Here is a 112001-nt window from a genome sequence, read left to right on the forward strand (position 1 = left end):
AAGCGAAGCCGGTTGGCGCCAAACACGGTGTCGAGTTCCAGTCCGTCCACGCCCTGCGCGGTGAAGCGGTCCTGCCAGAACTTCAGCGAACCCTTCGGCACTGAGAACTGTGTTTCGCCAACTTCGCCGACACCCGGGCGGCCGAGCATCATGTTCGGAAACGGGAAGTAGGTCATCACTGTCCCGGCCGACCCCGTCTCGTCACCGTAGTAGAGGTGATAGACGCTGGGGTCATCGAAGTTGACCGTCTGCTTCACGCGGCGCAGACCAAGCGTATCGGTGAAGAAGCGATTGTTCTGCCGCGCGTCCGATGCCATCGAAGTCACGTGGTGTAATCCCTTGATGTCCTTAATCATGAAGATGCCTTTCAGTGGGCATTGAAATTGTTCATCTGAAAACTACGCCCGTTGATCGCCATCGGGTATTGCAATATTCCTCTCGAGTGAATTGCAAATCCTGAAACAATGACATGAACGATTACAAAGCCCTTAGAACCTTCCTGCTCGCCGCCGAGAAGCGAAATTTCGCCCAGGTCGCCCGCGAGTTGGACATGACGCCGGCGGCCGTCACACGCGCGATCGCCGCACTCGAGGCGGAACTTGGCGTGCAGCTTTTCGTGCGCACGACAAGGCAAGTCTCGCTGACGACTGACGGCGCAATCTTCGCCGCGCAGATCCAGCCAGCGGTGAAGACGCTGGAAGAAGCGCGCCGCGAAGTTATGAACGCACACAAGGCTGACGAAGGGCGGCTGCGGATCAGCGCGCCGACGTGGTTCGGCAAGACCGTGCTGCCGCCGATCCTGTCAGGTTTCAAGGAACGCTATCCGAAGATGAGCTTTGAGATCTCCTTGTCCGACGGTTTGGTGAATATCGTCGATGACGATTACGATCTGGCGATCCGCATCTCATCACAGCCTTCGGACAAGTACACGATCTGGAGAAAAATCAGGGTAGTGCCGCGTATCCTGGTCGCGGCCCCGGGGAGCCGTTTCGCCGATATGCAACATCCCAACGAACTAAAGCCAGACGACTGCCTCGCCTATAGTGGCGAAAGCCGGCGCGAGAACTGGCTATTGTCCGACGGTGGCTCAAGCATCACGATCTCGGCGGGTCGGGCCTTCAGCGCCAACAGTGGCGAGGTACTGGCCGACATGGCCGCCGACGGTGCAGGTGTCGCACTGCTGCCAGGATTCAACATCGCCGATCACATCAGGAGCGGTCGTCTCGTCCACGTCTTCAAGGGATGGGCGCCGCCTGACCTGTGGCTGACGCTGTTTTACCCGCCGTACCAAGCGCTTCCACCACGCATCGCTTCATTCTCGAAATTCTTCGAAGAGCAAGTCGCGGCGCAGATGGTCATGCTGGATTGACGTACACCGCCGCGCATCATCACGGATCCTCAGGAGACTTACACCTTCCTCAGATCGAGCCGTCCTGTGAAAGCGCCCTTAGTCTCGCGGCGACGATTTGCTGTAGCTGCCACAGGTTTCGATCGAAGATGTTCCGGTCCGCCAGATCCAAGACCGTCCGATGCAGGTATTCCGCGCAGGATCCAGCCGGTCCGCATGCCTGAGCGATCAACACTGCGGCGTCATCGAGCGGTATCTTCTCCGTGAGCCGTGATCGCTTCGTGCTCGCCCAAAATGTGAGCGCGCGGCGTCTACCGGTCGGTGTCTCGACCGAAACCCATCGCACCATGTCGCACACCTCGGCATATCGGATTTCGCGCGCCAGAAGCGTACGCAGATCCTGCCTTTTCGTGGCGCAGGGGAGCTTCAGGACGACGCCAGAGCAACTCCCTCCCGGCCGAAGCGCCAGCATCAGACCCGGCGCATCGGAGGTGGCCCTTAGCCGTTCTATCCTCAACGAGAACGCACGATGCCACCCGTACGCAATGGCTTCTTCACTTGTCGCTACTTCGAAGCCCGGGTTCCACATCAAAGACCCATAAGCGAACACCCATATCTCCTCGTCACCAGCCTCCCGCTCCACTCTGCTGACGAGTTCATCGAGTCGCTGACCCGAGATTGGAGTCCATCTAGGCTCTGGGCCCTCGTCCTCGACCGGCTTGACGGTTTTGGCTACGAGGTCCGGGGTCAGTTGCATGGCAACAGGTACCGGTGTCTTGGCGGTGGTTGTTTTTCGCATGGTGGCAATTATTTCAACGAGATAAACGCCGAAGGACCATCGCATCCGGCAGTTCTTGGCTGTCGTCTGATCAATTAACGGGGACTGTCTCTATCGAAGAGGGTAGCGCGCCGAGCGCCTGTGGATCTTTGTGAGGCGACGGGTGCGTGGGAGGCCGCACCCGTCGCCAGGACCGATCAGGCCTGGACGAAGGCCAGCAGGTCGGCGTTCAGCACGTCGGCATTCACGGTCAGCATGCCATGCGAGAAACCCGGGTAGGTCTTCAGCGAACCTTTCTTCAGAAGCTTCATCGACTTCAGCGCCGAGTCCGCAATCGGAACGATTTGGTCGTCTTCCCCATGCAAGACGAGCGTCGGAACGGTGATTGCCTTCAGGTCCCCCGTCTGGTCGGTTTCGGAGAAGGCCTTGATACCATCGTAATGGGCCTTGGCGCCGCCCATCATGCCCTGACGCCACCAGTTCTGGATCACGCCTTCCTGCACCTTGGCGCCTTCGCGGTTGAAGCCGTAGAACGGCCCGGCCGGAACGTCGCGAAAGAACTGCGCGCGGTTGGCGGCAAGTGCCGAGCGGAAACCGTCGAACACTTCCATCGGCAGGCCTTCGGGATTGGCCTCTGTCTTGAGCATCAGCGGCGGCACGGCCGAAACGAGAACCGCCTTGGCGACGCGGCCGGCAGGTTCGCCGTGCTTGGCCACATAACGGGCGACCTCGCCGCCACCGGTGGAATGACCGATATGGACGACATTCTTCAAGCCGAGCGCCTCGACGACGGCAAAGGCATCGGCTGCGTAATGGTCCATATCGTGACCGTCGGCCACCTGGGCGGATCGGCCATGGCCACGCCGGTCATGGGCGACGACGCGAAAACCTTTCGACAGGAAAAACAGCATCTGCGCATCCCAGTCATCGGACGACAGCGGCCATCCATGGTGGAACATGATCGGCTGGGCATCCTTAGAGCCCCAATCCTTGTAGAAGATTTCGACGCCGTCTTTGGTGGTTACATATGGCATGTTCTTGGATCCTTCGATTGGGTTGATGGTAGGCGCCGCATTGGCTGCGAAACTGAGAGAGGGTGAAATTGCCATGGCTGCTGCAGCGGCGCCAATGGACAACAGCGCGTCGCGGCGGGTCATGGAATGGCGAGGTTGGGTCATCTTCGTCCTGCGATTTCGTTATTGAAAACTTCAGCTAACTTGTGTTCGTCTGACGGGGGTAATATTGCCGTCACATCCTCACATCCACAATTGCGGGAATAATTGCGAGTTTATTGCGTCGCGTGAAATAATGGGAGGTCTGGCCCGGGCCTGACGTGCTCCTGTCGTGAGGCCATCTGTTTTTCCTGAAGCAGGCGGCGGACGGCATACAAGATGAGCCCGGTGCCAAAAGCGTCACCGTGGCTCACTTCCGATCGAACGGATCGCAGCCTGCCAGCAGACGCGAACGCGTTCATATCCTGGCGATCGGATTGCTAAACGGGCCTCAGAGCATTCTAGGAGATCTCCGCCCTCGCGGAGCCGATGTGACAGCGATCGGCTGAATCCAAGACGTCGCAGCCTGGCACGATCCGCATTTGGCCGCGTCGAGCAAGGGTTGCCAGCCAGGCTCGAAGCTCCCGGTCATTCTCAATGCAAAAGCAGGAGACGCGCGAGGAAAATTCGAACATGCAACTGGCAACCGAGATAGTCGCTCATCCCGATTGGATCAGCTCGCCCGGGAGACGCCGGCCGGCCTCGAAACCTCGCTGCCCGAGAAGATGATGACGGCGAACATCAGCACGCCGGCGAAGGCGATGAGCGAGGAAATGGCGACAATCGGTTCCACCGCCGTGTTTCCGGAAAGCATCAGATAAAGGGACGGGATCAGCACCGCGACACCGAAGGTGTAGACGACGTACTGGATCATCGCCAGGCGCTTCTCGGCCTTGTGTGGGTTGAGCGCGTGGTAAACGCCGAAGAGCGCCATGGTGACCCAGCCGAGCAGGTTGGCGTGGGCATGGGCCCCGGTCGGTGCGTGATTACCTGAGATCGACATGTGAAGGCCGATCGAGATGCCGGCGATCAGAAAAATGATGGCGGTCTTGAAGTAAAGATTTGCGATGCGTGGCATTGTTTTTCCCCTCTGTAGCCGACGAAACCTAGCATGTTTTCAAGCTTCTGAGAACGAGCGCATTAGAGATCTTTGGAGCGCCAGCCCGTTGCCGAGTTACAGTAGAAATAATGCCGGGAAGCGAGGCGACATTGGATGACATTGCCGGCGGGTGAAGCGGGTTAACCCCGGATGACAGCCGTCAGTGGAACTTGTTACGGCGGCTTGGCGCGGGCCTGGCTGGAAGAGGTTGGTCGAACTAAGCCACAAGCATCGCGGAACCGAGAACCAACCGCGGGCGTTTGTTGGATCATGTTGAAGCAGCAGGCATTTCGCCCCCGGATCGGCACGATTTACCAGATTGACAAGCACCAGGTGCATGTTCTGGAGAGCGGCGACTTGAACGCAAGACCGGTCCTTGTCCTCCATGGCTGTGGGAGCCTGGCTGAAGAGGTTCTGCTTCCGTTTGCTCAGAGCCCGTTCCGAATGGTGGCCCCCGATCGTCCGGGCTACGGTTTCAGCAGCCCTCTTCCTCTCGCTGAACGAGGACCGGTAGGCCAATCCTTTTGGCTCGAGCGCCTAATCGATGCAATGGACCTGCATTGCGTATCGATCGTAGCCCACTCCATCGGCAGCGCACCGGCACTTCATCTGGCCGCGCGCCGGCCGGAACTGGTGAACGGATTGCTGCTGATTTCGCCGTGCTGCAGGCCCGTCCCACCGAAACCGCTGCCCGTCCTCCGGGCGGCAGTTGCCCCGATAGTGGGATCCCTGATCCGTCAGCACGTAATCAGCCGATGGGCAGTGTTTTTTCTCGAGCGTGGTCTGCGGTCGTCATCCTTTCCAAACACGTCACCTCCCCAGCTGTCGGTGTTGCCGGCCGCTCATATGGTCAATCCGGGCGCAATTGAAACAATGGCTAACGAGCTGCGGGCCTTCAACAAAGACATGGAACTTCTGCCGCAGCTGCCCGGCAATCTTCCATTGCACGTCCTGTTCGGTTCGGAGGATCGCATAGTTCAGCCGGCCTGGCATATCGATGGCCTTCGGCAGAAGCATCCGGGGCCGACGGTCAGGGTGATCGAGGGCGTCGGCCACCTTCCGCATCATGTTGTGCCAGCCGTAGCCCGACAGATGCTGAGCGACCTTGCGAGGGAGCGAGTACAGCAATCTTCTGAGCGGCAGCATTTGGCTGGTGTCGCGTGAGTGGGCCCTTGAATGATCGCCTGCGGTTTGCTGCGCCGCGAAATTATTTTGCATCGCAGCAACTTTTCGCCATCACGTTGGTTAGAGTCGAGCTTCGTGCCTGAAACGCGAAGGAAACCACATGAAAATCCAGCGTTCACAATCGCGCCGTCTGAACGAACTTCGCAACTTCGGAAACAACCCCGGCAATCTCAAAGCTTTCATATACCAACCGCGCAATCCCCTTCCCCTTGCACCGTTGGTCGTCGTCCTTCATGGCTGCACGCAAAATGCCGATGGGTACGACCGGGGCTCCGGCTGGTCTCGGCTTGCCGACGAAGAAGGTTTTCTGCTGCTTTATCCCGAGCAGCAACGCGCAAACAACCAGAACCTTTGCTTCAACTGGTTCCAGCCTGAAGACACCCGGCGAGGTACTGGGGAGGCTCTGTCGATTTACCAGATGATCATCGCAATGGTCGCCGCAGGTCAAATCGACCCCGCCAAGATATTTGTCACCGGGCTGTCCGCCGGCGGTGCGATGAGTGCCGTCATGCTGGCGACCTATCCCGAGATCTTTGCCGGTGGCGCCGTCATCGGCGGATTGCCCTACGGCTGCGCAGCGACGGTGACCGCCGCCTTCGAACAGATGCAGGGAAAGAGGGTATCGCCGCCCGATGAGCTGAAGCGAGTTGTTCGAAACGCATCCGAACACGACGGCCCTTGGCCCACTTTGTCGGTCTGGCACGGCACTCATGATCACACTGTCAAGCCGCGCAACGGCGATCAGATCGTCGAGCAGTGGCGACGGATCCATGCACTTCAGAAGGCGCCGGCCATAAAGAATGTCAACGGTAACAAGCGCAAGATATGGGTGGATTCGGCAGGTCGTGAGGTGCTCGAGCAATTCGAGATCGCCGGCATGGCGCATGGCGTGCCGCTCGCGACGCGTGGTGAACGTGGCCTCGGCGTCGAAGGGCCGTTCATGCTCGAGACCGGCATATCGTCAACAAGGGAAATCGCCCGTTTCTGGCAGATTCTGCAACATGACGGCAGAGATGAGGTCGAGTCGCTCCGGGTTCACAATAGCGGCGGCGGCTTCGATGGGGAAATCATCCTGCCAGGGGCAGTCGTCGAGGTAAGGTCTCCTTCCGGCAAAGAAGGCCCCGAAAGCCAGCCAAACTCAAGTTCGATAGCGCGCACCATTCACAATGCACTCAAAGCCGCGGGTCTTGTTCGATGACTTTACGAGGATCCCGTCCCGGTCTGAGGGGAGGGAACCAGCCGCACCGAGTGTGCGGTGATCAACAAAACGGATAGGGCGCACCAGCTCTCTTCGGCCACGGCGTCGGTCGGAGCCTTGAAGTGCTAGACTAAGCGCATTTGCTCGGGCGCGTAAAAATGGCCATCGGAAAAACCACGAGGGGTATCGATTTGAACAAGGTCATCTGGCCGCGAGGAGGGCGCCGATCTCCGCGAATGAACCCCGACTGAATGGTGCCTTCAGCTTTCGTTCCGAAGGGAGCGTCTAGAAGAAAGACGTTCAACCGCGGTCTTATCCGCCTGAGGAGACATATTCATGATCCGCACGTCTATCATTGCAACCGCACTCGTCGCTCTCGTCGGCATTACCGCCGCCGGCCCCGCCATGGCCAATGATGTTCGTATCGAACAATATGGCTGGTCTAACTCTGCCGGCGGGGCACAGGAAGGATACGAAAACCGGATCAGAACCTACCAGAACGGTGGCTACAACCGGATTCTCGGCCGTCAATATGGTCATCGAAATCTTTCAGCTGTCGGTCAGGAAGGCAACGACAACTATGGCGCCACCTATCAGCGTGGCAACCGCAACGTAGCGGGAATTGGCCAATTCGGCTCCAGCCATACGACCATCCTTACCCAGGACGGTAATGGCAACATCGCGGCCGGCGTCCAGGTTGGCCACGGTTGCAGCGCCAATGTCAGCCAGGGCGGCAACGGCAATGTCGCGGCCTTCGTCCAGGCCTGCCCGTAGGCGGCTGCAAATGCGGTGAAACAGGTCAAGATCGCAACAGCAGACCATCAGAGGAAACGACCATGCCAAATAGCATCCAACATCCGCGCCGCGCGATGACGATTCTCGCGCTGGTCCTGCTTCCCGTCGGCGCGGTTTCCGCCATGACGACTGCCGACCCATCTGACGGCGCGCAGCTTTGCGAAATCAAAACAACCCCTGGGGCTGGTATGGTGAGACTGGACGCACTCGTCCACGCCGACATGCATGTCGGCGGGACTTACACCTTCCATGTCGAAAAAGTGGGAGGCGGCGGAAGCTCCACGATCAACCAGAGTGGCGATTTCGATGCCGCAGAGGGACGCACGGCAATTCTTGGTTCGGTCTCGCTCGACTCGAAAGGAGCCAAATACAAAGCCACGCTGGACGTCGTCGTCGGGGATAAGAGTTTCAGCTGCGCGAAGCAGATCGGCGGCAACTAATCGGCCTCCATGACCTGCAGTCTTCCTGAAAGGGCGCCGGTTTCCGGCGTCCTTTTGCATTCAATCAGGACGAAGCGACTGAACGACAACTGAACGGGCAATTCCGACTTGGTTCAGCTGCAGGATGCGAAAGTTGATCATCGGCTGAGGCAGCCGGAAATGGAGATCAGAATGACTCGCAATTTGTTTAAGATCCTTGCCATCACCCTTCTTGCCGGGAGCCTCGGCCAAGTAGCCGTGTCTGCGCCAGCCTATGCCGGCGGCCGGATCTCGCTCAACCTCGCACCGAACAATGCCCAGGATGCCGGACTTTTTTCAGCGGGGCTGCGCGTCTATTCGCTCTACCGAGGTCTGAAAGATGCTGACATCCGGCAGCGGGGCTGGGGTAACGCGGCCGCTATCGCTCAGGCTGGCCGCGGCAACCTGGGGTTCGTCCGGCAACGGGGCAATGGTCATTCCGCGACCTTGCAGCAGAACGGCAACAACAATGCCTATGGCATTTTCCAGTATGGGCGAAATACTGAAACGGACGTCGTGCAGGATGGGGATAACGGCGGTGGTGCTACCTTCAGCTATGGCTGGTAAGGCAGTTCACAAGGCTGGGGCGCGACCAGTCAGCGCCCATACCTCTACGGCGAATATTTAAGCCGCTAGAATGTAAGCTGCACCTTACAGGCGACCGCACGGTCGCCGGCAAGGGTGAAGGCTGCGGCGACTTCTTCCAAGGGTAAGCTGTGGCTGATGATCGGCAGGACATCGATCTTGCGGCTTGCGATCAGCCCCGCGGCAGTGGCGAATTCCTCGTGGAACCGCTGCGTGCCGTGGATATGTAGCTCCTTGCCGACAATGGCGTTGAGTGGGACCGGGATCTCGCCGGTGACGCCGACCTGCACGATCGTGCCGCGCGGCCGAATGGCGGCGATCGCACTGCGGATCGCGGGTGCGGCGGCCGAGCATTCGAAGACGAGATCGAAATACCCTTTACCCGCCTCGAATTCGGCAAGTGCCGCAGCCGCGTCGGAAACATTGATCGTGCGGCTGGCGCCCATCGCTTTGGCCCGTGCGAGCGCCGCATCGGCAAGGTCGGTCACCACGATCTCGGCCGCGCCATGATAACGGGCGGCGGCAACCATCAGGCAGCCGATCGGGCCGGCGCCGGTGACGAGGACGCGTTTGCCCGAGATCTCGGCGGCGCGCGATGCGGCATGCAGGCAGACGGCGAGCGGCTCGCTGCAGGCCGCTTCCGCGGCGGTCGTCTCGGCTCCCATTTCGAAACATTGCCGGGCCGGCACCACCAGCCACTCCCGGAACATGCCCTGCTCATGCGGCAGGCGCATCGCGCTTCCCATGAAGCGCATATCGAGGCAATGGATCGGCAGTCGCTTCAAGCAATATTCGCAATGGCCGCAGGGCTGGCTTGGATTGACTGCGACCAGCGTGCCGGCTTTGAGCTCGACCCCCTCGCCCGCTTGGCTCACCCTCCCCGAGGCCTCGTGGCCGGGAATGATCGGCTCGCGCACCCTGACCGGCCCGAAGCCGCCGTCCTGATAATAATGCAGGTCGGAGCCGCAGATGCCCGCGGCCGCCATCTTGAGAAGCACCTCGCCTGGACCGGGAGCCGGAACCGTGTCCATTTCGACCCTGAGATCGCCTTTTTGGTAAAGCCGCGCCAAACGCGTCTGCATCCTAGCCTCCTATCTCAACAGTCCGAGCTGCTGCGGCAGCCAGAGCGATACGGCGGGAATGAAGGTGATCAGGAGCAGCGCCAGGAACAGCGGCACGAGCCAAGGCACGATCGCCATCGTCGTGCGTTCGACCGAGAGCTTCGCCACCCGTGACAGCACGAACAACACCATGCCGAGCGGTGGGTGAAGCAAGCCGATCATCAGGTTCAGCGTCATGATCAGGCCGAACTGGACGGGATCGATGCCGAACTTGGCGACAATCGGCAGAAGGATCGGCACGAGGATGGTGATCGCCGCGATCGTATCCAGGAAGCAGCCGACGAAAAGCATCAGCAGGTTCACCAGGATCAGGAACACCCATTTATTGTCGGTGATCGACAGGATCGCATCCGACAGCAGCTGCGCGGCCTGGCTCACCGTCAAGAGCCACGCGAAGACCGATGCGGCGGTAACGATGAACAAAACGGATGCCGTCGTCTCGATCGTGTCGAAGCTTGCCTTGGCAAGCGTCGAGAGCGTCATCGTGCGGTAGCGCACGAGGCCGAGGAACAGCGACCAGAGCACGGCGGCGACGGCGGCTTCCGTCGGCGTGAACCAGCCCATCGTCATGCCGCCGATCAGGATGACCGGGGTCATCAGCGCCATGACGGCGGAGAAGCCGAAATACCAGTCGAGCGCCAGAAGCACGAGAAGGGCAATGCCCGCCGCGGCATTCATCGAGAGGCCGGCGCCCATCATCAGATAAATCGCCATAGGCACCATCAGGACAACGACGATTTCCATGCCGGCCGACAGGAGCTCGCGCACATTGAACGGCGCGTCCGAGCCCCAGCGCTTGCGATAGGCGAAGGCGGCGACGGTGATCATCATCAGCAGCGTCATGACGACGCCCGGCAGGATGCCGGCCATGAAAAGTGCGCCGATCGAGACGTTCGCCATCATGCCGTAGATGACGAAGGGCAGGGACGGCGGGAAGATCGGCCCGAGTGTGGCGGAGGCGGCCGTGACGCCGACGGCCGCTTCGACCGGATAGCCATGGTCCTTCATCGCCTTGATCTCGATGGTGCCGATGCCGGCGGCATCGGCGAGCGCTGTGCCCGACATGCCGGAGAAGATGACGGAGCCGATGATATTGACCTGCGCCAACCCGCCCTTCATCCAGCCGACCAGGGCGACCGCGAAGGAATAGATGCGGCCGGTGACGCCGGCGGAATTCATCAGATTGCCGGCCAGGATGAAGAAGGGCACGGCGAGCAGCGGAAAACTTTCGACGCCGGCGATCATGCGTTGGGCGACGATGATGTCGGGCGCCACGCCATAAAGGACGATGTAAAGCACGGAGGCGACGGCCATCGAAATGGCGACGGGTACGCCGACCAGCATCAGCAGCAGAAACGAGCCAAGAAGCAGCAGCATCGGGTCATCCTTCGACGGATTGGAATTCTTCCGGGCGCTCCAGGACGGAGTAGCCGCGGCGCATATTGGCGATGAAGACGATGACCGCGCGGATCAGCATCAGCACGAAGGCGACTAGCACCGAGTAGAAGACGATGTTGCGCGGCAGGTCGATGGTGACCATCTGCTCGTCGGCGACGATGTCGACGTAACGCCACATCAGGGTGCAGCCATAGGCGAAGAAACCGATGCGGACGATGTCGACGAAGGTCGCGAGCACGCGCGCCAGCCCTGCAGGCATATAGTGATAGAACACGTCTACCTGGATATGCCTCGAGGTGCGCACGCACATGACGGCGCCGAGAAAGACGACGCCGATCAGGCAGTTGATGGCGATTTCCTCGGTCCAGGCATAGCTGTCGTTCAGCACATACCGCGTGAAGAACTGCAGGAAGACGCAGCCGGCCATCAGCCAGAAGACGATCAACGTGATCCAGTCCTCGACGGCATAGTCCGAGACGTTCGCCGTCGGCGCATGCCCTTCGAATTCGTGACCGATTTCCTCGGCCGTGATTGGCGTGTGAATTTCTTGCGACATTTTCGGCCTTGTTGCGGTTGGAGAAGAAGGGCGCGGCGCTTGGGCTGCGCGACCTTCGTTCGTTGCTCGGCGGGACGGCCCCTCATCCGGCTGCCGCCGCCTTCTCCCCGCTTGCGGGGAGAGGGTTAGGGTCAAGGGCACGAAGAAGGCACTGAGCGAGCTCCTACTGAATCGCCCGGATCGCTTCCCAATCGGCCTTTTCATAGCCGAAGTCCTCAAACTTCACCTTTTCCATCACATTCTTCTCGAAATCGCCCTTGTCGACCTCGGTGACGTTGAGGCCTTTTTCCTTGAAGGTCGCAACAAGGCTGTTTTCCTTGCCGGCGATCGTCTTAGTCGTGCGCTCGGCCGCCTGCTGCATCACTTCGCCGAAGATCTTCTTGTCCTCGTCGGAGAGCTTCGCCCACAGCTGCTTCGAGATCACGGTGTTCAGGTGGTCGACGATGTGGCCGGTGAGGATGATGTTCTTCTGGACCTCGTAGAACTTCTTCGCCTCGATCGTCGTCAGCGGGTTTTCCTGTGCCTCGACCGTGCCGTTCTGCAGAGCCAGATAGACTTCGGCGAAGGCGATCGGTGTCGTGTTGGCGCCGCAGGCGCGCGGCATGGCAAGATAGGCCGGAACATCGGGCACGCGGATCTTCAGGCCCTGCATGTCGGCGCATTTGGCGATAGGCTTGTTCGAGGTCGTATGGCGCGTTCCGTAATAGCTGACGGCGGCGATATGGTTGCCAGTCTTGTCCTCGTAACCCTTGGCGAGACGCTTGAAGACATCGCTCTTGGTATAGGCGATCAGATGGTCGGGATTACGGAAGATATAGGGGAAGTAGGTGACGCCGATCGGCTTGTAGTCGCGTGCGGCAAAACTCGATCCCGAGATGATGATATCGACCGTGCCGAGCTTGAGGCCCTGGTTGATGTCGGCTTCCTTGCCGAGCTGCGAGGCTGGATAGACCTCGATCTTGTAGCGCCCGTCGGTGCGTTTGGCGATTTCTTCTGCGGCCCAGACGGAATCCGTGTGGAAGGGCTCCGAGGTTTCATAGACATGCGCCCATTTCAATACCGTCTGGGCATGCGCGACCGCCGTCGTCGCCATGATCGCGGCTGCGGTGCAAAGTATCGTTGCCAGTCTGCTCTTCATTGCTCTCTCCTCCCGAGCTCGGGTTTAAGTCTTGGTGGTTGCTTTCGCGGGCGCCTTGTCGCGGCCGCGCTCCTCTTCTCCCGAGAACTCCTCCCCGAAGCTCTCGGAAAATCTCTTCTGTGATAAGGTGAGATGGCTGCGCATCGCAGCCTTCGCGCCGGCGGCATCGCCGGCGGCAATTGCATCGCGGATGGCCCGGTGCTCGTCCACGGCGCTGCGCCATGTCGTCGGCCCCTCGAAATGGCTCGCAAGTTTCGCGAAATAAGGGGTCATGCGAAGATCGAACATCTCGCCGGTCACGCGGGTCAACGTCGCATTGGCGACAATGGCGGCAATGCCGGTATGGAAGGCGCGGTCGGCGGCGAGCACCGTCGCTGCATCGGTGACGCCGCTGCTCATGCGCATCAGCGCCTCGTCGAGCACGGCGATGTCTTCCGGCCCGGCGCGGGTTGCCGCCTCTTCGGCGATGGCGCATTCGATGATGGCGCGCGCCTGCAGCAATTCGAAAGGTCCCTCCACCGGCTCGCTTTCGCTCGCCGCCATGCTGACCGCATGCCGGCGTACCACATAGATGCCGGAGCCCATGCGGATGTTGACGAGGCCTTCAACCTCGAGAACGATCAGCGCCTCGCGCACGGTCGGGCGTGATACCGACAGTTGCTCCGCAAGATCGCGCTCGGCCGGCAGCTTCTGACCGATGACAAGCTCGCCGCAGGCAATCATCGAACGAATCTGATCCGCTACCTGCCTGTAGAGGCGGCGCGATTCAACGGGCGAAAACATTCTGGCCTCCCCGGCGGCTTCTCCTCAAACACGCAGCTGGTCAACTGGTCTGACCAATTGATACGTACCACCGCGTCACTTATGCGTCAATGCGTCGCATGAAATTCCGGCGAGCATGTCCCGGGGTCGCAACCATGGGGACCTTCACCATCCTCCGGGGTTCGGAGGCCCGACATTGGGAGCATGATCATGAATTATCTTGTGCAGTACCGGGAGGGGCGGCCCTTCTCGGAATTGCTCTTGCTTTCGGAATGATCAAGCAGGGCGGGCGACGATCGATTACCGCCATCGCCGGCGCTTTTGCGGTGGCCATCGGTGCGCTCGGACTCGGTATCTATGTTCAGAAGGTGCCCACGGCTCCTTCGCGCGCGTCCGATAGGGAGGGGTCGCAGAACAGCCTTCCGGCGGCTGCGACGACCGAATAGGATCTGCCAGGAAAGTGACGCTTGAGAGATCGTCGATCTCCTGTTCGACGTGCTTCAGCGCCTCAGCGCCAGAGATGGGCGGTCGATCACCGGCCAGCCGTGTCCTGTGATGCCAGGGAGGTCGTAGGCGTCTGCTGCGAAGGCTTCGAGGGATGCGCGGTTGCGGATGATTACCAGGCCGCGGGTGGAATAAATGAGATGCTCGCCCTCCAGGATGTGTAAGGCATCAGTGACGCTGGAGCGGCGGACTCCCAGCATCGTGGCCATATATTCATGGGTGATTTCAATTCCTTCGCCATCGAGGCGGTCATGGCACATCAGAAGCCATTTCGCCAGCCGAACGTCGATCTTGTGAATGGCGTTGGACAGTGCGGTGTTGGCGACCTGTGCGAAAAAGCTATGGAGAAAACGTGAGAGCAGCCGGCGGACGGCGGGCCGGTCGGCGAGGAAGCATGCCAGAGCGCCGGCTTCCACACGGCGCCCGTGACCGCCAACCTGCATCATCACATCGAATGAAAACCGCTCCGCGTCCGCCGTCAGAGCCGGCGGCGACATCCCGTCCCTGCCGAGCACGCCGATCTCGGCTTTCCTGCCCTGGGGACTCGTCGCCACCATGGAAGCAATGCCGGTTTCCAGGAAATAATAATGACTGACCGGCATGCCCAAATGGACGAGCGCGAAGTCGCGCGGAAGAAGAAGCGGTTCCAGTATGCGCTCCAGAGCCAGAAGCTCCGGATCCGCCAACTGCGACAGAATGAGATTTCCGCTTTCGAACGCTCGCATCACTCTGCCCTTTGTTTGGCAAGAGGACACTGTCTCTCGGCCGTCAGCACCACAGATGCGCTCGGCCGCACCCAAAGTTATGAACTCCGGAATGGCTGATTGCAAGGCGCTGAGCCTTAACTTTCATGATCGGCAGAAGGTTCCTTGGGGGAGTTTTGTACGCAACCGCACGCGGCGGAGAAAATTGCTGTAGCAAATGCTAATGTAGTGGACGGCAATTGCGGGCGTGCTGGCATGGATCAATATCCCCTCCCGAGTGACGAGACTGAGATCTATCGGCACATTGTCGAGAGCGCCCGGGATTATGCAATTTTTGCGATGAGTCGCGACGGCACGGTCGTGACGTGGAGCGCCGGTGCGGAAAATCTCTTCGGCTATTCGCCGCCCGAAATCATCGGACAGAGCGGTGCCGCCATCTTTACGTTCGAGGATCAGCTCGCAGGGGCGATGCTCAAGGAGATCAGGCTTGCCTTGACCACCGGACGCGCCGACGACAATCGCTGGCATGTGAGAAAGGACGGCAGTTCGTTCTGGGCTTCGGGACTGATGATGCCGCTTCGCAACGATGCCGGCGAGACTTACGGCCTTCTAAAAATCGTCCGCGACCGGACGCAAATGCTTCATGAGGACGAAGCTCGGCGCGCCAGCGAAGAGCGCCTTCAGCTTATTCTCAAAAGCGCGATCGACTATGCGATCTTCGCTTTCGACCGGGATGGGCGGATCATCAGCTGGAACACCGGCGCCTGCCGGATCTTCGGTTATGAGGAAGACGAGATCCTCGGTCGCGACGCCCGCATTCTCTTCGTCCCCGAGGACCGCAATAACGGCGCGCTCGAACGCGAGATGAAGACGGCCGCCGAGCGCGGCCGCGCCGAGAACGAGCGATTTCACTTGCGCAAAGACGGCTCGACATTCTGGGGCAGCGGCTTGACCATGCCGCTTCGCGCCCAGCGCGCCGGCTACCTCAAAGTGCTCCGGGACGATACGGAGCGTCATTTTGCCGAAGAACACCAGCAGATCATGCTGCGGGAGATGAGCCATCGCGTCAAGAACAGCCTGGCTCTCGTCGCGGCCATGCTTGCCATGCAGGCCCGTTCGACCAAACATGAGGAGGTCGGACGGGCGCTTCGCGATGCGGAGGCGCGTGTCGGAACCATCGCCCAGGTGCACGATCAATTATGGCGTCAGCCGGATATCGAAACGGTGGATCTGGCGGAATTCCTGTCGAGCCTCTGCCAGCGCCTGCAGCAATCGACCTCCCGCCACGCAGTATCCGTCGACGCTGATCCATGCATGGTCGATGCGGACCGGGCGGTCCAGATCGCTCTCCTCGTCAACGAGCTGGTGACCAATGCCTTCAAGCACGCCTATCCCGATGTCTCCGGCGCCGTCACGGTCAGCGCCCGCAGCAATGCCGATGAGATCCGCCTGGAGGTCGCCGACGACGGACGGGGTCTGCCAGCGGAAATGCTGTCTTTCGACAACGATGGGAAAAGCCTGGGAATGAAGATCGTGCGCGCGCTCGTGCAACAACTGAAGGCGGAGATGCATATCGAGGACCGTGCGCCCGGTACGGGGTTCGTGGTCCGCTTGCCGAGGGAAGGGTGATGGGCTCTGTTCCTGAATCATGCCCACTGCTGTGACATACGGCTTGCCCAGTCGGCCTCGCCAACGGGCGCTACAACATGCATGAGCGGCTCGCCCGCTGGCTGTTGATGTGCCATGACCGCCTTGATAGTAACGATCTGCCGCTGACCCATGAATTTCTGGCGCTCATGCTCGGTGTGCGCCGCTCGGGAGTGACGAACGAGTTGCATGTCATCCAAGGGCGGCGGGTCATCAAATCGAGCCGTGCCAATGTCAGGATCCTCGACAGGGAGCGGCTGGAAGAGATCGCGGCCGGCAGCTACGGCGTTCCGGAGCGGGAATATGAACGTTTGGCTGGCCTGCCGGCGCCTCGCTAATCCACACTCCTGATCGTATCTGCGAAAGGCACGATCAGAAGCAGGGTTCCCTGTTCGTCGCAGATGTAGATCTTTCTCGCTGAGATGTCTTTTCCCGAAAGAACCGCCTGGCTCATGAGGGCTCTCGCGTCCTGAATGGCTTCGCGCCTGGCGTCTTCGATGGTTGCCAATTCCGAACCTTCGGGATCGACGACCATGCCGATGTCTGAAACGACGTTAAAATAAAATCTTGGCATCGGCCGCCCCATCGTTGCAGAATCAATGCCATAACGTGTGGTAAGGTTCCGTGGAAAAGAACCTGGCCGTCATTCAAAACAGCAACATTTTCCTCGTTTCAAATCCAACTATGGAAATCAATGGGACGTTTCGGCGACGCCGGTAACAAGACGTGTCATCGCCGCGCGAAGATCGAGAAGCTCCATAAAGATAATTTCCCAATCCTCGTCATCCGCTTTGGCAATCGGTATGGCCGAAGCGCTGATCCTGCAAAGCAGGCGATCGAGAGCCGGAGGTCGACCGAGGTCGTCCGGCGCGCCATCGCGCAGGTTTCGGAGATCGTCGACGATCTGTCGCAAGGCGATCTGTCGGTCGACAAAACCGAGATCCGAGGGACCCGCCGTGATGGGCGCGCTTTGCCGGCTTCTATTCATCGTGACATTCCGGCCGTTCGGCGTTCTCATTTGCCGTTGCGCCGACCGGCACATCCGGTGTGATCAGCAGATCCTCCGGATCCAGATGCACATGCCGCATCAGGCCGGCGAGCTTATGCTTGTCTCTGATGCCGCATTCGAACCAGGATACGAGTTCCCTGGCAATATGTTCGGCGGCCGGGCTGGCGATCACGCATGATTTTTCGTGACACCATCCCTCAAGGACGGTGGTCAGCATTGCCACGTCATCGGGCTGTAACGGCGGCTTCGTGATTCCCGAGTGCTGGATCATCCGCGTTCCTCCCCGTTATATTCGACGATCCTAAACTTCGAATCTGCGATTTCAACCGCTGGTGCGGAAGCGTACGAACCGGATGATCAGGGCCCGATCCGAACCGCCGGGGGAACAAGGTGGCCCGGCGGGGGTTCGGCGATCACGGGAAAATGAACGTCGCATGACGGGCTCGAATCTGGTAGGCACGAACAGGCGCGGACCCGCCTACGCTTCTAACCGCTCTTGAACAGCATGCTCACCCTAAAACCAGAATTACCGTAGGCGTCCGCCATGAAGTCGCTCAACCCGGTCGCCGGCAAGACTATCCTTATCATCGGTGAGACCGGCTTCCTTTCGGACGGTGCGAGAAAGACGTTGATCGCGCGAAAGGCGGTGCTCGCTGGCCCCATCGGCATTTCCAGCGCAATGGAGTGCCTGAGCAAGGGCCTCGTGTTTGACGCCGTGATCATCGACGTGGCGATTTCCGACGAGGCGATGCTCTGGATAAATGATTGGCTGGAGACGCGTCGGATTCCCTTCATCTTTGCCCATGACGCGCGCTCCGAAATAAGGCCGGGCGGCTTTGTCGTCAGCAGGCGTGGTTCCGACATAGACGCGATAATCGCCGCTCTGTTCGGGGGAGACCCGTCTTATTATCATTAGCGCCCTGCGTCCGTTCGGACACACATAAGAACGCTCTAACGGATTCGGGGAATTGTTCAGTTCCGTACAATTGGGGACGAAGAGTTGTTTTGGCCCCAATTGAGTCCCATTACTTTCGAAACGCACGGTGAAAAGCTTCGGGACCAGGGTCATGCTCGATTCTCAGTCCATCCATCTGAAAGCGCTCGATTCAGCCGATCTTCAGCGTCTGCAGACCGTTTTGAATGTGATCTGCCGCGAGGCCGACATGCCCTTGCGCTCGCCTGATATGCAGGAGGTCGCCGCGCTGCTCATTCGCCTTTATCGCCACGGCTTGACCAACGAGGACAAGCTGCTGTCGGTCGGGCGTCTGGCATCGGCGAAAAAGGGGCTCTCCCGAACTGCTGCGATGACGGCGGGGCGGAGATCGAAACGGCCGGCCGGTCATCTCAATCTGACGAGGAGCAGCTCATGAATGACGGTGAAAAAGCGCGGGCCGACGTCGAAGGAACCGAAAAGGAAACCGCCGATCCGAGGAAAAACCCGCCGGCCGGTCCTCACGCCAAGGGTCATCTCATAGACGAAAGCAAAACGCCCGGCGCGGGCTCGCTGTCCGAGAAGGACGAACAGAGCATCACGCCGGGATCAGGTTGAGCCACGGCCGGCCTGGCGGGAAAATACTCCGGCCCGCGGAACCTGACCTTTCGGGTGGAGTTCGAGGAGAATGGAACCTGAAAACGATGTTGCCGCCGAATATCAGCTAACCACGAACCCTGCGCTTACGGGATTTCTGGGACGCTGCCCGCGGTGCCAGCGCGGTCATCTGTTTTCCGGCTACCTGAAGCTCGCCCGAGGCTGCGAGGTCTGCGGTCTCGATTATTCCTTTGCCGATCCGGCCGACGGACCAGCTTTCTTCGCTATGTCGATCGTCGCTGTCCCGGCACTCGCCTTCGCTCTCTGGTTCCAGTTTACATTCGAGCCGGCGATCTGGACGCACCTCATTGTCACCGTACCCGTTACCGTAATCGCCTGCATTCTCCTTCTGAGGCCGTTGAAAGGGTGGCTCGTCTGCTCGCAATTCTTTCACAAGGCGGAGGAAGGCAGTATCGATCGGGCCTGGCATGCATCCGAAAAGGAGCGGAAGGCGCGGTTCTGAGGTGCGTCAGCGCGCGAGATCCTTGCCGATCAGCCGCCGGTATTCCTCCTCCGCCGCGCCGTAGGATCCATGCGCCTCTTCGATCAATCCCCGCCGGTTGAGGATGACGATCTGTCGTCGCGTGGATCGGATCAGCCCTTTGCCTTCGAGCAGATGCAGCGCGACCGTGACCCCTGCGCGACGCACGCCGAGCATCACCGCCAGAAACTCGTGGGTCAGCCAGATGGTCGCGCCATCGGTTCGGTCATGGACCATCAGCAGCCATCGCGCCAGCCGCTCTTCGAGCTTGGCATGGCCGTTGGCGAGCACCGTCGACGTCGTCTGCGCGAGCAGCGCCTGGACATAGGCGAGAAGCAGGCTGCGCAAGGGGCGGCTTTCCTCCATCGCTGCGGAAAGGACCGATGCCGGCAATTTGAAGCCATGGCCGGAGACTTGCATGAACGTCCGGTTCGCGGATTGATTGCCGCCCAGAATGACTGCTGCACCCGTCATGCCCTCGCGGCCGACAATGCCCACTTCGATATCACGCCCGCCTGGAAATCTCGCCACGATCGAGGCAAGCCCTGATTCGAGAATATAGACGTCGCTGACCGGACTATTCTCCATTTCAAGGATCAAAGGCACTTCGAGATCGACTGGCTCCAGATGCGGCAGCAGGAGTTCCTGCTCCTGCGGGCCCATGGCGCGCAAAAGTTCATTGCGAAAGTTCAATTGTCGGTCATCCATGTCTATCCGCGCATCAGCGATAATGCGGCCCTTGCTGCGGGCGAACCTAACCATCTAGAATCGTTCAGCAATACATTGTGCTATAGCGTACAGACTCGAGGGCCTGCGCTCGATCAGCCACTACCCGCGCTTGCAGTGGTCGAGCATTTGCGAGATCCACGCTCTGACAAGTCTGTTTGCTCTGGTTGCCAGCTTGATCGGCAATCGGTTGAAGCCGTGCGGGGACTCCGGGAAGACGACGCAGTCGGCATTGCCGTTTTGGCTCTGCCATCGCTCATACATCGAGATGCTGTCGTCGAGGATCGGATCGAGCGCCCCGGCGACCAGCAGGGCGGGAGGTAGGCATGAGAGATCGGCAAACAAGGGACCTTTCGCGTCACGCCCGGAAAGGCTTGGCGTCAGACGCTGCAGATTGCGGAGCGCCGATTGCCCATCGATCACCAGGCTTTTGCCTGTCGAGAGCCGCAGGCTTTGCGAACCGCCGAGATCGAAAGCGCCGCACATGGAAACGAATCCTGCAACGGCCTCCGCCTTGCCGCGTGCTCTGAGATGAAGAAGTGCCTCCGCAGCGAGATGTGCGCCCGAGGACTCGCCGCCGAGCATGATCCGCTCGACCTCAAACCCGGCAAGATGATCGGCCAGCCATTCGACCAACGCCTTGCTGTCCAGAAGAGTGAGGTCCAGCCGGTCGTCGGCGGCATTATGGAAATCGACGCCGGCCCCCACCATCCGACAGTCTCTGGCGATCGGGCGAGTGATGCTGTCGTCAAAGCGGGCGTTGCCATCACCCAGGCGCCGCCGTGGAAATGGACGTAGAGGCCGCGCCGGGCTCCGGTCGGAAGGATCACCCTCAGGCCGATCCCCCAGACCAGAGTAAGCGTAGTTAAAAGCGCATCGACAACGACCCCGAGATCGACGGCTAGCAACGACCTTTCGTTGTTTCCGCTCAAATCGGGAACCAAGCGGAAGTTCGTGAGTTGCGTGGGAGAGCCGCCTAGCGAGCCAGTATTTCGCACCTGAATCGATCAGATTGCGCCCAACTCAACTTTCCGGAGGGCGAGCATTGGCAGCAACGACACCGACTAGGGAAAACCGGTTATTCGCCCTTCTGCCTGAGGAGGAGCTTGCAGCTGTCGTTTCTGATCTCGAACCTTGCGACACCCCGCGCGGTTTCGTCATGGCTAAAGCTGGTGCGATGATCGACTATGCTTATTTCCCGTGCTCAGGCGTAGGTTCGATCATCAATGTTTCGCCCGAGGGCAACCGCGTCGAAGCCGGCTTGTTCGGCCGTGACGGGTTCGCGCCCACGGCGGCGGCGATAGACGGAGGAATCAGCGTCACCGAGGTCGCCGTCCAGGTTCCGGGTTTTGCCTACCGGCTGCGGCAGGACAAGCTTTTGGATCTGATGAAAACGCAGCCGGTGTTTACCAGCCTCTTGCACAAGAGCATGTACGTGCTTGCAACCCAGGCCGGATTCACAGCGCTCTCCAATGCGATCCACGGGATCGATGAGCGGCTGGCTCGCTGGATCTTGATGTGCCACGACCGCATTGATGGCGACAAGCTCGCCCTGACGCATGAGTTCATCGCTCTTATGCTGGCAGTCAGGCGCCCAAGCGTGACAACGGCTCTCCATCTGCTCGAGGGCAACCATTTCATCCGCTCGGTCCGCGGCCTGGTGATCGTCAGAGATCGCGCCGGCCTGGAGGAATTCGCCGCCGACGCCTACGGGAGGGCGGAGGAGGAATATGAGCGGCTGATCGGGCCTCTGAGAAAATCGAAGCGACAGGCTCTTGTAGGGTCGTCGCGCGCTGGTTGAAACAAAGGCAGCCGGTACACCGATCTTTCGACCGCCCAATGGGGATCAGCTCGACGCAATCATATCGGGATCTGCATGCGCCACTACGATGCTTTTCGCCGTGAGTCGCGATGCGTTACAGCTTCACGTGCGTGTGCTACAGAGTTGTATTGCAAAAATCTTGGTTTTCGCTGTAACCGATCGCCTGCTTTTACGAATGAGCCTTTGACAGCATGACCACCGCGCATTCGGAAGACGCCCTGAAAGCATTGATGCTTCTGTCCCTTGACGGGGATGAGGCTGCCTATCGGCGTTTGCTGACGGCTTTGCGCGTGCTGCTTGTCGGCTATTACAGCCGCAGGATGGCTGCGGCGACGAGAGCGGACATGGAAGATCTGGTCCAGGAGACGTTGCTGGCATTGCATTCCCGGCGATCCACCTATGACCGGAACCGACCTTTTACCGCCTGGTTTTTCTCGATCGCGCGCTACAAACTGATCGACCATCACCGCGGCCGCGGCGGACGCAGGCTGGCCGAGGCCGAGCTTGATGACGAGATCGAAAGCGACTTCAGCGAGGATAGGCTGACTGCCCGCATGGACGTCGAGCGGCTGCTCGACGGCTTGCCGCCGCGACAGCAGGAATTGATCCGGCAGGTGAAGCTCGAGGGCAGCTCGGTCGCCGACGCCGCAAACCGCAGCGGCCAGTCCGAATCGGCGGTGAAAGTCAGCATCCATCGGGCGCTCAAGGCGCTCGGAGAGAGATTGCGAGGCACATCGTGACAAAGACGGACGATATCATCGAACGATTGGCAAGCGACCTGAAGCCGGTGCCGCGCAACGCGCTATGGCGGCGCTTTGCGATCGGCATAGCGCCCGCCCTTGGACTCTCGCTGCTGTTGATGCTGATCATTCTTGGTCCCCGGGTCGATATCTCAGACGTGCTGATGCTGCCGGTCTTCTGGATCAAGTCGGCCTATAATGCCCTGATTGCGGCGGCCGCCTTTGCCGCCGTCTTTCGGCTTTCCCGACCCGATGGTTCCGAGGGACGCTTTTTTGGTTTGCTTGCTTTGATCTTCGTTGCCATGGCGGCCGTAGCGGCCATCCAGCTCCGGATGGCGCCGAGCGAGAGCTATCGATCGCTGATCCTTGGCTCCTCGGCGCTGCATTGCCCGCCGCTCATCGCAGGCTTTGCGATCCCCGTCTATGCCGGCACGGTCTGGGCACTGCGCCGCGCGGCACCGGTGGATCTACGGCTGACCGGCTTCGTCGCCGGCATTGCCGCGGGCGGAGCCGGCGCCTGGGTCTATTCCTGGTTCTGCACCGAGAACGGCATGCCTTTCGTGTTGATCTGGTACACGCTCGGCATCCTGCTCATCGGCGCTGTCGGCGCCCTAACCGGGCCGCGCCTGCTCCGCTGGTAGATCCCTTCCGATTCATTGACAGGAACATTCCGGCTTTCGCCTGGTTTGAGGGTCGAGGAGAAGAAGATGAATCACGAATCGGATCGTCGCGCTTTTATGATCTATCTGGGAGCCATCCTATTGGTCGGGCTTTTGATCGTGCTCGGCGCTACGCTCTCGTGGAACTCGACCAGCAGAAGCGATCAGTCCACGCAATTTTCAAGGGAAGCCAACCCTTGATGAAATGGCCGAAAGATGACCCGATCCGGTTGGACCGGCTGAGCGCCGAACGGCAGCGGAATGGCCTGAAAAGCCTGTGGCTGGTCATCGCTTTGATCGCAACGATGATCGCTATCGCCTTTCTGCTCTACGTCTCGATCCTCGTCTATGCCTTGATGCAGAGGCTGTAAGCCGGCGTCGACGGGCGGCCCTGGGGCCGCCATCGGAGCGGCATCTATTTCTGCCTGCGTCGAGCAGTCAGCCGTAGCTGGATGTCGAAGTGATTGAGCGTGCCGGGCAGATTGTCGACGGTCAAGGACGGTTGCAGCAGCACAACATCGGCGGCCGACAAGAACGTGCCCACGGCAAGGCTTGCAATTGTCGGCACGAGATTATGTGCCGGGCAAACGACGGGACCGGCGCTGAAAGGCACGAGTGCGGCCGCCGGCAACGCATCGTTCTGTCCCCAGATGCTCGGCTCCATCCGATTGGCATAGAGGAGTGCGGGGTCTCGATGGAAGAAGGGCACGAAGATGATGATGCCCGTGCCGCGAGCGATGACCCTGTCGCCTGACCTGATATCCTTGGTCAGCTGCCTAAGGATGGCGGGCGTCGTCGGCCAGAGACGCAAGACCTCCAGCAGACAACTGCGTGTGAAGGGCCGATCGAGATCCCCGCCCATGGCCTCTTCCACGGCTTTGCCCCAGTAGCTCACATGGCAGGCCAGCAAGGCGAGCGTCCTCATAACGGCAATTCCGGCTGCATCAAAGGCGAACAGCCACTGGGCCACCTGGTTTTCCGGAGCAAGCTCATCGCCTCTGGGAAGGCGGTTGACGAGACTGTGCTTTTCCGGCTCTCGGAGATAGCGGCCGACTTGGTCATGAAACCGGGCAAGCTTGCGCTGATCGACCGGGGCGGCAAATGCCCAGTTCGCCCGGCCTCGAAGTTCGTTCAAGGTCTCGGTCAATGTGCCGTCGTTGCGCGCTCGTTCGCCGAGGACGACTCGCCGGACGATCCGGAACCAGGCCTGCGAAAAGGCCGGCCAATCGAGCTCACGGGGTAGGTTCAGGACCTGCAGGAATTCGGCGTCGACGATCTTCTTGAAATGCATCGCATATGGATGCAGCCGGTCTGCGGTTGCCAAAGCGTGCTCATGGGCTGGCCGCAGCTCGGCGCGCCGAGAGGTCGATGAGATAAGCACGTTCTTCGGCTCGAAGTGAACAAGGGCCGCGTGCTTTTCCGTCGTCGCCGCGGCAAATGGTTCGGGCGAAGATTGAAGCACCGTGGCGACATCGGCCGGATCGAGGATCAGCAGCTGTGGTCGAAATGGAATGGGCAACAGAAGAGGCGCTGGCCCGTATGTGTTTTTCAGCCGCTGCATCTCCTTTACGGCGTTCGTGTCGACGCCCTGCCGCTCCGCCAGACGCTCCATTGTCGGGCGGCGAATGATGAGGCCCTTGGCAACCGTCGGGGCCACGACCGCCGTCATCACCCGAAGTGTATCGAACCATCCGGCGTGGTTTACTCTGGGAAAAATGGCGTGGCTTCGCGCGTTCATGACTCTTCAGCCTGGCCGGCGGTGGCCCACATCGGTTCAATCGGCCGATCCTGTCGATTTGGGTTTGGAACCGGGGCCGCGACCGTTTGTTCCGGTCGAGGCGAAGCGGACCGGCGCAATGGCGCTCAGTCGATGAGATGGTTTCCGAGCATCGCGATCAGGCACTCGCGGGCGCGGCTCACACGGCTTTTCAAGGTGCCGATCCGGCACCCGCACAATTTGGCGGCGTCCTCATAGCTCGTTCCGGCAGCCACCAATGTCAGAGCCCGGCGCCTGTCGTCGGAAAGACGCGTCAATGCCCGCTGCAATTCGTGCTCCCGCAGCACCCACTCCTGGGTCGGGGCGATCGCCACCTGTTCCATCGCCGCGTCCATTCCGGCCGGCTCGCGCTTCTTCCGGCGATAATTGGTGCAGAACGTGTTTCGCAGAATGGTGAAAAGCCAGGATTTGAGCGAGGTGCCGGGTTGATAGAGGTGCAGCGAGTTCAGCGCCTTCAGCAAGGTTTCCTGAACGAGGTCGTCGACGTCATCATCACTGCGCAGGAACCTTCGGGCAAAGGCGCGCAATGCCGGCGTCAGTTCGACGATCTCGCGCTCGAGTGCGGATTTTTCTTTACAATGCGACGCGGGACGTAGTGAAGCCGGGGAAGCCATTTTTCTCTCCTGGGATGAGAAGGAAAGTCGCTGGCCCCCTATTCGTTGCCGTACGATACCGGACAAAAGTCCCGGTGTTGGCCGGCACCTGCCCGCCGGCTCGCCGAGGGGAACAACGGCGTCCCGCAATCGTTCGGTCATCGCCGTCTCGATGCTGTCGGGCGGTCTCTTCCTTGGCCGGATGAGATGACGCCTCCGGCCAAGGGGCGTCATCTTTCCGATCGGAACATCCGACCCATGCGAGAGTTGATTGTCGTCACGACACGCCACAGGAGGACTCAATGGCAACCGAGAAGACTCTGAACGACCTGTTTCTCGATACTCTCAAGGACATCTACTATGCTGAAAAGCAGATCCTGAAGGCTCTGCCGAAGATGGCTCGCGCCGCGCAATCGGAAGAGGGCAAGGCCGGGTTTCTGCAGCATCGCGACGAGACCCAGGCGCAGGTTGAACGCCTCGAACAGGTTTTCGAAATAATCGGCAAACCGGCGCGCGGCAAGACCTGCGAAGCCATCCAGGGCATCATCGCCGAAGCCGAGGAGATCATGGACGAATTCAAGGGCGCGGTCGCTCTCGACGCCGGCCTGATTTCATCGGCGCAAGCCGTCGAGCACTATGAGATCGCCCGCTATGGCACGCTGATCGCCTGGGCCAAACAGCTCGGCCTCAGGGATGCCGTGCCGCTGCTGCAGGCAACCCTTGCCGAAGAAGAGGCGACCGACAAGAAGCTCACGCGGCTCGCCGAGTCCTCGGCCAACGTCAAGGGCAAAGGCAAGGCAGCCTGAGCCGCTCGACCGCTGTGCCCCTTCGCAACGGCCGCCGCCTCGGCGGCCGTGCTCTTGCCCGGAGCTGCCTCGCAGATCAAAGACCGAGTTGCCAGATTTCGGCGGCGAGCACATTCCCCTCGGGCGCGATCAGACGCACCGAGCTTACCCCGCTGAAGCCCGGCAGCCGTTTGGTTCCGGTCCAGCGGCCATCGTCGGCGAAGACCTCGATCGAACCTGCATCGAGGAATATCCGGATGGTCGACGGGCGCGCGCCGGCGGCGATATAGCGTGGCGACACCTTGGCATTCGCCACCGAAAAGGGAATGCTCAGTCCATCGTCGTTCAACAGGACCTCGACCGCGGCCTCCGGATGTTCGAACGTGAGGCGCAACGCCTTGCCCGGCTCCTTGAGGGTGAGCAGGATTTCGACGGCACCGTTGGTAAGACCGACGGGCCGGCCGTCCAGAAGTCCATCGGCATCCAACCGGCGTTGCCGCAGGCTTTCCACGCCGGCAACCGGCGGCGTGATCAGCGCTCCGCCACGCAATGCCAACCGGCGCGGCAGCGTCATCGCCGTCGCCATATCGATGTCTTTGGAGACATCGGTCCAGTTCGCGAGCCATGCGATGCCGACCGGACCCCTATCATCGACGAAGGCCTGGAAGGCATAGGCGTCAGTGCCGAAATCCAGTTCCTGTTCGAATTCCACGGAGAAGCTGCGGCCATCGAAATGGCCGATGGTCGCAATCGTCATATTGCGCCGGCCCGTTGCCGGGTCGCGGCTTGTGAGAAGACCGAAAATCAGGGCCCAGCGCGTTGACGGGTCGTTCGCGGGACCGTCGAGAGGCACCAGGCAGGGGCACTCCGCCGCCGTCATCCCGAAGCGGTTTTCGCGATGGAGAATGTCGAGGAAGGTCCATCCCGTTGCCGCAGCCGGATCGTCCGTTTCGTAAAGCAGGATGACGCCGCCCTCGCGGTCCCGCGTGCCGAGCAGCATCTTCCATTTATCGTCCGGACCCATGAAGACATAGGGATCGCGGAAGTCGGTCGTCAGGCCGAGCCCGGCGGGGCGCGCCGGCAGGATCAGGCTTGCCGGTTCAACTTTGACAAGATCGCGGCTGGTGGCCGTGAACTGAACCTGCTCCTCCGGCTGCCGGTCCTTCAGATGCTCGGTGAAAAAGATGCGAATGCCGGCGCCATCGACGGGGATCGCCGAGCCGGAAAATGCGCCGCCGCGCCCATCGGCCCGCGCGGTGAGCTCGTCCGAAGGCGGAAGAAAGATTGGAAGATGCGTCCAGTGAAGGTAATCCTCCGAGACCGCATGCCCCCAATGCATGTTGTTCCACCGAAGACTGTGAGGATAGTGCTGGTAGAACAGGTGCACCCTGCCGCCGAACCTTCCAAACCCATTGGGATCGTTCATCCAGCCGAAAGGCGGGCGGAAATGATAGCCGCCGGCAGCCTCGGGCGCGGCATTGGCAGGCCTGACATGCAGCAGCCTTACGCCCTCATCATGAACGCGGGACTGACGGAAGGCATAGAGAACCGAGACTTCGGTTGTGACAGGGTCGTAGGAGAAGGCAGTTTCTCCGCCGCTTTCCAGCGTCAGCGGCCGAAACTCGAATTCATGGGGATTTGACGTTTCGACAGCACCGGCCGGATCGCCGTCGACATGTGCGCTCAGCCTTCCCGGCGCGCCACCATGCGAGGCCTTTATCCAGGCATGGATCGTGCTCCCCGCCGGCAGGACGGCGCTGATCGTCTCCAGCCCGCCTTCATCGGACGGAGACATCACTTGTCTTGTCATCAATTCAACCTTTCACGGCAGAGCCGATAAAGGAACTCACGAACCAGCGCTGGAAAACGAGGTAGAGCCCCAGGATCGGGATCATCATCAAAACGGAGGCGGCCATCGCGCGATCCCAGTAGATGCTGTCCTGCCCGAAAAAGGTCGCGATGGCGACGGCGATCGGCCGGGCATAATCCGTCTGCGTCACGAGGATTGGCCAGAGATACTGATTCCAGGTCTCGATGCCCATCAGGATCGATACGGTGGCAAGCGCCGGCAGGCTGAGCGGCAGGAAAATCGAGCGGTAGGCCCGGAAAAAGGAGGCGCCGTCCATCTCGGCGGCTTCCAGCAATTCCTTCGGCAGTTGCGTAAAGAACTGGTAGAACAGGAAGATGTAGAGCGGGCTCGCGACCCAAGGCACGATCTGCACCGCGAAGGTGTCGGACATTCCCGCCCTGGATACCATGATCACGAGGGGCATGATGATGCTTTCCTGCGGGATCACATAGAGCGCGATCACCACCCCCAGGATCACCGCCCGGCCGCGGAGCGATCCCCAGGCCAGGACGAAACCGGCCATCGAATTGACGATCAGGCCGGAGCAGACCGTGGTGACCAGGATGATCAGCGAGTTGATGAGGTAACGGCCGAAGGCGAGTTCGCCCGAGAGGTGGCCGACCTCCGCATAGTTGGAGAGCGTCGGGTTCGAAACCCAGAAGGCCCGGAAGCTGCCCATGTCGGCCAGGATCTGGAACCGATCGTCCTTGAGGCTCGCCACGACCAGGAGCAGCAATGGAGAGACGATTACCAGGGCGATAATGAAGATAGAGACCGTCTGGATGGTGCGCAAAACCCTTGCGACGGAGCGAGGCCGCGCAGCGCGGGCCTGCGGGATCGAGAGAGCGATATCAGACATCGAAGCGCCTCAGGAGCTGGCGCTGGATCAGCGCGATGATGAGAACGATGACGAACAGGATGACCGAGACGGCGGAGGCATAGCCCATCTTCTGCTCCTCAAAGCCGGCGCGGACCATGTAATGCACCACCGTTTCGGTGCTGCTCTTCGGCCCGCCCTGCGTGAGGATGGCGACTTGGGTATAGAGCTTGAACGCCTGGATGGTGGTGATCACGAGGACGAAGACATGGGTGGGCCGCAGGCCGGGCATGGTGACATGCCAGAAGCGTCGGAAGGCGTTGGCGCCGTCGATCTTTGCGGCATCGTAGAGTTCGTCCGGGATTCCCTGAAGCCCGGCAAGGTAGACGATCATCTGGAAACCATAGGCCTGCCAGGCCGAGAGCAGAACGAGCGAGAACATCGCCCATTCGGGATCGCCGAGCCAATCGATCGGCTGGATCGCGCCCCCGGAGAGAAAGCCGAGGATCTGGTTGAACGGTCCCGTGGGATATTGGAATAGGGTTCCCCAGATGACGCAGACTACGACCATCGACGTGATCGCCGGCAGGAAGAACATGCCGCGCAGCAGATTGCGGAACGGCAGCTTCTGATGGAGCAGCAGGGCCGTTGCAAAAGCCAGGCCGCATTGCACCGGAATGATCCAGAAGGTGAAGCGCGAGACGTTCCAGAGGGCGGTCCAGAAAAGATCGTCCTGGAAGATGCGGATGAAATTGTTGAACCAGACGAACCGGACGGGCGTCGGCCGCGGCACGAGAGGCTGGTTGGTCATCGCCGTCCAGAAGGACAGCAGGAACGGCACGATCAGAAAGAGGGTCAGCAGGATGACCGCCGGCGCGAGCATCGCCGCTTCCTGCATCAGCCGTCCCGTGTCATGCCGGCGCGCCGGAGTCTTTCGCACTGTTGTCGACGACGGTGTCGATTGTTGCATGACCATGGCATTCCTCTTCTCCAGGCCTCGAGTGCCGGTCCCGCCTTGCAACGTGGTGGACACGTCGCAAGGCTTCGATGGACCGGCACCGTTGGCTGTTATTCCTGATCACCGAACGGCGGATATCCGTCGTTGTCCTCGATATCCTCGTCGATCTTCATGGCGGCTGATGTGAGCGCCTCCTTGGGATCGCCGCCATTGAACACCTCGTCGACAGCCTGCATGAAGGCAGAGGTGATTGTGGGATAGGCGGGGTGCGGCGGGCGCGCGACAGCCGTCTTCGACGCCTGTTCGAAGGCGATGGCCATCGGGCCGCCATTGGCATAGAGCGGAGATTCGGCGGCGAAGCTCTTCAATCCGGGGTAGCCGGACTGGCTTGCCACATAGGCCCGATATTCCTTGTCCTTCAGCAGGAAACTGATGAACTTGGCTGCGATGTCGGGATGTTTTGAAGTCTTGGTAATCGCCCAGATCCAGGTGCCGTTCGGGCTCGCGCCCTTTGTCCCGAACTTGGGCAGCGGCAGGACGACGAGGTTGTCCTTCATGGCGGCTACCGCCTCCGCATAAACCCAATGTCCGCCGAGCGCCAGGGCCGCGGGATTGCCTTCGGCATAGAACTGGTTGGTGCCGGCCGACTGCGGCACGACCCAGCCGTTCTTGACCCATTTCTGCATCATCGCAAGCGCATCGACGCAGGCGTCGCTGTCGAGCGTGCCCTCGGATTTCCAGGCTTTGCGGTCGATCAGGTCACAGCCTGCCGATTGCAGGATCGGGCCATAGGCATAGGTGATCCATTCGGTCTTGATGCCGTAGCCGCGGAAGGTGTCGATCGGCCACTTCACGCCTTCGAGCTTCGAAAGCTTCTCGAGATAGGTTTCGAACTCCTCCCGGGTCCAGGCGTCGTCGACGGATTTCGGGATGCGGGCGCCGATCGCTTCGAGATATTTCCTGTTGCCGTAAAGAACGACGGAAGAGTCCGTCAGTCCGATCGCATAAAGATCCTTGTCGATCGGGTATGTGCCCTGAGCGATGTTGGACTCCGTCATGTCGTCGAGCAGATCCTTGTCGATCAGCGGCTTGATCGGCTGCAGATAACCCGACCAGACATAATTGGCGAGGAACGGCGCATCGAGTTCCATGATGTCGGGCAGCTGTTTGGCCATGACGGCCGCGCTGAACTTCTCGTTATAGGCATCGTGCGGCGCATAGATGAACTGGACATCGACATCGGGATTGGCGGCCTCGAAGCGCTCGGCCACCTTGCCATAGGCGGCGACAAAACCGGGATCGCCCTGATGCATGATCTGGATCGCCGTCTTCTCGGCTGCGACAGCCCATGTGGCGGCCAGTGCCGACGACAGGATCAGGGACTGAAGTAAACGTTTACCCATTAGAAATCCTCCTCAATTGAATGGGCCTTCCTCAATTTACACGGATGCCCGCTCCACCAACTGGAACGGCAGTTTCTGCACCCCGGCCGGGGGCCGGTGTTCGGCAAGCAGGATGTGCGCGGCCTGCCGGCCCATGGCGCGGTGGGGAAGCGCCATGGTGGTCAGCGGCGGATCGAGACGCGAGGCGATCTCGACCTGATTGTCGAAGCTCGCGACGGCGACATCATCGGGAATGGTCGCGCCCGAACGTCGCAGGGCGGCATAGACCTCCATCGCCACGCGATCATTGCCGCACAGGATGGCATCGGGACGTCGCGGACCCGTCATGAGATCATGCACATGCTGAGGAACAAGGCTGTGTGCCCGGTCGCTGTAGATGGCCTTGCTGACGGCGGGCAACACGATGGCCCCTGCCCCACCGATGCCGGCGTGATCGAGCGCCTGGCGAAAACCGAGTTCGCGCAGTTCCCCGGCGAGAATCCCCGGCAGATTGATGAAGGCGATATTGCGACGGCCCGCCTCGATGAGATGGGCCGTAATCTCGGCCGCCGCTCCCGTTTCATCCGGCACCAGCGACGTCACCCGGTCGTTGGCGTCGCGGCAGTTGATCATGACCCCGACCGTGTCGGCAAATTCGGGCGGCAGGTCGACGCTCTTGTGATACATGGCGGCATAGGCAATCGCCCGCGGGCGAAAGCGCCGCATCTCATCGAGGATCGATCCCACGCTGCGATGGCCGCCGAGCGTCATGGCGAAGACGGCCATGTCGGAAGCACGCACGGCGCCGTCGAGCCCCCTGATAATCTCCGTCGCGAAAGGCGAGGTGATCAGGTCATCGGCGACGAGGCCGACAAGCGGCATCCAGCCCTGCCGCATGCTGCGAGCGGCGAAGTTGGTGACATAGCCGAGTTCCTCGGCGATATCCTTGATCCGCCGGCGCGTTTCCTCCGACATGCGCGCCGTGCCGCCATGCAGAGCGCCTGACACGGTCTTGACGGAAACGCCTGCGCGGGCGGCTATGTCGTTGAGCGAAGCAGACACGAGACCTCGTTGGGTTATCGATTACCCATATCGGTACCAATCCCTTTCCGATGAGTCAAGCGATGACAACTCCCTGCCCCTCTCAATCGATCTCCTCAGGGATGAAGCCGCCGGTCTGGCGTTTCCACAGCCGGGCGAACAACCCGTCCCGTTCGACCAGCTCTTCCGGCCGGCCTTCTTCGACGATGCGTCCGTGATCAAGGACGACGATGCGGTCCATCCTGGCGATCGTCGAGAGGCGGTGGGCGATGGCGATCACCGTCTTTCCCTCCATGACGAGGTTCAGCCTTTCCTGGATGGCAGCTTCGGATTCGCTGTCGAGCGCCGACGTCGCCTCGTCGAGAACCAGGATCGGCGCGTCCTTCAACAGCACGCGAGCGATGGCGACGCGTTGGCGCTGGCCGCCGGACAATTTGATGCCGCGATCGCCGACGTAGGCGTCATAACCCTTGCGACCTTCGCTGTCTGTGAGATCGGCGATGAAGGCATCGGCGCTTGCCATCTCCGTCACCCTTTCGATCTCTTCCTGCGTCGCCCCCGGCCGACCGTAGCGGATATTGTCGCCGACGGAACGGTGCAGCAGCGCAACATCCTGGGCGATGACGCCGATCGCGCGGCGAAGGCTTGCCTGCGTCACCGCGCGGATATCCTGCCCGTCGATCAGGATCGCGCCGCCCTTGATGTCGTAAAAGCGCAGGAGCAGGTTTGCGAGCGTCGTCTTGCCGGCGCCGGAGAGGCCGACCAGACCGACCTTCTCGCCGGGCCGGACCGTTAGCGAGAGGTTGTCGATCACGGGTTTGCCGGACTTATAGGCGAAACGCACTTTCTCGAAACGGATCTCCCCCTGCTGCACCGTGAGATCGGCCGCATCCGTCCGGTCGGTGATGGCGGGCGGCGTCGTCATGACGGGCATGGCGTCCTTGATCGTGCCGATCGCCTGGAAGATCTGCTGGCCCATCTGCATGAAGACGAAGATCTGCGAGGACAGCCGGTTGAGGATATAGACCGCGCCGACGAACTCGCCGACCGTGAGAAAGCCTTTGACGAGACCGGAAAATCCGATCGCCAGCATGGTCAGCCACAAGATTGTATTGAGGATGACGACGGTCACTTCCGACGAGCGGTAGATGCGCTGCTCGGCGTGCTGCGTCTGCACGGCCTTTCCGATGATGCGGCGGATTGCGCCCGCCTCGCTGTCTTCGGCAGCAAACTGCTTGATCATCTGCATGTTGGTGTAGAGATCAGTGATGGCGCCGGCGACCAGGCTGCGCTGCTTGGCGGTGCGGCGCGAGCGCTCGACGAAGATCGGCACGATCCTCGCGGTGAAGGCGACGTTGAGCGTGATCCAGACGACGACGGGCAAAGCAAGCTGCCAGGCGAGCGCGCTCAGCAAAATCACTGAGCCCACCAGCTGCATCAGGAAGCGCGGAATGGATTGGAAGCCGGCGAGGATCTGCTGCTGGACGGCGGAGGAGACCTGCTGCAGCCGCGAGGAAACCTGGCCGGCATAGAGATCATGGAAGAAGGCAAGATCCTGCCGCTCGACGGCCTTATGACCCTGCCACTGGATGGCGGCCGGCATGGCGATGCCCAATGTATGCGAGTTCAGCGTATTGAGCACGAAAGACACGATCGGCATCACCGGAAAGATCAGAAAACCGAGAACGGTCAGTAGCAGCCATTCGCTGCGCAGGAAGACGGCAGCGCCCTGCTCAGTCACGCCGTCAACGATGACCGAGAGCCCCCAGACGATCGTCAGGTTGATCACCTCGAACACCATGGAGCAAAGCGCCAGCGCAATCAGCACACCGCGGAACATCGAGATGAAATGCAGGAGCACGGTGACCGGCCCCTTCGACGGCAGCGGTCGGTAGGGAATGTCGAGCGGCCGGATCAGGGTTTCGAAGGGACGATAGATCGCATCTGAAATCGACATGGGCCGCTCGGTCGAATGTTGAAATAAGGGCGAGGGACTCAATGCTACGCAGCCGGAGGATAGGATCACCTTGCGGCTGCAATCTCAACTAGAATTTTGGTGATTGTTCGCGGGCGGGAGGCTAACGAAAAATAGGGCTGGAGGGTGCGCGGATCGCGCGGAAATAGGTTAGCTTCTTATATCATTCTCAACGCCCTTCTCGGATGCGGCGTCTCTGCCTGGATGGCGCGGGCGCCCTCCGGCTTCCCATCGTGACGCGTGCAGGCCGGAGGGGGAGGAGCCTCGAAGGACGCCTTCCAACGCTGCTCCTTGCATTCATCGGAAGTCGGCGCACCCGCCTCGTCTGTCGAGGCCCCTCGGGACACCTCAGTATGAGGCTCTCTTGAAAGCCGAACCCCGCCGAAGCGGGGTTCTTGGTGCGTGGCAGGCCGGTCAGTTGTTATGCGCCGCGCAAGCTTCGTCCATCGGAGTGGCGTTGCTCGTGCCGCCCTGCGTCTGGAGGTTGGCGGAGTTGTTGACCGGGTTCGGGCACTTGGTCTTGTCCATTTTCATCGTGCCGCCGGTCGTCGAGCCGGTCGTGGTGGTATCCGTGGCCATCGGCTTCTTGGCTTTCATGTCGCTGCTTGCGCCACCGCCTTGATCGGCCTGGTTCTTGTCGATCGTGGCGCCGGCCGGAGCCGGATTGGACTGGGCGAAGGCTGATGTCGCCATGCCGAGTGCGAGAAGCGAGGCTGCTACGAGTTTCATACGCATCCTGATATCCTCCTTGGGATGTTGCGTGACTGGCCCATCCACAACCTCGCCAGGACATCATTGTTCCGCAGCTGCTGATGACAAATTGCGCCGCACCCCCCGACGCTCCATCAACACCCGCCATGATGGCTTTTCATCGCCGGCATTAGCCCTCCGATCTGTTCAAGCCTTTGGCGTGTTGCGGGCCACCAGGCGCGGGCGTATTATGATTTTAGGATTGGACCAGGAGCGATGAGTGATCATCGCGCACGGAGGTCCTGATGAATACGTCACCTTCAAACGGTCGCGACGCAAAAACGTTGCCACCCGCGGTGATCTCGGCCCTGCGGGTCCACGAGTTGACCGCCCACGCGGATGTCATCGCCTTGCTGCCCGACCCGGCGAGTGCTCGCATCTGCCTCGATATCGCGGAAGACGCCGCTCGAGCCATCAATGGCAGCATGGCGGCCGCCCATGTCGGTGCAGATCCGGAACGGATGATCGCCGCACCCGAAGAAATCGACTTGCAGATGCTGCGCGACATGGACGAGGGTTCGCCACAACAACGCCTTGAGCGGGTGATAAGCGTCTTCGAGAGCTGGAAGAAAGTCAATCCGGGCCGAAGCGACCTGCTGCTTGATGATTGTCGCGGTGATCTCGGTCGCTGCGTCACATCCGAATGCCACGAGAGTGCACTGGTGGTCACGCCGTACCACGGCAACATGGATGCCCGCGATGCATTCCACGACCTGCTTTTCAACGAACGCAAGCTCGTGCTCGTGCCGCCTGCAGGCTGCTATTCCGGCCATCTCCTCCAGCGTGTCGTGATCGGTTGGAAACCGCACGATCATGCACGAGCGGCCGTCGTTGCCGCAAGGCGCTGGCTGGCGGTGGCGGAGCACGTCACCGTTTTGTGCGTCAACGACAAGCCCGACGGCAGCTATCAGTTTACCGCCAGGGAACTGATTGCGCAGCTCGGCTTGAAAGGCGACATCGTCGCGATCCGCTCGGAGGGTCGTCCGGTTGCCGAGGCCATTCTAGATTTCGCGGGTTCCGTTGGCGCAACCTGCCTGCTGATCGGCGCTTTCAAGCATAGCTATTTCCTCGAACTGCTTCTCGGCCGCGTCACTCGCTACCTGCTGTCGCACGCGAGACTTCCCTTGATGATGAAGCATTAGAGAGGTGCGATTTTCGTTCGCGCCGTCGATGGCGATTTTCGCGCGTGCCTTTCCAAGGAACCGCAGCGAACACTCCCCCGCTGCTCTGTGCCCCGATGATTCAGAGCCGCGAAGTGCTTATGCTTAGCGACGGTCGCGAAGCTGCGCAGGTTCAGAATCTCGCATGGGGCTATTCCGACCGGTTTGACTGCGTCTCCCGACGCACTTCCCTTCGAGCCAGGAAAAAGATCGGAAGGGATGCAAGCTGCGCCGTTGCGACGAACGCGGCAAGCGCAGGCGTCGAGCGATCATAGAGCAATCCCGTTGCGACGCTGCCCAGCAGCCAACCTCCACCATAGGCCGAATAGAACATGCCGAACCCCAGACCCCGACGCCCTTCCGGGAGCAGCCCGGCGATGATTGCCTTCATCAGCGTGTCCTGCACCGCGTAACCGATGCCCCACAATGGCATTGCGATGACAGCCATCGCGAAGCCGCCCTGGAGTAGAAGCGGCGCGAAGCAAGCAGACAGCACGATCCCCACAGTGAGCGCCACCTTATCCGACCAGTCGTAGAGCCTGCCGAGGATCAGGTTGGCCGCCACCCCTGATCCGGTGGAGAAGGCAAGCAACACCGGGATCCATTCAGATGGGACGGTCCGAGTGCGCTCCAGATGGTATGCTCCGAGCTCATAACTGAGCAACCCGGCGGCAAAGAGCGCGCCGGCGCCCATGTAGAGCCAGTAAAGGCAGGCCTAGCGTTTTCGCCGTGGCGGTGCGGCCCTGCTCCAATCGCTCGGGAACGGGGAACGTCAGCCGCGCAGCGATGAGTGCCATGATTGCAAGCACAACAGAAATGGTTAGCAGGGCGTAGGCGGTTCGATAGTCGCCACGCAGGAACAAAATGAGAGCGGCAATCAATGGCCCCAGCGTCGCCCCCGCCTCGTCGAGGGCGGTATTGAGGCCGAAGGCCCAGCCTCGCCCGAGTTCGCCGGTGGTATAGGAGATCATTGTCTCGACCGTCGGCTTGCGCATGGCACGGCCAACCCGTTCGGCAATGATCAGGGCCCCCGCAAGCTCCCAACTCCCCGCCAGTGACATTGCGGGCACGGCGCAGAGATTGATCGCGTAGCCGGCAAAGGTAATCGCCCAATAGGCGCGGCTCCGGTCGGCGATCCAGCCGGCGACGGGCCGCAGCGCATATCCAAGGAATTCCCCTATGCCGGCAATGACGCTGATCGCAGCGGCACTCGCCCCCAGCATCGCAAGGAACTGGCCGTTGATCGCCGCGCCACCTTCATAGGTGAGGTCGCCGAAAAGATTGACGACTCCCATGATCAGCACGAAGCGGAGGGCGGACGAACCGCCACTATCGAGCCCTCTCATATGCGACTCCTTCTACCGCATCTATTACGCGGACGTTGCTCGCCTCTTCGACCGGCAGACGCAGCAGCGTCTCAACGCCTGATCCCTCAGGATGCAGAGATCAAATTCTGCGGTCGAAGAGCACCAGCGACCGGATGTCCTTCAAGCGGAACACCTGGGCGGGCCGATTGCTTGCCCGGCGCATCTCGCCTTCGACCGGCTCCAGGAAATCGGCTTCCGCCATGCGCTTTCGAAAAGCCGATTTGTCGAGCTTGCGGCCGAGAAGGCTCTCATAGACCGATTGCAGTTCGCTCAATGTGAAATGGGCCGGCAGCAGATGGCCGGGCAGGTTTGTATATTCGACCTTGCTCCGGATACGGCCGAGCGCCTCCTTGAGCAGGGACGCGTGGTCGAAAGCAATGGGAAAACCGACGCCCTCGCCCTCGACCGGCCGCCATTCTGCCTCCTCGGCCATGGCGTTCCGCCGTTCCGCGACATCATCGGCCGAAAGCAGCGCGATATAGACGATGCTGATGCTCCAGCCTCTCGGGTCCCTGCCGGCGCTGCCAGTCGTTTGCAGCTGTTCGAGATAGGGTGTTTCGACGCCGGTCTTTTCCTTCAGCACCCGCCGCGCCGCAGCCTCCAGATCCGCATCCTCGTCAATATGGATCCAGCCGCCGGGCAAGGCCCATTCGCCGGAAAAGGGCGCGGCCGCCCGCCGGACGAGAAGCACGGCGAGCCCTTCCGACGACAGCGAAAAGATCGCGAGATCGACGGTCGCGATCGGTTTGAAGGCGTCGTTGTCGTGTGTGGTCATGGTGGGAAGATAGCACGCCTACGCCTTAGTGTAAATCTTCAACTAAGTTAGTTGACATTTGTCACTAAGCCGTGTTTTCTCCTTTTCGACACGAGCGCGGGGCTCGCGCCGGTAACAGGGAAACGGACATGTTCGGACTGCGCTTCATCAAGACGGAACCCACACAATACGTCATTCAATATCAGAACGGCAAAGCCGTGCGCGAGGGTGCCGGCCTTGCCTTCTGGCATTTTTCGCCTTCGAGTTCCCTCGTGCTGGTGCCGACGGCGAGCGTCAACGATCCTTTCATTTTTCCCCTGGTGACATCGGACTTCCAGGAAGTGACGGTGCAGGGCCAGATCACCTACCGTATTGCCGAGCCGCGGCGTACGGCGGCACTTTTGAATTTCACGCTCGACCGCAAAGGCCACTATGTTTCGGAAGATCCGCAGAAGCTTTCGACCCGCGTGATCGACCGCGTCCAGGTGGCGATGCGAGCCGAGGTTCAGACGCTGTCGCTGAAGGAGGTTCTTGCTTCGGGCGAGGCGCTCGTCGCCGGCGTGGCGGATGCGCTCAAGGTGCATCCGACGGTCGAAGCGCTCGGCCTCGAAATCCTCGGCCTGTCGCTGCTCGCCGTCATGCCGAAGCCTGAAACCGCCAAGGCGCTGGAAGCGCATGCCCGCGAAGCGCTGCTGCGCCAGGCCGACGAAGCCATCTATAGTAGGCGCAACGCCGCGATCGAGCAGGAGCGGATGATCAAGGAAAACGAGATCGCCACCGAGATCACCCTGGAGAACAAGAGGCGCCAAGTGCGCGAGGCCCAGATGGAGGCCGAACGCGCCGTGCAGGAGCGGCAGCTGCAGATCCGCCGGGAAGAAATGGCCGGCAAGATCGCGCTCGAAGAGCAGAACCGCGACCTGGTGACGCTGGCCGCGACCAATGCGCGGGCCGAGGCCGACGCCCAGGCCTATGCGCTGACGGCGATGATGAAATCCTTCGAGCAAGCTGATCCGAAAGTGCTGCAGGCGCTCGCCTCGGTCCGCATGCAGCCGGGCCAGCTCATGGCGCTCGCCTTCCGCGACCTTGCCGACAATGCGACGAAGATCGGCCAGCTGAATGTCTCGCCCGATCTTCTCAGGGAGATCTTGCAGCCGCAGGAGGGCAAGGACCGTGCCGGCCTCTGACGAACGCAAGATCATCCTGGTCGTCAGGCCGACCCGGCTCGACGAACTCATCGCCCGCTACAACACGGTGCAGCAGGCGCAGTTCTATGTCGAACATCTCGGCGCCGACTTCAGCGACTATCTCGCCGAGAAGAAGCGCTACGAAACTGCTATATCAGAGGTGGAAGCAAGCCTGCGCGCCGTCGCCCGCGTCCAGCGTCTCGACCGCCGCTACCTCGCGAGCTTCGTCTTCGGCCCCGACGATGTCGTCGTCGTGCTCGGCCAGGACGGCCTCGTCGCCAACACGCTCAAATATCTCGACGGCCAGCCGGTCCTCGGCGTCAACCCCGATCCCAAGCGCTGGGACGGTCTGCTGCTGCCCTTCAACCCGAAGAGCCTTCCGAAAGTGATCGGCGAGGCGCTGAAAGACAAGCGGCCGATCAAACATGTCAGCATGGCCAAGGCTACGCTCAACACCGGCGCCGTCGTCCACGCGGTCAACGACCTCTTCATCGGCCCGAAAAGCCATGTCTCGGCGCGCTATATCCTGCAGGCCGAAGAGCGCGAAGAACGCCAGTCCTCGAGCGGCATCATTGTCTCGACCGGCATGGGCTCGACCGGCTGGCTGAAGAGCCTCTATTCCGGCTGGCTCGGAGCCGCGAGCGCACTCGGCCTCGAACCCGCCGACCGAGAGATCGACATGTCCTTCGCCTGGGATGCGGACTATCTGCGCTACTTCGTGCGCGAACCCTTCCCGAGCCGCACCACCGGCACCACCATCGTCGCCGGTCTCGTCTCTAAGGACCAGCCGCTCACCATCGTCTCCGAAATGCCGGAACACGGCGTGATTTTCAGCGACGGCATCGAGGCGGATTTTCTGGAGTTCAACGCCGGAACGCGGGCGGAGGTGACGCTGGCCGAGCGACAGGGGATGCTGGTGGTATGAGGGACGGGCTTGCGCTCCGAACGATCCGGGGGGCGAGCTATCTGGCATATGCAGATATTTTGTCGGAGGCTGGGTTCCAACCCGTCGTCTGCGCGATACTCAAGACATGATTGTGAATGGCTGCTGCGCTCGCTTCCGCCGTCTTTGAGGTGACATCCAAAGTCAGCGTGAACGGGTGCTGAGGGTCGAGGACCTGGGCTCGTCTGCTTCTCTCTCTCTGGCAACCTGCACGTCAATCGACTTCAACCGCTCGCGACGCGCCGGTGTGGCAACGCGCCGCGCCAACTCTTCCTCGTCGCAGAGCAATCTCACAGGCACCAGCAGCGCTTCGCGTTGTTGCGCCGCGCCGGCAATCTGCTGAAAGGTGCGATTGCTACGCTCATCACCTTCTATGCCGGCATGTGTGAAAATGAAATTCGCCGTGGGAGGGCCATAGGCGACGATCGCATCCAGGACGGCTTGCCGGACCCTTCCGGTATATTCCCATATTCCATTCGGGAGGGGCGTCGCTCCATCGTCATCGAGCAGCCGCAGTATCGGGTTGTTGAACCAATGATTATCAATGACCTTCGCATCCAGCAGCGGGCTTAACTCTCTCGCAATCGTCAGCTTTCCGACGCCAGGAAAGCCCAAGAGGAGAATGAATACGCTCATAGCGACGTTAGCTCCACTAACTCTCGAGCCCGGCATAGTGGGACAATAGTCAGCCTGCGCGGTTTTACGAACCATCGGCGCAACATTTGCGCCCCTGATGCCGAAAGCGTCAAGGCGCTGTTGGCGGCCACAGTGCCTTGTCGATAGAAATAAGGTATTGTTTTCGTTTGGATGGATCCGGTTGCGGAAACAATATCGCCATTCGCTTCCGTCACTTATCGTGGGTGTCGATAATGAGCGATGCTGGATTGCCCGTTACAAGTGCGAAGATGATGCTTGAATTGTTCCTTTCGCCATCAGCTAGCGTGGCGCCCATAGCTGACGCGACTGCGCGTGGGTGCTTCTTCCGCTCTGTCCTGGGAAGCGCCTCGACCGCGTCTCCGGGTTGATTTGCTCACCTGCCGGACTATTCGTTACCGGCCGCGGCCGCTAGCGAAGCCAGTCCGCGTTGCGCATGCTTCATCCCATCCGGCAGTTGAAACCAATCATGTCTCGATTCCTCGTAGACGGAAACCAGGGGCGGCGGAAATGCCGGGTCTGCGAAGGCACCGACGGCGACGACGCAGAGTTCCGGGTTGAAATCGCCTTCCCAGTAGAGAGACGTGCCGCAGTTCGGGCAGAAATGAAATCGAACCTTGCGCCCCTGCGCGGCGTCACGCTCGAAGACCTTCCGCTCTCCTTCGACCGTTACCTCTGTCTTCGTGAAGATCGCACCGCTGCTCGCCACGGCGCCGGTTCTGCGCTGGCAATCGCGACAGTGGCAGACGCTCACCATGAGCGGATCGCCTGATGTCTTTGCGCGGAGTGACCCGCAATGGCATTGCGCAAGTCTATTCATCTGTCACCTCGGTTGTTCCTGTTGATCTCGTTCGGTGTTTCTGGTGAGAAGAGTTGGAAGATATCGCACCGGCACTCGAGATGCGTCTGAAGAGCATGGGTGCACCGTGCGCCGGGTAACGACAAGGATGAGGCTCTCTTGGGGGCGGCGTGCCGTGTGGCATCCCCTCTGTCCTGCCGGTCAGCTCCCCCACAAGGGTGGAGATTGGCAGGTGGTCTGAACGTCGCTCCCTCTCAGGCGGCAGCGACCATCACACTACTTTAGTTGTTTGGGGAAGCCGTCACGCCCAGCCGATCTCCACCATTTGGGGAGATGGCCGGCAGGCCAGAGGGGTGCCCCACGGCATGCCCATCCACTCTCATCCCGAAATGCGCACCCCATCGCACGACCCCACTATACAGCAACGGCAACGTACAAGGGCGGTGGAGGATGTCGCGGCTTGGAGGTATCGGCATGGCTGGAATGTCCGTTGGCGAGCGCCGCAGCCGACGAGAGGGGTTGGAAGATCGCGCCCGAGGGCCTCAAAGGACGCGGCGAGTGTTCGGTGTCAAAGTGAAAGAAGCCCGGCGCGGGAGAGAGGGCGCCGGGCTTCGATAGTGACCGACAGCATGGGAGGAGGAGTGCTGTCTATCGGGCCGAAGCAGCTAGGAGGGGCAGCGCTTCGGCTCGTCACGAGGTAGTGCCGCAATGCGGCGAATTCAAGCCAAGGGCTGCGTCAATATCGTACAGATGATGTTGCAGGCACGGCGCCGTGTCGGGCTTGGGCACGGCGTTGTCCGCGGACAACGTGCCGAGGTGCCTGCCTAGATTCAATAGCACCGCACGAACGAGGCTCGCCATGTGGCCTGGGATCATCAGCCGATTAAACGAGCCTATCCGCTTCGGCTCGCGAGCTGCTGATTTCAATTTGCGTCGCTCCGGCGGCTTCGAGAATTGCAGGATCTCCCAAAAGGCATTGGGAGGAGCGGTGCCAAAATCGATGTTGGTGCAGTCTGGCTGAAGCAGCATCGAATGGATCGCGGCGGATACGTCCGCGGCCGGGGCTGCCGTTCATCCCCTCAACCACAATCGAAACCATCTGGAGAGATCGTCATACGGCAGTTGTTCAAGGTTATGCCGGATCAAGACACCGTCCCCCATCAAGTGCTCGATCAGGAAAGACGAATTGCCGAATGTGGCTCTGACGGCGTCAAAGGACATGGCTTGCTCTCCTCGCTCAGCTGCAACTTTATCTCGGTTACTCCCTGAACACAGTTCGCCAGTTGTTTTTGAGTGAAGTTGCGAAATTGAGCGCGTATGCGAGAGACGAGGGCAGCAAGATCCATGCAGCGAAACTGCCGGAATGCCGGCTTGATGGCAAGTGTGTCCTTTATCCGAAACAGAGCCTTTGCTCGCCATCGGCATGACTCGGCACGATCCAGCTGATCTCGAAGCGATTGCTCCGTTGTCCGCGGACAACGGCCGACTGGGCGACTATCCCAATTGGTGAGGCAATGGGCAGTTGGCGTGGGTGACTTGCCTCACTGTCGATCCCATATCCTGAGCAAGAAGCGTCCGCAGGTTAAGGTCTCAACCTGGAAGCCCATTCGAACCTGCTGCCGGGTTGAAGGGCGAGTGGAGTTTCTCGACGACCATGTTCACCAAGGTCGAAGCGTAATTGGCAGACTTCGGCCAGGGACATTGGATCGCCATATGCTGAACCCATCCATCAGGTTCTCGCCTGCGAATATCGCCGCTCTGAAGAAGGCTCTGCGGAGCCAGTATCCTCACATCAAGTCGTCGCACCTCAATGAGGCGATCGCCGCATCGTTCGGGTTCAAATCCTATGCCGCCATGCATCCGGCGCTGTATCAGCTCGTCGCCTATGCCGGGCTGGTCGCCGAGAGCGATCATCTGCTGCTTCTGCTTCGTTTGGAGGAGCTTGGGTATCGAAACATCGCCCCGGAGCCGTTGCGTCGTCTCGTCTGGAATATCGAATTTCCCGATGACCGGTACGACAGCAAAACCGGACATGTTGTCCAGCGCGCAGGAGGCCGACGGCGGCCAATGCGGGGTAGCTCGCGCATCGATCGCCAAGCCGCCGACCGTCCGTTGGGCGGCAGAGACGTCGTTGGCGGCCTTGGCGCCTTGCTTCCCTCATGTCGTTATCTCGGAACGGCTGCACATTTCCGGGCGATACGCATTGGAGGCGGCCAAGGGGACGCCGGGGAAATTGCGGATGCTTCAATGACTGGCGTCCAAAGCAAGCACTGTGAAGCCAATCTTTTCCCGCGATAGAGGTCGCGGCTATTGCTGCCGGTTGCCGCTGGCGCTATTGTTTATGGGGCATTGTCGTGCAGCGTCTCTACGCTGCGGATTGCCGGTCGCAGCTGCCTGGCAGGCGCCGGATTTAAACGGTGGCAGGCGGAATTCAGGTCTGCGGCGTGTCAATTCGCCGTCCCCAAGGTCTTAAAATCGCCGCTACTGGGCGCGCGCGAAATCATCTGTACCGCACTAACGAAACTAAACTCGCGATTCGCTTCCGTAGTGGAGCGCGGTTCCAATAAGATCAGTGGCTTGTAGGTCGCGAGGCTGGCGCCGGATCTTCGCTCAAGCGCGCCATTGGCCGCCGCGATCCCCCTCCCCCGCCCCGGGTTTCCGCAGGAAAGCATCAGCTTGCATCCTTTAGCGGCACCCGGCGTTATCCCCGAAGCAAATCGGAGGATAGGGTAATGGCTGATGGGCTCCACCTCAAGAGATATCCGCTCGCTGCGGCGATGATGGTGGCTGCGGTCGGGGCGTTCGTGCTGGTTCAGACAAGGCAGCGCGGTTCGCTCACCCCGCCTGCGGCCGCCGGCTGGTCGGGTGATGATCATGGGCGCAGCGCGGCGACGCCGGAGGCTATTCCGATGAGCGGTCTTCGCGATGTGTTCTGGCGCCTCTTCCATGAGGTCCTTGACGACCGGGTCACCCTCATTGCCGCGGGCGTCACCTTCTATCTGCTCCTGGCCCTGTTTCCTGCTCTGGCGGCCTTGGTCTCGCTGTACGGCCTGATCGCCGATCCCGTCACCATCTCCGAACATCTGCGCGAACTGGCTGTCCTCCTGCCGCCCGGCGCCTTCGATCTGCTTGCCGATCAGATCAAGGCGCTGGTCGAAAACCGCGAGAGCACGCTCGGCATAACCTTTTTCGTCGGTCTCGGTATTGCGCTCTGGAGCACCCATAGTGGCACGCTGGCGATCTTCGACGCGATGAACGTCGCCTATGAGGAGAGGGAGAAACGCAGCCTCGTGCGGCTGAACCTGATCGGCCTCTGCTTCACGCTATGCGCGATGCTCTTCGCCGTAATCATGGTGGTGCTCGTCGGTGTAATGCCGGTCGTGCTCTCCTATCTCTGGCTCGATCAGTTCAAGGAGCAGATGGCGCTTCTCCTGAGATGGCCGCTGCTTCTCTCCGTCGTCGCCGTGGCCGTGACACTGGTCTATCGCTTCGGTCCGAGCCGCGAACCGGCGAGAATACGGTGGATGACCTGGGGCGCAGCCTTGACCGCCGCGGCCTGGGCCGCCATGTCGCTCGGCTTCTCCTTCTATCTCGAGCATTTCGCCAATTACAACGCGACCTACGGCACCCTCGGCGCACTGATCGGGTTCCTCATCTGGATCTGGCTTTCCGTCGTCATTCTCATCGTCGGCGCGGAGCTCAATGCCGAGCTGGAGCATCAGACGGCGCGGGACACGACGACGGGCCACCCGTTGCCGATGGGCGCGCGCGGCGCCTATGTCGCCGATACCCTGGGCGAGATCGTGAGCTGAGCGTCTGAGCATGAGGCGAAAAGCGTGAGCGGTTTTTCGGACGACATCATGCTCCCCTGTTAATAGAGCAGTCTCGATGACTGCTCCTCGAATTGATGTATCCTGTCCTTCGGCAGGTTCGACAGAGGAGACGATCATGACCGCCCCGCATCCTTCCAAAACCCATATCGGCAATCATGCGCTGCATCCCGAAACGCAGATGCTGAACTACGGCTACGATCCCGAGCTTTCGGAAGGGGCAGTCAAGCCGCCGGTGTTCCTGACCTCGACCTTCGTCTTCAACTCCGCCGAAGATGGCAAGGATTTCTTCGACTATGTCTCCGGCCGTCGCGAGCCGCCGGCAGGCAAGGGCGCCGGCCTCGTCTATTCGCGCTTCAATCATCCCAACAGCGAGATCGTCGAAGACAGGCTCGCCGTTTATGAGCGGACGGAAAGCGGCGCGCTATTTTCCTCGGGCATGGCGGCGATCGCCACCACGCTCTTCGCCTTCGTCCGGCCGGGCGATGCGATCCTGCATTCGCAGCCGCTCTATGGCGGCACGGAAACCTTGCTGGCGAAGACCTTCCTCAATTTCGGGGTCGCCGCGGTTGGCTTTGCCGATGGCGTCAGCGAGGCCTCGGTGCAGAAGGCGGCGGATGAGGCGGTCGGCAAGGGCCGCGTGTCCGTGATCCTGATCGAGACGCCGGCCAATCCGACAAACAGCCTCGTCGACGTCGCGATGATCCGGCGCGTGGCTGATGCGATCGGCGCAAGGCAGGGGCATGTGCCGGTCGTCGTCTGCGACAACACGCTGCTCGGGCCGGTCTTCCAGCGGCCGATCGAGCATGGCGCCGATATCTCTCTCTATTCGCTGACCAAATATGTCGGCGGCCATTCTGATCTGATTGCCGGCGCCGTCCTCGGGCGGAAGGCTGTCATCAAGCAGGTCAAGGCGCTGCGCGGGGCGATCGGCACGCAGCTCGATCCGCATTCCTGCTGGATGCTCGGCCGATCGCTGGAAACGCTGCAACTGCGCATGGAGCGGGCGAACAGCAATGCGCGCGCCGTCGCCGATTTCCTGCGTGATCACCCGAAGGTCGAGAAGGTCCACTATCTCCCCTACCACGATACAGACTCGCCTGCGGGCCGCACCTTCGCCGCCCAGTGCACCGGCGCCGGCTCGACCTTCTCCTTCGATATCCGCGGCGGCCAGCCGGCCTCTTTCAAATTCCTGAACGCGCTGCAGGTCTTCAAGCTCGCCGTCAGCCTCGGCGGCACCGAGTCGCTCGCGAGCCACCCCGCCGCCATGACGCATTCCGGCGTGCCCGCCGATGTCAGGGAGCGCATCGGCGTGCTGGAATCGACAATCCGGCTGTCGATCGGCATCGAGCATCCGGACGATCTGATCGCCGATCTGGAATTGGCGCTGCAGGCTGTTTGACACGGCGGCGCAACCGATGCCCGGCGGCGCCGGGCATCGGTTGCGCGTTATTTGTCGTCGGTCGTCAGTTCCGTCTCGTCGGTGTTGAGCACGAACACCGCAATCAGGCGCGCCGGCTTTGTCTTGTTGGCGTTCTTGCTGACGGCGTGGTGATCGCCGGGAAATTCGGGAAAGCTCTCGCCGGCCTTGTAGGTCTTCTCCGGCCCGTCATTCACCTTGCTGGTGATCGCCCCTTCGAGAACGGTGGCGTATATGAAGGCCGACTTCGGGTGCGTATGGCCGGGCGACTGGCCCCCCGGCTCATATTCCACCAGCACGGCCTTCATGCTCTTGCCGGGAACATTGGGCAGCTTCTGCTCAAAGACGACGGTCACCTTGGCTTTGCCGCCAGCGGCGTCAGCCCGAGTGCCGGCGGCAAGGACAAGCGCAATGGCCGCGGCCGAGATGATTTTCCTGAGCATGTCTGGTCTCCTCCGATGATGGGAATAGCTCGACAGGTGACGCTTCGCCGTCAGGCGCTCTTCTTCTGAAGCAACTGTTGGCTCAGCCAGTCGTCGAAGCGGATCTTGCCGAGCCGGGCATTCGGACCGGTGACGAGCGAAGTGTCGTCGAGTTCGACGCCGAAATAGCGGGCGTGCGGATCCGTCATCACCTGCCGCGGATCGTGCGTCGCCTTGAAGAGACGCGTCACGATATCGGTCAGGCGGATCTTCTCGGGCCCGCCGATCTCGATCGTGCCGTTGACCGGTGCAGCGAGCGCCACCTCCGCCATGACGTCGGCGACATCGTCCGAGGCGATCGGCTGCAGATAGGCCGGCGACAGATGCACGGTCTGGCCGACCGTGTTCGACTGGGCGATGCCGGCCATGAACTCATGAAACTGGGTGGAGTGGACGATGGTGTAGGGAATGCCGGAGCCCTTGATCAGCTGCTCCTGGGCCATCTTGGCGCGCATGTAACCGCTGCCCTGCAGCCGCTCCATGCCGACGATCGACAGCGCGATGTGATGCTTCACGCCGGCCGCAGCCCCCGCCTTCAGCAGGTTACGGCCCGAGGTCTGGAAGAATTCGAGCACGGCCTTGTCTTCGAAGGAAGGCGAGTTGGCGAGATCGAGCACCACCTGCGCCCCGGCAAGCGCTTCGGCGACGCCCTTGCCGGTGATCGTGTCTACGCCCGAATTCGGCGAGGCCGCCAAAACGTCATGTCCTTTCTTGCGCAATCTTTCCACGGTCTTCGAGCCGATGAGGCCAGTGCCGCCGATAACGACGATTTTCATGGTAATCTCCCTGGTCCTTTACGAGGAATGTCCTCTGTTGATTTTAAGATGAGCTGCAAACTGCCTCTTCAGTAGGGCAGGCGACTTGATCGGCATGAGAACAATCGCCGAGCGGATTCCCGGCGCGGCCGACCACAGCCGACGGCAGGAGAATGCGCCGGATCGGGGGCTCGAACCATTCTCTCTCGGTCGCTGCCGTCCTATGCCAAGGCAGTAGCGCACCTCACCTGTGGTCGAGGTGTCCCGTCGGAACAGACAAGGCTGGTTTCATCCGGTATCGGCCGGACGTGCCGTCGGTGCAGATAACCGAAACTGAGGAATGTCATCACGATCGCGCAAGCCGCCTTCGATTCCGTCGCGACGGAGACGAAGGCGCTCAAGCGCTGGGTTCGTACCAGGGGTCGGAGAGGCACTTTGCAATCGTTGATGAAGGGCGCCGTCGTCAGGACGCCCGGGTGGTGTCCCAATCCGGCGGCCCGCGAAATTCGATACCGTAGCGTCCCGCAAGCTGCAGCAACCGATCCATGTGTTCCGGTAGGCGCGGAGCCTGCACAGCGGCCTCGATGAAGAATTCTTCCAGCCCGCCCGGTGTCAGGACGGTGAGGTTGCGTCCCGGAGACGCGCTCGCCACCCGAAAAGTATGCGGCACGCCTCGAGGCAGGAAGATTGATCTGCTCGCGGCAACCGGGATGATCGCGCCGTTCAGCCAGAATTCATAGGCGCCCTCGATGACGTGGATCACCTCATCCTCATTGTGATGGATGTGGACGGGCGGCCCCCCGCCCGCCGGCACGGTGCTTTCGAAAACTCCGACAATTCCGCCGCTCTCAATCCTTCCCACATTGATGGTGTAGGCGGTGCCCAGCCAGGTTATGGTCCGACTGATGCGCCCAGCGACGTTCATCGCAATTTCCTTCCAAGGTTGAATGGAATAGAGTTTTATACTGCTGTCCAAAACTATCGCCGGAAGCGGCAGCGCGGAAATTGAATGATCGTATAAGGGATATTGAGCCCGTGAATTTCTCAGCCCTCGATCTCAATCTATTGCGTGTATTCGACGCCATGATGGCGGAGCTCTCGACGGTGCGAGCTGGCGAGCGTGTCGGCTTGTCCCAGCCGGCCGTGAGTTCGGCGTTGGGCAGACTGCGCGCCCTCTTGGACGACGAATTGTTCGTCCGGGAAGGCAATCAGATGATGCCGACAGCGCGGGCGCTTGAGCTGCGTGAACCGATAAGACAAGCATTGGCCGGCATGGAAGAGGCGTTGGCGACGAATGCTGCATTCGACCCTGCCACGTCTACCCGATCCTTCATGTTGATCGGATCGGACTATTTTTCCTCGCTGTTGATGCCGCCCCTCGCTGCGCGCGTCGCCAAAGCGGCGCCGTCCACCACCCTGCAGATGATCGATCATGCTTCATCCGAAGTCTTCGAGATGTTGCGTGACGGCCGAGCTGACATTGTTATTGATCGATCGCTCGAACCGCCTGAATGGGTTGTCAGCCGCAAGATGTTCCAATCATGGTTGGTATGCATTGCGAAGCGAGGACATCCGCTCCTTGCCAATCATGGCATTTGTCCAGGAGAAGTCATACCGGCGGACGTATTCTGCGCTGTTCCCCACGTTCTGCGCTCCGCCGATGGCAGCAAGACGGGGACGATTGATCCCGCCCTTGCACGCCTGGGCCTTGCCAGGCGTGTCATGGTCACGGTACCGCATTTCCAGGCGGTCGCTCTTACCGTCGAAGCGAGCGAAATGCTGGGGAGCATTCCGGTTCATTTCGCTCGCATGTTGACCGGCCGGCTGATGCTTGATGTGTTCATGCCTCCGGTGGATTCGCCGAAAATGGACGTGACCATGTATTGGCTTCGTCGTTTCGATCGCGATCCCGGCAGTGTGTGGCTCCGGGATCAGATCGCGCAGGCCCTCGCCGCGCCGGCGCCGCCTTGGTTTCCGATATGACCGAGCCAGATCAGAAGAGGATCGAAGCCGGCAGCGCACCTGCCTGAATGGCTGTCTTCTCAGAATAGCCTGACCGCCTCGAACAGCGCCGTCAGTCCTATGCCGCCGCCGATGCCGATCATGGCGAGACCGGTCGCGCCGAGCGACCAGTCATTCCCGCGCACCAGCTGACTATATAGCCGGCTAACAAGAATCGCGCCAGAGGCTCCGAACGGATGGCCGAGCGCCAGGGCGCCGCCATCCTTGTTGACCGCGTCGGCTGATATATCCAGCTGATCGAGTGAAGCCAGGACCTGCGCGGCGAAAGCCTCGTTGAATTCGATCGCATCGATCGTGGAAAGCGAGAAGCCGGGCTGGCGCTGCAGAAGCTTATCCGTCGAGGCGACCGGGCCGATGCCGAGCAGGTTGGGATCGACGCCGGCGGCGGCGCTGTCGATGAAGGCGAGGCCTTTTTCGATGCCCATGCTTTTCGCCATGCCGCGGCTCATGACGAGCACCAGGCAGGCGCCGTCATTCAGCGGGCAGGCATTGCCTGCCGTCACCGAACCGTCGGCCAGGAAGACGGGCTTCAGGTTTGCCAGTGCTTCAATCGACGTCGTGGGTCGCGGGCATTCGTCCCGTTCCACCAGCCCGTGGCCGGTGGCGATCTCTACGATCTCGGGCCGGAAGCGGCCCGCTTCGGCGGCTGCGACGGCGAGCCTGTGGCTGCGAAGGGCGAATTCATCCTGCCGCTGGCGCGATATGCCGAATTGGCACGCGACGTTTTCGGCGGCAATGCCCATTTCGGGATCACCGATCGCCTCGAGGGAGAAGCGTGCGCGGCCGTAAAAGCGCGGCAGGGCGCCATTGGCTTTCGGTCTTTCGACGCGCCATGGCGCGGTGCTGACGCTTTCGACGCCCCCGGCAAGGAAACACGAACCGGCCTTCGCCTGGATCAGCCGGGCGGCCAGGATGATCGCTTCCAGACCGGAACCGCATTGCCGGTCGATGGCGACACCGGGAACCTCCATGGGCAGGCCTGCGTTGAGCGCCGCCAGTCGGCCGATATTGCCGCCGCCGCCGGCGGCATTGCCGACCAGCACGTCGTCGATGGCGTCGGGCGCAACGCCCGTTTCTGCAAGGATGCGGCGGATGATGGGCGCAGCCAAGTCTTCGGCTGCAACCGTCGAAAGCGAGCCGAAGGCCCGGCCGATCGGCGTGCGGTAGGCGGCGACCACGACCGGCTGCCAATCCTCGTCAGGCTGATAGGCGTAGGACAAGACCATCTCCCGAAATCACCGATGCCTCTACCTGCCCGCGCGCGATCTTGCCGCTGCTCGTCATCGGCCAAGAGCCGATATGGTAGAACTGCTTGGGGACCTTGAACCTTGCAAGCCTGCCTGCGCAATGCTCGGCAAGCATTTTCGCATCCGTCGCCTCGCCCGAGACGATGGCGACGATCCTTTGGCCGTAATAGGCATCCGGCAACCCGAAGACGACGGCATCTTCGACGCCGGGGCAGGTTTTGAGCGCGCTCTCGACTTCGGCGGGATAGACGTTGTTGCCGCCCGATATCATCATGCCGCCCGCCCGGCCGATCACCCGCAGCATGCCGTTTTCATCGATCTCGCCGAGATCGCCGACGGTAGCACCCGCCGGCGTGACCCGGAACGCCTGGCCGTCGTCGCCCCAGAGATAGCCGTCGGCGATCAGGTCGCTGTTGACGAAGATGGTGCCGGGCACATCGGCGCCGACATCGTTTTCCCCAGAGTCGCGGATGGAAATTTCGACGCCGGGATAGGCTCGTCCGACCCGGTCGATCGGAAAATCGGGTACGCCGCCGACAAGTGTCGAGACCGTCATGAAGCCGATTTCGGATGCGCCGTAATATTCCCGGATGCGCGCCTTCGGAAAGAGGCGGCGCATGGATTCGACCTCGTTGAGATTGAGCTTGGCGCCGGCCGTCAGCACGTCACGCAAGGACGCCATCGGCTCACCCGCCCATGCCCGGGCGATGCCCGCTATATGGGTGGGCACGGCGACCAGACGTTCGATCCCGGAAGACAGAATCTGCGCGACCGCTCCGGCATCCCATTTCCCCACCGAATGGAAGGTCGCTCCGGCATCGAGCGCCTCGACCAGGGCATAAAGCGCGAGCCCGTGCGCGAGAGCTCCCGGGCACAGGGTCGAGGGCGCGTCCTGGAGTTCGAAAACGATCCGTCCCCGGTCGAGGCTCCGGCGCCACTGTTCGCGCGAGCGGTAATAGGCCTTCGGCTCGGCTGTCGTACCCGAGGTAAAACCGATCAGGAAGATGCCGTCGGCATCGGCTGGAAGGTCGTCTCCCGTCGATGTGAGATCGAAGGGCTCGGCTCCGGCGACGATGACGGGAATGCCGAGCCTGCGGCCGATCTCGGCGCTCGGGCTCGCAGCGTCGTCGACGACGAGCACGTCGGGCGCCAGGCGCTCGACGATACGCTCGATTCTGGCTTCCGGCATCACCGGATCGATGACGGCGCAGGCATTCGCCAGCGCGGTGGAGGCGACGAAATACTCGGCAAAGCCGATGTGATTGCCGAGGCTGACCGCTACAAGCTTCTCGACGCCGGGCAGATCGAATGAACGGCCGTTCGAGCGCGGAAGCGCTTGGAGGAACCGGTAGATCGCGCCGGCGCGGCCATAGAGTTCGCCATAGCTCAAGGCGCGGCCGTCGATCACGACCGCCGCCTTCTCCGGTTTCTCCGTGGCGTGTCGAATAAGCGCTCTATGGATCGGCATGGTCAGCCCTGCGACAAGGCGGCCCTGGTGGCCTCGGGGATCGGCGTCGGGCGGCTGTCGGAAAGGCCGACGCAGACCCAGACGAGTCCGCCCGAGGCGCAATGGGCGCCATCGCGCTGGCGATAGAGCTCGATCGTAAAGGAGAGGCTCGACCGCCCGATCTTCTCGACCCTGACCTTCGCCTCGACGACGTCGTCGACATCGATCGGATTGTGAAAGGTGATCTCCGCCTTCTTGACGTGATAGGCCACGCCCGAGGTGGTGTGGCGGAAGTGGGTGAGGATCTCGCGGTGGCGCAGGAATTCGACGACCGCATCCTCGCAATAGTCGAGATAAACCGAGTTGTGGACATGACCATAAATGTCGATGTCTCGCATCGAGACCCGGAACGATGCTAAAGGCCTGTCGTCAACGCTCATTCGATCACCGAAATTTCGACGGCGTGTTCTAACCGACTGTGTGGGGGATGCAAATGCAATATCAGGCGGTCGTGCGAAAATTCGGGCCGGCCGAGGAGGTCGTCGGGATCGAACGCGCCGAACTGGCGCCGCTCTCGCGTGACCAGGTGAGGCTGCGCCTGCTGGCACGATCGATCAATCCCTCAGATATCATCACCATCTCGGGCGCCTATGCCGGCCGAACAACACTGCCCTTCATTCCGGGTTTTGAAGCCTTTGGCGTGGTGGAAGAATGCGGCGCAGAGGTGCACGGACTTGTGCCGGGGACGCGCGTCCTGCCGGTGCGCACTGCCGGCGGCTGGCAGGAATTCAAGGACACCGACCCAAGCTGGTGCCTTCGCGTTCCCGACGCGATTTCCGATCTCGAGGCGGCGACGAGCTACGTCAACCCGATGACGGCCTGGCTGATGCTGCACAAGAAAATCGGACTGAGACCCGGCATGCGCATCGCCATCAATGCCGCGGCGTCTTCGATCGGGTCCATCCTGATCGGCATGGCAAACGCGGTTGGCGTCGAGCCGATCGCAATCGTCCGCAGCGAAGAGTCCCTCTCGCGCCTCAGCGGCCGGCTGGAGGCAGTTATCGTCGACCGGTCGGACGGTGATCTCGCCGCCGGCCTCGCGGGCCGGCACGGGCTCGATGCGGTGCTCGACTGCGTCGGTGGCGCACGCGCCTTAATCCTCGCCGATGCGCTGCGGCCCGGCGGGCATTTCCTGCATTACGGCCTGCTGTCGGGGGAGAGCATCCCACCCTCCTTCTGGGCCCCCCATCTCGATATCGCCTTTTCCTTCTGCCACCTGCGCGAATGGGTCCATTCCGAAGCGATGGAAGACGTCCAGCGCGCATATGCCGAAGTGGCCGCGCAGATCACGGCGAAGGTCATCGCCACCGAAGTGCGACAGGTGTTTCCACTGGAAAAGATCGGCGAGGCGCTGCGTACCGCCCTGCCCATCCGCACGGGCGGGAAGGTGCTGCTGGCGTGATGGCAAGCTGCGCTCTCACCGCACCGGTTGAAACTGACGCCGCTCCGGAGATGCAGGCATGCCCCGTTGGCCCTCGAGGACCGCGGCGTTCCGGCGAATGCGACTTTCCAGGGCCGCGATTCCTTTTGAGTGCGTCATACCCGTCCGTCAGGAGACTTCCTGGATGTCGAAGCGAATGATCTTGCTGTCCCTGAGGTGGAAGACATGTCCAACCATCTTGTCCTGCAGAAGTGCGCCCTGGAGATCCCGCACCAACTGGTGGACATCTGCAACGATGGCGCCGTCAGAAGTCCTGTGAAAGCTTGCAGGTTCCACGTGGGGATCAATCATCGCCCATTGGCGGGTCCAGTAGGCGCGAACGGCCTCGCGCCCATGAACGTGGCCGCCCTCCATGCCGTTGGCCCATGCGACGTCGTCGGTAAATGCGTTTCAACTTTTCGATTTCAGCGTCCACGGTCCTCTCCCCGGACTTCCTGCGACGCAACCGACGGCAGCGACAACTGCATCGTACACCAGGCCCAGACCGCGTCGACAGCCTTGCGCGGCGATGATGAGCGTTTGCGCAACAGATAGTAATCGGGTCCCATGGTTGCCGTCGCATCCGTCACCTGCACCAGCCGCCCTGTTGCGAGATCGGCAGCGACGAACGCCCGGCAAACCAGCACGACACCCTGGCCGGCGAGAGCGGCATCCAGCGCCAGTGTCGTATGGTTGAGTGCTGCACGGGGCAGCTTTTCACGCGAGCGCAGGAATGCCGGCCAATGATCGTGCGAGTCGTGCAGAAGCGGCAGCTTGCGAAGCTCTTCGCCGGTCAAAGAGTGAATTCCACCGTGTCAAAGCTTTCGACCGCACTCCAGCCGGGCCAGTAGTCGTCTTTCAAAGGAATACCGTCCGAATTGATGCACTGCTTTTGGCCTGCATCGGCCACGTTGGGCGTCATGTCATACGCCTCGCTTGAGGTGATCCCTAATCGATTGAAACAGCAGCGCTGAGGTATGTTCAAACGGCCGCATTCACCTTTTGGTGGTGAAGCCAATCCCTTTTGCAGGATGTGCGCACTGGAATTTTTACATCAATCTTCCCTTGTGACCGGGAGGGACGAAATGGCAAGCAATTACCGTTTGCAAGCGAATGATACCACTTGGGCCGTAATCGACGAAGCGACTGGTGCACCGGCCCGATTGGACGGCATACCCCTCGTAAGAATGGAGGCCACGGAAGCCCGACATATGCTTTGTATACTTGATGGCATTGATCGGATCAGGACCACCTCGAAGTGGTGGGCGGAGCTCTCTAAAGAGCGGGCAAAGATGACAACCTTTCCGGGCGCTGTGCAGGCGGTGGAATTCAAGCCTCTTCGGCCGTTTAGCTCGAGCAAATGGACTTGGAACAATGAAGAGTTTCGCTAGAACAGACAGGCTTATGGCCATCAAGCTCTCGTGAGCAGCCAGCCATATTGTCGCCCATTATCGCCGCGAGCCGGTCGCTCCAGTCAGGTCCCCGAAGGCCGAGACCACAGGACCGATAAGACTTCCGGTCATGGCTTCTGGGACCTAAGTCCCGGCTCCGAACCAAATTGGCCTCGCGCTGTTTCCTTCGTATCACCAAGGAGGACTGCCATGACCTTTGAGCCGGAAAGCCTAGCCTACGATCAGCTTGCGAGCGTGCAGGCCGCGGTATCCGCGGAGCCAGAACTAGAAAGCTCGTCCATCTCTGTAAGCATGGTGGGCAGAAGCGTCCTGTTGGAGGGCTATGTGGCCGGTTATGGTGATCGGGAGAAGGTGACGGCGATCGCCGCCTTGATCGCGGGCCCGGAGAACGTGCACGACAGGATGCAGGACCGTGAAGAGATAAATGGATAACACCGCAACAGGGGCGAGCTTACCCAACCATAATGAAGTCTTCAAGGTTGTTTCTGAATGCGAAGAGCGCGCACACTGAAGGCAGCGCTCTTAAAGTTTGCCTCGAACTGCACGGCCCATGATCACTATCGGCGTGCCGCCGTTCTTTACGGAGGTTGAATTGTATGTTGGCGTGGTTCGATAGCCGGGGGTGATATGGGCAGAAAGCCCACACCATCTTGGCAGCAGAATATCCCTTTAGGAACAATCGCAAGGCGAGGTAGTTAATGCTTAGTCGGGCGTAAGCGTAATTGGAGCGCGGCGCTCTCCCCATCCCTCGGGTATTCGAGGTTGCTTCCAGCTTTCGAGCTGTGACGCGGGGTTCGAATCCCTGCCCCGACAACCATATTCGATACAATCGAACAAAGTCTGCGATTTCTCGTCGGCTCCTTCAACGCCCAGTCGAAGGCTAAGATCGTCCGCAGCGCTGCCGATGGCGATCTCGCCTGGCCGCATGTGCATGCGACGAACGGCGCGGCCGATCGCGGCCAGGCGATCGTCGATATCTTCCGCGTCAGGGACGGCAAGATCGTCGAGCATGGGGATGTGATCCAGCCCGTTCCGAGCGAGTCGGCCAACAAGAACACCATGTTCTAAGCCGCGTCGATCAGGGGTGGCGACAGCCGCGTTGCACACCAGTCCCAGACGGCGTCCACGGCCTTTCTCGGCGATGAGGAGCGTTTGCGCACCAGGTAGTAATCGGGTCCCATGGTTGCCGTCGCATCGGTCACCTGCACCAGCCGCCCTGTTTCGAGATCGGTTGCGACGAACGCCCGGCAAACCAGCACGACGCCCTGGCCGGCGAGTGCGGCATCCAGCGCCAGTGTCGTATGGTTGAATGCTGCACCGGGCAGCTTCTCACGCGAGTGCAGGAATGCCGGCCATTGATCGTGCGAGTCATGCAGAAGCGGCAGCTTGCGAAGGTCTTCGCCGCTCAAGGGTAAGATCAGGCCTTTGACCAGATGCGGGCTTGCGACCGCCACAAGCTCCTGGCGGAACAGCAACTGTGCCTGCAGGTTCGCCGGTAAAGGCGGGCGGGTAAGGCGCACCGCGATATCCACCTGGTCGCGGTCGAAATCCGACAGCGCCTCGGTGGCGACCGTCCTCAGGTCGATGTCGGGAAGGGCGGCATGGAACTCGGCAAGCCGTGGGATCAACAGCTTGGCGGCGACCGTGGGGGTGGCACTGATCGTCACCATTTCCGGCCGGTCGAGAAGCCGCCCGGTTGCCTCCGCGAGCGTATCGAAGGCGCGGGTCACATCCGCCAGATAGGCCGTGCCATAAGCAGTCAGCGCAAGGCCGCGGGCAAGGCGTAGAAACAGCCTGAGGCCGAGCTGCTCTTCCAGCGCGCGAACCTGCTGCGCGACCGCCCCTTGCGTGACACCGAGCTCCTCGGCGGCGGCGCGGAAATTCAGTCGGCGGCCCGAGGCCTCGAAGGCGCGCAGGGCATTCAGAGGCGGCAGCGTGCGGCGGGATTGGGTCATCGGCATATCCAGGAGATTTTCTACAGTCTGGCACCTTTCTTTCTCGCGCGAAAGTCCCGTCGGCATCTGCCATAATGCTCGCAATATCAGCTATCGGAGGTCTCAATGTCTGAAGGAAAAGTCGCTCTCATCACTGCAGGCGGGTCCGGCATGGGGGCTGCGGCTGCCCGGAGGCTCGCCGCGGACGGCTATCGCGTCGCCGTGCTCTCCTCCTCCGGCAAGGGAGAGGCGCTGGCAAAGGAACTCGGCGGCGTCGGTGTCACCGGCTCGAACCAGTCGAACGACGATGTGAAGCGGCTCGTGGATCTGGCGATGGAGCGGTGGGACCGTATCGACGCGCTGGTCAATTCCGCCGGCCACGGCCCACGTGCGCCGATCCTCGAAATCTCCGACGAGGACTGGCACAAGGGCATCGAGGTCTATTTCCTTAGCGCCGTGCGGCCGATCCGGCTGGTGACGCCGATCATGGAAGCGCAGGGCGGCGGCGCGATCGTGAATATCTCCACGGCATGGGCCTTCGAACCCTCTGCGATGTTCCCCACCTCGGCGGTCGCGCGGGCGGGCCTGGCGAGCTTCACTAAGATCTTCGCGGACACCTATGCGGCCAAGAACATCCGCATGAACAACGTCCTGCCGGGCTGGATCGACAGCCTGCCGGCCACCGACGAGAGGCGCGACAGCGTTCCGATGGGCCGCTACGGCACGAGCGAGGAAATTGCGGCGACGATCGCCTTCCTCCTGTCGGATGGGGCCGGCTACATCACCGGCCAGAACATTCGCGTCGACGGCGGCATCGCCCGTTCCGTCTGAGCGAGGCCTGGCGGTGGATCTCATAGACATCGATGCCTCGGCATGGGCGGAGCTCGAAACGGCTGCGGCGGGTCCGCAGTCGGGTTTCCGCTATGTGAACCTCTGCTCGGTGGGCGCCGAGGGCAGACCGCAGGCGCGCATGGTGGTGCTGCGGGCGGCCGATAGAGCGAGGCGCAGCCTTGAATTCCACACCGATACGCGAAGCCCGAAATGGCTGGAGCTTTCGGCAAATCCCGACGTTACGGTGCTCGGCTTCTGCCCGCAGGCCCGGCTGCAGTTACGGCTCCAAGGCACCGTCGAACGCCACGGCCCCGGAAGCGAACGCGCCGACGCGGCTTGGGAAAACCTGCCCAACCGGACGCGGATGACTTATATCGGTGGGCCGCCGGGAGATGAACGAGCCTTCGAAACCGTGGCCGAATTGCCGGAGCCTCGCGGCGAAGTGGAGGGGAAGGCTCGCTTTGGCGTCCTGAGTTTTCGCGCGCGGATGCTGGACTGGTTTCAATTGCGTCAGCAGGACAACCGAAGAGCCCTGTTCAGCTATGACGAAACCGGCGCGCTCACCCATAGGCGATGGGTCAATCCTTGAGCCTAAAATCACGGTGCGAATCCTCGTCAAGTGCATGACATGAATAGGATGGCAGCCTATTCTCGGATACACGAAATATTGCAGCGGCTGTGCGTGCGTGTCCCGCCGGGCTTGCGGAGGTCGCCTCGCTGCTGCCGATCGCCGCCGAGCTGCTCGGCCAGCATTCACGGACGGCCAATACGCATAGGGAGCTCGGCTGATGGACCCGCGAGCGGGATCGGGAGTAGCATCCGTGCGGCAGTGGCAGGCGGTCAAGCGACCGGCCCGGGGAAATGCGATGATGAAGCTGAGACCTTTTTTCCTGACGTTCGCGATGCTGGCATTCGGCTTGGCATGGCCGGTTTCCGACACCTTCGCTGCAGCGCAGCCCATTTTCTGGAGTGCTTTGCGGCCGGCCGATCAGGCCAAGGCGACAGTACCGCTGTCGGGCAAGGCGGTCAGCGGTCCGCAGGGCGAAACGCTAGCCTGGCATGATGAGGAGCATCCGGTCGACTTGACGGGCTTCGTCCTGCCGATCGACCAGGACGGCGACCTTGTCTACGAATTCATGCTGGTGCCCTGGGCTGGAGCCTGCAGCCACATGCCCTCCCCGCCGCCCAACCAGTTGGTGCGCGTCGTTCCGCAGGAACCTCTGCATCTCGAAAGAATGTACGAGACCGTGACCGTGACGGGCAGCCTGCGGCCTGGCCTGGATCAGGCGCAGTTCTTCATGATCGACGGCGTCCGCATCCTTGCCTACGGCTACAGCATCAGCCATGCCGAGGTGGGGAAAGCGACGGCGACTGATGATCCCGATCTGCTGACGCTCTCGCCGTTCGGCATTCTGCCTCGTTAATGGAAAGGCTTCTTGCAGAAACGGCGCGTGTCGCGTATATACATGTTTATATATACAGACTGTGGAGAGTTCTCTATGCCGCAATATGCACGCGTGTTTCAATCCGGCAATTCGCAGGCCGTGCGGCTGCCGAAGGAGTTCCGTTTCGATGTGGAACAAGTGGAAGTGACGCGGGAAGGCGATGCCGTCATTCTCCGGCCGCGGGTCGATAGCCGCGTGCAGTGGGCGTCGTTGCGAAACGCTCTTGAACGCGGGCTCAGCGACGATTTCATGGCACAAGGGCGAGAACAGCCGGAGGATCAGGAGAGGCCTGGTCTTCAGGGCCTGTTCAAGTGATTACGCATCTGATCGACACCAATGCCGTGATTGCCTTGATCGGTCGCAAGTCTGACATGCTGCTCTCCCGCGTGATGGAGAGCGACGAGGGATCGATCGGCCTCTCCACCGTCGTCATGCACGAACTCTATTACGGCGCCTACAAGAGCGCTAAAATTTCCTACAATCTCGAAACCCTGCGCCTGTTCATGGCGGATTTCCCAGCCGTCGGTTTCGAGCGCGAGGATGCGCTGGCAGCCGGGGAGATCCGCGCCGCATTGGCGGCCAAGGGAAAGCCGATCGGTCCTTACGATGTGCTGATTGCCGCGCAAGCCAGGAGCCGCGATCTGGTTCTCGTCACCAACAATGTCGGGGAATTCCAGCGCGTCGAAGGCTTGTGCGTCGAGGATTGGACGGTCGGGCGGTAGTCCAAGAGAGCTTCAGCGGCGTTTCGGCGTGTTCTTCGAGACTCCGCCTCGCGCCTGTTCAGGATAAAGTGGACAAGGCGTGCCACACGGCACGCCTTGGGCCGAAATGCCTGCCGATCAGACGAGATCGAAGCGATCGGCGTTCATGACCTTGTTCCAGGCGGCGACGAAGTCCTTGACGAACTTCTGCTTGGCGTCGGCCTGGCCGTAGACTTCGGCGAAGGCGCGCAGCTGCGAGTGCGAGCCGAAGATCAGGTCGACGCGGGTGCCGGTCCACTTGGCGGCACCCGTCTTGCGGTCGCGCCCTTCATAAATGCCGTCCTCGCCGGCGGGAACCCATTGCGTCGCCATGTCGAGCAGGTTGACGAAGAAATCGTTCGTCAGCGTCTCGGGCCGCGACGTGAAGACGCCGTGCTCGGGGTTGCCCGCCTTCAGCACGCGCAGGCCGCCGACGAGGACCGTCATCTCGGGCCCGGTCAGCGTCAAGAGCTGGGCGCGGTCGACAAGCGCTTCTTCCGGCTTCATGAACTGCAGACGCTTGCCGTTCACATAGTTGCGGAAGCCGTCGATGCGCGGCTCGAGTGCGGCGAAGGAATGCGCGTCGGTCTGAGCGTCGGACGCATCCATGCGGCCCGGCGTGAAGGGCACGCTGATGGCGTTGCCGCCGGCAGTTGCCGCCTTCTCGACGCCGGCCGCACCGGCGAGCACGATCAGGTCGGCGAGCGAGATCTTCTTACCGCCCGTCTGGGCGGCGTTGAAGTCCTTCTGGATGCCTTCGAGAACGCCGAGCACCTTGGCGAGCTGGGCCGGCTGGTTGGCTTCCCAGTCCTTCTGCGGAGCAAGGCGGATGCGCGCGCCATTGGCGCCGCCGCGCTTGTCGGAGCCGCGGAAGGTCGAAGCCGAGGCCCAGGCGGTCGAGACCAGTTCCTGTACGGAAAGGCCAGTGGCGAGAACCTTTGCCTTGAGGTCGGCAATGTCCTTGTCGTCGACGAGGGGATGGTCGACGGCCGGGATCACGTCCTGCCAGATCAAGTCTTCGGCCGGAACCTCCGGGCCGAGGTAGCGCACCTTCGGCCCCATGTCGCGGTGGGTCAGCTTGAACCAGGCGCGGGCGAAAGCGTCGGCGAACTCACCGGGATTTTCGAGGAACCGGCGCGAGATCTTCTCATAGATCGGGTCGAAACGCAGCGAGAGATCGGTGGTCAGCATGGTCGGAACATGCTTCTTGCCCGGCTCATAAGCATCCGGAATGGAGGCTTCGGCGTTCTTGGCCCGCCACTGATGGGCGCCGGCAGGGCTCTTCGTCAGCTCCCACTCGTGGGCGAAGAGGTTTTCGAAGAAATAGTTGCTCCACCTGGTCGGCGTCTGCGACCAGGTGACTTCGAGGCCGGCGGTGATCGCGTCTTTGCCGACGCCGGTGCCGAACGAGCTCTTCCAGCCGAGGCCCTGGTCCTCGATCGCGCCGCCTTCCGGCTCGGCGCCGATGAAGGACGGGTCGCCCGCGCCATGGGTCTTGCCGAAAGTGTGGCCGCCGGCGATCAACGCCACGGTTTCTTCGTCGTTCATTGCCATGCGGGCGAAGGTTTCACGGATGTCCCGGGCCGCCGCGACCGGATCGGGATTGCCGTTCGGGCCTTCCGGGTTGACATAGATGAGGCCCATCTGAACGGCGCCGAGCGGTTCCGCCAGCTGGCGTTCGCCGCTGTAGCGCTCGTCGCCGAGCCAGGTGCCCTCAGGACCCCAGTAGAGCTCTTCCGGTTCCCAGACGTCGGCGCGGCCGCCGGCGAAGCCGAAGGTCTTGAAGCCCATGGATTCGAGCGCGACGTTGCCGGTCAGGATCAGGAGGTCGGCCCAGGAGATGCGGTTGCCGTATTTCTGCTTGATCGGCCACAGCAGGCGGCGAGCCTTGTCGAGGTTGGCGTTGTCAGGCCAGGAATTCAGCGGTGCGAAACGCTGCTGGCCCTGGCCGGCGCCGCCGCGGCCGTCGGTGATGCGGTAGGTGCCGGCGCTGTGCCAGGCCATGCGGATGAAGAGGCCGCCATAATGGCCGAAGTCGGCCGGCCACCAGTCCTGCGAATCCGTCATCAGCGCGTGAAGATCCTGCTTCAGCGCGTCGAGATCGAGCTTCTTGAACTCCTCGGCATAGTCGAACTCCTTGCCCATAGGGTCGGCGCGGCCGGAATTGTGATGAAGAATCTGCACGTTCAGCTGGTTCGGCCACCAGTCACGGTTGGCGCGGCCGCGGGGCGTATTGCCATGGGCCACAGGGCATTTGCCTGTGCTGTCAGTGGGGTTGTCCATGATCGTCTCCTTCATTGCTTGATCTGTCTGCGGTTCAAAAGATGAGCCGAGCTGACGCCCCACTCTCTCCCTTGCAGTCTTCATATCGGAAGCGTTCAATAATTTTAAGTTGGATTTACTGATTGCCGCGATAAGCTGAGGTTATGAAGAATCTTACCCTGAAACAGCTGCGTTATTTTGAAGCCCTGGCGCGGGATGGCCGCTTCCGCCGCGCCGCCGACGCCTGCGCCATCTCCCAGCCGGCGCTCTCCATGCAGATCAAAGAACTCGAGCAGGAGTTGGGCGGCGAACTCTTCGAGCGAAGCGCGCGCGAGGTCAAGCTTACCCCATTCGGCCAGAGCTTTGCCCTAAGGGTCCGCGACATCCTGCGCGCCGTCGATGAGCTAGGGGAATTCGCCCGCGCTTCGCGCGAATCCTTCCTCACGCGTCTTCGCATCGGCATCATCCCGACGATCGCGCCCTATCTGCTGCCGGCAATTATAAACGATCTCAACGAAACCTTCGCCGGAATTCAGATCGAGGTGCGCGAGACGCAGACAGGCAAGCTGGTTCATGAACTGGCGCAGGGCCAGCTCGATATGGCGATCGTGGCGCTGCCGGTGTCGGAACCCTCGCTCACCGAACTCGAGCTTTTCAGGGAGGAGTTCGTGCTGGTCAGGCGGCAGGAGGACGGAGACAAGCCGGTGCCCGAGCGCGAGGCGCTGCGCGAAATGCGGCTGCTGCTGCTCGAAGAGGGCCACTGCTTCCGCGATCAAGCGCTGTCCTTCTGCAAGGTGGGCCCTGCCCGTCCTCGGGAGATCATGGAAGGCAGCTCGCTCTCCACTCTCGTCCAGATGGTCGGCGCCGGCATCGGCGTGACACTGATCCCGGAGATGGCCGTTCCCGTCGAAACACGCTCGGCCCATGTCTCGATCTCCCGCTTCCCCTCGCCACAGCCCTCGCGAACGATCGGCATGGTCTGGCGCAATTCGACACCGATGGCCAAGCAGTTGCAGGAGGTCGCCGACGCGGTCCGCCGCTCAGCCGAGACGATGCGGGAGCAGCATATGGGCGGGTGACGGACGATGGCTGCCAGTTGAGTGCCAAAGACCCCTGCCCTCGCCTCAGCTGCGGCGCTTGAACGTATGTTCGGCTGCCGGAAATTTGCGCGCGCGCACCTCCTCGGCATAAGAGGCGGCGGCGTCAGCGACCCTCTTGCCGAGTTCATCGTAGCGCTTGACGAAACGCGGCCTGAAGTCATTGAAGAGGCCGAGAATATCGTCGGAGACCAGGATCTGGCCATCGCAGGCGGACGAGGCGCCGATGCCGATGGTCGGTATGTGGATCGAGGTCGTCATCTCGCGGGCGAGCGGCTCCACCGTGCCTTCGACAACAACGGCGAACGCGCCGGAGCCGCCGATCGCATGCGCGTCGCGGCGGATCTTGGAGGTCTCGTGTTCGGAATGGCCAACGGAGCGATAGCCGCCTGCAGTGTGAACGAGCTGCGGCATCAGGCCGATGTGGCCGAGCACGGGAATGCCTCGCTTGGTCAGGAAGGCGATTGTTTCGGCCATCTCCTCGCCGCCTTCGAGCTTGACGGCGTCGCAGCCGGTTTCCTGCATGATGCGCACGGCATTGCGGAAGGCGACCTCCTTGGATTCCTGATAGCTGCCGAACGGCATGTCGACGACGACGCAGGCATTGGCGACGCCCCGCATCACCGCCTTGCCATGGGCGATCATCATGTCGAGCGTCACGCCGATCGTAGTCTCCATGCCGTAGAGCACCATGCCGAGCGAGTCTCCGACCAGCAGCAGGTCGCAATGCTCGTCGAGAAGGCGCGCCATCGGCGTCGTATAGGCGGTGAGGCAGACGATCGGCTTACCGCCCTTCATGGCTGCGATCCGCGTCGGCGTCAGGCGCTTCTGAGATCCGGTGGCGCTCATTTCGTCACTCCCTTCCCCGGCTGGCCGCTCACTCGGTTGTCCCGGATCATTTTGCTGTTCCCGCTTGCCGGGCTGCTGTTGTCTCCGACAACTCTGTTGTCGAGAAGCCGCGTCGTGCCGATTCGCACGAAGAGCGCCACGACGATGGGGTCTTCGAGCGAAGCGACCGATGCCAGCGTTACCGCATCCCTGACGGCGACGACTTCGACCCTTGCCAGAGGCTCGCGGCCGATGAAGGCGGTGAGTTTCGCCTCAAGTTCTTTCGCATCCGTCAGGCCTTCGGCGATGAGCCGCTCGGCCTCGTCGAGCGCCTGCGGAACGATCACTGCCGCGCGCCGCTCATCGGGGCTGAGATAGACATTGCGCGAGGACAAGGCGAGGCCGTCGCTGTCGCGCACCGTCGGCACCGAGATCACCCGCACCGGCACGGCGAGATCTTCCACCATGCGCTTGATGATGACGACCTGCTGGTAGTCCTTCTCGCCGAAATAGGCAGTCTGCGGCTGGACGATGTTGAAAAGCTTGGTGACGACGGTGGCCACTCCGGCAAAATGGCCGGGCCTGACCGCGCCTTCGAGTTCGCGGCCGAGATCGGGAACGTCGACCACCGTCATCATCGGGCGGGGATACATGTCCTCGACGCCCGGCGCGAAGAGGAAATTCACACCGGCCTGCTTGAGCATGTCGCCATCGCGCTCGAGATCGCGCGGATATTTGCCGAGGTCTTCGGCCGGGCCGAACTGCAGCGGATTGACGAAAATCGAGACGACGACGAGGTCGTTCTCTGCCCGGGCGCGGGTGACGAGCTTGAGATGTCCGGCGTGGAGATAGCCCATGGTCGGAACGAGGCCGACGGTGCGCCCCTGCCGCTTCAGCGCATTGAGCGTGTGGCGCAGCTCTTCAATATTCGAGAAAACCCGCATACATCCTCCCCGCGGCCGGTCACTCATCTTGGGCGCGGATAAGAAGTGTAATCGAAGCGGGAGGTCAATGCACTTCCGCGACAAAAAACGATTAGATGCATGGCAGGCCGATAAACCCCACTCATATCCGCCGGGAAATCGTGTCTCGCATCCGGCTTGCCGTAGGGCTAGCAATGTGCGACCTGCGCCTCTATCTACCCTCGCCGTCAAGATACCATCACAGTCGGCCGTTATGGAGGATGCATGGACAAACCCTGGAAAATCAGCCGTGGGCCGATTGCGGCGACGGAGCTCGACGTGGAGAAGGCAAACGCGATCAACTCGCTGTTGGTCCGGCCGGTCGGCGTGCTTCCGACAAAGCCTGGCGATCCCGTCCTTCCCTTCGCCGTCGGCCTCTTCAACGAGCTGCGCCCGCTCCTGAAGCCCGATGCCGGCGTGACGACGCTTCGGCGCGCGACCGCTGCCTATGTCCATTGCCGGCGCTATTATTTCGCCAGCGCCCAGCCCGATTCCATGCGCCATAACATCGACGGCGAACCGGTCGAGCCGCTGTCGGAGGAAGACCGATTGGTCGGGCAGAAGCGGTTCCTGAGCCTCAAGCAGAGCGCCGCGAAGGCCGAGGAGCCTGAGCCAGCGCCTGTGGTGGTTCCTCCTCCTGTCATCAGCAAGAACGAGCAGATCCGCGCCGCCCTTCTCGGCAAAAGGAACGCCGCCCAATAGGGTGAAACGACGTCAGCCTTGCTCCTCCTTCGGTGAAGCCCTGAGCATTTCCATGGCACAGGGCGGCTTGACGGTTGCGCCAGAAAAATGCCCCGCCCGGAGGATCCGCAGATGGCTGATATCATCACGAAGGGCGGGTTCTTCTGGGGCCCGCACATGGGCTTCACACAAGGCGTTTTCGCGGCGCTCGTCGCCGACGCGGCACCTGCTGATCTGCGCGGCACGGGGTTTAGGTTTTTCAACCTCGTCTCGGGGGTTGCAATTCTGCTCGCCAGTGTGGTGGCGGGCGCCCTGTGGGAAGCGGCGGGGCCGCCATCACCTTCACCGCCGGCGCCGCCTTCGCGGCGCTCGCGGGCGCGGCCCTCCTCGTCGTGAAAGCACCCATGACGCAGAAGTCTTGAAGAATATTGCGCTCGACATGCAATGGAAGAATAACCTGCTGGTGTATTCTCACACCAAACTATTTTCTGCGCAACGTCAGGTAGTTATAACTTCATGTATTTCACGCTTTACAGAGCTTTAACGCTATTATTCTAATTTAAGCACCAGCTATTAAATCTCGCTGGACGTTCTAAAACGATGCGTTTTCTGGTTGCAGCTTCCCTTTTTGCAATGGCCGCAGCCCAGTCCGCGGCGGCCGATCTTTCCGCCTACAAAAGGCCGCTGACGGTGCCTTTCGAGAAAGTGACGCCCTATTCGCCGCAACTCGCGACGCTCGGCAAGATGCTGTTCTTCGATCCCCGGCTTTCCGGCAACAAGAACATGACCTGCGCCAGCTGTCATAATCCTTCCTTCGGCTTCGAGACGCCGGTGAAGACACCGATCGGCGCGGCCAATACCGCGCTCGCCCGCCAGGCGCCGACAGTCCTGAACGTCGCGTGGGTCTCACCCTTCTTCTGGGACGGCCGCGCGAAGAACCTGGAGGATCAGGCGGCAGGCCCCATCACCGCAGCCGCCGAGATGAACGGCAAGCTCGAAACTGCTGTCACCGAAATGCAGAACATTCCCGATTACAAGGCGTGGTTCGGCGAAGTCTTCCCCGATAAAGGGATCACAAGGGAGACGATTCTGACGGCGATCGCCACCTATGAGCGGACAGTGGTTTCCAACTGGTCGCCCTTCGACCGCTGGGTGGACGGCGACGAGAAGGCGGTTTCCGACAGCGCCAAGCGCGGCTTCGAGGTCTTCACCAGCAGCGCCGGCTGCTCCGCCTGCCACTCAGGCTGGAATTTCACTGACAACAAGTTTCATGACATCGGCCTGCCGGATGAGGATATAGGCCGCTTCAAGATTGATCCGAGCAGCCCGAACAATCAGCATGCTTTCAAGACGCCGGGCCTGCGCAACACGCTCTATCGCGGCCCCTATATGCACGACGGCAGCCTGAAGAGCATGGACGAGGTGATCGCCCACTACGAAAGCGGTGGCGTCGGCCGCCCCTCGCAAGATCCCGCCATGATGCCCTTCTTGCTGACTGACCAGGAGCGCGATGATCTGATCGCCTTTTTGGGAACTCTGACCGCCGAAAAGCAGGACATTCCCCTGCCGACGTTGCCGAACTGAGGTGCATACCATGAAACTCTCCATACGCATGCAGATCCTCGTCCCCATGGTGGCGACGATCGTCGTCGGATTCGGCAGCGCCCTCCTGATCGGCAACCAGGCTATCACCGGCCAGGCTCGGGTTGCCGCTGTGGTGCAGGAGGCGGTGAACGCCAAGCTGAGCTCGGCCCATATCGAGCAGCAGTTCCGGCAGGCGACATCGGTGGTCGACCGGGTGCTTTCGATGACGAATTTCGTGCCGGCAGCCGAGGTCAAGGCAGCGTTCGAGGAAAGCAATGGCGCGCTTTCGCAGTCGCTCGATGAGCTTGGGCGCGTTGATCTCGCCATGTCGCTGACCGAGGGGGTGCGCTCGCTTCGCGAGGCGCACGGCGCCTGGGAAAAGGACGTCAAGGTGAGCCTCGGCCTGCAGCAGGCCGACCAAGTGCCGACGGCCGAGAAGCTGGCGCGCTCGCAGCAGGCGATCATGGAAGGCATCACCGCCGTCAACGGGATCGTCGACAGGATCGCGACCGAAAGCGTAGCCGAGGCCGGCAAGGCCCTGGAGACGAAGATCGAAACTGAACTGGCGCTCGCGGGCCTTGCCGCCATCATCGGCCTCGGCATTCTCATTGCCATCGCCCGGCATGTGTCGCGTCCGATCCAGCGCATCACCCGATCCATGCAGGAACTTGCCTCCGGCGAGACTGACAATGCGATCCCCTATGCCGGTCGTGGCGACGAGATCGGCCTGATGGCGGGCTCCGTCGAAGTCTTCCGCCAGAACGCCATTGCGCGCATCCAACTGGAAAGCCAGGCGGAGGAAAACCGGCGTCTGGCCGAAGCAAACCGGCTGGCCGACCAGGAGCAGGCGGAGCGCAGCGCTGCAGCTCGGCTGAAGACTGCGACCTCGGGCCTCGCCGCCGGCCTGAAACGGCTTGCGGAGGGCGATCTCGCCTTCCAGCTCTTGGATCGGTTCGCGCCTGAATTCGAGCCGCTGCGGCATGATTTCAACGCGTCGGTGGAGCAGCTCGGGCGCACCCTGCTTTCGGTTTCAAAAAGCGTGTCGATCATCAATACGGGTACCCGCGAGATCAACAACGGCTCCAGCGAGCTTTCCGGCCGCACCGAGCGGCAGGCGGCAACGCTCGAGGAGACCGCCGCTGCGCTCGACGTCGTCACGGCCAAGGTGACCGAAGCCTTCAATATCGCCGAAGAGGCGCGCAGCGTTGCCGACAACGCCAATCGCAGCGCGATCGCATCCGGCAAGGTGGTGGCCCAGACCGTCGACGCCATGAGTCAGATCGAGGAATCCTCCAAGCAGATCAACAATATCATCGGCGTCATCGACCAGATCGCCTTCCAGACCAATCTGCTGGCGCTCAACGCAGGGGTCGAAGCCGCACGCGCCGGCGAGGCCGGCAAGGGTTTTGCCGTCGTCGCCCAGGAAGTGCGAGAGCTCGCCCAACGCTCGGCCCAGGCCGCCCGGGAGATCAAGGAGCTGATCGGGCGAGCATCCGCCAAGGTCGCGAGCGGCGTCGAACTGGTCAACCACACCGGCGCGGCACTTGGCGACATCGGCCGCTTCATCGTCGATATCAACCAGCGCATGGAAACGCTCGCCGCCTCGGCGCGCGACCAGGCGACCAGCCTCTCGGAAGTCAATTCGGCCATGAGTCAGCTCGACCAGGTAACCCAGCAGAACGCCGCCATGGTGGAGGAAACGACCGCCGCCAGCGTCACACTGGCCAGCGAAGCCGAACGGCTGCGCGAACTGGTCACTCAGTTCGAACTGGGTGGGGCAGACTCCGGCACGCGGAGCTATCGCGACGCAGCGTGAGGTAAGCACGATTAGGTCCCGGCCCGGCTGACAGCCGGGCTTTTTGCACGCAGCAGGGCGATCAGCATCGGGCCGAGTGCAAATTCACTGCGTTCGGCGCGCCGCGTCAGGTCCCTGAGATAGCCTCCGGCGGAGTTGATGCACTCTCCCCTTTGCAGGATGCAGGCCATGACGGTGGCGGCGCTTTCCGGCCCCATCACGCGTGACGCCGCCTCATAGGCCGACGGACTGACGGCGAGCATCGAGCGCACGACGATGGCCGCTGTCATCAGATCCCGCCAGCTGTCGACCTTGCCGCCAGGGCCGTAGTCCATGATGTCGGGGCAAGCCTGGAGAACAGTGGCGAGCGGGAAGGATTTCAGTTCGCATACTCTCGGCCAAACGGCGAGGCGCGATCCCTCCCGGCCGCGTGTTTGCGCTTTCGGCCCGTCATCGTGCGGCTTCGTCCCCGGTTGCGGATCCCGGCCGGCCTGCCCCGCCCCCGTTTCCAAGCGCGGTTCAGATTCAGAAAGGGATTCGGTGTGAGAATTCTGTATGTGGCGCTCAATCCGGGATTCACTGGTGCTCGCCATCTGCATTTTCGCGTGCAGCTCCAACAGGTTGACGATATCTGTGCGGAGTGTCTCGAGGTCTTCGAGGACGGGCGTGAGGGTTTCGATCGTCGCGGCTCGCGGAATCCGATCCAGGATAGAATGGAACATTGAGGACACGCGCTCGCAATCTCCCGCAACCGCTTCCTCGACGGCTGCGGAAATCAGCTTGGCGATGTCGCGCCGGTAGATCGTCAGCCGCTCCTTCATGGCGCGCAGCATCTGCCGGTCAGCGGCGATCCGTGCCGCCATCACCTCGATCTCGCCGGCCCGGGCGAGGAGCGGGGCGAGGCTGAAGCCATAGGCCTCGTCGATTCCGCCCCCCCGGCCGCGGCGGGCATAACGTTTGCCGTTCGGGCTGTCCTTGCGGGAGATCAGGCCGGCCTCGATGAGTACGGCGAGATGCCGGCGCAAAGTGGCGGCGGCCATGCCGCGGGCTCTGAGCGAAAGCTGCGCGTTCGAGGGGAAGACCACCAGTCCTTTTTCGCTGGACAGTTCGTCCTCAGGATAAAAACTCAGCAGCGCATCGAGCACCGTTAGCGCTCTGTCGGAGACGTCGAGCCCTGCCCGCGCCTCGCAGACGGAGCGGAACAGTTTCCATTTGCTGCGCGTCGTCTCGGCCGCGATCGCTTCGCCTCGCCGCTGTTTCAGCAGCATGGCGAGCGTCATCGGCCGCCGCCCGAAGGGCGTCGTCACATAGTCACTCTCCATTTCCTTCACCTCTCATCGGGCAAAAGAAATCCGCTCACCGAAACGATGCGAGGGAAAAGGTGCTGCAGCATCATTTACGCGTCTGAAAAGACGCGCAGGCGCTGCAGGACTCTTGACGGGGATTCGTGAAAATGCGATTCTCTGTCTTGCTAAGGATATGAGAAGGGCTTCCACGACTCGTTCGTTTGGGGGCCTTTTTCTTTTGCGGTTTCAGTCTCCTTGTTTGCCCTCCTCGGCGAGGAATTGCTCATAGAGCGCATCCAGCCTGCCGGAGAGAAATTCTCCGAAGCGACCGGCATTTCTCGCCTTCATCGAGAGCGAGAACGCCTTACCGTCATTCTTCATTTCCGCCTGGACCGCCTTATCAAGCGGCTGCCATGTCATCTTCCTCGCGGCGACGGTTTTCTTCACCGGCCGCGCGCTTTTGTTCAGCGCCGCATGGAGTGCCTCGAAACGTTTGTCGGAAGGTAGCTGATGAAAGTTGTCGTCTTGCAGGACTTTGGCGACATTTGCCGCATTGGCCGATTTGCCGGCGAGCAGCGACAGCTCCACCCAGCGCTCGCGGCCGACGCCGGGTGCGGCGCCGATCGCCTGGACGACCTCCGGCGAGATACGATCCATGACCGACAGCATCTTCGAGACTGAAGCCGCATTGGCGGCGAGCGCCGTCGAGATAACCTCCCTGTCATAGCCGAGTTCCTCAAGCCGCCTCGCAAAGAGCGCGCGCTCGATGAAGGTGAGGTCGGCGCGGGCGGAATTCTCCTGCCCCTGGGCGATCACATGGGTCCGGTCGTCGATCGCCTTGACGACGGCGCGGACATTGCGGCCGAGCGCGCGGGCGGCGCGCAGCCGCCGGTGGCCGAAGACCACCTGATAACGTCCGTCGATCCTGGTGTGGGGACGTACCAGGATCGGCGTATCCTGCCCGCGCGCCCGGATCGCTTCGACCAGCATTTGGAAGTCCTCGTCATCCTCGGACAGCCGGTCCTTGACGAAGGAGGCTTCGACGAGATCCGGGTCAAGATCGACCACCGCCTCGCCTTCGAGGAATTTTTCCGCCTGCTTGGCCAGCTCATCCAGCGAGCGGACGAGCGACCGGCCTGCGCCGCGCATCGGATAGTTAGGCGCGCCCGCGTTTTCGTCCGGCATATCGGCCAGTCCTTCCAGCAGATTTTTCCGTGCCATCGCTTCCTCCGGTTGCGGTCATTCCATTGATTTGCTTCACGGAAAGCGTGAATTTGTCAGCCGACAAATTCACCTTCCCCATGCCTGGTGAATAAGCCCGGCGATCTCTGCGTTGACGGCGTCCATCGCCTCCATCGCGCGATCATAGGTTCCCCGGTTCATCGAGGAACGCTCGACCTCATAAAGTGTCTGTTTGGTGATCCCGGCATCCGAGATTGCCGTCGATTTGACCATCTGGTTCTTCAGCATGAACTCGTGGAACATCGTCGACATGAAGCCGACCATCTGCGCCTGCGGCACGTCGGTCGGCTCGTAGCGGGTGATCAGATAGCGATACCAGGAGAGGTTCACCTCGGCGCCGGCGGCGCGGATCGGCTTCAGGATGCCGCCGAGCATGAGCAGGAACTGGCCCATCGACATGACGTCGAGCATCTGCGGATGGATGGTGATCAAGACACTGGTCGCCGCCGTCAGCGCCGTCAGGGTGAGGTAGCCAAGCTGCGGCGGGCAATCAATGACGACGACGTCGTAGCGGTCGTCGACTTCAGCGAGCGCGCGGGAGATGCGGGTGAAGAAGGTCTTGCCGTCATTGCTCGACTTGTCGGTCATGGCGAGCGGCGTATCGTATTCATATTCCTGCAGGTCGAGATTGGCCGGCACGATATCGAGGCCGGGAAAATTGGTCTTGTGGATGATCTCGGAGAGCGGCTTCTTTTCGCCGTCATAGCGGATCGCCTCATAGAGCGACGAGGCCTGGTCGAACTCCGGCTGGAAGCCGTGCAGCGAGGAGAGCGATGCCTGCGGATCGAGATCGACGGCAAGGACGCGGTGGCCGGTCAGCGCCAGGTGCTGGGCGAGATGGGCTGATGTCGTCGTCTTGCCCGAGCCGCCCTTGAAGTTGACGACGGCGATCACCTGCAGCTTCTCATGGCCGCGGCGATGGGGCACATACATGCGGCTCTCGGAGCGGCCATGCGCATCGAGATAGCGCCTGAGCTCCAGCATCTGCTCGGCGCTGTAGGAGCGCCGCCCGGAAGGCGAAGTCTGCGGGCAGGGGCCTTTGCCTTCGAGATGCAGTTTCTTCAACGTGCTCTGCGAGGCCCCGACATAATTGGCGACCTCGGCGAGAGAGAAGTTGCGCAGCGTCTTCTTCGCGTTCGGCGGAAAGCGCTGCACGCTCAGGAGATGCAGCTTCTTCGAAATCACGTCGCCGTGCTCGAGAATCTGATCCTCGAAATAGAGCGGCGCGGCCTTCACGGCGTTCGAATTAGCGTTCATCGGCAGCAATCTTTCGGATAACGGTTTTCGGGATCAAAAGCCCCTGTAACCGTTATTATCCGCGATTCTCCGATACCGGCCAAGAAATTTAAGGTTAACGCATATTAACCTTTTCGATGCTCGTTCAAGCGCTTGCCGGATCTCTGCGTGATGTCCGGACGACCGGGGATTTTGGGCCGGGGGCGCTGACAAAGCGCCCCCGGCGGCGCCCGGCCGAAGGGGAGGGGGCATTCGGCGGGCTTAACTCAATGGCGCTTCGCCTGTAGTGATGCGCTGCTCGTCGGCGCCGAAGAGGTGAACGGTGTCGTGGCCGGGGGCGATCCTCAACACGTCGCCGGGGGCGGCCCGGATCCGCTCGCGGAAGACGCAGGTCAGCGTCTGCCCTCCGAGCCGCACGAGCACGAGTGTTTCCGAGCCTGTGGGCTCGACGACGACGGTCGTCACTTCGATGCCGTTGGGGTCGAGCATGATATGTTCGGGGCGAATGCCGTAGGTCACGGCATCCTTCGGCCGGCGTTCGCTCGGCAGCAGCAGCCCGTCCACGGTCCTGAACCCGTCTTCGCTCATGCTGCCCTTGATGAAATTCATCGCCGGCGAGCCGATGAAACCGGCGACGAACAGATTGTTCGGGCGGTCGTAGAGTTCGAGCGGCGAGCCCGATTGCTCGATCAGCCCATCCTTCATGACGACGATCTTGTCGGCCATGGTCATGGCTTCGATCTGGTCGTGGGTCACGTAGATTGTCGTCGTCTGCAGCCGCTGATGCAGTTCCTTGATCTCCGAGCGCATCTGCACCCGAAGCTTGGCATCGAGGTTCGACAAAGGCTCGTCGAACAGGAAGACGGCCGGATCGCGTACGATCGCCCGGCCCATGGCGACGCGCTGACGCTGGCCGCCCGAAAGCTGCTTCGGATAACGCTCCAGCAGGTTTTCCAGGCCGAGGATTTTTGCCGCATTGCCGACGCGCTGATCGATCTCCGATCTCGGCATGCGCTTCATACGCAGCGAGAAGCCCATGTTCTTCGCCACCGTCATATGCGGATAGAGCGCGTAGTTTTGGAACACCATGGCGATGTCGCGGTCTTTGGGCGCAAGCTCGTTGACGATGTGCTTGCCGATCTGGATCTTGCCCGAGGTGATGCCCTCCAGGCCGGCGATCATTCTGAGCAGCGTCGATTTTCCGCAGCCGGAGGGGCCGACCAGGACGACGAATTCGCCGTCGCCGATATCGACGGACACGCCTTTGATGGCTTTGAACGCGCCGTAGTCCTTGCGCGCATTGCTGACCGAAACATGGGCCATGAAACTCCTCCCGAATTCGCCGTCAAAGTCCGTTCAAGACACTTTTGAGAAAATCGAGGCCGAGGCGCTCACCCTCCTTGCGCGCGGCCAAGTTCTTGCCCGGCCAGCCGTAAGCGGCATCCTCGTGCTCGATCGACAGCGTGCCATCAAAACCGTAGCCGCGGGCCTGCCTGAGGAAACGCGGCCAGTCGAGCAGACCGAGCCCCGGCAACTTGTATTGCCACCAGCCCTTGCCGTGATAGCCGAGTGCCTGCAGGGCCTCGGCGTCGATCGCCGTATCCTTGGCGTGCAGAATGGCGATGCGGTCCTTGACCGCCTCCAGCGCCCGATAGGGATCGACGCCGATGCGGATGAGGTGCGAGGGGTCGAATTCGAGGCCGAAGCGGGGGTCCTCGATGCGGCGGAAAAGTTCCTGCCATCCCCTAGGCGTCGTTCCGATGAAATTGTCTCTAGGTCCGGGCCAGTTCTCGATCGCGAAGGTGAGGCCGCTTGCCTGCGTTTGCGCGATCAGCCCAATCGCGAAGTCGGCGAAGTCGTCATAATTGGCCTCGTCGCTTGCCGTATCGTTACGACCGGGAAAGATCACGAAGATCGGAACGCCGGCGCCGCCGATCGCTTCGGCAAATTCTGAGGTCCTTGCCCGGAGTTCCCGGCACTTGTCGCGATCGGCATCAAGCTGATTGCCGAAAAAAGTGATCGAGGAGACGAAGAGGCCGCGGCTTCTTGCCAGCGTAACGGCATCTTCAACCCGGTCGGGCGTCTTGATGTGGCCGCCGACATCGATCTCGATCGCTTCGAACCCCGCCGACGCGGCGAAATCTACCACTTCCTCCAGCGGGCGGTCATTGAATGTCGAGGTATAGAAGCCGATTTTCACCATATCCTCCGATCCTCATCAAAATCCGGGGCCTTGCGGTCGTTTCAACTGTTCAGCCGATCCATGAATTTCAGCGGCGAGCGCGTGCGCTGCGCCACATCGGCCGATGCGAGCATCAGGGCCGCCGCCATCGGCATGGCCGCCGCACCCATGGCCGAGGCGTCCTCGCCGATCGAGGCGCGATGCAGCGAGGGCAGGTTCGTGTCCTCGGCGTCGAGATGCTCGTGGACGTAACGCAGCAATTCATCGACGATGCGGATCGGCAGCCGGCCGCCGACGAGCACGGCATCGGGATCGACGATCATGGCGATATGTTTGACCGCGACGGCGAGATGCGCACTCATTTCCTTCAGCCATTGTGAAACGAGGCGCTTGCCGCGCGCGTCGAGGGTCAGCAGATCCTGCGGCACGCTCACCTCGATCCCATGCCGGGCGAGGAAATCATAGAGGAAGAACAGCGAGAAGATCTCCCCGAGAAGCTGGACCTTCTGCGCCTCGCCGTCGCGGCCGTCGGCAATCGGAAGCCAGCCGATCTCGCCGCTGAGGCCCATGGCGCCGCGATGGCCGTTGCCGTCGAGAACGAGGCCGCCGCCCGGGCAGGCATTGACGGCAATATAGAAGAAGCTGCTGCTTTCCGCGCCGAGGCCGTAGTTGAGCTCGGCAAGGGCAGCGGCATTAGCCTCGTTTTCTGTGAAGACGGGATGCGGCGTCAGGCTCTCCAGTGCGGCGCGCACGTCGAAATCAGTCCATTCCTGATAGGCGTCGGGCTTGCCGAGCAGCGAGATTTCGCCGAGCCAATCCGGCATGGCAAGGCCGATGCCGGCAAGGCGCGCATCGTCGATCAGTCGGCTGCGCTGGAAATGCGAGATCGCATCTGATGTCAGTTGCATGAATTCCGCCGGCAGGATGAAGCGCTTCTCGTGGTGTACGCGGGCGCGCACATTGCCGACGGCGTCGACCGCCAGGATCGTCAGATGGTCGCGGTCGATGTTGATGCCGATGGCGTAATAGGCATCGGGATTGATTTCGAGTTCGATTGCCGGCTGGCCTCTGAGCCCATGCCGGCGGCGGGCCTCCATGATCAGGCCCTCGTCCAGCAGGCGGTCGACGATGCGGGCGATCGCTGGTTTGGTGAAGCCCGTCTGCCTGGCGATCTCGGCGCGCGAAATCGGCGCCTGGCGGTGGATGCAGCGCAGGACGACGGCCCTGTTGTGCTCGCCCGCGTCTTCGACATTGGCGCCCGTCAGATCGGGGGAGAGCCTAGCGCCGAGTGTCTGGTTCATGCGTTCAATCCTTCCGCGCGCGTGGGGAGTGAAGCAGACCCTCTCATCCCTTCACCGCGCCGCTGGTCATCGCGCCGAGGATCAGCCTCTGGAGCGACAGGAAGGCCACGATCGCCGGAACGACCGCAATCAGGCAGGCGGCTGCAAGCAGCTGGATGGACGAGTCGGTCTGCATGCCGCGGAAGTTAAAGATTCCGACGCCGATCGGCATCAGGTCATTTTTGGTGAGCAGCAGGAAAGGCACCAGGAATTGCGACCAGCCGGCAATCACAGTGATGATGAAAACCGAGGCGATGCCCGGCGCCGACAGGGGCACGATGATGCGCCAGAAAACCGAGAAGCGATTGCAGCCATCGATCATCGCCGCCTCGTCGAGGCTGCGCGGAATGCCGTCGACCGTACTTTTCAACAGCCAGGTCGCCAGGGGAACACCGAGCGCGATATAGACCATGACGACGGCGAAATGCGTGTCCAGCAGGCCGAGGCGGTTCATGTAGCGATAGAGCGGCACCATGATGACGAGCGGCGAGATCATCTGGAAGAGCAGCAGCCCCATCATCGAGAGGCCCTTGCCACGGAACTGGAAGCGGGAGAAAGCGTAAGCGGCGGGCAAGGCAACGATCAGCACGCCGAGCCCGCTCAGAGCCGCAAGCTTCAGGCCGTTCCAGAGATAGATCGGGAAATAGCTGTTGTTGAGAACGGTGATGAAGTTCTGAATGGTAGGGTTGTCGGGAATGTAGCGCGCCGCGCCGCGATAGACCTCGCGCTTGTCGCGTAGCGCCATCGACAGCAGATAGGTGAGGGGGCCGGCGAAGAAGACGAACATCACCAACATGAAGAGATAGCTCATGGCATCGCCTAACCGGCTTCCGGTGCGTCCGCTCATTGCTCTTCCTCCTTCGGCAGGAACGACGCATAGACGAAGGCGAGCCCGAGGCTGATGATCAGCATCAGCACGGAGAGCACGCTGCCGCCGGAGAGGTCATAGTTTCGGAAGACGATATTGAAGACGTAGAGCGAGATCACCTCGGTCGCGCGCCCGGGTCCGCCGCCTGTCAGTGTGATGATCGCATCGAAGGTGTTCACCGTCTGGATGGTGATCAGGATCATGTTGACGAGGATGGCAGCGCGCAGCTGCGGCAGCGTGACGAAGAAGAACTGCTGCGAGGCGCTGGCGCCGTCGACCTCCGCCGCCTCGTAGAGCGAGGGATCGATCGATTTCAGCGCCGCATACATGACGACCATCGAAAAGGCGGTGCCGCGCCAGATGTTCGAGATCAGAGTCGACCACGGCGCCATTGCCGGGTCCGAGAGCCAGGCGACGGTCGGCATGTGCATCAGCCTCAAAATGCTGTTGAGCGCGCCGTAAGGCGCTTCGGAAAACAACATCTGCCAGATGATGCCGCCGGCAATGCCCGGCACGACCCAGGCGACAAGCGCCGTGGTCCTCAGGATCGTGGTGCCGAACAGGCCGCGCTTTTCGCCGCGAATGACGGTGACGGCGACCGCAAGCCCGAGGATCTGCTGGCCGATGACGCTGCCGCCGACGAAGATCAGCGTCGCCCAGAGAATGTCGGGCAGTTGCGGCGAGCTCAGCGCACTGGTGATCGACCCAAACGTATATTGCTGGTTCTCGCCGATCAGCGTCGCATTGGTGAAGGAAAGCCGGAAAACGTCGATGACGGGATAGAGGTAGAATATGCCGATGACGATGATCACGGGCATGATCCAGGGCAGGGGCGCACCGGCGAACCGGCGCATGAACGTTCTGCTTTGAGGCGGGCTGTCAGCCTCGATGGCAATTGGGCTCATTGGCTTCTCTGTCCGGGTTTGGCACTGTCGACGGCGCCTCAAGTCCAGGCGCCGTCGCGGTCGGAAGCGTGGAAACGCCCGGGATCAGAGACGCTTGTAAGCCTCCATCGCCGCGCTAAATGCGGCATCCAGGGCCTCTTCCGGTTTCTTCGTCCCCGACAGCACGTCTCCCATCATGATCTGGATCTGGTTGGAGATCTCGGGATAGATCGGCACGCCGGGCCGGGCTTGGCCATCGACCAGCGCATTGGCGAAGGTCTTGTTGGCTTCCGTCGAGAAGACCTCATACTTGTCGAAGAGCGACTTGCGCGTCGGCAGCTGCTGCTGCAGCGCGTTTGCAGGACCCATATAGACGTCGCGCGCCAGGTTGGCGCACATTTCGATCTTCTCCTTGTCCTTGCTGAAGGAGGCGACCGTCCAGCCGCCGGTGCCCGTCGACTTCTGGTCGGCCGTGGGGCCCGGGATCGGCGAGAAGGTCCAGTTCTTGAATTCCTCTTCGTCGAGCGTCGTCTTCAGCTGTGCATATTGCCAGTTGCCGCCGATGAAGAGCGCCGTCGTCGCGGCAGCCGCCGCAGCGTTCATATCGTCGTAATTGGCGATCGTCGTAACGCGCTTCGGCGCCGCACCGGAATCGACGAGATCCTTGAAGTAGTTCAGCGCCTTCAGGAATTTCTCCTTGTTCTCGCCTTCGCCGAAGATTGGCTTGCCCGAGTCGTCGACGAGTTTGCCGCCGAGCGCCCAGTAATTGGCGAGCCAGTCGAAGGTCGTGCCTTCCCAGCGCCCGCCGTTGAAGAGCACGCCTTCCATGCCCTCCTTGGTGGAGGCAAGGGCGGCCTTCTTCAGTTCGTCCCAGGTCTTCGGCGCATCTGCGACCACAGACTTGTTGCGGTAGAGAACGCGCAGGTCCGTATCCCACCACCAGGCACGGATGGTCTTGTCCTTGTCGGTGATGCCGCTGCGGATGAAGGGGAAGAGATCGTCCACTTCTTCCTTGGAGAAATAGGGTGTGAAATCGGCCAGCACGTGATTGACCATGAACTGCGAGAGCACGAAGGAGTCGACGGCCGCACAATCCGGCGCGTTGCCGGCCTTGGCCTGCTCCAGCATCTTGGCCTGTTCAGTGCCGATGTCGGAGGACATGAATTGCATCTGCAATTTCCAGTCCGGATGCTTCTTGATGAAATCGACGAAGAGCTTCTGATAGCCCTCGGCAATGGCGGGATCGGAATTGTTCGGGCTGTCGTTCGTCAGGCGGACGACGAGCGTTTTCGGCGCATCGGCAAGGCCGATCCGGTCTTTGGTGGCAAGTTCCTGGGCAAAAATGGTGGATGCTGAAAATAAGACAGTGCTCAGCGCCAATGCGCTGACGGTCGCGCTCTTCATGATGGGTCTCCTCCCCATTTTGAACGAATACAGCCTGGCGGTCGGTTGACCTCTCCTCAATTCCGTGCTGCATTAATTAGATTAAGTTACTTTGATTTGATGTCAAGCCAGAGCTTGGGAGGATGAGATGCTGGCGCCATTCAACAGCAGCTAGCGCACGCTGCGGTTTTCGGAAGGGATGCACGCCAAAATAAGTTGCCGACAGCGCCTTAGGGAAATCAGGCGCATCCAACCCGCAATTTTCCTGAGGAAAAGGCCGATCGATCGCGGATGGCCGCGATGGTGTCAGTTCGTGCTCCGGGCCGCAGCGGCAGCCGGAAACTGAAGTCCATGGAGGAGAAGATGCGTTTACTCATTCTCGGAACCGGCGGCATGGCCAACCAGCACGCCGCGCGTTTCAAGGCGATCGAAGGCGTCAGCGTCGTTGGCGGCGTCGATGTCGTCCCGGAGCGGCTCGCGGCCTTTTGCACCGAACATGGCATCGCCAATCATTTCATCTCGCTGGAGGATGCGCTCGCGTGGGGCGAGTTCGATGCGGTGGCGAACGTCACGCCCGATCGTATCCACCACCCGACGACGCTTCAGGCGATCGCCGCCGGCAAACATGTCTTCTGCGAAAAGCCGCTCGCCACCGATGCCGTCAAGGCGATGGAAATGACCGAGGCGATCGAGCGGGCCGGCAAGGTCGGCATGGTCAACCTCACTTATCGCAATTCGCCGGCGCTGCAGAAGGGCCGGCAGATGGTGCTTGCCGGCGAGATCGGCGCCGTGCGCCATGTCGAGGCGTCGCATCTGCAAAGCTGGCTGGTCGGCCGCCACTGGGGCGATTGGAAGAGCGAAAGCAAATGGCTCTGGCGGCTGAGCAAGAAACACGGCTCGAACGGCGCGCTTGGCGATATCGGCATTCACATCGTCGATTTCGCCTCTTATGGCTCCGGCCTCGACGTCGCCCACGTCTTTGCGCGGCTGAAGACTTTCGACAAGGCGCCGGATCACAGGATCGGCGAATACGATCTCGACGCCAATGACAGCTTCACGATGAATGTCGATTTCACCAATGGCGCGATCGGCACGATCCAGGCGACACGCACGGCAGCCGGCCAGATGGATCAGCTGCGCCTTAGGGTCTATGGTGAAACCGGCTCGGTCGAGATGATCTACGACACCGGTAAATCGACGCTGCGCGCCTGCCTTGGCGAAGATGTGCATACCGCGACGTGGCGCGATGTGCCTTTCGATCCTGTGGAGACGAACTACCAACGTTTCGTCCAGGCCGTGCGGGCGGGCAAGACCCAGGAACCCTCCTTCCGGCGCGCCGCCAACATCCAGAAGGTGCTCGACACGGCGCTCGCCTCCGATCTCAGCCATACCGATGAGGCGCTCGGCTGAGCCCGCCGAATTATGTTGCACGGTCGGCTTAGGCCGAAGCTGGCGGCAGCAGAAGCGTGTTGAGGAAGGGCAGGAGGGCTGCACCGAGTGCCACGCCGCCACCGCTGAAGCTTGCCGGCCGCATCGGCGAAATCCATGGCGTCAGCAGCGGCCTGGTCGAGGTGTCGCGCCGCTCGACGGAAAGCTGATGGATCAGCGCCTCGATCACCCCCTGCGGTAGGTCGCCGCCGATCATGACGACGCTCGGGGCGATGAAGCCGGCCATGGCGATGATCGGGTCGAGCAGATGGCCGGCGGCCTCGCGTATCCATTGCGACAGCGACGACGAGGAGAACTCCTCGCCCCTGAGCAGGCGCGCGAAGTCCTCGTCTCCGATGCGCGAGCGCAGGGAATCGAAACCGACGACGGTATTGAGCTGGACATTGTCGGGCCCGGTCAGCATTTCGCCGATGCTGCCCGCCCGCCCATGCACGCCGGAATAGGGTATGCCTCGGATGAGGAAACCCGCCTGAACGTCATCGTCGATGATGATCATCGCGAGCCCGCCCTCCGGCATGGCGCTGCCGATCGTGCGCTCGGCAAGCAGGCTCGCCGTGCATTCGTTTTCGACGTAGGTGCGTGCGATCGTCGACATCGCGGCAAGCTGCTCGCTGCGGGCATCGTTCCAATCGTTGGCGGCGATCCCGAGCCCGACGATCGGCAATGTCGCATGCCGATCGGCCATGTCCCGGACCGCCGCGTGTACCGCGCCAACCCCGTCTTCCGGCTCCACGTCGAAATAGACCCGGTCATGCACTTGGCCGCTCAAATCGATCAGCACGATCTCGCCGCGCGTCCGTCGAAGCTTGACGCCGATCGAAAACGCGCCCTCCGGCCGCAGCGCGAATTCCGTGGCCGTCGCCACGCCGCCGAGCCCGGTGCGCCGGTTCGATGTCACGAGCTTCTCGTCGGCAAGCCGCCGCAATATATTGGTGATGCCAGGCCCGGTCAGCCCGCTATGCCGCCCAAGCTCGGTGCGCGTCAGTGGCCCGTGCCGGCGGATTGCTTCTAGGATGACGCGGATATTCCGGTCGGCGATCTCACCCGATCTCAAGCCCACCGTTTTGGCGCGGGGAGCGCCCAACTCTTGAGTGTGAAGCCGACGCGGCCCCGACCGAAGATACCGCATGACCGTCTTTCTTGAGAGCACTTCGACGGTGTGTATCACGCTTATCGGTGTTCGTAACGATTTTCCAACGAAGTGCTCCGGCTTTCGAGAACCGCAACGGCGTGCCGATCATCCTCGCTGCGTCTTCTATACGTTAATAGCTGCAAGGACGATCGTTGCCGAAACCGTCGCGACAAGCCGGCCTGAGTGCGAAGTCAGCGCTGGAGTATCCAACCGATCCGGTCTGCGCCGGGTCGGTAGAGGTCGTCGTGCAGGACGACGCCGACATGGCAACGGCGATGAGCGCTGCCATCGCTGCCGGCAATTTCCACATCCGGAGCATCCCTCAACCCTCCCTTCGCCGCCAACAGGCAGCGTCTTCAGTGTGGTTGCCAAAGCAGATAGGTCGATGCTGCGATCAGGAAACTGTCATCATCGATCAAGATTGCGTTATCCTTGCGGCTGATGGTCGCCTACTTAGAAAGGGAGTTTTTTCGAAGGGCTCGGAGGCTGGAGAGAGCTCCGGCCGGCTCGTTAAGGAGAAACGACATGGCACGGGCGTTGAGAAGATCACGCTCAGTGTTGGATGTGATATCGCTTTCGATAAACTTGTCTTGGACGATCAGAACGTGCGTCGGATGAAGGCAGGCGGCTCGATCCAAAATCTCTCGGAGGACATAGCACGCCGCGGATTGCTGACCAGCCTGAATGTTCGCCCGCGGATGTCTTTTCCATGCTATGATGGGCCTGCAAAGCTCAAGTTCGACGTCTGGAATATGGCAGAGGCCGAACGCTACTTTGCCCCGGCGAAGGGAGTTTGCGCCCAGCAGGGCTCGCCCCCCGAAGCGCTGGGTGTGCTGCCTTTTTGATCGATCGGGAGGAGGTTGTTCATGTCCACGGATAGTGTCGACCGCCCGCTGCAGCCGGGCGACCGGGCACCGAATGTTGTACTCGATGCGATCTCGCGCGAAGGCAAGATCGCGCTCGATGACTTTCGAGGCCGTAGCCCGCTACTGATCGGTCTATTTCGAGGCCTACACTGTCCATTCTGTCGGCGTCATGTCTCGGCGATGGCGCAGCTCAACCCTGCCCTGAAGGAGAAAGGCATCGAGTGTCTCGCTGTCGTCAAGACGCCCGTCGAACGGGCGCGGCTCTACTTTCGTTACCATCCACTACCCAACCTTATCAGCGCATCCGACCCGGAGGGGGCTTCGCATCGCGCCTTCGGTTTACCCATCCTCGAGCTCACGGAGAATGAAACCGAATGGCCGCACAAGCTCGGAATGGACGCGGTCAGGACAATGCGGATCGATTTACCGCGGGAGTTGCCCGTGCCGATGAACCCGGCTGCGGCGGGCGACTTTCTGGAGAAAAAGGACCCGTATGAAATGACGGCGGCCGACCAGCAGATTATCATCGCCGGTCACATGCCGCTTATCGGCGAGTTCCTGCTCGATCGGGACGGCACTGTGCGCTGGAGTTTCACAGAAGCCGAAGAGGGGGGCCAAAATCTATGCCGGGCGCCGAGTCCCGAAGAATTGATGTCAGCAGCGTCCCAAGTCGCACTTCAGTAAGCTGCTGAACAACTCGTCCCACGAGATGGTTGGCAGCCTTATACCAATCAGCGAACGCGCAGAGCTTCCCGTTGTATACGATGATCAGCAGGTCTGGGGCCACCAGCGGACCGTGGGCATTGCGAAGTCCGTGGCGAGCAACGGTCATCAGAACCAGTAGAATCTGGACCAAAGTCAGCATCGCGCCTGGAAGGTTCTCAACCAACCATCAAGGTCAGGGCAGCCTCGGATGGTAACCTCTCTGCAACATCCGCAATGAGGAGGAAGTCGCTCCCTCCCCATTCATCACCGCATCGCCGTGACCTCATTGATGGACCGGATCCGTCACCGCTTTGATGACCTCGGACGCCATCTTGAACTCCTTCTCGCGGCTGGTGATGCCATGGCGTCGCGCGATCCAGTTAAAATCGGTGTAGGCGACACGGACCGTTCCATCCTTCGCTTCGTAAACGAGAACTCTGACGGGCCAATCGAGCCCGGCCACTGGATTGGCGGTGATGAACGTCGTTCCGAGCGCCGGATTGCCGAACAGGATCAGCCGCGATGGACGGACCTTGTTGCCAGCCGCGTTGCCGAGCCTTGCTTGATCGATATCATCGAACAGCATTATGCCCTTCTCTGCGACGCTGCCTTTGATCTTTGTGACAGTCTCGTCGACCGAATAGCGACTCTTCAGAACAACGACACCGTCCCGGGCACCTGCCTGGACGATAGTGGCTGATGCCGACAGAATTCCTGCCAATGAAAGCGCGGCCATGAACAATAGTCTGATCATTCTTTGCATGTCATTTACTCCTTTCGGTTGTGTCTGTATTCAAACTCGTCGCCGGCTTCCGCATGGAAGGGGCGACCCCTATTCCGGCTACCACGGAAAGTTGGGATCTATCGGTGCGGGGCGCTTAGCGAACCCGCGAGCAGCATTGCTACCGCCAGAGCTGCGATAAGCACGTAGACGGATGCGTTCCAGCCGACGTGATCGTAGACCTGACCGAGAACCACACTGCCGGCCATGCCTCCGGTATAGTAGGATGCGAGGTAGATGCCGCTCGCTCCAGCCTTGTCGCTCCTGGCATGTTGACCGACGACGCCGGTTGCCATTGCCTGTGCGAGGAAGGTGCCGACTGCCACCAGTGTCAAACCGATCAGGATGACCGGCAAATACGCACTGAGAAGCGCGACGAGTCCGACGATGGCAATCGCAAGCGTCAGCACGATTCCGGTTGCCGGCCCCACAGCGCTTGCGAGCCTGCCGGCGAAAGGCGTGGTGAAGATCGACGGAAGGAAGACGAGATAGACAAGGCCGAGCGCCATCGGGCGTACCCCGAGCGTGACAATCCGAAAGTTGACATAGGTGTAGGTGCCGATGAACACGAAGAGGATGAGGAAGCCGATAGCGAAGACGCGTCGCAGCTTTGGATCGGCAAGATGTCCGCCCCAGATGCGCATGGTGAGGTTCCCGCGATCATCGCTCCGCATCATGCTGGTCGTCCTTTTGAGCGTGAACCAAACCAGGGCGGCGCCGAGGAGGTTGAGGGCGGCAAACACCAGAAAATTTATCGAGAGGCCGCCAATGCCTGCGACGGCAGCGGACAGCATGCGGCCGAAGAGGTTGCTGGCAACATTGCCGGTGACATAGGCGGCCAGGGCCGTAGAGGCTTTTCCTGCTGAGAAATGCTCCGACAGATAGGCGGCCGTCAGCGTGAAGGCCGTCGACATGCAAAGCCCCTGAAGCACCCGCAGCGCTGAAAAGACGATGATGTTGTCGGTAAATGCCAGAAGCGTCGTTGGCACGGACAGGATCGCGAGGCTGATCCAGATGCCGTTGCGCCGGTCCAGGCCGCTGCCGACGAAGGCGACGAGCAGACCGGCGAGCGCCATACCGAGGGTGCTGGCATTGACGGCGAAACCCATCGTGGCGCGGCTGACCTGAAACCTCTCGACCAGAGAAGGCAATACGGCTTGCGCCGCAAAGAGGTCGACCAAGGTCAAAAAGGCGATGAGTGCGATCAGTCCAAAGCGCCAACTGTCGGCGTGAATGGTCCGGCGCTCTTGAACGGATGCCGTGAGCGGCTGTTCGATGTCGGTCATGCTTGTTCCTCCGGGATGCGGCGTTTCCCTGCCAGTGCGAGGGAAACGCCGGCGAGCGATGGGGCTGCTTCAGATCAAAGGGCAACCGTTACATCGCCGCGTCATCGGTGTGCATTTCCGGGCTCAGTATGTCGGAGGAATAGAGCACGGCCGAAGCCTTGCCATTGTTCTTCCACCAATGGGAGAGATGTCCAAACTCGGCCGTCACCTCGCCCTTCTTGTGCAGGATCGGCACCTTGCAGGTGCTGCTGTATTCCGTAATCGAGCCGGAGATGATCAGGATATTGGCCGGGCGCATCTCGTGCGAATGCCAGGGAACGATGCCTCCCGGCTGCACGACGAGCTTGCGCATGCGCAGCATGCTTCCCTTCCATGCCTCGCCCTTGGACGAGAGATCGATTGATTTGACGACGCTGTCGGAGACGCCCTTCGGCATCATCGGGCCAGGCTTCATGCCATCTTCAGTGACCTGATCAGCCGGGCATTCGCCCGCCATGGCGGACGCGGCGGGCAGGGCGGCGCCCAGGACCACTGCAGCAAATGCGAGAGCGGCGAGGGACATGCGGTCGGTTTTCAATACGGGCTTCATCAGCGGTTTCTCCTTGTTGGAGCCCGGCGAGGACGGTGCCGAGCATGTTCGAAGACTGGCGGAGCGCCGATCGAAAGAGAAATGCCAGATGCTTTTGATTTCGATAGCCGCAAGCTATTGTCAGCCGCAGGGGAAACACCGAATGCCCGGCAGCTTGCCAGGCTGTGCTCCCGTGATTGTTACGATACTGCCCTTAATGCGAACGGCCCGACGCTTTCGCCCAGCCGTATGATTTCACGGCGCCGACAAAGACTGAAACCGCCGGGGAGAAGCGTCGGCCCGCCACCGTCACAAGGCAGACCTCGCGCGAGACTTCCGGGTCCGCGACAGGTCGCACCTGCAATCCTGGGATAACGGCGCTGTATTCGGGAATGAAACAGATACCAAGGCCACCGGCGACCAGGTTCTGAATCCAGTCCTCGCGCTCGCTGGAATAGGAGACGAGGGTCTTCACGCCTTGTGCATCGCAGAGATCCGTGAGGTAATCCCAGTATTCGCAGTTGACACGCCGCAGGTAGATCTCACCGTCGATCGCCGCGATGGGAATGGCATCGTATTGACCGAGGCGGTGGCCGGCGGGGAAAGCGAGCATGAACCTCTCGCGAAAGAGCGAGGTCACGTCGAAGCGTTCCGGAAAGCTTGTTGCCGTCGACATCAAAGCCACATCGATTTCGCCAGTCTCCAGCAGATCGGACAATCGGGCGGGCACGCCCTCGATCAGTTGCAGCTGGATTCCCTTGTGGCGCATGTTGAAGTCGGTGAGCAGGCCAGTAAACCGGCGCGGTCCGATCGTGCACATAATGCCGACCTTGAGCGGTGCTTCACTAAGACAGAGAAATCGCGACGCCTCCGTACGCACGCCCATCAACTCGTCCTGGATCTGCTGGAATCGCGGGCGAAGAAGGTTGCCGAGATCTGTTATGTGGGTGAGATTGCGCTCCCGGCGGAACATCAGGCCGCCCACCTCATCCTCCAGCTGCTGGATGGCGCGACTGAGCGCTGGCTGAGTAACATTGCACTTTTCGGCCGCGCGCGTGAAGTTTCGAGTTTCACACACCGCCAGGAAATACCTTATATGGTGGATATCCATCGCCGCCCCCCGGCATGAATTCTATTTGCAATACCCTCAATATTCTCCGCGGGCGGCATTCTCCACCAATGCCATGGATTTATCAATTCCATACCAGACTGGCATTTCTAAAGCGAAGCCCCGTCGGCCATTCTGATTGCAAGACGCCAGACGGCGTAGTCGATCGTAGTGGAGAGCACATATGCTGAACGCCTTTGATCCCGTAACTGATACTCTCGTCGGCCGCAGGCCCTTGGAAGGGCGTAGCGCCATTGTCACTGGTTCGACCAGCGGCATCGGCCTTGGCATTGCACATGCGCTTGCAAGGGCAGGGGCCGCCGTGATGTTGAACGGCTTCGGCGACCCTGCCGAGATCGAGATGCTGCGCGACGGCATTGCCACGGATAACGATGTCGACGTTGCCTACGACGCCGCCGACATGTCGAAGCCGGAAGCGATCCATATGATGGTCGAGAGGGCGTTCGCGCGTTTCGGACAGGTGGACATCGTCGTCAACAATGCCGGTATCCAGCATGTTTCGCCACTCGGAAAGTTTCCGCCTGAAAAGTGGGACGCCATACTTGCTATCAATCTTTCCTCAGCCTTCCATCTCGTTCAGGCGACGTTCGACAGCATGTGCGCCAACCGCTATGGCCGGATCGTCAATGTCGCCTCCGCCCATGGATTGGTCGCGTCCCCCTTCAAATCCGCCTATGTGGCGGCCAAACACGGCATTGTCGGGTTCACCAAGACGATCGCGCTCGAAGGCGCCGAATTCGGGGTGACATCCAACGCGATCTGCCCCGGCTACGTCTGGACGCCGCTTGTCGAACACCAGATCGAGGATCAGGCGAAGTCGCATAACATCCCACGCGACGCGGTGATCCGAGACGTCTTCCTGAAGGACCAGCCGACGAGGCGCTTTGCCACCGTCGAGGAAATGGGCGCGCTTGCCGTCTTTCTCTGCAGCGATCTTGCTGGATCGATCACAGGCACGGCGATCCCTGTCGACGGCGGATGGACTGCGCACTGAATCTTTATTTGAGACACGGAGGTTGCGATCGTGAACAAACATGTGGGTGCAAAGCTCAAAATGCAGCCCGACTCTTCGCTCGCCGAGCGCGAGCCGCGGACGATCAATCTTGCGCTGCAGGGCGGCGGCGCACATGGCGCCTTCACGTGGGGAGTGCTCGATCGGTTGCTGGACGAGCCAAGCCTGTCATTCGAAGGCATTGTGGCAACCAGCGCAGGCGCGATGAATGCTGCGGTCGCAGCCTATGGCCTGGCTGAGGGCGGGCGGAGCGGAGCACAGACGGCGCTGGCCAATTTCTGGCGCCGTGTCAGCCACGCAGCTGCATCCGGACCTTTGCAGCCAACCTTGCTCGACCGCCTTACAGGCTCGAAATCGCTGGAATTCTCGCCGGCGTTCATCATGTTCGACCTGGTGACACGGCTGATGTCGCCGTACCAGTTCAACCCCTTCAATTTCAATCCCCTGCGCCAGGTGCTGGAACAATCGATCGACCTGGAGGCAATCCGGATGGCACGCTGCCCTGTCAAGCTCAACATCTGCGCCACCAACGTGCGGACTGGCAAGGTGAAGGTGTTCGGCAACGACGAGCTCTCGGTCGATGCCATCATGGCGTCTGCCTGCCTGCCCTTCCTGTTCCAAGCCGTGGAAATCGGAGGGGAAGCCTATTGGGACGGTGGCTATATGGGCAACCCCGCAATCTTCCCGCTGATTTATGGCTGCGACACGCCCGATGTGCTCGTGGTTCACATAAATCCGATAGAACGAACGGAACTGCCGCGCACGGCTGGAGAAATTCTCAACCGCATCAATGAGATCAGTTTCAATTCGTCGCTGCTGAGGGAGATGCGGGCGGTGGCCTTCGTCACACAGCTGATCGACACGGCAGCGACGCCGCCTTCCAATCTCAAGCGCATTTTCGTGCACGGTATCTCAGACGACGAAGCGATGAAAAACCTCAGCGTAGCGAGCAAGATGAACGCCGACTGGGGGGCGCTCATGGACCTGAGGGATCGCGGCCGCCAATGCGCCAACCTCTGGCTGCAGGCCAATTACCAGGAAATCGGCAAACGATCGACCGTAGACGTCCGCGAACGTTATCTTTGATCCTCAGCCATTTCGGCAGTCCGCCTCCCGCCGGCCGAAACTTAAGCCCCCGTCCACCACTCCGGCGGGGGCTTTTTTTGTCTGAAAGAGATTGCCCATCGACACATAGAGACGGCGTATCGAAATCATGCAGAGACAGCATTTCAGATGACGGCTGACTTCTGGGAATGTGAAGACAGGCAAGCCGATGGCGGTTTGACCTCACGCAACCCAGGAGATTTCTCATGAATACCACTCGTCTTCTCATCAGTTCGGCCCTCGCCGCCGCAGCCTCCGTGGCTGCCGGCAGCGCCTTTGCCGGCCCGGCTGCCAAGCCGGATTTCTCGTTCGAAAAGTGCTTCGGCGTCGTCAAGGCTGGCCTGAACGACTGCCAGACGGCCAGCCACTCCTGTGCCGGCACGTCCACCGCCGACAACGCCAAGGATTCCTGGATCTACGTGCCGGCCGGCACCTGCACCAAAATCACCGGCGGAAGCAACGAACCCAAGGCCTGACCTTTCCACCACTTCAACCAAAGGAGTAATCGATGTCCAAGATATTTCCGAGCAATCCGGTGCCAACCGCCGCGGGCATCGGTCTTCGCTCCCAGCATATCGGTGAAATGCTGTCTCGCCGCCCCTCGGCGGGATGGCTTGAAGTCCATGCGGAGAATTACATGGGTGGCTCGGCGGCCGTCGACGCGCTGGAGCGGCTGCGGGAAAGCTATCCCCTGTCCGTCCATGGCGTCGGCCTTTCACTCGGGAGCAGTTCCGGTCTCGACCGCGACCATCTGGAGCGCATGCGCAAGCTCTGCCTGCGCTTCCAGCCAAGCCTGGTGTCCGAGCATCTCGCCTGGAGCGCCGCCGACGGCGCCTATCTGAATGATCTCCTGCCGCTGCGTTACGACGCAGAGGCCCTCGCCATCGTGACCGCCAATGTCTCGAGGCTGCAGGACACCCTCCAGCGGCGTGTCTATATCGAAAACCTCTCTGCCTATGTCGCCTTCGAGGGGTCGACAATGACCGAGGCGGAATTCCTGGTAGAGCTCGTGGGCCTTACCGGCTGCGGCCTGCTTCTCGATATCAATAATGTTCACGTCTCGGCCTGCAATCTCGGCTTCGATTCCAAAGCCTTCATCGACCAGCTTCCCCCGTGCGCCATCGGTGAGATCCATCTTGCCGGGCACGCGATCAACGAGGTCGAAGGTGATATCGTGCTGATCGACGACCACGGTTCGCGCGTTCCGCCGGCCGTCTGGTCGCTCTATGCTTACGCGATCCGCAAGATTGGACCGCGTCCGACGCTCATCGAATGGGATACGGATGTGCCCGCTCTCGACGTGCTACTCGGTGAAGCCATGTGGGCCGACATGCTGGCGCAATCGATCGCCTTCGAAGATCGCATGCTGGTGGAACGGCCGACACCACAGTCGACCCGGTTCGAGGGGATGATCCTGCCATTGCGGGCCGACAGCCGAACGGGCCCAATGCCGGCGCTCGCCGCGTTTGCGACAATCAAGCCGTCGATGTTCGCCAATCGTCCCGGCGCAAGGAGGGTGGGCCATGCTCTCTAGTTGCGCACTGCAATCGCGGGTCGCCCAAGCCATCCTCCGTGAAGATGGCTGCGATCTTGCGCCGGTGCTGGCGAAAGGTGCTTTCGACCCGCTGCGTCGGTTCAACATCTATCGCAACAACACCTTCGCCTCGCTGACAGCGACTTTGATCGCGGTTTTTCCGATCACGGTCCAGCTTCTCGGCGAAAACTACTTTCGTCATGTCGCCGGCGCCTTCATCCGGAATAATCCGCCGCAGGAAGCGCAGCTTGTTCGCTATGGCGGCAGTTTCCCGCGCTTCCTGGCGGACTTTGATGGCATCCGCGCCATGCCCTTCATTGCCGAAACGGCGCGGCTGGAATGGATGATTGCCGAGGCGCTGGACGCGCTGGCGCTGCCCGGCTGTCGCTTGGAGCAGTTGGCGGACGGTGAAGACGACACCTCACCCGAGATCGTTCTTCAGCCCTCGCTACGCCTGCTGGTTTGTCGTTGGCCGGCGCTGGACATATGGGAAGCGCATCAAGCCGGCGGAAACATCGAAGCATTGGCGAGGCTGGGCCGCCGACCGGAGCGGATCGCGCTCTGGCGCGGCCAAGATAGCATGCGATTTCTGCGCCTCGATGCCAGTCATTTCGCCTTCCTTCATGCCCTGAAAAGGCGCGCCAGCCTGGAGGCTGCGGTCAGCCGTGTGCTTGCCCGCACTCCCGGCTTCGATCTCGAGGGTGCCTTTGGCGGCCTTTTCGCCTTTGGCCTCGTCGCTCGCATTCGCCACATCAAGCCCGCAACCAAGTGAACAGGATGGAAGTCATGACTATGATGTCCCCTTCTTCGACGCGACACAGAGGCGGTATTATCGGTCTCTATGTCGCCGCTATCGAGAGCCTCAACAGCCTGCCGTTGTCGCTCGTCCAGCTCGTTGCCCGTCTGGCGGTCGCCCACGTCTTCTGGCAGTCGTCGCAGAGCAAGCTTGCCTCCTGGCCGGCGACAGTTCAGCTGTTTACGCTCGAATACCAGCTGCCCGTCATCGATCCCGGCGTGGCCGCCGTGCTTGCGACGACGGCCGAAGTCACTGGCTCGATCTTGATTTTTCTAGGCCTGTTCTCTCGGCCCGCTGCCCTTTTGCTGCTTTGCGTCATCTTGACAATCCAGCTCCTCGTCTACCCGCAGAACTGGCCGGACCATTTGCTCTGGACGGCACCGTTGCTGTTGATCCTGACGCGCGGGGCCGGTGCGGTTTCACTCGACTATCTGGGAGCACGCCTGTTCCCGAGGGGGCGCTGAGCCATGCGCGCCGGCATCGAAGAAACAAGCGGCGACTCGCCACTCATGGATCCAGCGGCAAGTCAGGCGGCGGGCCGCCGTCCTAGGGTCGTCATCCTCGGAGCCGGATTTGGCGGCCTTGCCGCCGCCAAGGGTCTTCGGCATGCGGACGTGGATGTGGCGGTCGTCGATCGGCGCAACTATCATCTTTTTCAGCCGCTGCTTTATCAGGTCGCGACGGCCGCGCTTTCGCCAGCCCAGATCGCCATGCCGATCCGCCGCATTCTCTCTCGGCAATCCAACGTCACTGTGCTGATGGAGCGTGTCGAGGGGATCGACAAGAAGAACCGGTTCGTTCAGACCACAAATAGTCGCATCGCCTACGACTATCTGGTCGTCGCCACCGGTGCAAGGCACGCATATTTCGGAAAGGATGAATGGGCGGAGACCGCGCCCGGGTTGAAAACAATCGCCGATGCGACCGAAATCCGTGCCCGGATCCTGTCGGCCTTCGAACGTGCCGAGGCAGCCGAGGACGAAGCCGAGCGGCGGCGGTTTCTCACCTTCGTCGTTGTTGGCGGCGGCCCGACAGGCGTTGAACTGGCTGGAGCAATCGCCGAGCTGGCAAGAAAGGTCATCGTCCGTGACTTCAGGCGCATTGATCCGTCCTCGGCTCGCGTGGTGCTGGTCGAAGCCGGCAATATCGTTCTGCCGACCATGCCGGCGAAATTGTCGGGAGAAGCCCGGCGACACCTGGAGATGCTCGGCGTCGAGGTGTCCCTTGGGGAAGCGGTAACGCGCTGCGACTCTGAAGGAGTAGCGCTTGCCGGCGGCCGGCAAATCCGATCGTCCTGCGTGCTGTGGGCGGCCGGTGTCATGGCCTCCAGGGCGGCCAAATGGCTCGGCGTGCCCGCGGACCGCGCCGGCCGCGTTCATGTCGACCGGAACCTCAACCCGCCGGGCAATGACGAGATCTTCGTGATCGGCGACACCGCGGCGCTCACGGACAAGAACGGCAGAACGGTTCCCGGAGTCGCGCCGGCCGCCAAGCAGATGGGCGAATACGCGGCCCGCGCCATTCTCGCCGGTCTCGATGGTCGGACCGCTGGTCTGTTCGGCTATCGCGATTTCGGAAATCTGGCAACCATCGGACGCAATGCGGCGGTCGCCGACTTTCGCCGCATCCGTCTTTCAGGATTTTCCGCCTGGCTGGTCTGGAACATCGCCCATCTCTGGTTTCTCGTGGGCTTCCGCAATCGCATCGTGGTGTTTGCGGACTGGGCGCTGGCTTATGTCCGGTATGACCGCGCCGCCCGTCTGATTACCGACCGCCATGAACGCTAGAACATTCCCACGCATAAAGATGGGGCGTGCGGTCACTGCACTGCTGCTGCTTGCAGTGTTGTCAACGGCGGCGCTCGTGCACCTGGTCTGGTATCGTACCGCAAGCCGGAACATTGAAACGATTGTTGCGAGCCTTGATGCTCAGAGCACCGCTGCGGTTCGCAACGAGCTTTCTTCTAATCTGGCGCTGGTTTCGAGCAGCGCGGAGATCGTCAGATCGGTCTTTTTCCAGGGAGCGATCAGGCCGGACGACGAGGTGAAGCGTGAATTCCTATTCCTGTCGTTGCTGCGTGAACAGCCGGCGATTGCCTGGATCGGTTTCGGCTTCCCGGACGGCCGCTTCTTTGGGGCGCACGCGCTGCCGGATGGCGAGATCGAAATGGTGGAGATCGGCCACGCACCTCTCGGCAAGCCGCGTCCGCTACGCCGCGATCTCTATAAGCCAATCCCTGGCGATATCTTTTTCGAAAATCGGCTGAGGGCCGAGAGTGTCTACGTTCCGGAGGGCTCGCCATGGTTTAGACGTGGCCGGACCAGTGCAGAACCGGCCTGGAGCCTCGTCAATATTCTTCCGAACGGCTTTGAACCGGCGATCGTCGTCTCGAAGAAAGTCGAGGTGTTCGGCCATTTCGAAGGTGTGGTGATGGTGGCGGTCAGCCTGCATCGGCTGTCGGCCATCCTTGGAGGGCTCAAGATGCCGGAAGGCAGCAAGGCCTTTGTGCTAACGCGGGATAATGCGGTACTGGCGACATCCGAGCCGTCAGACGGTATGATCGCTGCTCATCTCAAGGATTTTGCCGCGTCCGACGCCCTGGCCGCGGCAGTCGCCATGGCTGCCAGCCCCGAAAAGCCCGACGGTTCCCGGACGCTGGTGGCAAGCAAGGCGCTCGGCCCAATCTTCGTGTCATCTGGCAAGTTGCCGTTCGAAGACTGGCGTCTGGTCACCGCCATACCGCGGGCGACTTTTGCCCGTGACATCGATGCCAATACCGAGCGACTGATCTTCATCATCGGGGGCATTGCTGTGCTGGCCGCTGTGACGGCGATCCTGTTTGCCAGAATTCTCTTCGCTCGGCCACTGTCGCGCCTTGCCGAGCAGTTGCATATGATCGAGAGGTTCGAACTCGACGCCGTGGAACATCGCCCGGCGCTGTTGACTGAACTCGATCATTTCTCCTCCGCCCTGAAGCGCATGTCGAGCGGCCTTGCCGCGTTCGCGCGCTTCATGCCCGTCGAGGTCGTTCGTCCCCTTGTCGATGGCGGTCTTAAGCCTCGTCCCGGCGGCGAACTCAGGGACATAACGGTGTTGTTTGCGGATTTGCCAGGCTTTACGGAACTCACGGAAGAGTTCGGCGCTGGCGTTGAACCAAGCTTGACGCGGTTTCTGACCCTGTCGATCGCCGCTATTCATGCCGAAGGCGGCACAGTCGACAAATTCATCGGCGATGCGGTGATGGCGATCTGGAATGCCCCCGGCAATGTGCCGGATCACGCATTGCGCGCGTGCCGCGCCGCAGCGGCAATTCGCGATGCGATGCATGCCATGGCGCCGATTGCGCCCAAGCATGATGAGATTCGGGTGCGTATCGGCATCAACACCGGCGTGGCCCTTGTCGGCAATATTGGCTCGACTGAACGCCTCAGCTATACGGCGATCGGCGACGTCGTCAATCTCGCGAGCCGGCTCGTTGGCGTGGCCAAGGACAAAGGCGTGGAAATTGCATTAAGCGACGAAACGCTTCGAAAGACCCGAGACCTTATTCAGACAAGGCCGCTTGGCTGCGTCGGCATACGGGGAAGGATCGCGCCGGTCCGTGTGCACACGATCGATCCGGCTGATATGGCGGACTGAGGGAGCATGACGATGCTGCTGCTCACAACGCTGATTTGGTTGCAAACCAAGCACTTCATGGCTGACTATGTCCTGCAGCCCGAATGGATGATTGCCGGCAAAGGCAACTTCAAGAAGCCGGGCGCTTATGTCCATGCAGGCATCCACGCCGTCGCCACCGCGCCAATTCTCTTGGTTGCAATCACGAATCCGACGTGGATTTTCGCCGTTGTCTGCAGCGAGTTTCTGATCCATTTCCTTATCGACCACTTGAAGGCCATTCACGGTCGACGTCAGCCGCACCCGGTCAATACACGTTCATTCTGGATACTTCACGGCGCCGACCAGCTCGCTCATCATCTGACCTATTCGGCAATATTGGCGATCGTGGCCTGGGATGCTGACTTTATTGCTTGACAATGCGAGGGCGCAGGCGAAGAGCACGATGACGACTTTCATGATCGCTCTCGTTCGATCCCGAGAAATCAATTGCATTAAAACGAGGGAGCAAATCCTCGAATGATCATCTCGGCAGATGAGATCAGGTTATGCGGAAAATTCCTTTTTCTCGCACTAGCTTAGAGAGAATTGAAGCTGGTTTTTCAATCAGGAGGCGGGCAACAGCAGTCGTGTCCTTCGCATCCTTCATGACTCGCAGTTAGATGCCTCTACGGTTCAGCTCCCATGCACGGCAGAGCAAAAAAACCAGGAAAAGGCGATCTCTTGCGGGCTTGACGCCAAATCAAAGTTACTTAATCTAAGCGTCAGCCGAACCGCTGGGAGGAGGGGTCGGCATTCGCGATCCCCATCGCACTATCTTTTATCTCCCAAAGCCATAATTCCGGATCGTTCGTCGCCGATTTTCCAACAGGATAAGCCATGCCACTCACCGTTGCCCAACGCCTCGACAGTCTGAAGGTCCGTATCGCCGAGCTCGCGCATTGGCGGGACCGGCACAGCAGCCCGATCGATGGCTGGACCTTCGAGGGGGAGCCGATCGCCCATCACCAGGACTGGCCGCATCGTGAGGGCGTGGTGCATTTTGCCGCGAGCGCCGAAGCGCCGGCGAACTGGCCGCTCGAAGATATTCGCCTGCAGCTCGATCTCGGCGGCGAGAGCCTGATCACGCTCAGCTATCCCGATGGCCAGAGCGAAACATTCGGCCTCGATCCCTATCACCAGGAATTCCCGCTGAAGGGCCGCCGCTTCTCGATTGCGACGGAAAGTGTTGCCCGCTTTCCTTTCGGCGAGCCCAACCGCGCGCCGAGGCTCAACAAGGCCCGGCTGATCTGGCTCGACGGTCCCGTTCACAGCCTGCATCTTCTCCTGAAGCAGATCGCCGAGGCGATTAGCGCGCTCGGCGAGCATGAGGTCGTGCCGCATCTGGTCGATGCCGCGGAGCAGGCCTTGCGCAGCCTCGACTGGCCATCGGATACGGCGGCCTACATCTCCCGCACGTCGGGCGCCGTCATGCAGCAGAAGATCTGGGAGCTGCCGGAGCTTGTATCCGATCCGGCAGGTCTCTCCGACGAGCAGAGCGCTTCGGCGGCCTCCGCCTTCGAGGTCCTCACGGCGCGGCTGAAGGAACTGCAGAAGCGCTTTCCCCCAAACGGCGAGCTGGTGCTGACCGGCCATGCTCATATCGATCTCGCCTGGCTCTGGCCCTATCGCGAGACGCGGCGGAAGATGCGGCGCACCTTCAACACGGCGCTGTCGCTGATGGAGCGCTCCGCCGATTTCCGCTTCAACCAGTCGACCGCCCATTATTACGCGCAGATGGAGGAGGAAGATCCGGAGCTTCTCGAACGCATCAAGGAGAAGGTCGCGGAAGGAAAGTGGGAAACCGTCGGCGGCATGTGGGTGGAGCCTGATACCAATATGCCGACCGGCGAAAGCCTCGCCCGCCAGGTGCTCTACGGCCAGCGTTATTTCGAAAAGACCTTTGGCGCGCGCCACACGGTCTGCTGGCTGCCGGATTGCTTCGGCTTTTCCGGCGCGCTGCCGCAGATCCTGAGACAGGGCGGCATCGACAGTTTCTTCACCATCAAGGTCAATTGGAGCGAGACCAACCACATCCCCTCCGATCTCTTCTGGTGGAAGGGCCTCGACGGCAGCCAGGTGCTGACCCACACCTTCGACAATCCGATGCAGGGTTATAACGGCTTCGTGCAGCCCGATTGCTACCTGCCGACCTGGAAGAATTTCCGGGGCAAGACGCAGCATCACGCCTCGCTTCTTGCCGTCGGTTACGGCGACGGCGGCGGCGGCGTGACGCCCGAGATGGTGGAGCGCGAAGTGCAGCTGCGCGATTTTCCCGCCATTCCGCAGGCCCGCTGGGGCACCGTGAAAAGCTTCTACGAGCGGGCGCACAAAACCGCTTCGGAGAAGAAGCTTCCCGTCTGGGACGGCGAAATCTATCTCGAACTGCACCGCGCGACGCTGACGACCCAAAGCGGCGTCAAGCGCAAGCATCGCCAGGCCGAGCGGGCGCTGATCACCGCCGAGACCCTCGCGTCGCTCGCCCATATGCTCGGCGCCGAAAAGCCGAAAAGCCTGGAGGCGGATTGGCGCGTGGTGCTGAAGAACGAGTTCCACGACATCCTGCCGGGTTCGAGCATCCGCGAAGTCTATCAGGATGCGGAGCAGGAGCTCGGCGGCGTCATCGACCATGCCAAGGCCGAGCAGGCCAAGGCCTTGCAGGCGCTGTCAGTCAATCTGCCGAAGGGCGGGGTCACTGACGCGCTCATCGTGGTCAATCCCTCGCTTGCGCCACGACCGGTGAGCGCGACACTTGCCGACGGCACGACGCTTTCGGCCGCTGAGATCGTCGCTCCCTTGTCGGTCGCCGTCTTTGACAGGCAGACGCTGAAGCCGGCGGGCGGGCTGAAGGCCGGCGTCGACCGGCTGGAAAACGATCATCTCTCGATCGTCATCGGCAAGGATGGAGCCGTTACCAGCCTAATCCACAAGGCGAGCGGCCGCGAAGCGGTCGATGGCTCCGCCAACCAGCTCTGGGTCTATCCGGCCGACAAGCCGCGCAACTGGGACGCCTGGGACGTCGATGCCGACTATGCCGATAAATCCGTCCGGCTCGATGCGCCCGAAAGCATCAGCCTCGTCGAAAGCGGTCCGCACCGTGCGGCAATCCGCGTCGTTCACCGCTATCGGCATTCGAGTGTCATGCAGACCTATGTTTTGACGGCCAATTCGAAGCGGCTCGATATCGAAACGACCATCGACTGGCACGACCGCCGCACCCTGCTGCGTACCCTGAACCCGGTCGACGTCAAGGCCCGTAAGGCGACCTTCGAATGCGCCTTCGGCGTGGTTGAGCGGGCGACGCATACGAATACCTCCTGGGAGCAGGCGATGTTCGAGGCCGCCGCCCATCGCTTTGTCGATGTCAGTGAGCCGGGCTTCGGCGTGGCGCTTCTCAATAATGCCAAATACGGCCACAGCGCCCGCGGCAATGTGATCGGCATGAGCCTGGTGCGCGGTCCGATCTATCCGGATCCGCTGGCCGATGAAGGCGAGCAGAGCTTCACCTATGCACTGATGCCGCATGAGGGCGCCTGGCATGAAGGCGGTGTGCTTGACGAAGCACTCGACCTCAACCAGCCGCTGGTGACGGCCGAGGCCAAAGGCCTCTCCGCCGGCCGTTTCGCGCCGATTGATGTCGCGGGCACGCCTGTCGCCTTCTCGGGCCTGAAGCCTGCGGAGGAGGGCGAAGGTCTCATCCTGCGCCTCTACGAACCGGCCGGCCGGCGCGGCCGCCTCTCCCTCGGCCTGCCTTCCGGATGGCGGGCGTCGCAGCCGCTCAACATCCTCGAAGAGCCGATGGAGCGCAAAGGCCCCGCCGAAATCATGCCCTTCGAAATCAGGACCTGGAGGCTGCAGAAGGCCTGACGCCGCCTGCTGCAAATAACGCTCCGCCGCTTCCATTAGGCGGGGCGACCCATCTACTCGCCCGAGGGGCAATACTGGACAATTTGGCCATTGCCATGCAGGTCACAGTCATAAAGGGGAGCGATGTCCAACCGGTGAAGAGAGGCGTCTTGCTTCGAAGCGGGCTATCGGCCCCAAGAGCCAGCTAGCCTGATTGACAAGACGGGGGAGTGCGACCGCCAGACATAGTCGAAATTGCTGGTGATTGCTGATGGGGCCAGCCAGGCTGCTTCGAGGAAGGGGTGGACTCGGCCAAGACCATGGCGACGAAGGCCCAGGAGGAGGCGAATGCTGCCAACTCTCGTTCTCTCCCTCAATCTCGACATCGGCCGGCTGACCATAATCACGCTGATCGGCCGGATCGCTGCAAGCATGAGCGATCTGGCAGAGGGCAATCTCGACGCCGACATTCCCTTCACCGACCGGCCTGACGAGATCGGCCGCGTGGCTTTCACCGGCTTACGGTCGTTGGGCGCCCGTCGCGGCAACGTAGACGGAATAGAGTGAACGTGTTGCGGCGATGAACAGACGGTTGCGTCCGGGGCCGCCGAAGGTGAGGTTGGCGACGGTCTGAGGGACACGGATCTTGCCGATCAGCTTGCCTGTCGGATCGAAGCAGTGCACGCCATCACCGGCACTGGACCAAAGGTTCCCCTTCACGTCGGTGCGGATACCGTCCGGGATGCCGTTGTCGATGAGGCAGAAGACGCGGCCGTTCACAAGCCTGCTGCCGTCGACTACGTCGAAGGCGCGGATCTGACGTGGCAGGCTTTCGTCGTGGCTTGCCGCCGAATCCGCGACGTAGAGGATCGTCTCGTCAGGTGAGAAAGCGAGGCCGTTCGGCTGGATGAAATCCGTGACGACGGCCGCAAGTTTGCCGGTGGCCGGATCAAGCCGGTAGACGTTGCGCGTCGCCTGCTCGGGCTCGGCCTGATAGCCTTCATAATTCGACATGATGCCGTAGGTTGGATCGGTGAACCAGATCGTGCCGTCCGATTTCACCACCACGTCGTTCGGCGAATTGAGCCGCGCGCCTTCGAAATGGTCGGCGAGCACGGTGATCGAACCGTCGATCTCGGTGCGCGTGACGCGGCGCCCGCCATGTTCGCAGGAGATGAGTCGGCCCTGGCGGTCGCGCGTGTTGCCGTTGGTGAAGTTGGATGGTTGCCGGTAGATGGAGACGCCGCCTTCGGGCGCCCATCGCAGCATACGCTGGTTGGGAATGTCGCTCCACAGAAGCTGGTTCGCATCGTTGAACCAGACAGGACCCTCCGCCCAGCGGCAGCCGGAATAGAGTTCGTCGAGGCCGGCGCTGGTGACGATCAACTGCCGGAAGCGCGGGTCGTGGATTTCGTAGATGCTGGCCTCGGCCATGGCAGTTTTCCTGTTTATCGCATGCCGGCCCGGCGGCCGCCGGCGAGCATGATCACGCTGATGATGATGAGGCCGGTCATCATGAGGCGGATGCCCGCGCCGAACCCATAGGTGTTGAGCATGGAAACGACCAGGAACATGAAGAGCGACGCGCCCCAGATGCCCGGTACGTTGGAATCGCCGCCGGCCACCGCCGTGCCGCCGATCACGACGACGGCGATCGAGGTCAGCAGATATTCCGAGCCCATGTTGAGTGCTGCGCCGCCCGAGAAGCAGGCGAGCAGGTAGCCCGCGACGGATGCAAGTACGGCGCAGAAGAGGTAGGTGACGAAGCGCGTGCCGTCGACCGGAATGCCGGCCATGCGTGAGGCGGGCATGCTCTGGCCGATCGCCGAGATCCAGCGCCCGTAGATCGTCTTCTCGAGCAGGAACCAGGCGAGCAGCGAGATGAGGAGCGCGACGATCGCGACGTTCGGTACGCCGAGCGTGTTCGTGGTAGTGAATTCCGCAAGCATGCTCGGAGGTTTGATGCGCAAGCCGCGGTTTGTCCAGATTGCCGCCGATTGCACGATAAAGCTCATGGAAAGCGTGGCGATGATCGGCGGAATGCGGAGCGCCTTGATCAGCGCGTAGTTGCCGAGGCCGACGACGAGGCCAATGAGGAGGGCGACAAGAAAGCCGGGCAGGATCAAGCCGTTTTGTACGTTCATCAGCTTCAGCGCCACCGTGCCGGCTAGTGTCATGGTGGCGGGGACCGACAGATCGATATTGCCGGGACCGAGCGTGATGACGAACATTTGGCCGATGCCGACGATCACCGAGAAGGCGGCGAAAGTGAGGGCTGCCTGCGACAGGCCGAGCGTACTGGCGCCGAGGGTCACCATGATCGTCAGGAACCAGACGATGAAAGCGGCAAACCATGACCAGATCCAGGGTTTGCCGAAAAGGCTGAGGAGGGGAGTCATCGGCGGCGTTTCTCCCGTTTCTCCAGGCGGTTCAGCATCAGGCGAAGCGCGAGCACGATGATCAGGATCGCGCCCTGGGCTCCGATCTGCCAGTCCGGCGAGATGCGCAGGAAGGACAGGAACGAGCCGGCGAGGGTCAGCGTCAGCGCGCCGATGACGGCCCCGACGGGGGAGACACGCCCGCCAATGAACTCGCCGCCGCCGAGGATCACGCCGGCAATCGACAGCAGCGTGTAACGCAGCGCGATATTGGCGTCTGCCGACGTCGTCAGGCCGACGAGAGCGATACCTGCGAGCACCGCGAAGAAGCCCGCCAGGCCATAGGCGGCGGCGCGGGCGGCGACGATCGACCAGCCGGCGCGCTCGACCGAGCGCTGGTTGCCGCCGATGCCGCGGATCAGCACGCCGAGCGATGAGCGCATGACGAGAAGATGAGCGACGGCGGCGATGATGATGCTGGCGACGATCGCCATCGGCGCCAGCGGCGGCTTGACGGTCATCAGAGAGCGCACCCAGTCCGGCGCCTGGCCGCCGGGCGCTGGCAGCAGCAGCACGGCAAGGCCGCCCCAGACGAAGCTCATGCCGAGAGTGACGACAATGGACGGCAGATCGCGCAGGTAGATGATGACACCGAGGCCCGCATAGGCCGCGATCGCTCCCGCAAGGATCAGGACGCCGGTCACCGGGTCATCCCGCAGAAAGGTCGCGGTAACGCAAGCGACGAAGCTGACGAAGGTGCCCATCGACAGATCGAGATCGTTGACCGCCATGACAAGCATCTGAGCGATCGTCGCAAGCGCGATGGGCACCGCCAGGTTGAACAGCAGATTGAGCCCGACATAGCTCATGGCGCGCGGCTGCAGCCAGAAGACGGCGGCAAGCAGCAGCGTCAGCGACAAGGCGGGAATGGCAAGACGCAAGGCGTCGGACGACAGCCGGAACGTCATGCAGCCACCCCTTCGAAGGAGGCAGCGATGATATTCGTCTCGTTGACGGCATCGCCGGCGAGTTCGGCGATGATGCGGCCTTCGCGGAAGACGTAGACGCGGTCGCAGAGCCGCACCTCGTCCATTTCGGTCGAGTACCAGATAAAGGTGCGGCCATGCGCCGCCTCCTCGCGGATAATCGCGTAGACCTCCTGCTTGGTGCCGACGTCGACGCCGCGCATCGGATCGTCCATCAGCACGACAGGCGCGCGTGTTGCAAGGGCGCGGGCGAACAGCACCTTCTGCTGGTTGCCGCCGGAAAGCGACAGGATAGGGTTTTCCATATCGGGCGTGCGGATATCGATCCGCCGCTTCCAGTCCGTGCCTTTGCTCTCCTCTTTGTCAGCCAGAATGAGGCCGCGCCGCGACAGGTCACCGAGCGAGGCGACGGAAAAGTTGTGCAAGATGCTCCAAAGTTCGAAAACGCCGTTGAGGCGGCGGTCGCCGGCGACGAAGGTAACGAGCGGATCGCGCTCGGGCAGCCAATTGCCGGATTGGGCGGCGTGCAGAGCAAGTAGCAGCTCGGTCTGCCCGTGGCCGGCTAACCCTGCCAGTCCGACGATCTCGCCCTTGCGTGCCGCGAAGGGCAGGCCTCTCGCCTGATGCGACAGAATGACGGGCGCGGTGGATTGTTCGCGCGCCGCCCGCTGCCCGCTCTCCTCCTTCGCAACGGTGCCCATCGCTTCGACGAGGCCGTGATGGTCGAAGCCCTGCGCCGGCCGTTCGGCGACGACGCGGCCGTCCTTCATCACGACGATGCGGTCGGAGGTTTCGAGGATCTCGTGCAAGATATGCGAGATGAAGATGACGGCCCCGCCGGTGGCGGTGAAGCGGCGGACATGGTCGAGCATCTGGCGGGCAAGGCTCGCATCGAGCGACGAAGTGGGTTCGTCGAGGATGACCAGCCGCGGCGGCGTGCCGGCATCGGAAAAGGCCATTGAAATCTCGACCATCTGCCGCTCGGCGATCGAGAGATCGCCGACGGCCCGGCTGCTGTCGATGCCATGGCCCGGAAAGACCGTGTCGAGGCTCTTCTCGATGATGTTGGCGGCACGCCTGCGCCAGCCGAAACCGCCGAGATGGCGATGCATGACGCGGGTGTTCTCGACGATGGAGAGATTGGGGCAGAGCGATAGCTCCTGGAAGACGCAGCGAACGCCGCGGGCGCGCGCCGCATTGATGCCGTAACGCTCCAGCCGCTCGCCGTCGCTCGCCACACTTCCTTCATGCGGCGTCAGGCCGCCATTGATGACGCTGACGATGGTGGACTTGCCGGCGCCATTGTGCCCGACGAGCCCGACGCATTCGCCCGGCATGACGCGGAGCGTGACGCCGTCGAGCGCCTTGACCGCGCCGAAACTCACCTTGGCGCCATCGACGGCGATCACCGCCTTCAAAACCTCATCCATGCTGCCCCGCCATGCCTGCTCGCAAAGAATGCCGCGCGGCCATTTACGGCCGCGCGGCAGTCGGGAGAGTTATTTTGCCGACTCGATGACCTTGATTGCATCAGCCTGCGTGTATTCGACGTTGGCGACGCCGCCAGCCTGGGTATTGGCGAGGTTGGCCTCCAGATTGTCCTGGTCGATGCGCAAGAAAGGCACGACGAGATCCTTCTTGACCTGCTTGCCGTCGAGTATCTGCTGGGCGACCCAGAAGGCCAGCGTGGAGACGCCGGGCGCGATGGATACGGACATTGTCTCGTAGCCCTTGGCGTCCTTCTGTTCCTTCCACCACTTCAGCTCGTCTTCGCGGTTGCCCATGATGATGATCGGCATCTTCCGGTCGGTCGCGGCAATCGCCTGCGCGGCGCCATAACCGTCGCCGCCCTGCGTCACCACGCCGACGATATCGGGAAGGCTCGGTAGGATGCCGGCAACGGCCTTCTGCGCCACGTCCTGCGCCCAGTCGCCGTGAACCGAGCCGACGACCTTGAACTGCGGGTACTGCTTGACGCCTTCGTGGATCCCGGCCGAAATCTCGTCGTCAACGAAGACGCCGGCAAGGCCGCGGATCTCGAGCAGATTGCCGCCCTGGGGAAGTTTCTTCGACAGATACTCCACCTCGCTGCGGCCCATTTCCTTGAAGTTGACGGCGATGCGCCAAGCGCAGGGTTCGGTCACGATGCCGTCGAAGGAGACGACGGTAATCCCGGCGTCACAGGCTTCCTTCACTGCGCCGTTCAGCGCTGTCGGCGAGGCGGCGTTCAGCACGATCGCATCATAGCCCTGCAGGATCATGTTCTGGATCTGCGCCGCCTGCTCCGTCGCCTGGTTCTCGGCGGTGGTAAAAGGATCGGCTGCGGCGACCACGCCAGCCTTTACGGCTTCGCCCGTCACCTTGCCCCAGCTCGTCAGCATGGCCTGGCGCCAGGAGTTTCCGGCATAGTTATTAGAAAGGGCGATCTTCTTGGCCGACGTGTCGGCAAAGGCGGAAACGGGCATGGCGGCGCAAGCAATGGCGGCCGATGCCAGAAGCATCTTACGGATTGTCATGTCTTCCTCCCTCATGATCGCGCCGGTCGGCGGGATCGCTTCACTCCTGCCGGCTCAAGCGGGCCCCGAGTGAAAATTGTTCTTGCACTGAGCTTCCTCCTCTCAGTAAGGGCAGGATGCGGGAGATCAGCCGGCCTGTACAGGGGCAAGGCGGCAACTCGTTTGCGGGTTTTGCGCAACAAGCTGCGGGTTTATGCAAGACGGCGGCCCATTTGCGGGCGCTTACTGGGAAATGATTACGGCGGGTTGAGGAGCCTGTCGTGACGGGGAGGAACTGACAATGCTGCATCTCGCACCGGCAGCCCTGTTCGACCACTATCTCGGCATTTCCCGGTTGCTCGCGGGCCAACTCGACTTCCGTTCGGCGATCCGTTCGGTCGCGGCTGAAGTCGCTCACATCATTCCGCACGATCATCTCGACGTCTGCGTGCTGCTCGAGGGCGGCAACTATCACACGGCCTATGAGACGGGCATCGAGACCGCCTGGGGCGAGATCGCCGGCGCGCCAGTGGTCAACAGCCCCATCCGCTCGCTGCTGCGGGGTGAGGTCGATTTTCTGCTTTCGGACGATGCCATGAAAGACCCGCGCTTCCATTTCGAGGGCGCCTTCAAGCGGCCGATCGTCGAGCAATCGCTGAGGAGCCGGCTGCATGTTCCGATGAAGGTGCAAGGTACGATCATCGCAGCACTTTCCTGCTCTTCTCACAGGGCGGGCGTCTATACGATGGAGGACGTCGAGCGCGCCCGCATCATCGCCGACCTTCTGACACCCTATTTCTTCGCGCTGCAGGCAGCCGAGCAGGCGCAACGCTCGGCGATCGTCGAGGCGGAGGCGCGCGCTCGCGAGGAGGGGCTGCGTCAGGGCGCGCTGAAGCTGACCGAAGCGCTGGAGCAGGAACGTCAGCGGATCGGCATGGACCTTCACGATCAGACGCTCGCCGACCTGACGCGACTTGCTCGCCGGATCGATCGGCTGTCGCGCAACGGCGAGGTGACCCCGGAGGCGCTCGAGCCCGTCTCTCGGTCCTTGCAGCATTGCATGCAGGATCTGCGGCAGATCATCGAACAGGCAAAACCTTCCGTGCTCCAGCTGTTCGGCCTCGCCCAGGCGATCGAGCATCATCTCGACCGATCGACCCGCGACACCGGATCGGGCATCGAATGCGGCCTTACCGACGAGACGAACGGGGCGCTGGAAAGGCTGGAACCGACCGTCAGCGTCGCCTTGTTCCGCATAGCGCAGGAGGCGATCAATAATGCGGTGCGCCATGCCGCGCCGCTGGCGATCATGGTGCGGCTCGAAGCAGACGACGAACAGCTTTTGATCGAAATCTCCGACGACGGGACCGGGCTTGCCAAGACGCGGGGACGGATCGGCGGCGGCATCGACAATATGAAGACACGCGCGCGGCTGATCTCGGCGCGCTTCACGATCGGCCCCGGCTATAATCATCGCGGGACCGCGGTGCGCGTCGTGCTGCCGCTGGCGCCGAACGGCCCGGCGGGCGAGCCAGACTGAGGAGAAAGACACGATGAAGGTTCTGATCGTCGAGGACGACCCGCTGCACCGGTCCTACCTGCACGAGGCTGTCAACGCCGCCCTGCCGGAATGCGACACGGTGATCGAGGCGGAGAACGGAACCGTCGGCGAGAAGCTCGCCCGCGACCACAAATCGGCGCATATCGTCATGGATCTGCAGATGGCGAGCCGCAACGGCATCGAGGCGGCGCGGACGATCTGGAAGGAGCGACCGGAGACCCGTATCCTGTTCTGGTCGAATTATTCGGATGAGGCTTATGTGCGCGGCGTCTCGCGCATCGTGCCGGATGGCGCCGCCTATGGTTATGTGCTGAAATCCGCTTCCGACGAGCGGCTGAAGCTTGCGCTCCGGTCGATCTTCATCGAGAGCCAGTGCGTCATCGACCGGGAGGTGCGGGGCCTGCAGCAGAAGAGCCTCGGCCAGACCAACGGCTTCACCGATTCCGAATACGAGATCCTCGTCGACATAGCCCTCGGTCTAACCGACCGGGCCATCGCCAAACGCCGGAGCCTGTCGCTGCGCAGCGTGCAGAACCGCCTGCAGCAGCTCTACGACAAGCTCGACGTCTATCAGACGGCTGGCGACGACCACGAGGACGGCCGCTTCAATCTCCGCGCCCGCGCTGTCACGATTGCTTTATTGCGTAAACTTCTGAACTACAGCGCTCTGGAACGGGCTGAGGCGGAGCTGCAGGAATGGCTCGACGGAAAGTAGTCTCCGACGCGGCGTGAATGCGGCAGTAGCGAGGCGTTGCAGTCTCCCTTTCCGGCTCGGCCCGCGCTCGTCTGTCGCCAACTGAAAAAGCCTCGGATCGGTGGTGAGCGCATAGCCAGGGTTCTTGCTTGACGCCTAATATACTCGATATCAGAATCGCGGGGTCGAGGTGAGTCGACGGCGCCCGCTTTGACATCGTTGCTCGCCTTGGAAGGACGTGGCGCAGCGGCTGATTGGCCGTTCGCCGGCCAACGCCGCTGGTCGCAAGTGTGCGAGGTGACGCCGTGGATAAAGTGTTCTCAGCAGTCCCTCCTCCTCGTGGCAGCCCACCCCGGCAGTGGAAGTTCCCATTGCGGAGCCGCCGCCGCTGGCTTTTTTGGTCGGCGCTTTCAGTATCCATTTTACTTCTTGCAGGCACCGCTGTTCTTTACCGTGAAATCCGCCACTCCGCAGGCCCGGTTCAGCACTTTGAGTATGCAGGCCTCGATAAGGCAGCCCGACCATCACCCGTAGCTGCCGACTCCCATGCGTCGGCTCCTTCTGCTCTTCCGCCGATGCCCATTTCGCGGCATCTGATGGAGCTTCCAAAGCTCGATTTGGCAAGTCAGTTTCTGCGGATGTGGCTGGTCTCAGGCGCGAATATTTGTGGCGCTCTTCGAGAGGCCGGCATCGAGGTGAGCGAATGGAAAGCCGCATCGATGCGCAATCGCGATTATGAATGTTATTTTCAGCGCATCTACGAACGGGACGAGGTGCGGCCGCTCAGCTCTACCTTCCTCAGGGTTCGTGGAGATGAAGCGGGTCATATTGTTGAGATCCGCGCCAAGATCGTCGGGCCGGCGATTGACGCTGGGGGGCGCCTCGCCCCTGATGTGCTGCGCATTTTCGAGATCATTGTGAAGCAGGCGTGCTGGCGCGATTTTGAAGATGCGCTTGCGTCGATCCGAAGCCTTCGCCAGGTAGAGACCGAGCGATTTGGCTCTTATCTCAGCTTCACGCTCGAAGCCGGCAGCAAAAACATTTTTAATTTTGCTCTTGGTCTCAAGGCGGCTCCGGGCTCGCAGGCAAGGACCAGGGCGTATTTTTCGGCAGACCGCTGGCTGGCCACGACGGATCCGCGCGTCCCGCAAACGTCATCCGCATCGACCGGATCGGCGCGTTCAGATCGGCCAATGGCACTCACTGGCGGAGCAAGTGCCGGTTCCGATCCAAGACCAAGCCGGAACTGCGGCTGAGCACCAAAGCCCCCGTGTTGTGAATAGGGAAAGTGGACCCGCCTCGGGTATGCGCGGCAACGGATCAGCGCGACAGGCTGCCTGCCGGCCGAAAAGCGCCGGGCCGGGCGGCGCAGGTCTCGACCACGAAGTCCACGAAAGCGCGGACCTTGCGCGATAGCTGGCGGTTCGACGGCCAGACGAGCGAGAGCGAGCCGAAGGGCACCATGAAGGAAGTGAGGACGGGGCTCAGGGTTCCCGCCCGCATGGCTGCCTCGGCGACATAGACGGGCAGATGCGCGAGGCCCAAACCATCCTGTGCTGCCCGCAGCCCTGCATCTGTATTGTTGAATGTCAGGCTTTTTGGCAGAAGCAGCCGCTCGTATGGTGCGCTGAACGCCCAGGGTGCCAGGCGGCCACTGGAGGGATATTTGAAGTGAATGCAGGCGTGCTTGAAGAGATCGCCCGGCGTCTCAGGCCGTCCATGGCGCTCCAAATACTCGGAACTGCCGCACACCACGAAGTGCTGCTCGCCGAGATGGCGGGCGATCAGCCGCGCATCGGCAAGTTCGCCGCTGCGCACCACCACATCCAGACCTTCCGTGACCATGTCGATGACCCTGTCTTCGAAATCCACATCCAGTTCGATCTCCGGGAAGCGCTCGGCAAAGGCCGGCAGCATCGGCATCAGCAGATGGTGTCCGACGATATGCGGGACGCTGACGCGCAGGCGCCCCCTTGGGCGTTCCCGGCTTTGCAGGACGGTTGCCTCCGCGTCCTGTATATCGTCGATGATGCGCTTAGAGCGCTCGTAGAGGACAGCCCCTTCCTCGGTCAGGCTGATGCTGCGCGTCGTGCGGTTGAAGAGCCGCACATGGAGCCGGTTTTCAAGACGCGCCACGGCCTTGCCGATCGCGGACGGCGAAACGCCGGCAACGCGCGCGGCTCCGACATAACTCTGTTGTTCGGCCGCATGAACGAAGGCGAAGAGGCTCGCGAGACTATCCACGGCAAGATCCAATTGGAGACATTTTGTCCTTTATCTAAGTCCACTTACGGCGATTGATCAACATTGCATAACAAATATCCTTTGTTCGGCAGCCGGAACGGATGGGGCTGCCGAGTCAAGGAGTGGATGGCATGCGGGACTACACGAAAGAATTGCCAGAGCACACTGCGAGATATATCGGAGAGAACGACCTGTTCCTGGAAATCTTTCCTGGGAACAATCGCTCGGATGAGGCCGGTCGACCGCCTCTCCTTTTTGTCCACGGCGCTTACACCGGCAGCTGGATGTGGAGCAAATATATCCCGCACTTCATAGCCGCGGGGTGGACCTCCTACTGCATCAATCTGCGAGGCCACTACAAAAGCCGGTCGGTGGATTTGACGAAGGTCGAATTCGAGAACTATCTGGAAGACATTCTTGAGGCAATTTCCGCAATCACTGGGGAATGTGCCGTCGCTCCTGTCGTGATCGGCTTCAGCATGGGAGGGATCCTCAGCCAGAAACTGGCGGAAAGCGTGGAGATCGCCGGGCTGGTGCTGATCGATTCCAGCATCTCCAGGCAGGTGCATTACGAGGTGCCCTACCAGGATCTTGCGCCTGAGATACCTGGCGTCGTTATTCCCGCGCCGGTGCGTGAAGAGCAATCCAGCGCCGACGAAACGCCCGACGATATCGCCTTCCAGCGGAAGTACCTGTCCATGGAATCCGCCAGAGCCTTCGGCGCTTTTTCCTTTCATTGCGGAGCCGAGGGGATTTCCATCGACGGCGGCAAGATCACCTGCCCCAGCCTGGTCATCTCAGCTGTCAACGACGCCGCCGCCGATCGGCGAGGGCAGGCGATGGCCCGGCATATCGGCGGCGAGTTTCTCGGTCTCTGGGGCACGACGCATACGGGCTTGTTGGTCGGGCAAAGATATCACGAATCCGTCAATCGCATCATGATCTGGCTCACGCGCTTCGAT

General features: G+C 61.5%; 114 protein-coding genes and 5 pseudogenes (2 of these 119 running past the window's edge). 55 read left to right on the plus strand and 64 right to left on the minus strand.

Annotation, left to right across the window (positions count from 1 at the left end; all coding sequences use genetic code 11):
- Positions 1–356, minus strand: partial view of a VOC family protein gene (locus NL154_RS23620; RefSeq protein ID WP_434734308.1) — the 5' end (the start) only. The gene continues 577 nt to the left of window position 1, outside the view; the window shows 356 of its 933 coding nt (coding positions 1–356); it begins with the start codon at positions 354–356; its stop codon lies off the left edge, out of view.
- Between the two features lie 113 nt (positions 357–469).
- Here NL154_RS23620 and NL154_RS23625 point away from each other — a divergent pair, with 113 nt between their 5' ends.
- On the plus strand, positions 470–1369 hold the full coding sequence (locus NL154_RS23625) for a LysR family transcriptional regulator (RefSeq protein WP_085781364.1): 900 nt from the start codon (positions 470–472) through the stop codon (positions 1367–1369).
- 49 nt (positions 1370–1418) lie between these two features.
- Here the strand turns inward: NL154_RS23625 and NL154_RS23630 are convergent, their stop codons facing one another.
- The 3 genes from NL154_RS23630 to NL154_RS23640 form a co-directional block, all read right to left on the minus strand.
- Positions 1419–2147, minus strand: a complete 729-nt coding sequence (locus NL154_RS23630) for a gamma-glutamylcyclotransferase (RefSeq protein WP_434734359.1) — start codon at positions 2145–2147, stop codon at positions 1419–1421.
- A 176-nt stretch (positions 2148–2323) separates the two neighbouring features.
- Positions 2324–3160, minus strand: coding sequence for an alpha/beta fold hydrolase (locus tag NL154_RS23635; RefSeq protein ID WP_311044469.1), 837 nt, complete (start codon positions 3158–3160; stop codon positions 2324–2326).
- A gap of 691 nt (positions 3161–3851) precedes the next feature.
- Positions 3852–4256, minus strand: a complete 405-nt coding sequence (locus tag NL154_RS23640) for a hypothetical protein (RefSeq protein WP_210632026.1) — start codon at positions 4254–4256, stop codon at positions 3852–3854.
- Positions 4257–4547: 291 nt separating this feature from the next.
- Between NL154_RS23640 and NL154_RS23645 the strand changes: the two genes are divergently transcribed.
- From NL154_RS23645 to NL154_RS23665, 5 genes are all read left to right on the plus strand, one after another.
- Positions 4548–5441, plus strand: a complete 894-nt coding sequence (locus NL154_RS23645; RefSeq protein WP_434734309.1) for an alpha/beta fold hydrolase — start codon at positions 4548–4550, stop codon at positions 5439–5441.
- Positions 5442–5562: 121 nt separating this feature from the next.
- Positions 5563–6660: an extracellular catalytic domain type 1 short-chain-length polyhydroxyalkanoate depolymerase gene (locus NL154_RS23650; protein WP_434734310.1), complete on the plus strand. Its 1098-nt coding sequence runs from the start codon at positions 5563–5565 to the stop codon at positions 6658–6660.
- A 336-nt stretch (positions 6661–6996) separates the two neighbouring features.
- Entirely contained in the window at positions 6997–7434 is a 438-nt protein-coding gene (locus NL154_RS23655) for a curlin (protein WP_210632029.1), read from the plus strand.
- A 62-nt stretch (positions 7435–7496) separates the two neighbouring features.
- Positions 7497–7895 carry a curli-like amyloid fiber formation chaperone CsgH gene (csgH, locus tag NL154_RS23660; RefSeq protein WP_434734311.1) on the plus strand — a complete coding sequence of 133 codons (399 nt, stop codon included), beginning with the start codon at positions 7497–7499 and terminating at the stop codon, positions 7893–7895.
- 171 nt (positions 7896–8066) lie between these two features.
- A complete protein-coding gene (locus tag NL154_RS23665; protein WP_221147049.1) occupies positions 8067–8480 on the plus strand; it encodes a curlin in 414 nt (137 codons plus the stop codon).
- A 65-nt stretch (positions 8481–8545) separates the two neighbouring features.
- Here NL154_RS23665 and NL154_RS23670 read toward each other — a convergent pair whose 3' ends face one another.
- From NL154_RS23670 to NL154_RS23695, 6 genes are all read right to left on the minus strand, one after another.
- Positions 8546–9580, minus strand: a complete 1035-nt coding sequence (locus NL154_RS23670; RefSeq protein ID WP_434734312.1) for an L-idonate 5-dehydrogenase — start codon at positions 9578–9580, stop codon at positions 8546–8548.
- 9 nt (positions 9581–9589) lie between these two features.
- Positions 9590–10996, minus strand: coding sequence for a TRAP transporter large permease (locus NL154_RS23675; RefSeq protein WP_210632033.1), 1407 nt, complete (start codon positions 10994–10996; stop codon positions 9590–9592).
- A 4-nt stretch (positions 10997–11000) separates the two neighbouring features.
- Entirely contained in the window at positions 11001–11573 is a 573-nt protein-coding gene (locus NL154_RS23680; RefSeq protein WP_210632034.1) for a TRAP transporter small permease, read from the minus strand.
- Between the two features lie 163 nt (positions 11574–11736).
- A complete protein-coding gene (locus NL154_RS23685; RefSeq protein WP_210632035.1) occupies positions 11737–12711 on the minus strand; it encodes a sialic acid TRAP transporter substrate-binding protein SiaP in 975 nt (324 codons plus the stop codon).
- Between the two features lie 24 nt (positions 12712–12735).
- A complete protein-coding gene (locus tag NL154_RS23690) occupies positions 12736–13494 on the minus strand; it encodes a FadR/GntR family transcriptional regulator (RefSeq protein ID WP_434734313.1) in 759 nt (252 codons plus the stop codon).
- Between the two features lie 479 nt (positions 13495–13973).
- On the minus strand, positions 13974–14702 hold the full coding sequence (locus NL154_RS23695) for a Crp/Fnr family transcriptional regulator (RefSeq protein WP_434734314.1): 729 nt from the start codon (positions 14700–14702) through the stop codon (positions 13974–13976).
- Positions 14703–14936: 234 nt separating this feature from the next.
- Between NL154_RS23695 and NL154_RS23700 the strand changes: the two genes are divergently transcribed.
- Positions 14937–16310, plus strand: coding sequence for a sensor histidine kinase (locus NL154_RS23700; protein ID WP_434734315.1), 1374 nt, complete (start codon positions 14937–14939; stop codon positions 16308–16310).
- Positions 16311–16316: 6 nt separating this feature from the next.
- Positions 16317–16666, plus strand: a pseudogene (locus NL154_RS23705) (Crp/Fnr family transcriptional regulator); the annotation flags it as partial.
- Here the strand turns inward: NL154_RS23705 and NL154_RS23710 are convergent.
- The 3 genes from NL154_RS23710 to NL154_RS23720 all read right to left on the minus strand — a co-directional run bounded on the left by NL154_RS23710 (position 16663) and on the right by NL154_RS23720 (position 17608).
- Positions 16663–16902: a DUF6894 family protein gene (locus NL154_RS23710; RefSeq protein ID WP_434734316.1), complete on the minus strand. Its 240-nt coding sequence runs from the start codon at positions 16900–16902 to the stop codon at positions 16663–16665. The pseudogene NL154_RS23705 and the gene NL154_RS23710 sit on opposite strands and share 4 nt — an antisense overlap.
- A 117-nt stretch (positions 16903–17019) precedes the next feature.
- On the minus strand, positions 17020–17316 hold the full coding sequence (locus NL154_RS23715) for a hypothetical protein (RefSeq protein ID WP_434734317.1): 297 nt from the start codon (positions 17314–17316) through the stop codon (positions 17020–17022).
- Positions 17309–17608, minus strand: coding sequence for a hypothetical protein (locus NL154_RS23720; protein ID WP_434734318.1), 300 nt, complete (start codon positions 17606–17608; stop codon positions 17309–17311). Before NL154_RS23720 ends, NL154_RS23715 begins: the two co-directional genes overlap by 8 nt.
- A 273-nt stretch (positions 17609–17881) precedes the next feature.
- Here NL154_RS23720 and NL154_RS23725 point away from each other — a divergent pair, with 273 nt between their 5' ends.
- The 4 genes from NL154_RS23725 (at position 17882) to NL154_RS23740 (ending at position 19388) form a co-directional block, all read left to right on the plus strand.
- Entirely contained in the window at positions 17882–18253 is a 372-nt protein-coding gene (locus tag NL154_RS23725) for a hypothetical protein (protein WP_434734319.1), read from the plus strand.
- Between the two features lie 151 nt (positions 18254–18404).
- Entirely contained in the window at positions 18405–18707 is a 303-nt protein-coding gene (locus tag NL154_RS23730; protein WP_434734320.1) for a hypothetical protein, read from the plus strand.
- On the plus strand, positions 18704–18886 hold the full coding sequence (locus tag NL154_RS23735) for a hypothetical protein (RefSeq protein WP_434734321.1): 183 nt from the start codon (positions 18704–18706) through the stop codon (positions 18884–18886). The genes NL154_RS23730 and NL154_RS23735 overlap by 4 nt, the downstream gene beginning before the upstream one ends.
- A gap of 70 nt (positions 18887–18956) precedes the next feature.
- Positions 18957–19388 (plus strand): DUF983 domain-containing protein, encoded by a 432-nt coding sequence (locus tag NL154_RS23740; protein WP_434734322.1) that lies wholly within the window; start codon positions 18957–18959, stop codon positions 19386–19388.
- A gap of 6 nt (positions 19389–19394) precedes the next feature.
- On the opposite strand, the gene NL154_RS23745 is transcribed toward NL154_RS23740, so the two are convergent.
- Together NL154_RS23745 and NL154_RS23750 are read right to left on the minus strand one after the other, a co-directional pair.
- Positions 19395–20114: a Crp/Fnr family transcriptional regulator gene (locus NL154_RS23745; protein WP_434734323.1), complete on the minus strand. Its 720-nt coding sequence runs from the start codon at positions 20112–20114 to the stop codon at positions 19395–19397.
- 120 nt (positions 20115–20234) lie between these two features.
- Positions 20235–20843 (minus strand): alpha/beta hydrolase, encoded by a 609-nt coding sequence (locus tag NL154_RS23750; protein ID WP_434734324.1) that lies wholly within the window; start codon positions 20841–20843, stop codon positions 20235–20237.
- Between the two features lie 334 nt (positions 20844–21177).
- Between NL154_RS23750 and NL154_RS23755 the strand changes: the two genes are divergently transcribed.
- From NL154_RS23755 to NL154_RS23775, 5 genes are all read left to right on the plus strand, one after another.
- Positions 21178–21933: a Crp/Fnr family transcriptional regulator gene (locus NL154_RS23755; RefSeq protein ID WP_434734325.1), complete on the plus strand. Its 756-nt coding sequence runs from the start codon at positions 21178–21180 to the stop codon at positions 21931–21933.
- A 212-nt stretch (positions 21934–22145) separates the two neighbouring features.
- The gene (locus NL154_RS23760) at positions 22146–22694 is read left to right on the plus strand and encodes a sigma-70 family RNA polymerase sigma factor (protein WP_434734326.1); all 549 of its coding nucleotides are present in this window, start codon (positions 22146–22148) and stop codon (positions 22692–22694) included.
- Positions 22691–23335, plus strand: coding sequence for an NrsF family protein (locus NL154_RS23765; protein ID WP_434734327.1), 645 nt, complete (start codon positions 22691–22693; stop codon positions 23333–23335). Before NL154_RS23760 ends, NL154_RS23765 begins: the two co-directional genes overlap by 4 nt.
- Positions 23336–23401: 66 nt before the next feature.
- Positions 23402–23554: a hypothetical protein gene (locus tag NL154_RS23770; protein ID WP_434734328.1), complete on the plus strand. Its 153-nt coding sequence runs from the start codon at positions 23402–23404 to the stop codon at positions 23552–23554.
- Positions 23554–23724: a hypothetical protein gene (locus NL154_RS23775; protein ID WP_434734329.1), complete on the plus strand. Its 171-nt coding sequence runs from the start codon at positions 23554–23556 to the stop codon at positions 23722–23724. Before NL154_RS23770 ends, NL154_RS23775 begins: the two co-directional genes overlap by 1 nt.
- 44 nt (positions 23725–23768) lie before the next feature.
- Here NL154_RS23775 and NL154_RS23780 read toward each other — a convergent pair whose 3' ends face one another.
- Positions 23769–25091, minus strand: coding sequence for a cytochrome P450 (locus tag NL154_RS23780; protein WP_434734330.1), 1323 nt, complete (start codon positions 25089–25091; stop codon positions 23769–23771).
- Positions 25092–25216: 125 nt separating this feature from the next.
- Positions 25217–25744: a sigma-70 family RNA polymerase sigma factor gene (locus NL154_RS23785; protein WP_434734331.1), complete on the minus strand. Its 528-nt coding sequence runs from the start codon at positions 25742–25744 to the stop codon at positions 25217–25219.
- A gap of 281 nt (positions 25745–26025) precedes the next feature.
- On the opposite strand from NL154_RS23785, the gene NL154_RS23790 reads away from it, so the two are divergent.
- The gene (locus NL154_RS23790) at positions 26026–26529 is read left to right on the plus strand and encodes a ferritin-like domain-containing protein (protein ID WP_434734332.1); all 504 of its coding nucleotides are present in this window, start codon (positions 26026–26028) and stop codon (positions 26527–26529) included.
- A gap of 76 nt (positions 26530–26605) precedes the next feature.
- Here the strand turns inward: NL154_RS23790 and NL154_RS23795 are convergent, their stop codons facing one another.
- From NL154_RS23795 to NL154_RS23825, 7 genes are all read right to left on the minus strand, one after another.
- Positions 26606–28318, minus strand: coding sequence for a glycoside hydrolase family 32 protein (locus NL154_RS23795; protein WP_434734333.1), 1713 nt, complete (start codon positions 28316–28318; stop codon positions 26606–26608).
- Positions 28319–28322: 4 nt separating this feature from the next.
- Positions 28323–29216: a carbohydrate ABC transporter permease gene (locus tag NL154_RS23800; protein WP_434734334.1), complete on the minus strand. Its 894-nt coding sequence runs from the start codon at positions 29214–29216 to the stop codon at positions 28323–28325.
- A complete protein-coding gene (locus NL154_RS23805) occupies positions 29209–30150 on the minus strand; it encodes a carbohydrate ABC transporter permease (protein ID WP_210632054.1) in 942 nt (313 codons plus the stop codon). Before NL154_RS23805 ends, NL154_RS23800 begins: the two co-directional genes overlap by 8 nt.
- Positions 30151–30242: 92 nt before the next feature.
- The gene (locus NL154_RS23810; RefSeq protein ID WP_434734335.1) at positions 30243–31535 is read right to left on the minus strand and encodes an ABC transporter substrate-binding protein; all 1293 of its coding nucleotides are present in this window, start codon (positions 31533–31535) and stop codon (positions 30243–30245) included.
- Positions 31536–31571: 36 nt separating this feature from the next.
- Positions 31572–32576 carry a LacI family DNA-binding transcriptional regulator gene (locus tag NL154_RS23815; protein ID WP_434734336.1) on the minus strand — a complete coding sequence of 335 codons (1005 nt, stop codon included), beginning with the start codon at positions 32574–32576 and terminating at the stop codon, positions 31572–31574.
- A gap of 82 nt (positions 32577–32658) precedes the next feature.
- A complete protein-coding gene (locus NL154_RS23820; protein ID WP_434734337.1) occupies positions 32659–34512 on the minus strand; it encodes an ABC transporter ATP-binding protein in 1854 nt (617 codons plus the stop codon).
- A gap of 432 nt (positions 34513–34944) precedes the next feature.
- On the minus strand, positions 34945–35265 hold the full coding sequence (locus NL154_RS23825) for a hypothetical protein (RefSeq protein WP_221147071.1): 321 nt from the start codon (positions 35263–35265) through the stop codon (positions 34945–34947).
- A 260-nt stretch (positions 35266–35525) separates the two neighbouring features.
- On the opposite strand from NL154_RS23825, the gene NL154_RS23830 reads away from it, so the two are divergent.
- Positions 35526–36422 (plus strand): universal stress protein, encoded by an 897-nt coding sequence (locus NL154_RS23830; protein WP_210632059.1) that lies wholly within the window; start codon positions 35526–35528, stop codon positions 36420–36422.
- A gap of 169 nt (positions 36423–36591) precedes the next feature.
- Here NL154_RS23830 and NL154_RS23835 read toward each other — a convergent pair whose 3' ends face one another.
- From NL154_RS23835 to NL154_RS23845, 3 genes are all read right to left on the minus strand, one after another.
- On the minus strand, positions 36592–37134 hold the full coding sequence (locus tag NL154_RS23835; RefSeq protein ID WP_434734338.1) for an MFS transporter: 543 nt from the start codon (positions 37132–37134) through the stop codon (positions 36592–36594).
- Positions 37091–37786 carry an MFS transporter gene (locus NL154_RS23840; protein ID WP_259668915.1) on the minus strand — a complete coding sequence of 232 codons (696 nt, stop codon included), beginning with the start codon at positions 37784–37786 and terminating at the stop codon, positions 37091–37093. Before NL154_RS23840 ends, NL154_RS23835 begins: the two co-directional genes overlap by 44 nt.
- Before the next feature lie 100 nt (positions 37787–37886).
- Positions 37887–38582, minus strand: a complete 696-nt coding sequence (locus tag NL154_RS23845; RefSeq protein WP_210632060.1) for an NUDIX hydrolase — start codon at positions 38580–38582, stop codon at positions 37887–37889.
- Positions 38583–38710: 128 nt separating this feature from the next.
- On the opposite strand from NL154_RS23845, the gene NL154_RS23850 reads away from it, so the two are divergent.
- Together NL154_RS23850 and NL154_RS23855 are read left to right on the plus strand one after the other, a co-directional pair.
- Positions 38711–39745: an SPFH domain-containing protein gene (locus tag NL154_RS23850; protein WP_434734339.1), complete on the plus strand. Its 1035-nt coding sequence runs from the start codon at positions 38711–38713 to the stop codon at positions 39743–39745.
- Entirely contained in the window at positions 39732–40670 is a 939-nt protein-coding gene (locus tag NL154_RS23855; protein WP_434734340.1) for a sugar kinase, read from the plus strand. Before NL154_RS23850 ends, NL154_RS23855 begins: the two co-directional genes overlap by 14 nt.
- A 37-nt stretch (positions 40671–40707) precedes the next feature.
- Here NL154_RS23855 and NL154_RS23860 read toward each other — a convergent pair.
- The 3 genes and pseudogenes from NL154_RS23860 to NL154_RS23870 all read right to left on the minus strand — a co-directional run bounded on the left by NL154_RS23860 (position 40708) and on the right by NL154_RS23870 (position 43170).
- Positions 40708–41324: pseudogene (locus NL154_RS23860) on the minus strand (AAA family ATPase).
- 406 nt (positions 41325–41730) lie between these two features.
- The gene (locus NL154_RS23865) at positions 41731–42162 is read right to left on the minus strand and encodes a GFA family protein (RefSeq protein WP_210632064.1); all 432 of its coding nucleotides are present in this window, start codon (positions 42160–42162) and stop codon (positions 41731–41733) included.
- A 669-nt stretch (positions 42163–42831) separates the two neighbouring features.
- Complete coding sequence (locus NL154_RS23870) at positions 42832–43170, minus strand: hypothetical protein (protein WP_434734341.1); 339 nt, start codon at positions 43168–43170, stop codon at positions 42832–42834.
- 606 nt (positions 43171–43776) lie between these two features.
- Between NL154_RS23870 and NL154_RS23875 the strand changes: the two genes are divergently transcribed.
- The 3 genes from NL154_RS23875 to NL154_RS23885 all read left to right on the plus strand — a co-directional run bounded on the left by NL154_RS23875 (position 43777) and on the right by NL154_RS23885 (position 47373).
- A complete protein-coding gene (locus tag NL154_RS23875) occupies positions 43777–44439 on the plus strand; it encodes a hypothetical protein (protein ID WP_434734342.1) in 663 nt (220 codons plus the stop codon).
- 434 nt (positions 44440–44873) lie between these two features.
- Complete coding sequence (locus tag NL154_RS23880) at positions 44874–45953, plus strand: YihY/virulence factor BrkB family protein (protein ID WP_210632066.1); 1080 nt, start codon at positions 44874–44876, stop codon at positions 45951–45953.
- 136 nt (positions 45954–46089) lie between these two features.
- A complete protein-coding gene (locus NL154_RS23885) occupies positions 46090–47373 on the plus strand; it encodes a cystathionine gamma-synthase family protein (protein ID WP_221147080.1) in 1284 nt (427 codons plus the stop codon).
- A 47-nt stretch (positions 47374–47420) separates the two neighbouring features.
- Here NL154_RS23885 and NL154_RS23890 read toward each other — a convergent pair whose 3' ends face one another.
- The 3 genes from NL154_RS23890 to NL154_RS23900 form a co-directional block, all read right to left on the minus strand.
- Positions 47421–47834 carry a cupin domain-containing protein gene (locus NL154_RS23890; protein ID WP_434734343.1) on the minus strand — a complete coding sequence of 138 codons (414 nt, stop codon included), beginning with the start codon at positions 47832–47834 and terminating at the stop codon, positions 47421–47423.
- Between the two features lie 50 nt (positions 47835–47884).
- On the minus strand, positions 47885–48649 hold the full coding sequence (locus NL154_RS23895) for an SDR family oxidoreductase (RefSeq protein ID WP_210632069.1): 765 nt from the start codon (positions 48647–48649) through the stop codon (positions 47885–47887).
- Positions 48650–49091: 442 nt separating this feature from the next.
- The gene (locus NL154_RS23900) at positions 49092–49553 is read right to left on the minus strand and encodes a cupin domain-containing protein (protein WP_434734344.1); all 462 of its coding nucleotides are present in this window, start codon (positions 49551–49553) and stop codon (positions 49092–49094) included.
- A 110-nt stretch (positions 49554–49663) separates the two neighbouring features.
- On the opposite strand from NL154_RS23900, the gene NL154_RS23905 reads away from it, so the two are divergent.
- A complete protein-coding gene (locus tag NL154_RS23905; protein WP_221147082.1) occupies positions 49664–50611 on the plus strand; it encodes a LysR family transcriptional regulator in 948 nt (315 codons plus the stop codon).
- A 59-nt stretch (positions 50612–50670) separates the two neighbouring features.
- Here the strand turns inward: NL154_RS23905 and NL154_RS23910 are convergent, their stop codons facing one another.
- The 3 genes from NL154_RS23910 to NL154_RS23920 are packed head-to-tail and all read right to left on the minus strand — an operon-like array spanning position 50671 to position 53784.
- Positions 50671–51870 (minus strand): thiolase family protein, encoded by a 1200-nt coding sequence (locus NL154_RS23910; RefSeq protein ID WP_434734345.1) that lies wholly within the window; start codon positions 51868–51870, stop codon positions 50671–50673.
- The gene (locus tag NL154_RS23915; protein ID WP_221147086.1) at positions 51848–53365 is read right to left on the minus strand and encodes a class I adenylate-forming enzyme family protein; all 1518 of its coding nucleotides are present in this window, start codon (positions 53363–53365) and stop codon (positions 51848–51850) included. The genes NL154_RS23910 and NL154_RS23915 overlap by 23 nt, the downstream gene beginning before the upstream one ends.
- 2 nt (positions 53366–53367) lie before the next feature.
- Positions 53368–53784 carry an acyl-CoA thioesterase gene (locus NL154_RS23920; RefSeq protein WP_221123504.1) on the minus strand — a complete coding sequence of 139 codons (417 nt, stop codon included), beginning with the start codon at positions 53782–53784 and terminating at the stop codon, positions 53368–53370.
- A 53-nt stretch (positions 53785–53837) separates the two neighbouring features.
- Between NL154_RS23920 and NL154_RS23925 the strand changes: the two genes are divergently transcribed.
- The gene (locus NL154_RS23925) at positions 53838–54806 is read left to right on the plus strand and encodes a zinc-dependent alcohol dehydrogenase family protein (protein ID WP_434734346.1); all 969 of its coding nucleotides are present in this window, start codon (positions 53838–53840) and stop codon (positions 54804–54806) included.
- A 147-nt stretch (positions 54807–54953) separates the two neighbouring features.
- Here NL154_RS23925 and NL154_RS23930 read toward each other — a convergent pair.
- The 3 genes and pseudogenes from NL154_RS23930 to NL154_RS23940 all read right to left on the minus strand — a co-directional run.
- Positions 54954–55226 (minus strand): annotated as a pseudogene (locus NL154_RS23930) (nuclear transport factor 2 family protein); the annotation flags it as partial.
- A gap of 23 nt (positions 55227–55249) precedes the next feature.
- Positions 55250–55621, minus strand: a pseudogene (locus NL154_RS23935) (LysR substrate-binding domain-containing protein); the annotation flags it as partial.
- Positions 55618–55746, minus strand: coding sequence for a hypothetical protein (locus NL154_RS23940; protein ID WP_259665272.1), 129 nt, complete (start codon positions 55744–55746; stop codon positions 55618–55620). The pseudogene NL154_RS23935 and the gene NL154_RS23940, both read right to left, overlap by 4 nt.
- 679 nt (positions 55747–56425) lie before the next feature.
- Between NL154_RS23940 and NL154_RS23945 the strand changes: the two genes are divergently transcribed.
- Complete coding sequence (locus tag NL154_RS23945) at positions 56426–56668, plus strand: BON domain-containing protein (protein WP_210632076.1); 243 nt, start codon at positions 56426–56428, stop codon at positions 56666–56668.
- 429 nt (positions 56669–57097) lie between these two features.
- Positions 57098–57304 (plus strand): annotated as a pseudogene (locus NL154_RS23950) (nuclear transport factor 2 family protein); the annotation flags it as partial.
- Here NL154_RS23950 and NL154_RS23955 read toward each other — a convergent pair.
- Complete coding sequence (locus NL154_RS23955) at positions 57301–58191, minus strand: LysR substrate-binding domain-containing protein (RefSeq protein ID WP_434734347.1); 891 nt, start codon at positions 58189–58191, stop codon at positions 57301–57303. The pseudogene NL154_RS23950 and the gene NL154_RS23955 sit on opposite strands and share 4 nt — an antisense overlap.
- A gap of 105 nt (positions 58192–58296) precedes the next feature.
- Here NL154_RS23955 and NL154_RS23960 point away from each other — a divergent pair, with 105 nt between their 5' ends.
- The 5 genes from NL154_RS23960 (at position 58297) to NL154_RS23980 (ending at position 61168) form a co-directional block, all read left to right on the plus strand.
- Positions 58297–59001, plus strand: coding sequence for an SDR family oxidoreductase (locus NL154_RS23960; RefSeq protein WP_210632078.1), 705 nt, complete (start codon positions 58297–58299; stop codon positions 58999–59001).
- A 13-nt stretch (positions 59002–59014) separates the two neighbouring features.
- A complete protein-coding gene (locus NL154_RS23965) occupies positions 59015–59590 on the plus strand; it encodes a pyridoxamine 5'-phosphate oxidase family protein (protein ID WP_210632079.1) in 576 nt (191 codons plus the stop codon).
- A gap of 277 nt (positions 59591–59867) precedes the next feature.
- Positions 59868–60425, plus strand: coding sequence for a DUF3299 domain-containing protein (locus NL154_RS23970; RefSeq protein WP_221147091.1), 558 nt, complete (start codon positions 59868–59870; stop codon positions 60423–60425).
- 75 nt (positions 60426–60500) lie between these two features.
- The gene (locus NL154_RS23975) at positions 60501–60761 is read left to right on the plus strand and encodes an antitoxin (protein WP_210632185.1); all 261 of its coding nucleotides are present in this window, start codon (positions 60501–60503) and stop codon (positions 60759–60761) included.
- Entirely contained in the window at positions 60758–61168 is a 411-nt protein-coding gene (locus NL154_RS23980; RefSeq protein ID WP_210632081.1) for a type II toxin-antitoxin system VapC family toxin, read from the plus strand. The genes NL154_RS23975 and NL154_RS23980 overlap by 4 nt, the downstream gene beginning before the upstream one ends.
- A 117-nt stretch (positions 61169–61285) precedes the next feature.
- On the opposite strand, the gene katG is transcribed toward NL154_RS23980, so the two are convergent.
- Positions 61286–63469 carry a catalase/peroxidase HPI gene (katG, locus tag NL154_RS23985; RefSeq protein WP_434734348.1) on the minus strand — a complete coding sequence of 728 codons (2184 nt, stop codon included), beginning with the start codon at positions 63467–63469 and terminating at the stop codon, positions 61286–61288.
- A 143-nt stretch (positions 63470–63612) separates the two neighbouring features.
- Between katG and NL154_RS23990 the strand changes: the two genes are divergently transcribed.
- Positions 63613–64527: a hydrogen peroxide-inducible genes activator gene (locus tag NL154_RS23990; protein ID WP_221147097.1), complete on the plus strand. Its 915-nt coding sequence runs from the start codon at positions 63613–63615 to the stop codon at positions 64525–64527.
- 45 nt (positions 64528–64572) lie between these two features.
- Here NL154_RS23990 and panB read toward each other — a convergent pair whose 3' ends face one another.
- Both panB and panC read right to left on the minus strand, forming a co-directional pair.
- Complete coding sequence (gene panB, locus NL154_RS23995; protein WP_210632084.1) at positions 64573–65394, minus strand: 3-methyl-2-oxobutanoate hydroxymethyltransferase; 822 nt, start codon at positions 65392–65394, stop codon at positions 64573–64575.
- Entirely contained in the window at positions 65391–66317 is a 927-nt protein-coding gene (gene panC, locus NL154_RS24000; RefSeq protein WP_434734349.1) for a pantoate--beta-alanine ligase, read from the minus strand. The genes panB and panC overlap by 4 nt, the downstream gene beginning before the upstream one ends.
- Before the next feature lie 243 nt (positions 66318–66560).
- Between panC and NL154_RS24005 the strand changes: the two genes are divergently transcribed.
- The 4 genes from NL154_RS24005 to NL154_RS24020 all read left to right on the plus strand — a co-directional run bounded on the left by NL154_RS24005 (position 66561) and on the right by NL154_RS24020 (position 70416).
- Complete coding sequence (locus tag NL154_RS24005; RefSeq protein ID WP_210632086.1) at positions 66561–67037, plus strand: ProQ/FINO family protein; 477 nt, start codon at positions 66561–66563, stop codon at positions 67035–67037.
- A gap of 111 nt (positions 67038–67148) precedes the next feature.
- On the plus strand, positions 67149–67412 hold the full coding sequence (locus tag NL154_RS24010) for a hypothetical protein (protein WP_434734350.1): 264 nt from the start codon (positions 67149–67151) through the stop codon (positions 67410–67412).
- 204 nt (positions 67413–67616) lie between these two features.
- Positions 67617–68600, plus strand: a complete 984-nt coding sequence (locus tag NL154_RS24015; RefSeq protein ID WP_221158158.1) for a cytochrome-c peroxidase — start codon at positions 67617–67619, stop codon at positions 68598–68600.
- Positions 68601–68610: 10 nt separating this feature from the next.
- A complete protein-coding gene (locus NL154_RS24020) occupies positions 68611–70416 on the plus strand; it encodes a methyl-accepting chemotaxis protein (RefSeq protein WP_210632088.1) in 1806 nt (601 codons plus the stop codon).
- A gap of 11 nt (positions 70417–70427) precedes the next feature.
- On the opposite strand, the gene repC is transcribed toward NL154_RS24020, so the two are convergent.
- The 9 genes from repC to NL154_RS24065 all read right to left on the minus strand — a co-directional run bounded on the left by repC (position 70428) and on the right by NL154_RS24065 (position 80837).
- Positions 70428–71717, minus strand: coding sequence for a plasmid replication protein RepC (repC, locus tag NL154_RS24025; protein WP_210632089.1), 1290 nt, complete (start codon positions 71715–71717; stop codon positions 70428–70430).
- Positions 71718–71927: 210 nt separating this feature from the next.
- Positions 71928–72902: a plasmid partitioning protein RepB gene (gene repB / locus NL154_RS24030; protein WP_221123512.1), complete on the minus strand. Its 975-nt coding sequence runs from the start codon at positions 72900–72902 to the stop codon at positions 71928–71930.
- 69 nt (positions 72903–72971) lie between these two features.
- The gene (gene repA / locus NL154_RS24035) at positions 72972–74180 is read right to left on the minus strand and encodes a plasmid partitioning protein RepA (protein ID WP_221123513.1); all 1209 of its coding nucleotides are present in this window, start codon (positions 74178–74180) and stop codon (positions 72972–72974) included.
- Positions 74181–74420: 240 nt separating this feature from the next.
- Positions 74421–75482: an ABC transporter ATP-binding protein gene (locus tag NL154_RS24040; protein WP_085782018.1), complete on the minus strand. Its 1062-nt coding sequence runs from the start codon at positions 75480–75482 to the stop codon at positions 74421–74423.
- A 22-nt stretch (positions 75483–75504) separates the two neighbouring features.
- Positions 75505–76359: a sugar phosphate isomerase/epimerase family protein gene (locus NL154_RS24045; RefSeq protein WP_434734360.1), complete on the minus strand. Its 855-nt coding sequence runs from the start codon at positions 76357–76359 to the stop codon at positions 75505–75507.
- 44 nt (positions 76360–76403) lie between these two features.
- Positions 76404–77642, minus strand: a complete 1239-nt coding sequence (locus NL154_RS24050) for an ROK family transcriptional regulator (RefSeq protein WP_210632092.1) — start codon at positions 77640–77642, stop codon at positions 76404–76406.
- Between the two features lie 43 nt (positions 77643–77685).
- Positions 77686–78528, minus strand: coding sequence for a carbohydrate ABC transporter permease (locus tag NL154_RS24055; RefSeq protein WP_085782016.1), 843 nt, complete (start codon positions 78526–78528; stop codon positions 77686–77688).
- The gene (locus NL154_RS24060; protein ID WP_221123515.1) at positions 78525–79454 is read right to left on the minus strand and encodes a carbohydrate ABC transporter permease; all 930 of its coding nucleotides are present in this window, start codon (positions 79452–79454) and stop codon (positions 78525–78527) included. The genes NL154_RS24055 and NL154_RS24060 overlap by 4 nt, the downstream gene beginning before the upstream one ends.
- Positions 79455–79538: 84 nt before the next feature.
- On the minus strand, positions 79539–80837 hold the full coding sequence (locus NL154_RS24065) for an extracellular solute-binding protein (protein ID WP_210632094.1): 1299 nt from the start codon (positions 80835–80837) through the stop codon (positions 79539–79541).
- A gap of 342 nt (positions 80838–81179) precedes the next feature.
- Here NL154_RS24065 and NL154_RS24070 point away from each other — a divergent pair, with 342 nt between their 5' ends.
- Positions 81180–82226: a Gfo/Idh/MocA family protein gene (locus NL154_RS24070; protein WP_210632095.1), complete on the plus strand. Its 1047-nt coding sequence runs from the start codon at positions 81180–81182 to the stop codon at positions 82224–82226.
- Between the two features lie 28 nt (positions 82227–82254).
- On the opposite strand, the gene NL154_RS24075 is transcribed toward NL154_RS24070, so the two are convergent.
- Both NL154_RS24075 and NL154_RS24080 read right to left on the minus strand, forming a co-directional pair.
- The gene (locus NL154_RS24075; protein WP_210632096.1) at positions 82255–83394 is read right to left on the minus strand and encodes an ROK family transcriptional regulator; all 1140 of its coding nucleotides are present in this window, start codon (positions 83392–83394) and stop codon (positions 82255–82257) included.
- A 133-nt stretch (positions 83395–83527) separates the two neighbouring features.
- The gene (locus NL154_RS24080) at positions 83528–83716 is read right to left on the minus strand and encodes a hypothetical protein (RefSeq protein WP_097601245.1); all 189 of its coding nucleotides are present in this window, start codon (positions 83714–83716) and stop codon (positions 83528–83530) included.
- Between the two features lie 547 nt (positions 83717–84263).
- Between NL154_RS24080 and NL154_RS24085 the strand changes: the two genes are divergently transcribed.
- On the plus strand, positions 84264–84947 hold the full coding sequence (locus tag NL154_RS24085; protein ID WP_183705030.1) for a peroxiredoxin-like family protein: 684 nt from the start codon (positions 84264–84266) through the stop codon (positions 84945–84947).
- A 304-nt stretch (positions 84948–85251) separates the two neighbouring features.
- On the opposite strand, the gene NL154_RS24090 is transcribed toward NL154_RS24085, so the two are convergent.
- From NL154_RS24090 to NL154_RS24105, 4 genes are all read right to left on the minus strand, one after another.
- The gene (locus tag NL154_RS24090; RefSeq protein ID WP_183705088.1) at positions 85252–85731 is read right to left on the minus strand and encodes a DUF302 domain-containing protein; all 480 of its coding nucleotides are present in this window, start codon (positions 85729–85731) and stop codon (positions 85252–85254) included.
- A gap of 98 nt (positions 85732–85829) precedes the next feature.
- Positions 85830–87035, minus strand: a complete 1206-nt coding sequence (locus NL154_RS24095) for an MFS transporter (protein WP_221147104.1) — start codon at positions 87033–87035, stop codon at positions 85830–85832.
- A gap of 88 nt (positions 87036–87123) precedes the next feature.
- Positions 87124–87624: a cupin domain-containing protein gene (locus NL154_RS24100; RefSeq protein ID WP_210632098.1), complete on the minus strand. Its 501-nt coding sequence runs from the start codon at positions 87622–87624 to the stop codon at positions 87124–87126.
- A 193-nt stretch (positions 87625–87817) separates the two neighbouring features.
- Positions 87818–88714, minus strand: a complete 897-nt coding sequence (locus tag NL154_RS24105) for a LysR family transcriptional regulator (protein WP_210632099.1) — start codon at positions 88712–88714, stop codon at positions 87818–87820.
- Positions 88715–88895: 181 nt separating this feature from the next.
- On the opposite strand from NL154_RS24105, the gene NL154_RS24110 reads away from it, so the two are divergent.
- The 11 genes from NL154_RS24110 to NL154_RS24160 all read left to right on the plus strand — a co-directional run bounded on the left by NL154_RS24110 (position 88896) and on the right by NL154_RS24160 (position 101248).
- Complete coding sequence (locus NL154_RS24110) at positions 88896–89726, plus strand: 3-hydroxybutyrate dehydrogenase (RefSeq protein WP_210632100.1); 831 nt, start codon at positions 88896–88898, stop codon at positions 89724–89726.
- Positions 89727–89756: 30 nt separating this feature from the next.
- Positions 89757–90830 (plus strand): patatin-like phospholipase family protein, encoded by a 1074-nt coding sequence (locus tag NL154_RS24115; protein ID WP_247241777.1) that lies wholly within the window; start codon positions 89757–89759, stop codon positions 90828–90830.
- 224 nt (positions 90831–91054) lie between these two features.
- A complete protein-coding gene (locus NL154_RS24120) occupies positions 91055–91324 on the plus strand; it encodes a BufA1 family periplasmic bufferin-type metallophore (protein ID WP_210632101.1) in 270 nt (89 codons plus the stop codon).
- A gap of 32 nt (positions 91325–91356) precedes the next feature.
- Positions 91357–92382 carry an MNIO family bufferin maturase gene (gene bufB / locus NL154_RS24125; protein ID WP_221147105.1) on the plus strand — a complete coding sequence of 342 codons (1026 nt, stop codon included), beginning with the start codon at positions 91357–91359 and terminating at the stop codon, positions 92380–92382.
- A complete protein-coding gene (locus NL154_RS24130; protein WP_210632103.1) occupies positions 92372–93154 on the plus strand; it encodes an HvfC/BufC family peptide modification chaperone in 783 nt (260 codons plus the stop codon). Before bufB ends, NL154_RS24130 begins: the two co-directional genes overlap by 11 nt.
- 14 nt (positions 93155–93168) lie before the next feature.
- Positions 93169–93642 carry a DoxX family protein gene (locus NL154_RS24135; protein WP_221123546.1) on the plus strand — a complete coding sequence of 158 codons (474 nt, stop codon included), beginning with the start codon at positions 93169–93171 and terminating at the stop codon, positions 93640–93642.
- Between the two features lie 45 nt (positions 93643–93687).
- Positions 93688–94965, plus strand: a complete 1278-nt coding sequence (locus tag NL154_RS24140; protein WP_434734361.1) for an NAD(P)/FAD-dependent oxidoreductase — start codon at positions 93688–93690, stop codon at positions 94963–94965.
- Positions 94955–96817 (plus strand): adenylate/guanylate cyclase domain-containing protein, encoded by a 1863-nt coding sequence (locus NL154_RS24145; protein ID WP_210632105.1) that lies wholly within the window; start codon positions 94955–94957, stop codon positions 96815–96817. The genes NL154_RS24140 and NL154_RS24145 overlap by 11 nt, the downstream gene beginning before the upstream one ends.
- 12 nt (positions 96818–96829) lie before the next feature.
- Positions 96830–97213, plus strand: coding sequence for a DUF3307 domain-containing protein (locus NL154_RS24150; RefSeq protein ID WP_247241778.1), 384 nt, complete (start codon positions 96830–96832; stop codon positions 97211–97213).
- A 462-nt stretch (positions 97214–97675) separates the two neighbouring features.
- Positions 97676–100702: an alpha-mannosidase gene (locus NL154_RS24155; RefSeq protein WP_221123547.1), complete on the plus strand. Its 3027-nt coding sequence runs from the start codon at positions 97676–97678 to the stop codon at positions 100700–100702.
- A 327-nt stretch (positions 100703–101029) separates the two neighbouring features.
- A complete protein-coding gene (locus NL154_RS24160) occupies positions 101030–101248 on the plus strand; it encodes a HAMP domain-containing protein (RefSeq protein ID WP_210632108.1) in 219 nt (72 codons plus the stop codon).
- Here NL154_RS24160 and NL154_RS24165 read toward each other — a convergent pair.
- The 5 genes from NL154_RS24165 to NL154_RS24185 form a co-directional block, all read right to left on the minus strand.
- Positions 101201–102115 carry an SMP-30/gluconolactonase/LRE family protein gene (locus NL154_RS24165; RefSeq protein WP_210632109.1) on the minus strand — a complete coding sequence of 305 codons (915 nt, stop codon included), beginning with the start codon at positions 102113–102115 and terminating at the stop codon, positions 101201–101203. The genes NL154_RS24160 and NL154_RS24165 overlap by 48 nt on opposite strands.
- 14 nt (positions 102116–102129) lie before the next feature.
- Positions 102130–103080, minus strand: a complete 951-nt coding sequence (locus tag NL154_RS24170; protein WP_210632110.1) for an ABC transporter permease — start codon at positions 103078–103080, stop codon at positions 102130–102132.
- Positions 103077–104027, minus strand: a complete 951-nt coding sequence (locus NL154_RS24175; RefSeq protein ID WP_210632111.1) for an ABC transporter permease — start codon at positions 104025–104027, stop codon at positions 103077–103079. The genes NL154_RS24170 and NL154_RS24175 overlap by 4 nt, the downstream gene beginning before the upstream one ends.
- Entirely contained in the window at positions 104024–105475 is a 1452-nt protein-coding gene (locus NL154_RS24180; RefSeq protein WP_434734351.1) for a sugar ABC transporter ATP-binding protein, read from the minus strand. The genes NL154_RS24175 and NL154_RS24180 overlap by 4 nt, the downstream gene beginning before the upstream one ends.
- 69 nt (positions 105476–105544) lie before the next feature.
- Positions 105545–106561: an ABC transporter substrate-binding protein gene (locus NL154_RS24185; protein WP_210632113.1), complete on the minus strand. Its 1017-nt coding sequence runs from the start codon at positions 106559–106561 to the stop codon at positions 105545–105547.
- Between the two features lie 280 nt (positions 106562–106841).
- On the opposite strand from NL154_RS24185, the gene NL154_RS24190 reads away from it, so the two are divergent.
- The 3 genes from NL154_RS24190 to NL154_RS24200 all read left to right on the plus strand — a co-directional run bounded on the left by NL154_RS24190 (position 106842) and on the right by NL154_RS24200 (position 110051).
- Positions 106842–108080 carry an ATP-binding protein gene (locus NL154_RS24190; RefSeq protein WP_434734167.1) on the plus strand — a complete coding sequence of 413 codons (1239 nt, stop codon included), beginning with the start codon at positions 106842–106844 and terminating at the stop codon, positions 108078–108080.
- A 13-nt stretch (positions 108081–108093) separates the two neighbouring features.
- Entirely contained in the window at positions 108094–108816 is a 723-nt protein-coding gene (locus NL154_RS24195; RefSeq protein WP_210632115.1) for a response regulator transcription factor, read from the plus strand.
- A 350-nt stretch (positions 108817–109166) separates the two neighbouring features.
- Positions 109167–110051, plus strand: coding sequence for a DUF6030 family protein (locus NL154_RS24200; RefSeq protein ID WP_434734168.1), 885 nt, complete (start codon positions 109167–109169; stop codon positions 110049–110051).
- A 64-nt stretch (positions 110052–110115) separates the two neighbouring features.
- Here the strand turns inward: NL154_RS24200 and NL154_RS24205 are convergent, their stop codons facing one another.
- On the minus strand, positions 110116–111039 hold the full coding sequence (locus tag NL154_RS24205; RefSeq protein WP_210632117.1) for a LysR family transcriptional regulator: 924 nt from the start codon (positions 111037–111039) through the stop codon (positions 110116–110118).
- Positions 111040–111170: 131 nt separating this feature from the next.
- On the opposite strand from NL154_RS24205, the gene NL154_RS24210 reads away from it, so the two are divergent.
- Positions 111171–112001 carry the 5' portion of an alpha/beta hydrolase gene (locus NL154_RS24210; RefSeq protein ID WP_434734169.1) on the plus strand. 15 nt of this gene lie beyond the right edge of the window, so the window shows 831 of its 846 coding nt (coding positions 1–831); it begins with the start codon at positions 111171–111173; its stop codon lies off the right edge, out of view.

This window comes from Rhizobium sp. YTUHZ044 (assembly GCF_051123975.1).
Lineage (GTDB): Bacteria > Pseudomonadota > Alphaproteobacteria > Rhizobiales > Rhizobiaceae > Rhizobium.

Bases quoted from the DNA above. Each gene is read 5' to 3' on its own strand.
- NL154_RS23915 (WP_221147086.1), bottom strand. From the start codon at position 53,365: ATGCCGATCCATAGAGCGCTTATTCGACACGCCACGGAGAAACCGGAG.
- NL154_RS24130 (WP_210632103.1), top strand. From the start codon at position 92,372: ATGCTCTCTAGTTGCGCACTGCAATCGCGGGTCGCCCAAGCCATCCTC.
- NL154_RS24005 (WP_210632086.1), top strand. From the start codon at position 66,561: ATGGACAAACCCTGGAAAATCAGCCGTGGGCCGATTGCGGCGACGGAG.
- NL154_RS23890 (WP_434734343.1), bottom strand. From the start codon at position 47,834: ATGCTCAGGAAAATCATCTCGGCCGCGGCCATTGCGCTTGTCCTTGCC.
- NL154_RS23835 (WP_434734338.1), bottom strand. From the start codon at position 37,134: ATGGGCGCCGGCGCGCTCTTTGCCGCCGGGTTGCTCAGTTATGAGCTC.
- NL154_RS24040 (WP_085782018.1), bottom strand. From the start codon at position 75,482: ATGGCCCATGTTTCGGTCAGCAATGCGCGCAAGGACTACGGCGCGTTC.
- NL154_RS23745 (WP_434734323.1), bottom strand. From the start codon at position 20,114: ATGGATGACCGACAATTGAACTTTCGCAATGAACTTTTGCGCGCCATG.
- NL154_RS23795 (WP_434734333.1), bottom strand. From the start codon at position 28,318: ATGACAAGACAAGTGATGTCTCCGTCCGATGAAGGCGGGCTGGAGACG.
- NL154_RS23955 (WP_434734347.1), bottom strand. From the start codon at position 58,191: ATGACCCAATCCCGCCGCACGCTGCCGCCTCTGAATGCCCTGCGCGCC.
- NL154_RS23730 (WP_434734320.1), top strand. From the start codon at position 18,405: ATGCTCGATTCTCAGTCCATCCATCTGAAAGCGCTCGATTCAGCCGAT.
- NL154_RS24055 (WP_085782016.1), bottom strand. From the start codon at position 78,528: ATGAGCGGACGCACCGGAAGCCGGTTAGGCGATGCCATGAGCTATCTC.
- NL154_RS23870 (WP_434734341.1), bottom strand. From the start codon at position 43,170: ATGCTGCTTCAGCCAGACTGCACCAACATCGATTTTGGCACCGCTCCT.
- NL154_RS23810 (WP_434734335.1), bottom strand. From the start codon at position 31,535: ATGGGTAAACGTTTACTTCAGTCCCTGATCCTGTCGTCGGCACTGGCC.
- NL154_RS24140 (WP_434734361.1), top strand. From the start codon at position 93,688: ATGGATCCAGCGGCAAGTCAGGCGGCGGGCCGCCGTCCTAGGGTCGTC.
- NL154_RS23760 (WP_434734326.1), top strand. From the start codon at position 22,146: ATGACCACCGCGCATTCGGAAGACGCCCTGAAAGCATTGATGCTTCTG.
- NL154_RS23850 (WP_434734339.1), top strand. From the start codon at position 38,711: ATGTTCGGACTGCGCTTCATCAAGACGGAACCCACACAATACGTCATT.
- NL154_RS23675 (WP_210632033.1), bottom strand. From the start codon at position 10,996: ATGCTGCTGCTTCTTGGCTCGTTTCTGCTGCTGATGCTGGTCGGCGTA.
- NL154_RS24100 (WP_210632098.1), bottom strand. From the start codon at position 87,624: ATGAAGCCCGTATTGAAAACCGACCGCATGTCCCTCGCCGCTCTCGCA.
- NL154_RS24090 (WP_183705088.1), bottom strand. From the start codon at position 85,731: ATGCAAAGAATGATCAGACTATTGTTCATGGCCGCGCTTTCATTGGCA.
- NL154_RS23655 (WP_210632029.1), top strand. From the start codon at position 6,997: ATGATCCGCACGTCTATCATTGCAACCGCACTCGTCGCTCTCGTCGGC.
- NL154_RS24020 (WP_210632088.1), top strand. From the start codon at position 68,611: ATGAAACTCTCCATACGCATGCAGATCCTCGTCCCCATGGTGGCGACG.
- NL154_RS24195 (WP_210632115.1), top strand. From the start codon at position 108,094: ATGAAGGTTCTGATCGTCGAGGACGACCCGCTGCACCGGTCCTACCTG.
- NL154_RS23990 (WP_221147097.1), top strand. From the start codon at position 63,613: ATGAAGAATCTTACCCTGAAACAGCTGCGTTATTTTGAAGCCCTGGCG.
- repC (WP_210632089.1), bottom strand. From the start codon at position 71,717: ATGGAGAGTGACTATGTGACGACGCCCTTCGGGCGGCGGCCGATGACG.
- NL154_RS23960 (WP_210632078.1), top strand. From the start codon at position 58,297: ATGTCTGAAGGAAAAGTCGCTCTCATCACTGCAGGCGGGTCCGGCATG.
- NL154_RS24095 (WP_221147104.1), bottom strand. From the start codon at position 87,035: ATGACCGACATCGAACAGCCGCTCACGGCATCCGTTCAAGAGCGCCGG.
- NL154_RS24080 (WP_097601245.1), bottom strand. From the start codon at position 83,716: ATGCTCCGGATGTGGAAATTGCCGGCAGCGATGGCAGCGCTCATCGCC.
- NL154_RS24070 (WP_210632095.1), top strand. From the start codon at position 81,180: ATGCGTTTACTCATTCTCGGAACCGGCGGCATGGCCAACCAGCACGCC.
- panB (WP_210632084.1), bottom strand. From the start codon at position 65,394: ATGAGCGCCACCGGATCTCAGAAGCGCCTGACGCCGACGCGGATCGCA.
- NL154_RS23800 (WP_434734334.1), bottom strand. From the start codon at position 29,216: ATGTCTGATATCGCTCTCTCGATCCCGCAGGCCCGCGCTGCGCGGCCT.
- NL154_RS23770 (WP_434734328.1), top strand. From the start codon at position 23,402: ATGAATCACGAATCGGATCGTCGCGCTTTTATGATCTATCTGGGAGCC.
- NL154_RS24150 (WP_247241778.1), top strand. From the start codon at position 96,830: ATGCTGCTGCTCACAACGCTGATTTGGTTGCAAACCAAGCACTTCATG.
- csgH (WP_434734311.1), top strand. From the start codon at position 7,497: ATGCCAAATAGCATCCAACATCCGCGCCGCGCGATGACGATTCTCGCG.
- NL154_RS23750 (WP_434734324.1), bottom strand. From the start codon at position 20,843: ATGGTGGGGGCCGGCGTCGATTTCCATAATGCCGCCGACGACCGGCTG.
- NL154_RS23830 (WP_210632059.1), top strand. From the start codon at position 35,526: ATGAATACGTCACCTTCAAACGGTCGCGACGCAAAAACGTTGCCACCC.
- NL154_RS23735 (WP_434734321.1), top strand. From the start codon at position 18,704: ATGAATGACGGTGAAAAAGCGCGGGCCGACGTCGAAGGAACCGAAAAG.
- NL154_RS23780 (WP_434734330.1), bottom strand. From the start codon at position 25,091: ATGAACGCGCGAAGCCACGCCATTTTTCCCAGAGTAAACCACGCCGGA.
- NL154_RS24165 (WP_210632109.1), bottom strand. From the start codon at position 102,115: ATGGCCGAGGCCAGCATCTACGAAATCCACGACCCGCGCTTCCGGCAG.
- NL154_RS23635 (WP_311044469.1), bottom strand. From the start codon at position 3,160: ATGCCATATGTAACCACCAAAGACGGCGTCGAAATCTTCTACAAGGAT.
- bufB (WP_221147105.1), top strand. From the start codon at position 91,357: ATGTCCAAGATATTTCCGAGCAATCCGGTGCCAACCGCCGCGGGCATC.
- NL154_RS24185 (WP_210632113.1), bottom strand. From the start codon at position 106,561: ATGACAATCCGTAAGATGCTTCTGGCATCGGCCGCCATTGCTTGCGCC.
- NL154_RS23680 (WP_210632034.1), bottom strand. From the start codon at position 11,573: ATGTCGCAAGAAATTCACACGCCAATCACGGCCGAGGAAATCGGTCAC.
- NL154_RS23640 (WP_210632026.1), bottom strand. From the start codon at position 4,256: ATGCCACGCATCGCAAATCTTTACTTCAAGACCGCCATCATTTTTCTG.
- NL154_RS24105 (WP_210632099.1), bottom strand. From the start codon at position 88,714: ATGGATATCCACCATATAAGGTATTTCCTGGCGGTGTGTGAAACTCGA.
- NL154_RS23645 (WP_434734309.1), top strand. From the start codon at position 4,548: ATGTTGAAGCAGCAGGCATTTCGCCCCCGGATCGGCACGATTTACCAG.
- NL154_RS23895 (WP_210632069.1), bottom strand. From the start codon at position 48,649: ATGAAAATCGTCGTTATCGGCGGCACTGGCCTCATCGGCTCGAAGACC.
- NL154_RS24050 (WP_210632092.1), bottom strand. From the start codon at position 77,642: ATGAACCAGACACTCGGCGCTAGGCTCTCCCCCGATCTGACGGGCGCC.
- NL154_RS23710 (WP_434734316.1), bottom strand. From the start codon at position 16,902: ATGCCAAGATTTTATTTTAACGTCGTTTCAGACATCGGCATGGTCGTC.
- katG (WP_434734348.1), bottom strand. From the start codon at position 63,469: ATGGACAACCCCACTGACAGCACAGGCAAATGCCCTGTGGCCCATGGC.
- NL154_RS24175 (WP_210632111.1), bottom strand. From the start codon at position 104,027: ATGACGTTCCGGCTGTCGTCCGACGCCTTGCGTCTTGCCATTCCCGCC.
- NL154_RS24110 (WP_210632100.1), top strand. From the start codon at position 88,896: ATGCTGAACGCCTTTGATCCCGTAACTGATACTCTCGTCGGCCGCAGG.
- NL154_RS24155 (WP_221123547.1), top strand. From the start codon at position 97,676: ATGCCACTCACCGTTGCCCAACGCCTCGACAGTCTGAAGGTCCGTATC.
- NL154_RS23700 (WP_434734315.1), top strand. From the start codon at position 14,937: ATGGATCAATATCCCCTCCCGAGTGACGAGACTGAGATCTATCGGCAC.
- NL154_RS24180 (WP_434734351.1), bottom strand. From the start codon at position 105,475: ATGGATGAGGTTTTGAAGGCGGTGATCGCCGTCGATGGCGCCAAGGTG.
- NL154_RS23925 (WP_434734346.1), top strand. From the start codon at position 53,838: ATGCAATATCAGGCGGTCGTGCGAAAATTCGGGCCGGCCGAGGAGGTC.
- NL154_RS24120 (WP_210632101.1), top strand. From the start codon at position 91,055: ATGAATACCACTCGTCTTCTCATCAGTTCGGCCCTCGCCGCCGCAGCC.
- NL154_RS24085 (WP_183705030.1), top strand. From the start codon at position 84,264: ATGTCCACGGATAGTGTCGACCGCCCGCTGCAGCCGGGCGACCGGGCA.
- NL154_RS23845 (WP_210632060.1), bottom strand. From the start codon at position 38,582: ATGACCACACACGACAACGACGCCTTCAAACCGATCGCGACCGTCGAT.
- NL154_RS23885 (WP_221147080.1), top strand. From the start codon at position 46,090: ATGACCGCCCCGCATCCTTCCAAAACCCATATCGGCAATCATGCGCTG.
- NL154_RS23775 (WP_434734329.1), top strand. From the start codon at position 23,554: ATGAAATGGCCGAAAGATGACCCGATCCGGTTGGACCGGCTGAGCGCC.
- NL154_RS23715 (WP_434734317.1), bottom strand. From the start codon at position 17,316: ATGAATAGAAGCCGGCAAAGCGCGCCCATCACGGCGGGTCCCTCGGAT.
- NL154_RS24160 (WP_210632108.1), top strand. From the start codon at position 101,030: ATGCTGCCAACTCTCGTTCTCTCCCTCAATCTCGACATCGGCCGGCTG.
- NL154_RS23685 (WP_210632035.1), bottom strand. From the start codon at position 12,711: ATGAAGAGCAGACTGGCAACGATACTTTGCACCGCAGCCGCGATCATG.
- NL154_RS23790 (WP_434734332.1), top strand. From the start codon at position 26,026: ATGGCAACCGAGAAGACTCTGAACGACCTGTTTCTCGATACTCTCAAG.
- NL154_RS23785 (WP_434734331.1), bottom strand. From the start codon at position 25,744: ATGGCTTCCCCGGCTTCACTACGTCCCGCGTCGCATTGTAAAGAAAAA.
- NL154_RS24170 (WP_210632110.1), bottom strand. From the start codon at position 103,080: ATGACTCCCCTCCTCAGCCTTTTCGGCAAACCCTGGATCTGGTCATGG.
- NL154_RS24060 (WP_221123515.1), bottom strand. From the start codon at position 79,454: ATGAGCCCAATTGCCATCGAGGCTGACAGCCCGCCTCAAAGCAGAACG.
- NL154_RS23670 (WP_434734312.1), bottom strand. From the start codon at position 9,580: ATGCAGACGCGTTTGGCGCGGCTTTACCAAAAAGGCGATCTCAGGGTC.
- NL154_RS23805 (WP_210632054.1), bottom strand. From the start codon at position 30,150: ATGGTCATGCAACAATCGACACCGTCGTCGACAACAGTGCGAAAGACT.
- NL154_RS24010 (WP_434734350.1), top strand. From the start codon at position 67,149: ATGGCTGATATCATCACGAAGGGCGGGTTCTTCTGGGGCCCGCACATG.
- NL154_RS23690 (WP_434734313.1), bottom strand. From the start codon at position 13,494: ATGTTTTCGCCCGTTGAATCGCGCCGCCTCTACAGGCAGGTAGCGGAT.
- NL154_RS23650 (WP_434734310.1), top strand. From the start codon at position 5,563: ATGAAAATCCAGCGTTCACAATCGCGCCGTCTGAACGAACTTCGCAAC.
- NL154_RS24075 (WP_210632096.1), bottom strand. From the start codon at position 83,394: ATGCGGTATCTTCGGTCGGGGCCGCGTCGGCTTCACACTCAAGAGTTG.
- NL154_RS23940 (WP_259665272.1), bottom strand. From the start codon at position 55,746: ATGACGCCCAACGTGGCCGATGCAGGCCAAAAGCAGTGCATCAATTCG.
- repB (WP_221123512.1), bottom strand. From the start codon at position 72,902: ATGGCACGGAAAAATCTGCTGGAAGGACTGGCCGATATGCCGGACGAA.
- NL154_RS23865 (WP_210632064.1), bottom strand. From the start codon at position 42,162: ATGAATAGACTTGCGCAATGCCATTGCGGGTCACTCCGCGCAAAGACA.
- NL154_RS24190 (WP_434734167.1), top strand. From the start codon at position 106,842: ATGCTGCATCTCGCACCGGCAGCCCTGTTCGACCACTATCTCGGCATT.
- NL154_RS23625 (WP_085781364.1), top strand. From the start codon at position 470: ATGAACGATTACAAAGCCCTTAGAACCTTCCTGCTCGCCGCCGAGAAG.
- NL154_RS24015 (WP_221158158.1), top strand. From the start codon at position 67,617: ATGCGTTTTCTGGTTGCAGCTTCCCTTTTTGCAATGGCCGCAGCCCAG.
- panC (WP_434734349.1), bottom strand. From the start codon at position 66,317: ATGCGGGTTTTCTCGAATATTGAAGAGCTGCGCCACACGCTCAATGCG.
- NL154_RS23825 (WP_221147071.1), bottom strand. From the start codon at position 35,265: ATGCGTATGAAACTCGTAGCAGCCTCGCTTCTCGCACTCGGCATGGCG.
- NL154_RS23840 (WP_259668915.1), bottom strand. From the start codon at position 37,786: ATGAGAGGGCTCGATAGTGGCGGTTCGTCCGCCCTCCGCTTCGTGCTG.
- repA (WP_221123513.1), bottom strand. From the start codon at position 74,180: ATGAACGCTAATTCGAACGCCGTGAAGGCCGCGCCGCTCTATTTCGAG.
- NL154_RS23630 (WP_434734359.1), bottom strand. From the start codon at position 2,147: ATGCGAAAAACAACCACCGCCAAGACACCGGTACCTGTTGCCATGCAA.
- NL154_RS23975 (WP_210632185.1), top strand. From the start codon at position 60,501: ATGCCGCAATATGCACGCGTGTTTCAATCCGGCAATTCGCAGGCCGTG.
- NL154_RS23920 (WP_221123504.1), bottom strand. From the start codon at position 53,784: ATGAGCGTTGACGACAGGCCTTTAGCATCGTTCCGGGTCTCGATGCGA.
- NL154_RS24135 (WP_221123546.1), top strand. From the start codon at position 93,169: ATGACTATGATGTCCCCTTCTTCGACGCGACACAGAGGCGGTATTATC.
- NL154_RS23945 (WP_210632076.1), top strand. From the start codon at position 56,426: ATGACCTTTGAGCCGGAAAGCCTAGCCTACGATCAGCTTGCGAGCGTG.
- NL154_RS23695 (WP_434734314.1), bottom strand. From the start codon at position 14,702: ATGCGAGCGTTCGAAAGCGGAAATCTCATTCTGTCGCAGTTGGCGGAT.
- NL154_RS23720 (WP_434734318.1), bottom strand. From the start codon at position 17,608: ATGATCCAGCACTCGGGAATCACGAAGCCGCCGTTACAGCCCGATGAC.
- NL154_RS23970 (WP_221147091.1), top strand. From the start codon at position 59,868: ATGATGAAGCTGAGACCTTTTTTCCTGACGTTCGCGATGCTGGCATTC.
- NL154_RS23665 (WP_221147049.1), top strand. From the start codon at position 8,067: ATGACTCGCAATTTGTTTAAGATCCTTGCCATCACCCTTCTTGCCGGG.
- NL154_RS23880 (WP_210632066.1), top strand. From the start codon at position 44,874: ATGGCTGATGGGCTCCACCTCAAGAGATATCCGCTCGCTGCGGCGATG.
- NL154_RS23820 (WP_434734337.1), bottom strand. From the start codon at position 34,512: ATGTCGATTTCAGATGCGATCTATCGTCCCTTCGAAACCCTGATCCGG.
- NL154_RS23740 (WP_434734322.1), top strand. From the start codon at position 18,957: ATGGAACCTGAAAACGATGTTGCCGCCGAATATCAGCTAACCACGAAC.
- NL154_RS24065 (WP_210632094.1), bottom strand. From the start codon at position 80,837: ATGAAGAGCGCGACCGTCAGCGCATTGGCGCTGAGCACTGTCTTATTT.
- NL154_RS23900 (WP_434734344.1), bottom strand. From the start codon at position 49,553: ATGAACGTCGCTGGGCGCATCAGTCGGACCATAACCTGGCTGGGCACC.
- NL154_RS23725 (WP_434734319.1), top strand. From the start codon at position 17,882: ATGAAGTCGCTCAACCCGGTCGCCGGCAAGACTATCCTTATCATCGGT.
- NL154_RS24145 (WP_210632105.1), top strand. From the start codon at position 94,955: ATGAACGCTAGAACATTCCCACGCATAAAGATGGGGCGTGCGGTCACT.